This is a genomic window from Streptomyces sp. NPDC101152 (assembly GCF_044768275.1).
Classification (GTDB): domain Bacteria; phylum Actinomycetota; class Actinomycetes; order Streptomycetales; family Streptomycetaceae; genus Streptomyces.
This window is the reverse complement of the sequence record NZ_JBIWPO010000007.1, coordinates 164,555-277,694: the sequence shown is the minus strand read 5'-3', so window position 1 is coordinate 277,694 and position 113,140 is coordinate 164,555. Positions and strand designations below refer to the sequence as shown.

96 protein-coding genes and 3 pseudogenes (2 of these 99 cut by a window edge) are annotated in these 113,140 nt (G+C 72.3%); 52 read left to right on the top strand and 47 right to left on the bottom strand.

The features are described from left to right. From ACIRVK_RS12730 to ACIRVK_RS12710, 5 genes are all read left to right on the top strand, one after another. Window positions 1-609, top strand: partial view of an ATP-binding protein gene (locus ACIRVK_RS12730; RefSeq protein WP_404246085.1) — the end only. The gene continues 2,163 nt to the left of window position 1, outside the view; 609 of the gene's 2,772 nt are visible here — the last part of the coding sequence; its start codon lies off the left edge, out of view; it ends in the stop codon at window positions 607-609. A gap of 15 nt (window positions 610-624) precedes the next feature. Beyond that, entirely contained in the window at window positions 625-2,397 is a 1,773-nt protein-coding gene (locus tag ACIRVK_RS12725) for a BTAD domain-containing putative transcriptional regulator (RefSeq protein ID WP_404246083.1), read from the top strand. Window positions 2,398-2,508: 111 nt separating this feature from the next. Beyond that, window positions 2,509-3,438 carry a helix-turn-helix domain-containing protein gene (locus tag ACIRVK_RS12720; RefSeq protein ID WP_404246081.1) on the top strand — a complete coding sequence of 310 codons (930 nt, stop codon included), beginning with the start codon at window positions 2,509-2,511 and terminating at the stop codon, window positions 3,436-3,438. Window positions 3,439-3,490: 52 nt separating this feature from the next. Beyond that, the gene (locus ACIRVK_RS12715; protein ID WP_404246079.1) at window positions 3,491-4,462 is read left to right on the top strand and encodes an alpha/beta hydrolase; all 972 of its coding nucleotides are present in this window, start codon (window positions 3,491-3,493) and stop codon (window positions 4,460-4,462) included. A 17-nt stretch (window positions 4,463-4,479) separates the two neighbouring features. Continuing rightward, entirely contained in the window at window positions 4,480-5,196 is a 717-nt protein-coding gene (locus ACIRVK_RS12710) for an alpha/beta fold hydrolase (protein WP_404246077.1), read from the top strand. Window positions 5,197-5,280: 84 nt separating this feature from the next. Here the strand turns inward: ACIRVK_RS12710 and ACIRVK_RS12705 are convergent, their stop codons facing one another. Continuing rightward, complete coding sequence (locus ACIRVK_RS12705; protein WP_404246075.1) at window positions 5,281-6,183, bottom strand: TIGR01777 family oxidoreductase; 903 nt, start codon at window positions 6,181-6,183, stop codon at window positions 5,281-5,283. Window positions 6,184-6,375: 192 nt separating this feature from the next. Here ACIRVK_RS12705 and ACIRVK_RS12700 point away from each other — a divergent pair, with 192 nt between their 5' ends. Genes ACIRVK_RS12700 through ACIRVK_RS12690 form a run of 3 tightly spaced genes read left to right on the top strand, consistent with a single transcriptional unit; the run spans window position 6,376 to window position 10,347 of the window. After that, window positions 6,376-7,791 (top strand): hypothetical protein, encoded by a 1,416-nt coding sequence (locus tag ACIRVK_RS12700; protein ID WP_404246073.1) that lies wholly within the window; start codon window positions 6,376-6,378, stop codon window positions 7,789-7,791. 58 nt (window positions 7,792-7,849) lie between these two features. Continuing rightward, window positions 7,850-9,094: an AAA family ATPase gene (locus ACIRVK_RS12695; protein WP_404246071.1), complete on the top strand. Its 1,245-nt coding sequence runs from the start codon at window positions 7,850-7,852 to the stop codon at window positions 9,092-9,094. Continuing rightward, window positions 9,091-10,347, top strand: coding sequence for a VWA-like domain-containing protein (locus ACIRVK_RS12690; RefSeq protein WP_404246069.1), 1,257 nt, complete (start codon window positions 9,091-9,093; stop codon window positions 10,345-10,347). Before ACIRVK_RS12695 ends, ACIRVK_RS12690 begins: the two co-directional genes overlap by 4 nt. A gap of 7 nt (window positions 10,348-10,354) precedes the next feature. Here ACIRVK_RS12690 and ACIRVK_RS12685 read toward each other — a convergent pair whose 3' ends face one another. Next, window positions 10,355-13,534, bottom strand: coding sequence for an amidohydrolase family protein (locus ACIRVK_RS12685; RefSeq protein ID WP_404246067.1), 3,180 nt, complete (start codon window positions 13,532-13,534; stop codon window positions 10,355-10,357). A 143-nt stretch (window positions 13,535-13,677) separates the two neighbouring features. On the opposite strand from ACIRVK_RS12685, the gene ACIRVK_RS12680 reads away from it, so the two are divergent. Further along, window positions 13,678-14,286: a nucleoside deaminase gene (locus ACIRVK_RS12680; protein ID WP_404246065.1), complete on the top strand. Its 609-nt coding sequence runs from the start codon at window positions 13,678-13,680 to the stop codon at window positions 14,284-14,286. Window positions 14,287-14,396: 110 nt separating this feature from the next. Further along, window positions 14,397-15,218 carry a DUF1684 domain-containing protein gene (locus tag ACIRVK_RS12675; RefSeq protein WP_404246063.1) on the top strand — a complete coding sequence of 274 codons (822 nt, stop codon included), beginning with the start codon at window positions 14,397-14,399 and terminating at the stop codon, window positions 15,216-15,218. Window positions 15,219-15,223: 5 nt separating this feature from the next. On the opposite strand, the gene ACIRVK_RS12670 is transcribed toward ACIRVK_RS12675, so the two are convergent. Continuing rightward, window positions 15,224-16,429 carry a cysteine desulfurase-like protein gene (locus ACIRVK_RS12670; protein ID WP_404246061.1) on the bottom strand — a complete coding sequence of 402 codons (1,206 nt, stop codon included), beginning with the start codon at window positions 16,427-16,429 and terminating at the stop codon, window positions 15,224-15,226. Window positions 16,430-16,479: 50 nt separating this feature from the next. Beyond that, window positions 16,480-17,664: a cytochrome P450 gene (locus ACIRVK_RS12665; protein ID WP_404246059.1), complete on the bottom strand. Its 1,185-nt coding sequence runs from the start codon at window positions 17,662-17,664 to the stop codon at window positions 16,480-16,482. Window positions 17,665-17,775: 111 nt separating this feature from the next. On the opposite strand from ACIRVK_RS12665, the gene ACIRVK_RS12660 reads away from it, so the two are divergent. After that, window positions 17,776-18,675: an amidohydrolase gene (locus ACIRVK_RS12660; protein WP_404246057.1), complete on the top strand. Its 900-nt coding sequence runs from the start codon at window positions 17,776-17,778 to the stop codon at window positions 18,673-18,675. Window positions 18,676-18,681: 6 nt separating this feature from the next. On the opposite strand, the gene ACIRVK_RS12655 is transcribed toward ACIRVK_RS12660, so the two are convergent. Then, window positions 18,682-19,176: a GNAT family N-acetyltransferase gene (locus tag ACIRVK_RS12655; protein WP_404246055.1), complete on the bottom strand. Its 495-nt coding sequence runs from the start codon at window positions 19,174-19,176 to the stop codon at window positions 18,682-18,684. Window positions 19,177-19,202: 26 nt separating this feature from the next. On the opposite strand from ACIRVK_RS12655, the gene ACIRVK_RS12650 reads away from it, so the two are divergent. The 7 genes from ACIRVK_RS12650 (at window position 19,203) to ACIRVK_RS12620 (ending at window position 30,346) form a co-directional block, all read left to right on the top strand. Continuing rightward, window positions 19,203-19,727 carry a CGNR zinc finger domain-containing protein gene (locus tag ACIRVK_RS12650; protein ID WP_404246053.1) on the top strand — a complete coding sequence of 175 codons (525 nt, stop codon included), beginning with the start codon at window positions 19,203-19,205 and terminating at the stop codon, window positions 19,725-19,727. Between the two features lie 168 nt (window positions 19,728-19,895). Beyond that, window positions 19,896-21,440 (top strand): acyl-CoA carboxylase subunit beta, encoded by a 1,545-nt coding sequence (locus ACIRVK_RS12645; protein ID WP_404246051.1) that lies wholly within the window; start codon window positions 19,896-19,898, stop codon window positions 21,438-21,440. Between the two features lie 59 nt (window positions 21,441-21,499). Then, the gene (locus ACIRVK_RS12640; protein WP_404246049.1) at window positions 21,500-23,242 is read left to right on the top strand and encodes a fatty acyl-AMP ligase; all 1,743 of its coding nucleotides are present in this window, start codon (window positions 21,500-21,502) and stop codon (window positions 23,240-23,242) included. Continuing rightward, a complete protein-coding gene (locus tag ACIRVK_RS12635) occupies window positions 23,239-27,273 on the top strand; it encodes an acyltransferase domain-containing protein (RefSeq protein WP_404246047.1) in 4,035 nt (1,344 codons plus the stop codon). The genes ACIRVK_RS12640 and ACIRVK_RS12635 overlap by 4 nt, the downstream gene beginning before the upstream one ends. A gap of 9 nt (window positions 27,274-27,282) precedes the next feature. Further along, window positions 27,283-28,230, top strand: coding sequence for an alpha/beta hydrolase (locus tag ACIRVK_RS12630; protein ID WP_404246045.1), 948 nt, complete (start codon window positions 27,283-27,285; stop codon window positions 28,228-28,230). Window positions 28,231-28,349: 119 nt separating this feature from the next. Next, window positions 28,350-29,609: a helix-turn-helix domain-containing protein gene (locus ACIRVK_RS12625; protein ID WP_404246043.1), complete on the top strand. Its 1,260-nt coding sequence runs from the start codon at window positions 28,350-28,352 to the stop codon at window positions 29,607-29,609. 95 nt (window positions 29,610-29,704) lie between these two features. Further along, a complete protein-coding gene (locus tag ACIRVK_RS12620) occupies window positions 29,705-30,346 on the top strand; it encodes a cutinase family protein (protein WP_404246041.1) in 642 nt (213 codons plus the stop codon). A 65-nt stretch (window positions 30,347-30,411) separates the two neighbouring features. Here the strand turns inward: ACIRVK_RS12620 and ACIRVK_RS12615 are convergent, their stop codons facing one another. From ACIRVK_RS12615 to ACIRVK_RS12605, 3 genes are all read right to left on the bottom strand, one after another. After that, window positions 30,412-32,136, bottom strand: coding sequence for a hypothetical protein (locus ACIRVK_RS12615; protein ID WP_404246039.1), 1,725 nt, complete (start codon window positions 32,134-32,136; stop codon window positions 30,412-30,414). Between the two features lie 99 nt (window positions 32,137-32,235). Next, a complete protein-coding gene (locus ACIRVK_RS12610) occupies window positions 32,236-32,664 on the bottom strand; it encodes an OsmC family protein (RefSeq protein ID WP_404246037.1) in 429 nt (142 codons plus the stop codon). Between the two features lie 441 nt (window positions 32,665-33,105). Then, on the bottom strand, window positions 33,106-34,368 hold the full coding sequence (locus tag ACIRVK_RS12605; protein ID WP_404246035.1) for an MFS transporter: 1,263 nt from the start codon (window positions 34,366-34,368) through the stop codon (window positions 33,106-33,108). A 322-nt stretch (window positions 34,369-34,690) separates the two neighbouring features. Between ACIRVK_RS12605 and ACIRVK_RS12600 the strand changes: the two genes are divergently transcribed. The 3 genes from ACIRVK_RS12600 to ACIRVK_RS12590 are packed head-to-tail and all read left to right on the top strand — an operon-like array spanning window position 34,691 to window position 36,040. Next, the gene (locus ACIRVK_RS12600) at window positions 34,691-35,140 is read left to right on the top strand and encodes a hypothetical protein (RefSeq protein WP_404246033.1); all 450 of its coding nucleotides are present in this window, start codon (window positions 34,691-34,693) and stop codon (window positions 35,138-35,140) included. 25 nt (window positions 35,141-35,165) lie between these two features. Beyond that, a complete protein-coding gene (locus ACIRVK_RS12595) occupies window positions 35,166-35,660 on the top strand; it encodes a DUF2690 domain-containing protein (protein WP_404246031.1) in 495 nt (164 codons plus the stop codon). Continuing rightward, on the top strand, window positions 35,660-36,040 hold the full coding sequence (locus ACIRVK_RS12590; RefSeq protein WP_404246029.1) for a hypothetical protein: 381 nt from the start codon (window positions 35,660-35,662) through the stop codon (window positions 36,038-36,040). Before ACIRVK_RS12595 ends, ACIRVK_RS12590 begins: the two co-directional genes overlap by 1 nt. A gap of 71 nt (window positions 36,041-36,111) precedes the next feature. On the opposite strand, the gene ACIRVK_RS12585 is transcribed toward ACIRVK_RS12590, so the two are convergent. Continuing rightward, the gene (locus ACIRVK_RS12585) at window positions 36,112-36,987 is read right to left on the bottom strand and encodes a helix-turn-helix domain-containing protein (RefSeq protein WP_404246027.1); all 876 of its coding nucleotides are present in this window, start codon (window positions 36,985-36,987) and stop codon (window positions 36,112-36,114) included. A 217-nt stretch (window positions 36,988-37,204) separates the two neighbouring features. On the opposite strand from ACIRVK_RS12585, the gene ACIRVK_RS12580 reads away from it, so the two are divergent. The 3 genes from ACIRVK_RS12580 (at window position 37,205) to ACIRVK_RS12570 (ending at window position 42,463) form a co-directional block, all read left to right on the top strand. After that, window positions 37,205-39,736, top strand: coding sequence for a SpoIIE family protein phosphatase (locus tag ACIRVK_RS12580; RefSeq protein WP_404246025.1), 2,532 nt, complete (start codon window positions 37,205-37,207; stop codon window positions 39,734-39,736). Further along, a complete protein-coding gene (locus ACIRVK_RS12575; protein ID WP_404246023.1) occupies window positions 39,733-41,046 on the top strand; it encodes a sialidase family protein in 1,314 nt (437 codons plus the stop codon). Before ACIRVK_RS12580 ends, ACIRVK_RS12575 begins: the two co-directional genes overlap by 4 nt. A gap of 67 nt (window positions 41,047-41,113) precedes the next feature. Then, a complete protein-coding gene (locus ACIRVK_RS12570; protein ID WP_404246021.1) occupies window positions 41,114-42,463 on the top strand; it encodes an SMI1/KNR4 family protein in 1,350 nt (449 codons plus the stop codon). A 77-nt stretch (window positions 42,464-42,540) separates the two neighbouring features. Here the strand turns inward: ACIRVK_RS12570 and ACIRVK_RS12565 are convergent, their stop codons facing one another. Further along, a complete protein-coding gene (locus ACIRVK_RS12565) occupies window positions 42,541-42,963 on the bottom strand; it encodes a secondary thiamine-phosphate synthase enzyme YjbQ (RefSeq protein WP_404246019.1) in 423 nt (140 codons plus the stop codon). A gap of 338 nt (window positions 42,964-43,301) precedes the next feature. Here ACIRVK_RS12565 and ACIRVK_RS12560 point away from each other — a divergent pair, with 338 nt between their 5' ends. The 4 genes from ACIRVK_RS12560 to ACIRVK_RS12545 are packed head-to-tail and all read left to right on the top strand — an operon-like array spanning window position 43,302 to window position 47,143. Then, complete coding sequence (locus ACIRVK_RS12560) at window positions 43,302-44,207, top strand: ABC transporter permease (RefSeq protein WP_404246017.1); 906 nt, start codon at window positions 43,302-43,304, stop codon at window positions 44,205-44,207. Further along, complete coding sequence (locus ACIRVK_RS12555; RefSeq protein WP_404246015.1) at window positions 44,180-44,950, top strand: ABC transporter ATP-binding protein; 771 nt, start codon at window positions 44,180-44,182, stop codon at window positions 44,948-44,950. The genes ACIRVK_RS12560 and ACIRVK_RS12555 overlap by 28 nt, the downstream gene beginning before the upstream one ends. Window positions 44,951-44,991: 41 nt before the next feature. After that, complete coding sequence (locus tag ACIRVK_RS12550) at window positions 44,992-46,014, top strand: ABC transporter substrate-binding protein (protein ID WP_404246013.1); 1,023 nt, start codon at window positions 44,992-44,994, stop codon at window positions 46,012-46,014. 52 nt (window positions 46,015-46,066) lie between these two features. Continuing rightward, window positions 46,067-47,143 (top strand): NAD(P)-binding domain-containing protein, encoded by a 1,077-nt coding sequence (locus ACIRVK_RS12545; RefSeq protein ID WP_404246011.1) that lies wholly within the window; start codon window positions 46,067-46,069, stop codon window positions 47,141-47,143. A 12-nt stretch (window positions 47,144-47,155) separates the two neighbouring features. Here ACIRVK_RS12545 and mltG read toward each other — a convergent pair whose 3' ends face one another. Together mltG and ACIRVK_RS12535 are read right to left on the bottom strand one after the other, a co-directional pair. Continuing rightward, window positions 47,156-48,013, bottom strand: a complete 858-nt coding sequence (gene mltG, locus ACIRVK_RS12540) for an endolytic transglycosylase MltG (RefSeq protein ID WP_404246009.1) — start codon at window positions 48,011-48,013, stop codon at window positions 47,156-47,158. A gap of 43 nt (window positions 48,014-48,056) precedes the next feature. Beyond that, window positions 48,057-49,859 (bottom strand): ABC transporter ATP-binding protein, encoded by a 1,803-nt coding sequence (locus ACIRVK_RS12535; protein WP_404246007.1) that lies wholly within the window; start codon window positions 49,857-49,859, stop codon window positions 48,057-48,059. A 94-nt stretch (window positions 49,860-49,953) separates the two neighbouring features. Here ACIRVK_RS12535 and ACIRVK_RS12530 point away from each other — a divergent pair, with 94 nt between their 5' ends. Continuing rightward, a complete protein-coding gene (locus ACIRVK_RS12530) occupies window positions 49,954-50,412 on the top strand; it encodes a MarR family winged helix-turn-helix transcriptional regulator (protein ID WP_404246005.1) in 459 nt (152 codons plus the stop codon). Window positions 50,413-50,514: 102 nt separating this feature from the next. On the opposite strand, the gene ACIRVK_RS12525 is transcribed toward ACIRVK_RS12530, so the two are convergent. Further along, complete coding sequence (locus ACIRVK_RS12525) at window positions 50,515-51,873, bottom strand: cation:dicarboxylate symporter family transporter (protein ID WP_404246003.1); 1,359 nt, start codon at window positions 51,871-51,873, stop codon at window positions 50,515-50,517. 140 nt (window positions 51,874-52,013) lie between these two features. Further along, window positions 52,014-53,609: a peptide-N4-asparagine amidase gene (locus tag ACIRVK_RS12520; RefSeq protein ID WP_404246001.1), complete on the bottom strand. Its 1,596-nt coding sequence runs from the start codon at window positions 53,607-53,609 to the stop codon at window positions 52,014-52,016. A gap of 199 nt (window positions 53,610-53,808) precedes the next feature. On the opposite strand from ACIRVK_RS12520, the gene ACIRVK_RS12515 reads away from it, so the two are divergent. From ACIRVK_RS12515 to ACIRVK_RS12495, 5 genes are all read left to right on the top strand, one after another. After that, window positions 53,809-55,596 (top strand): ABC transporter ATP-binding protein, encoded by a 1,788-nt coding sequence (locus tag ACIRVK_RS12515; RefSeq protein ID WP_404245999.1) that lies wholly within the window; start codon window positions 53,809-53,811, stop codon window positions 55,594-55,596. After that, entirely contained in the window at window positions 55,593-57,374 is a 1,782-nt protein-coding gene (locus tag ACIRVK_RS12510; protein WP_404245997.1) for an ABC transporter ATP-binding protein, read from the top strand. The genes ACIRVK_RS12515 and ACIRVK_RS12510 overlap by 4 nt, the downstream gene beginning before the upstream one ends. 231 nt (window positions 57,375-57,605) lie before the next feature. Then, entirely contained in the window at window positions 57,606-58,076 is a 471-nt protein-coding gene (locus ACIRVK_RS12505) for a DUF5709 domain-containing protein (protein ID WP_404245995.1), read from the top strand. A gap of 32 nt (window positions 58,077-58,108) precedes the next feature. Further along, window positions 58,109-58,369, top strand: a complete 261-nt coding sequence (locus tag ACIRVK_RS12500) for a type B 50S ribosomal protein L31 (protein ID WP_404245993.1) — start codon at window positions 58,109-58,111, stop codon at window positions 58,367-58,369. Between the two features lie 97 nt (window positions 58,370-58,466). Then, entirely contained in the window at window positions 58,467-58,946 is a 480-nt protein-coding gene (locus tag ACIRVK_RS12495; protein ID WP_404245991.1) for a carboxymuconolactone decarboxylase family protein, read from the top strand. Window positions 58,947-59,002: 56 nt separating this feature from the next. Here ACIRVK_RS12495 and ACIRVK_RS12490 read toward each other — a convergent pair whose 3' ends face one another. Further along, entirely contained in the window at window positions 59,003-59,797 is a 795-nt protein-coding gene (locus ACIRVK_RS12490) for a metal-dependent hydrolase (RefSeq protein ID WP_404245989.1), read from the bottom strand. Window positions 59,798-59,942: 145 nt separating this feature from the next. Between ACIRVK_RS12490 and ACIRVK_RS12485 the strand changes: the two genes are divergently transcribed. Both ACIRVK_RS12485 and ACIRVK_RS12480 read left to right on the top strand, forming a co-directional pair. Continuing rightward, a complete protein-coding gene (locus ACIRVK_RS12485; protein WP_404245987.1) occupies window positions 59,943-62,456 on the top strand; it encodes a DEAD/DEAH box helicase in 2,514 nt (837 codons plus the stop codon). 19 nt (window positions 62,457-62,475) lie between these two features. Beyond that, window positions 62,476-63,342 carry an acyl-CoA thioesterase gene (locus ACIRVK_RS12480; RefSeq protein WP_404245985.1) on the top strand — a complete coding sequence of 289 codons (867 nt, stop codon included), beginning with the start codon at window positions 62,476-62,478 and terminating at the stop codon, window positions 63,340-63,342. A gap of 1 nt (window position 63,343) precedes the next feature. Here ACIRVK_RS12480 and ACIRVK_RS12475 read toward each other — a convergent pair whose 3' ends face one another. Together ACIRVK_RS12475 and ACIRVK_RS12470 are read right to left on the bottom strand one after the other, a co-directional pair. Then, window positions 63,344-64,267, bottom strand: coding sequence for a DUF6397 family protein (locus ACIRVK_RS12475; RefSeq protein ID WP_404245983.1), 924 nt, complete (start codon window positions 64,265-64,267; stop codon window positions 63,344-63,346). A gap of 124 nt (window positions 64,268-64,391) precedes the next feature. Beyond that, on the bottom strand, window positions 64,392-64,805 hold the full coding sequence (locus ACIRVK_RS12470) for a roadblock/LC7 domain-containing protein (protein WP_404245981.1): 414 nt from the start codon (window positions 64,803-64,805) through the stop codon (window positions 64,392-64,394). Window positions 64,806-64,901: 96 nt separating this feature from the next. On the opposite strand from ACIRVK_RS12470, the gene ACIRVK_RS12465 reads away from it, so the two are divergent. Further along, window positions 64,902-65,330, top strand: coding sequence for a PPOX class F420-dependent oxidoreductase (locus ACIRVK_RS12465; RefSeq protein ID WP_404245979.1), 429 nt, complete (start codon window positions 64,902-64,904; stop codon window positions 65,328-65,330). A 7-nt stretch (window positions 65,331-65,337) separates the two neighbouring features. On the opposite strand, the gene ACIRVK_RS12460 is transcribed toward ACIRVK_RS12465, so the two are convergent. From ACIRVK_RS12460 to ACIRVK_RS12440, 5 genes are all read right to left on the bottom strand, one after another. After that, window positions 65,338-65,943: a GTP-binding protein gene (locus ACIRVK_RS12460; RefSeq protein WP_404245977.1), complete on the bottom strand. Its 606-nt coding sequence runs from the start codon at window positions 65,941-65,943 to the stop codon at window positions 65,338-65,340. Between the two features lie 185 nt (window positions 65,944-66,128). Continuing rightward, window positions 66,129-66,542, bottom strand: a complete 414-nt coding sequence (locus ACIRVK_RS12455; protein WP_404245975.1) for a DUF742 domain-containing protein — start codon at window positions 66,540-66,542, stop codon at window positions 66,129-66,131. A gap of 22 nt (window positions 66,543-66,564) precedes the next feature. Then, entirely contained in the window at window positions 66,565-67,038 is a 474-nt protein-coding gene (locus ACIRVK_RS12450) for a roadblock/LC7 domain-containing protein (RefSeq protein ID WP_404245973.1), read from the bottom strand. Then, complete coding sequence (locus tag ACIRVK_RS12445; protein WP_404245972.1) at window positions 67,035-69,554, bottom strand: nitrate- and nitrite sensing domain-containing protein; 2,520 nt, start codon at window positions 69,552-69,554, stop codon at window positions 67,035-67,037. The genes ACIRVK_RS12450 and ACIRVK_RS12445 overlap by 4 nt, the downstream gene beginning before the upstream one ends. A 53-nt stretch (window positions 69,555-69,607) precedes the next feature. Continuing rightward, complete coding sequence (locus tag ACIRVK_RS12440) at window positions 69,608-70,381, bottom strand: MHYT domain-containing protein (protein WP_404245970.1); 774 nt, start codon at window positions 70,379-70,381, stop codon at window positions 69,608-69,610. Window positions 70,382-70,533: 152 nt separating this feature from the next. Here ACIRVK_RS12440 and ACIRVK_RS12435 point away from each other — a divergent pair, with 152 nt between their 5' ends. From ACIRVK_RS12435 to ACIRVK_RS12425, 3 genes are all read left to right on the top strand, one after another. After that, window positions 70,534-71,133: a class I SAM-dependent methyltransferase gene (locus tag ACIRVK_RS12435; RefSeq protein ID WP_404245968.1), complete on the top strand. Its 600-nt coding sequence runs from the start codon at window positions 70,534-70,536 to the stop codon at window positions 71,131-71,133. Window positions 71,134-71,263: 130 nt separating this feature from the next. After that, the gene (locus tag ACIRVK_RS12430) at window positions 71,264-71,560 is read left to right on the top strand and encodes a hypothetical protein (protein ID WP_404245966.1); all 297 of its coding nucleotides are present in this window, start codon (window positions 71,264-71,266) and stop codon (window positions 71,558-71,560) included. A gap of 136 nt (window positions 71,561-71,696) precedes the next feature. Then, window positions 71,697-72,569 (top strand): hypothetical protein, encoded by an 873-nt coding sequence (locus tag ACIRVK_RS12425; protein WP_404245964.1) that lies wholly within the window; start codon window positions 71,697-71,699, stop codon window positions 72,567-72,569. 94 nt (window positions 72,570-72,663) lie between these two features. Here the strand turns inward: ACIRVK_RS12425 and ACIRVK_RS12420 are convergent, their stop codons facing one another. Beyond that, window positions 72,664-72,846: a hypothetical protein gene (locus tag ACIRVK_RS12420; RefSeq protein ID WP_404245962.1), complete on the bottom strand. Its 183-nt coding sequence runs from the start codon at window positions 72,844-72,846 to the stop codon at window positions 72,664-72,666. A 131-nt stretch (window positions 72,847-72,977) separates the two neighbouring features. Then, complete coding sequence (locus tag ACIRVK_RS12415; protein WP_404245960.1) at window positions 72,978-74,033, bottom strand: acyl-CoA desaturase; 1,056 nt, start codon at window positions 74,031-74,033, stop codon at window positions 72,978-72,980. A gap of 190 nt (window positions 74,034-74,223) precedes the next feature. On the opposite strand from ACIRVK_RS12415, the gene ACIRVK_RS12410 reads away from it, so the two are divergent. Both ACIRVK_RS12410 and ACIRVK_RS12405 read left to right on the top strand, forming a co-directional pair. After that, complete coding sequence (locus ACIRVK_RS12410; protein ID WP_404245958.1) at window positions 74,224-77,139, top strand: SNF2-related protein; 2,916 nt, start codon at window positions 74,224-74,226, stop codon at window positions 77,137-77,139. After that, the gene (locus ACIRVK_RS12405) at window positions 77,136-78,404 is read left to right on the top strand and encodes an SWF or SNF family helicase (protein WP_404245956.1); all 1,269 of its coding nucleotides are present in this window, start codon (window positions 77,136-77,138) and stop codon (window positions 78,402-78,404) included. Before ACIRVK_RS12410 ends, ACIRVK_RS12405 begins: the two co-directional genes overlap by 4 nt. Before the next feature lie 26 nt (window positions 78,405-78,430). Here the strand turns inward: ACIRVK_RS12405 and ACIRVK_RS12400 are convergent, their stop codons facing one another. Together ACIRVK_RS12400 and xylA are read right to left on the bottom strand one after the other, a co-directional pair. Next, complete coding sequence (locus ACIRVK_RS12400) at window positions 78,431-78,658, bottom strand: hypothetical protein (protein ID WP_404245954.1); 228 nt, start codon at window positions 78,656-78,658, stop codon at window positions 78,431-78,433. A gap of 308 nt (window positions 78,659-78,966) precedes the next feature. Further along, complete coding sequence (gene xylA / locus ACIRVK_RS12395) at window positions 78,967-80,133, bottom strand: xylose isomerase (protein ID WP_404245953.1); 1,167 nt, start codon at window positions 80,131-80,133, stop codon at window positions 78,967-78,969. Window positions 80,134-80,282: 149 nt separating this feature from the next. Between xylA and xylB the strand changes: the two genes are divergently transcribed. The 7 genes from xylB (at window position 80,283) to adh (ending at window position 89,363) form a co-directional block, all read left to right on the top strand. After that, window positions 80,283-81,728, top strand: a complete 1,446-nt coding sequence (gene xylB / locus ACIRVK_RS12390) for a xylulokinase (protein WP_404245951.1) — start codon at window positions 80,283-80,285, stop codon at window positions 81,726-81,728. 10 nt (window positions 81,729-81,738) lie between these two features. Then, entirely contained in the window at window positions 81,739-82,947 is a 1,209-nt protein-coding gene (locus tag ACIRVK_RS12385) for an ROK family protein (RefSeq protein ID WP_404245949.1), read from the top strand. 120 nt (window positions 82,948-83,067) lie between these two features. Further along, complete coding sequence (locus ACIRVK_RS12380) at window positions 83,068-84,330, top strand: lanthionine synthetase LanC family protein (protein ID WP_404245947.1); 1,263 nt, start codon at window positions 83,068-83,070, stop codon at window positions 84,328-84,330. 324 nt (window positions 84,331-84,654) lie between these two features. After that, on the top strand, window positions 84,655-85,668 hold the full coding sequence (locus ACIRVK_RS12375; protein ID WP_404245945.1) for an acetamidase/formamidase family protein: 1,014 nt from the start codon (window positions 84,655-84,657) through the stop codon (window positions 85,666-85,668). 63 nt (window positions 85,669-85,731) lie between these two features. Then, a complete protein-coding gene (locus ACIRVK_RS12370) occupies window positions 85,732-86,331 on the top strand; it encodes an N-acetylmuramoyl-L-alanine amidase (protein WP_404245943.1) in 600 nt (199 codons plus the stop codon). A gap of 70 nt (window positions 86,332-86,401) precedes the next feature. Next, window positions 86,402-87,733 carry a GAF domain-containing protein gene (locus tag ACIRVK_RS12365; RefSeq protein WP_404245941.1) on the top strand — a complete coding sequence of 444 codons (1,332 nt, stop codon included), beginning with the start codon at window positions 86,402-86,404 and terminating at the stop codon, window positions 87,731-87,733. 106 nt (window positions 87,734-87,839) lie between these two features. Next, window positions 87,840-89,363: an aldehyde dehydrogenase gene (gene adh, locus ACIRVK_RS12360; RefSeq protein WP_404245940.1), complete on the top strand. Its 1,524-nt coding sequence runs from the start codon at window positions 87,840-87,842 to the stop codon at window positions 89,361-89,363. A gap of 169 nt (window positions 89,364-89,532) precedes the next feature. Here the strand turns inward: adh and ACIRVK_RS12355 are convergent, their stop codons facing one another. Next, window positions 89,533-89,973, bottom strand: a complete 441-nt coding sequence (locus ACIRVK_RS12355; RefSeq protein ID WP_404245938.1) for a TetR/AcrR family transcriptional regulator — start codon at window positions 89,971-89,973, stop codon at window positions 89,533-89,535. Here ACIRVK_RS12355 and ACIRVK_RS12350 point away from each other — a divergent pair. Continuing rightward, a complete protein-coding gene (locus ACIRVK_RS12350) occupies window positions 89,966-90,427 on the top strand; it encodes an SDR family NAD(P)-dependent oxidoreductase (RefSeq protein WP_404246144.1) in 462 nt (153 codons plus the stop codon). The two genes, ACIRVK_RS12355 and ACIRVK_RS12350, sit on opposite strands and share 8 nt — an antisense overlap. Here ACIRVK_RS12350 and ACIRVK_RS12345 read toward each other — a convergent pair. After that, a pseudogene (locus ACIRVK_RS12345) lies at window positions 90,376-90,928 on the bottom strand (restriction endonuclease); the annotation flags it as partial. The gene ACIRVK_RS12350 and the pseudogene ACIRVK_RS12345 overlap by 52 nt on opposite strands. A 90-nt stretch (window positions 90,929-91,018) precedes the next feature. Between ACIRVK_RS12345 and ACIRVK_RS12340 the strand changes: the two are divergent. Beyond that, a complete protein-coding gene (locus ACIRVK_RS12340) occupies window positions 91,019-91,753 on the top strand; it encodes an MgtC/SapB family protein (protein WP_404245936.1) in 735 nt (244 codons plus the stop codon). A 97-nt stretch (window positions 91,754-91,850) separates the two neighbouring features. Here the strand turns inward: ACIRVK_RS12340 and ACIRVK_RS12335 are convergent, their stop codons facing one another. The 9 genes from ACIRVK_RS12335 to ACIRVK_RS12295 all read right to left on the bottom strand — a co-directional run bounded on the left by ACIRVK_RS12335 (window position 91,851) and on the right by ACIRVK_RS12295 (window position 100,310). Further along, window positions 91,851-92,504 carry a CoA transferase subunit B gene (locus tag ACIRVK_RS12335; protein ID WP_404245934.1) on the bottom strand — a complete coding sequence of 218 codons (654 nt, stop codon included), beginning with the start codon at window positions 92,502-92,504 and terminating at the stop codon, window positions 91,851-91,853. After that, entirely contained in the window at window positions 92,501-93,256 is a 756-nt protein-coding gene (locus ACIRVK_RS12330; protein WP_404245932.1) for a CoA transferase subunit A, read from the bottom strand. Before ACIRVK_RS12330 ends, ACIRVK_RS12335 begins: the two co-directional genes overlap by 4 nt. Window positions 93,257-93,282: 26 nt before the next feature. After that, window positions 93,283-94,026 carry an SDR family NAD(P)-dependent oxidoreductase gene (locus ACIRVK_RS12325; protein ID WP_404245930.1) on the bottom strand — a complete coding sequence of 248 codons (744 nt, stop codon included), beginning with the start codon at window positions 94,024-94,026 and terminating at the stop codon, window positions 93,283-93,285. Beyond that, a complete protein-coding gene (locus tag ACIRVK_RS12320; RefSeq protein ID WP_404245928.1) occupies window positions 94,023-94,994 on the bottom strand; it encodes a fumarylacetoacetate hydrolase family protein in 972 nt (323 codons plus the stop codon). Before ACIRVK_RS12320 ends, ACIRVK_RS12325 begins: the two co-directional genes overlap by 4 nt. A 115-nt stretch (window positions 94,995-95,109) precedes the next feature. Beyond that, complete coding sequence (locus tag ACIRVK_RS12315) at window positions 95,110-96,048, bottom strand: VOC family protein (RefSeq protein ID WP_404245926.1); 939 nt, start codon at window positions 96,046-96,048, stop codon at window positions 95,110-95,112. A 14-nt stretch (window positions 96,049-96,062) separates the two neighbouring features. Next, a complete protein-coding gene (locus ACIRVK_RS12310; protein ID WP_404245924.1) occupies window positions 96,063-97,061 on the bottom strand; it encodes an amidohydrolase family protein in 999 nt (332 codons plus the stop codon). Then, window positions 97,058-98,194 carry an FAD-dependent oxidoreductase gene (locus tag ACIRVK_RS12305; protein WP_404245922.1) on the bottom strand — a complete coding sequence of 379 codons (1,137 nt, stop codon included), beginning with the start codon at window positions 98,192-98,194 and terminating at the stop codon, window positions 97,058-97,060. Before ACIRVK_RS12305 ends, ACIRVK_RS12310 begins: the two co-directional genes overlap by 4 nt. A gap of 173 nt (window positions 98,195-98,367) precedes the next feature. After that, window positions 98,368-99,327, bottom strand: coding sequence for a cyclase family protein (locus ACIRVK_RS12300; RefSeq protein WP_404245921.1), 960 nt, complete (start codon window positions 99,325-99,327; stop codon window positions 98,368-98,370). After that, on the bottom strand, window positions 99,324-100,310 hold the full coding sequence (locus tag ACIRVK_RS12295) for a fumarylacetoacetate hydrolase family protein (protein WP_404245919.1): 987 nt from the start codon (window positions 100,308-100,310) through the stop codon (window positions 99,324-99,326). Before ACIRVK_RS12295 ends, ACIRVK_RS12300 begins: the two co-directional genes overlap by 4 nt. 119 nt (window positions 100,311-100,429) lie before the next feature. Here ACIRVK_RS12295 and ACIRVK_RS12290 point away from each other — a divergent pair, with 119 nt between their 5' ends. Beyond that, window positions 100,430-101,380 carry a LysR family transcriptional regulator gene (locus ACIRVK_RS12290; protein ID WP_404245916.1) on the top strand — a complete coding sequence of 317 codons (951 nt, stop codon included), beginning with the start codon at window positions 100,430-100,432 and terminating at the stop codon, window positions 101,378-101,380. A gap of 31 nt (window positions 101,381-101,411) precedes the next feature. On the opposite strand, the gene ACIRVK_RS12285 is transcribed toward ACIRVK_RS12290, so the two are convergent. From ACIRVK_RS12285 to ACIRVK_RS12240, 10 genes and pseudogenes are all read right to left on the bottom strand, one after another. After that, window positions 101,412-102,671, bottom strand: coding sequence for an MFS transporter (locus tag ACIRVK_RS12285; RefSeq protein ID WP_404245914.1), 1,260 nt, complete (start codon window positions 102,669-102,671; stop codon window positions 101,412-101,414). Window positions 102,672-102,899: 228 nt separating this feature from the next. After that, on the bottom strand, window positions 102,900-103,850 hold the full coding sequence (locus ACIRVK_RS12280) for an expansin EXLX1 family cellulose-binding protein (protein WP_404245912.1): 951 nt from the start codon (window positions 103,848-103,850) through the stop codon (window positions 102,900-102,902). A 97-nt stretch (window positions 103,851-103,947) separates the two neighbouring features. Further along, window positions 103,948-105,828: a DUF2264 domain-containing protein gene (locus tag ACIRVK_RS12275; protein ID WP_404245910.1), complete on the bottom strand. Its 1,881-nt coding sequence runs from the start codon at window positions 105,826-105,828 to the stop codon at window positions 103,948-103,950. Beyond that, entirely contained in the window at window positions 105,825-106,844 is a 1,020-nt protein-coding gene (locus tag ACIRVK_RS12270; RefSeq protein ID WP_404245908.1) for a hydroxyacid dehydrogenase, read from the bottom strand. The genes ACIRVK_RS12275 and ACIRVK_RS12270 overlap by 4 nt, the downstream gene beginning before the upstream one ends. A gap of 30 nt (window positions 106,845-106,874) precedes the next feature. Further along, window positions 106,875-107,738 (bottom strand): carbohydrate ABC transporter permease, encoded by an 864-nt coding sequence (locus tag ACIRVK_RS12265; protein WP_404245906.1) that lies wholly within the window; start codon window positions 107,736-107,738, stop codon window positions 106,875-106,877. Continuing rightward, the gene (locus ACIRVK_RS12260) at window positions 107,735-108,712 is read right to left on the bottom strand and encodes a carbohydrate ABC transporter permease (RefSeq protein ID WP_404245904.1); all 978 of its coding nucleotides are present in this window, start codon (window positions 108,710-108,712) and stop codon (window positions 107,735-107,737) included. Before ACIRVK_RS12260 ends, ACIRVK_RS12265 begins: the two co-directional genes overlap by 4 nt. Before the next feature lie 56 nt (window positions 108,713-108,768). Beyond that, complete coding sequence (locus ACIRVK_RS12255; RefSeq protein ID WP_404245902.1) at window positions 108,769-110,103, bottom strand: ABC transporter substrate-binding protein; 1,335 nt, start codon at window positions 110,101-110,103, stop codon at window positions 108,769-108,771. 155 nt (window positions 110,104-110,258) lie between these two features. Beyond that, entirely contained in the window at window positions 110,259-111,341 is a 1,083-nt protein-coding gene (locus tag ACIRVK_RS12250) for a substrate-binding domain-containing protein (RefSeq protein ID WP_404245900.1), read from the bottom strand. An 88-nt stretch (window positions 111,342-111,429) separates the two neighbouring features. Beyond that, window positions 111,430-111,997: pseudogene (locus ACIRVK_RS12245) on the bottom strand (hemerythrin domain-containing protein). Between the two features lies 1 nt (window position 111,998). Beyond that, a pseudogene (locus ACIRVK_RS12240) lies at window positions 111,999-113,140 on the bottom strand (hypothetical protein) (it continues 45 nt past the right edge of the window).

Sequence of the window (113,140 nt, the reverse complement as noted above, 5' to 3'; positions counted from 1 at the left end):
CTGCTCGACAGCTGCCGGGCCCGGCTGGACCGAGCCCTGGAGCTCTTCGCCGGACTGGGCGATGTGACCGGGCAGGGCCACACCCACCGCAGCCTCGGCTGGGTGTGCGAACAGCAGGACGACCTGCCCGGCGCCCTGCGGCACAACGAGCGGGCGCTGGGGCTGTTCCGGCAGACCGGCCACCGGCCGGCGCAGGCCAGCGTGCTCAACTCGGTCGGCTGGTACCACGCGCTGCTCGGCCGCTACCGGCAGGCCCTGAGCCACTGCTTCGAGGCCCTCACCATGCTCCAGGACCTGGGCGACCGTTACGGACAGGCGTCCACCTGGGACAGCATCGCCTACGCCCAGCACGGACTGGGCCGCCACCCGCACGCCCTGCTCGGTTACCACAACGCGCTGACGCTGTACCGGGAGTTGGGGGTGCCGTACCTGGAGGCCTGCACCCTCGTCCACATCGGGGACACCCACCTCGCCATGGGCGCCCCGGGCGAGGCGGAGACCTCCTGGCGCCAGGCGCTCGTCCTCTTCGTCTCTCTCGGCCACCCTGACGCGGAACTGGTCCGGAAGCGGCTGCTCGCCGCCCGGTGCGGCCGACGCGACCTCGCCTGAGCGGGGTGACCGGACATGGAACACGTCCACTCGCTGCGTTTGGAGGTGCTGGGCCCGCTGCGGGTGACGCTCGGTGAGAGTGAATCCGACCTCGGCTTTCCCCAGCAACGCGCCCTGCTGGCCGTGCTGTTGGTGCGCGCGGGGCGGCCCGTGCCCCTGGGTGAGATCGTCGCCGCCCTGTGGCCGGAGGGCGCTCCCGCGAGCGCCCCGAACGTGGTCCGCCGGTACGTCGGTTCCCTGCGCCGCCTGCTGGAGCCGGGGCTGCCCCCGCGGGCTCCCGGCCGCCGGCTGACGCGCGGCGCCGACGGGTACCGGCTGGAGGTTGCCGAGGACGAGGTCGACCTGCTGAGGTTCCGCGGCCTGGCCGGACAGGCCAAGCGGGAGGTGGCCACCGGACGGCCGAAACCGGCGCTCAGGCACTTCGTGGCGGCGCTGGACGAGTGGCGTGGCCCGGTGGCGGCCGGCATCCCCGCGCCCGCGCGGGGCCACGCGGTGTTCGCCGAGGTCGAGCGCGAACTCGTCCGTACGACGGTGATGGCCGCCGACGCGGCGCTGCTGTGCGGCTCGCCCGAACAGCTCCTGCCCCACCTCGGCCGCGCGACCGGGCTCGACCCCCTCAACGAGTCCCTGCACGCCCGGAACGTCCTGGCACTCGCCGCCTCCGGCCGCCAGGCCGAGGCGCTGGCCGCCTACGAGTCGGTACGCCGGGTGCTGGCACGGGAGTTGGGCGTCGCGCCGGGAGCCGAGTTGACCGCGGCACACACGCGGGTACTCCGCCAGGAGGTGCGATCGGCACCGAGGAAGAAGGAAGCACTTCCGCGGCCCGGCCAACTCCCTCCGCTCCCCGTGGACTTCACCGGCAGACGGGCCGAACTGGACAGCCTGCGCCCGACAGCGGACTCCTCGACCGTCCTGCTCACCGGCATGCCGGGCATCGGGAAGACCACGCTGGCGCTGCGCTGGGCGCATGAGGTCGCCGAGCGGTACCCGGACGGTCGACTCCACCTGAATCTCCGGGGTTTCGACCCGCTTGGCGCCCCACTCACCCCCGAGGCAGCCCTGCGTGTCCTGCTGCCCGCCCTGGGCGTGCCCGAGCACCGTCTGCCGCGCGGCCAGGACGCGCTCGCCGGGCTGTACCGGACCGTGCTGTCCGGTCGCCGGACGCTCCTCCTGCTCGACGACGCCTTCGCCACCGAGCAGGTGCGCGCGCTGCTGCCCGCGTCGCCCGGCTGTCTGACCGTGATCACCAGTCGGCGCGGCCTGCCGGGCCTGGTCGCCGCCGGGGCCCGGCCGCTGCGGCTGGACCTGCCGTCCGGCACGGACGCCCTCGCCCTCCTCACCCGGCACATGGGCCGACATCGGTCCGCCGCCGATACCCCGGCGGCGGAGGAGATCGTGGCGCTCTGCGGCCGGTTGCCGCTGGCACTGGCCGTGGTGGGCGCCCGGGTCGCCGGCCGCCCCGGCAGCCCGCTCGCGGCCGTCACGGCCGAACTGCGCCGGTCCCGGGGCAGCCTCGACGCCCTCACCGAGGTACGCGCCGCGTTCGCGTCCTCCTACGGGCGATTGCCGGACGACGCGGCCCGGCTGCTGCGCCTGATCTGCGTCCGGTCCGGCCCGGACCTCACGGCGCACGGCGCTGCCGCCCTCGCCGACCTGCCCGTCCGGACGGCCCGTCGACTCCTCGACGAACTGGCCGACGCCCACCTCGTCACCGAATCCGCGCCCGGCTGCTACACCGCCCACCCCTTGTTGCGGGCGTTCGCCGCCGAGCTCGACAGCCGGCCATAACCGCAGGCCAGAGGGGCACACTCACTTCTCTGTCACTCTTTTTTCACACCTTCGCGCCTAGGCTCCGAGGCGATGAAAGTTCTTGTTCGGTCCTGTTCGGAGGTGTACCGGATGCCCCTCGGCCTGGAGATCGTCCTCGCTGAAACGACCCCGGTACGGCTGCCCGGCGATCGGTGGCCACGGACCCGGGCGCACCGGCTGTCCGCCCGCGTCGGCGGCGAGTTCCTCTTCGTCGGCGTGCGGGGCGGCGCCCCGGCCCCGGAGCCTGCCGTGGACATCCGCCTCGACCCCGGTGACATCTGCTTCTACGACACGCACCGCCCGCCGTCGCTGGATCTTCCGCGGTCCGCCCGCCTGAAGGTCTTCCTCGTGACCCGCGAGGCTCTGGGGCTGCCGGAGCACGCCCTGCTGCGGGTCATGGCGGCGCCGGTCAGCCGGTCCTCGCGCCTTGGCGGCCTGTTGTCGCCGTTCCTGTCGGAACTCGCCGACACGGTCTCCGCCTCGCCGCCCGCGACCGGCGAGCTGCTCTCCTGGAACGCCGTGAACCTCCTGGCGACGCTGGCCACCGAGCAGTCGGGCGGGGACACCGCACAGTCCACGGGCCCGCAGTCGCCGCTGCTGTCCAGGGTCCGGAGGTACATCGACCGCCACCTCGCGGATCCGGACCTCTCGCCCGAGTCGATCGCCGCCGCGCATCACATCTCGGTGCGCTATCTGCACCGGCTGTTCCAGGGCGAGGGCACGACGGTCGGCCGGTGGATCCAGCGTCGGCGCCTCGAGGAGTGCCGGCGCGACCTGCTGCACCGCGTCCGGGGCCGGCGCACCATCGCGGCGGTCGCCGCCCGTTGGGGCTTCCTCAGCGCACCGCACTTCAGCCGGGCGTTCCGCGCCGCGTACGGGATGTCCCCGAGCGAGTGGCGCGACACGGCAGGCGCCCGCACGCCGGCCGCCGACCCACCACCGCCGGGCGGGCCCTCCGGTGCGCTGCTGGATCAGCACCCGTGCACTGGCGGACAACTCACCCCCGCCCTGCGCTCCTAGCGTGCTCATCGACGCGTCCGCGCATCACCAGCGAGATTCTTCGGGAGAACCCATGTCCGAGACCGCCGAACCGGTCAAGCCGGTCCTCGAGCCGGCCGCCCAGGCCTTCGTCGAGGCCACCGCCAACCCGCCGTACCTCTTCGACCTGCCGCCCGCCGAGGGCCGCAAGGCCGTGGACGAGGTGCAGTCGGGCGAGATCGCGAAGCCCGCGGTCGACGAGGAGTGGATCACCGTCTCCGGTGGGCCGACCGGCAGTGTCCGGGCCCGCGTCGTCAGGCCCGCCGGCGCCACCGGCACCCTCCCGGTCATCCTGTACATCCACGGCGCGGGTTGGGTGTTCGGCAACGCCCACACGCACGACCGGCTGGTCCGTGAACTCGCCGTCGGCACGGGCGCGGCCGTGGTCTTCCCCGAGTACGACCTCTCCCCCGAGGTCCGCTACCCGGTCGCCATCGAGCAGAACTACACCGTCGCCAAGTGGGTCGTCGAGCAGGGCGTGACGAAGGACCTGGACGGCTCCCGGCTCGCGGTGGCCGGTGACTCGGTCGGCGGCAACATGACGGCCGCGCTGACCCTGATGGCGAAGGAGCGGGGCGATGTCCCGCTGGTGCAGCAGGTGCTGTTCTACCCGGTGACCGACGCGAGCTTCGACACCGGCTCCTACCACCAGTTCGCCACCGGCTACTTCCTGCGCCGGGACGGCATGCAGTGGTTCTGGGACCAGTACACGACGGACGAGGAAGAGCGGGCGCAGATCACCGCGTCCCCGCTGCGGGCGTCGACCGAGCAGCTCGCCGGGCTGCCCCCGGCCCTGGTCATCACCGGTGAGGCGGATGTGCTGCGCGACGAGGGCGAGGCGTACGCGGCCAAGCTCCGCGCGGCCGGGGTCGCGGTCACCGCCGTGCGCTACCAGGGCATCATCCACGACTTCGTGATGCTCAACGCCCTGCGCGAGACGCACGCCGCCGAGGCCGCCATCCACCAGGCCGTCGCCACCCTGCGCACGGCCCTGCACACCAACTGACCCGGGAGACAGCGCACATGACCACCACACCCACGGCCCTGCTCGTGCACGGAGCCTTCGCCGACGCCGGCAGCTGGGCCGGCGTCGTCGCGGAGCTGCAGAACGAGGGCATCCCCGTGATCGCCCCGCCGAACCCGCTGCGCGGGCTGGCCGCCGACGCTGCGTACATCGCTTCCGTGGCCGCACAGATCGACGGCCCGGTCGTCCTCGTCGGACACTCCTACGGCGGCGCGGTCATCTCCGTCGCCGGTACGGCGGACAACGTCGTCGGCCTGGTCTACGTCGCGGCCTACGTGCCCGAGCAGGGCGAGAGCCTCGGTGAGCTGCAGGGACGCTTCCCGCTCTCGCCGCTCGTCAGCAACCTCAAGGAATGGACGTACCCGGTCGAGGGCGGGGAGCCCGCGGTCGAGGTCACCATCCAGGCCGAGGCCTTCCCCGGCGTCTTCGCCGCCGACGTGCCCGCCTCCGTCACCAAGATCCTCGCGGCCTCGCAGCGCCCGCTGGCCACCTCGGTGTTCACCGAGCCGGCCTCGGCCGCCGCGTGGCAGACCAAGCCGTCCTGGGCCCTGGTCGCGGGCGCCGACGAGGCCATCAACCCGGAGGTGGAGCGCTTCGGCGCGCAGCGGGCCGGCGCGACGACGGTCGAGCTGGAGGGCGCCTCCCACGCGGTCGCCGTCTCCCAGCCGAAGGAGGTCGCCGCTCTGATCCGCGACGCGGTGCGGGCGACGAGCTGAGGGATCGGCTCGACGACAGCCGCGCGGAGGGCTCCCGGTGCCGTCCGTGCGGCTGTCGTCCTCGGTCCCGGGCAAGGCGCCGGATCAGCTCACCGCCGACTCCAGAGCCGCCTCGAACGTGGGGTGTTCGAAAGTGAAGCCGGAGTCCAGAAGCCGTCCCGGCACGACCCGCTGGCTCATCAGGATGCCCTCGGCGAACCCGCCGAGGGCGAGGCGGAGGGCGAAGGCGGGGACGGGCAGGATCGTGGGGCGGTGCAGGGCTTTGCCGATCGCGGCGGTGATGTCGCGGTTGGTGGCGGGGTGGGGGGTGGTCATGTTGACCGGGCCGTCGACCGAGTCGGTGACGATGAGGTGCCGCAGGGCACGGACCGTGTCGGGCAGGGAGATGTAGCTCCAGTACTGCCGTCCACTGCCCAGCCGTCCGCCCAGCCCGGCGCGGGCCAGCGGCAGCAGCCGCCCCATGGCCCCGCCCCGGGCCGACACGACGATCCCGAACCGTGTGGTGACGACGCGCGTCCCGGCCGCCCGCGCACCCCCGGCCGCGGCCTCCCACTCCTGGCACACCCCGGCCAGGAAGTCCCGCCCGGGCCGCGCGGACTCGTCCACCACATCCAGCCCCGTCTCCCCGTAGTAGCCGACCGCGGAGCCGGAGACGAACACCGCCGGCGGCTTCTCGCACCCGCTGATCGCCGTGGCCAGCGCACCGGTGCCGCGCACCCGGCTCTCGCGGATCAGCGCCTTGTACGAGGCGGTCCAGCGCCGGTCGCCGACACCGGCCCCGGCGAGGCCCACCACCGCGTCCGCCCCGTCGAGCACCGCCGGGTCCACACCGCCGGCCCCCGGCTCCCAGCGCGCCTCCCCGCTCCCGTCGGACCTGGTCTGCGGTTCCCGGCGGACCAGCCGGGTGACGCGGTGACCGTCGGACAGCAGCGACGCGGCCAGGGCACTTCCGATCAGTCCCGAGGAACCGCTGATGACGACGTGCATGGAACCAACCTCGATCCGGGCGCGTGACCATCCCGGCCCATTGTGATTGAGAGTTAAAACATCCCTCCGGTTCACTGTAACGCAGCCACGAAAACCGTTGGCGGGCCCGGGCTGAGGGAGGTTACGCTCCCCGGCGATGACTACTCCTTCTTTCTTCAGATCGGGGGTCCCGTCCGCGTCAGGTGAGTGCTGATGGCCACTCACACCGACATCGCGAACGGGGATTCCCGGCTCTCCCTCTGGCGGCGCGTGCGCGAGTTCGCCGTGCCGCCCTCCATGATCGAGACCGCGACCGCCCGGCGTCTGGCCGGGGACTGGGCGGGGGCGTGCGCCGCCGCGCGCGTCGACGTCGATCTCGACCTGTGCTCCGTGGGCCGCGCCCACGGCCGTGAACTCGTGACCCGGCTCCGCGCCGATCTGCGCCGCCTGGCACCCGACCTGCTGCGCTGGCACATGCCGAGGATCGCCCCCGACGGACTGCTGCGTCCCGGGCTGACCATCGCGCTGGCCCGCTACGAGGTGGCGGGTCGTCCGCGTCCCGTGCACCTGGTGGTCCGGACCGCGCCGGCCTGGGCGGACGCGGGCCAGCGGATCAGCCTGGGGTTGTGGGACGGCTCGCACTCCGACGGCGCCGCCTGCCGTCATCCGCATCCGCATCCGCATCCGCATCCGAGCGCACGGTTCCGCCTGGACCTGCACCGGCACCTGTGGGACGCGTGCAGGGCGGACGAGTTGCGGGTCCGGTGCGGGGCGGATGGGCCCGCGAACCGCGACCCGGAGCTGCTGCGGCTGGTGCCGGACGAGCATCCGTGCGCCCTGGACCGGTGGGCGGCCGAGGCGGGGCTCCTGCTGCGGGCCGACGGCCGGTACGGGCGGGCGGGGACCGGCGCCGTCGTCGTACGGCTCGGGCGTCGGCGTCGACTCGTCCTCGGCCTGGCCCCTGACGGGGACGGCGACGGGGGCGACCCCACCGAGTGGCGCCTTACGTCGGTGTCCACGGCTCCCGGACGGGGCCTGGCGGTCCTGCCCGACGCCGCCACCTGGGTCGCGCCCGACCTCGAGCTGATCCGTGCCGGTGCCGTCGAGCCGGGCCGGCTGCATCCGCTGGTCGCGGCGGCACTCGCGCCGGACCGCGCACCCCTCCTCCCGGCCCGGCCTCCGGAACGGGCCCGGCAGGCCCACCCGGTGGAGTGCCGCGGAGCGGCGCACCGCATCGGCCTGATCGACGGGGTGCTCGCTCCCCTGGACCACGATCCGGCCGAGATCCGGCGCGAGGAACTGCTGGCCGAGCTCACCGGCACTCCCCTGCCCTGTCTGCAGGCCATCGACCAGGCGCACCGCCGCCCGGACTGCCTCACGGGAGTCCGCGAACGCCTCGACCACGGGGACACGGCCGGCGCACTGGCCGTCGTGGAGGGGCTGTTGGGACCGGAGGCGGTCCTGCGGGACGGCCCGCTGCGGGACGCACTTGAGGCGGCGGCGCGGCAGCGGATCACCTACGGCCTGTTCAGGTCCGGTCTGGTCGGCCCCGGCCCCGAGCGCCTCCGCCCCGGCCCCCGCCGTCCGGCCGCCCATCGCTCGCACCCACGCGACACGACCTTCCGCTGACCCGCGCGCCCGGCGCGGTCCACGTCAACGCCCACCACGACCCAAAAGGTGATTCATCATGCCCATGTGCGCCTCTCTCCCCGCCACCGAGTCCGCTCAACTCGACGTCGCCGACGAGCTGTTGACGCTGTTGAGCGCCGCCACCACCGAACCGCGCGCCGACACCCAGCTGGAGGCCCTGACACTGGCCGTCGCCGCCGATCTGCCCGTCCTGCTATGGGGTGAGCCGGGCATCGGCAAGACCGCCGCCCTGACCCAGCTCGCCGCCGCCCTGGATCTTCCGCTGACCACGGTCATCGCCAGCGTGCACGAACCCTCCGACTTCTCGGGGCTGCCCATCGTCGGGGACGACCCGGCCGAGCAGGGCGTTCCGATGGCACCGCCGGACTGGGCGGTGCGACTCGTGCGGGCGGGCCGGGGGCTGCTGTTCCTGGACGAGCTGTCCACCGCGCCGCCCGCCGTGCAGGCCGCGCTGCTGCGGCTGGTGCTGGAGCGGCGGATCGGCGCTCTCCGACTGCCGCCCGGCGTAAGGATCGTGGCCGCCGCGAACCCGCGTTCCTCGGCGGCGGACGGCTGGGAGCTGAGTCCGCCGCTGGCCAACCGGTTCGTGCATCTGCGGTGGACCCACGACCACGAGGTGGTCGTACGCGGCCTGGGCGGCACCTGGCCCCGGGCGACCCTGCCCCGGCTCGACCCGCAGAAGCTGCCGGAGGCCGTGGGGTTCGCGCGCCGCGCGGTGTGCGGGCTGCTGGCCGCCCGCCCCGCGCTGGTGCACCGACTGCCGAGCAGCGAGACGCGCCGGGGCGGGCCCTGGCCGTCGCCCCGCAGTTGGGAGATGACGCTGCGGCTGATCGCGTTCGCGACGGCGGCCGGCTCGGCGCGGGACGTGCTGTCCCTGCTGGTCCGGGGAACCGTCGGGGACGGACCGGGTCTTGAGCTGCTGGCGAGCGTGGACCGCATGGACCTGCCCGATCCGGAGGTGCTGCTGGCCGACCCGGCGGGGGCTGTCCTGCCCGAGCGGGGGGATCTGCGGCAGGCCGTGCTCGACGGTGTCGTGGCGGCGGTCCACGCCCGGCCGGACAGGTCACGCTGGGACGCGGCCTGGTCGTTGCTGGTGCGGGCCGTGGAGACCGGGGCGCCCGACCTGGTGGTCGTGCCCGCGAGCACCCTCGCCTCCCTGCGCCAGGAGGACTGGGACGTCCCGGAGTCGATCGAGCGGCTCTCGGGAGTGGTGACCCTCTCCCGACGCGCGAACCAGGCGGCGGCGCGGACCGCGGCGGCGGCCGGGAAGGGGCGGCGATGACCAAGGACGCACCGGGAGGCCGCGGGGAGGCACCGGGCGCCCTCGATGTCGACAAGCTGTACGCCGCCCGGCTGCAGGCCGCTCGCGCCCGGCCCTATCTGGCGTCGGCCCTCTTCGCCCTGCACACCGTCGAGTCGCGGCAGGTGCCGACGATGTCCGTCGACCGGTACTGGCGGTGCTACGTCTCCCCGGCTTTCGTGGACCGGATGCCGGTGGAGGAGCTGGCCGGGGTGTGGGTGCACGAGGTGTCGCACCTGCTGCGCGACCACCACGGGCGCAGCGACCGGGTGGCGAAGGAACGCGGGCTGACCGGGCCGGGCGAGCGGCTGCGGATGAACATCGCAGCGGACTTCGAGATCAACGACGACGTGTACGGGGACGGGCTGGCCCGGCCGACGGGTGCCGTGGACCCCGAACAGCTGCAACTGCCCCCGGGGCAGCTCATGGAGGACTATCTGCGCCAGTTCCGGATCGTGCCGCGGCTGCGGGAGATGGCCTGGCTGGACTGCGGCAGCGGCGCCGACGGGCTGGAGCGCGGCTGGGAGCTCGGGCCGGACGGGGCGCACGGCCTCAGCGAGCAGGAGAGGGACGCCGTCCGGCACCGCGTGGCCCAGGGCATCAAGGGCCGCCCGGGCAACGCGCCGGAGGGGTGGCAGCGGTGGGCGCAGGAGGCGTTCCATCCGCCGCAGCCCTGGCGGGAGTTGCTGGGCGCGGCGGTGCGGTCGGCGGCCTCCGGGAGCGGGGCGGGCGAGGACTACACGTACGGCCGTCCGGCGCGGCGCTCGGTGGGGGTGCCCGGGGTGGTGCTGCCGAGCCTGCGGCGCCGGCCGCCCCGGGTGTCGGTGGTCATCGACACGTCCGGGTCGGTCAGCGACGCCGAGCTCGGCAGCGCGCTCCTGGAGGTCGCCGCGATCTCGCATGCCGTGGGCGGCCGGCGCGACCTGGTCACCGTGGTGCCGTGCGACGCGGCGGCGCGGGTCGCGCACCCGCTGTGCCGTGCCGAGGGCATCCCGCTCCTCGGCGGCGGCGGTACGGATCTGCGCGCCGGTTTCGCCCGGGCCCTGCGCACCCGGCCGAGCCCCGATGTCGTCGTGGTCCTCACCGACGGCCAGACGCCCTGGCCCGAGCGGCGGCCGGCGTGCCGGACCGTGGTGGGTCTGTTCCCCCGCTCCGGCGGGAGGTGGGACGAGGAGGACGCCGAGTACGTACCGGACTCACCTCCCGCCTGGGCCCGTGTGGTGGAGATCGGGTAGGCGCGCATCAGTCCATCCAGTGGGCACCGCAACAGCCGTCCCTGCGCATCAGCCTCCCCAACTCCTGCCAGTCGTCCTCGGCCGCCGCCGTGCGCCGGGCCGTCGGCTCGAAGGAGGCGACCAACTCCTCGGTGGCGTACGGCACTCCGCCCCGCAGGACGGCGACGGTACGGACCAGGGTGGTGAAGTCCGTGAACGGGTCGCCGTCGATGACGGTGAGGTCGGCGAGCCTGCCCTCCTGGACGGTGCCGAGGTCGCCGTCGAGGCCGAAGAGACGGGCGGGCAGGACGGTCGCCGTGCGCAGGGCCTGGGCCGGGGAGAGGCCGCCGCGGTGCAGGGCGCGCAGGCCGAGGTGGAGGGAGAGGCCGACGGGGACCAGCGGCTGGTCGGTGCCGAGGGCGACGATGCCGCCGGCGGCCAGGATGCGGCGGTAGACGTCGGTCTCCGTGCGCAGGGTGGCGAGTTGGGCCGCGGTGGGCGGGACACCGGCCGACTGCTTGACGGTCGCCGCGTCCCACGGGGGCATGACGGCGGTGACCCGCGGATCGTCGGCCAGGGCGGGATCCGCGCCGATGAGGGGCATGGCGGTGAAGGGGGTGGCGATCATCGAGAAACGCACGCCGTGTGCCGTGTAGATCTCGACGACGTCTTCGTAGGCGTGCCCCGTGGCGGTGACGGCGTGCCCGAACTCGGCTCTCTGGGTGGCTTGCAGATGGGTCGTCAGGTCCTGGCCGAGCTCGACGCCGGGCGACAGGAGATGGCTTCCGGCCCGGACGCCGAGGCGTTCGTGGGCGAAGCGGGCGGCCTCCTCCATCACCCAGCCCGGCGCCCGGACATACGTTTTGACGAAGTCCCAGTCCAGGGCGGCGCCCCGCTCCAGTGAGCGCAGCAGGCCCTCCCGGGTCCGGTGGGCGCGGCCCATGCTGTAGGCGACACGTGCCCCGTCGAGGAGCTCGCCGGTGGTCAGCAGCCGGGGTCCGGCGAGCTGTCCGGCGGCCACCGCCTCCCGGATGCGGGCCTGTTCGTAGGCGAAGCCGCCCAGGGAGACGGCCGTGGTGATGCCGTAGGTGAGCTGGCCGACGGTCTGGCGGCCGCCGTAGGTGCTCTGCCAGGGGTGGGTGTGGGTGTCCCACAGGCCGGGGATCACGGTGCGCCCGGAGGCGTCGACGCTGTGCAGGGCGGACCGTCGCCGGTGGGGCTCGACCGCCGTGACCCGGCCGCCGCTCACCACGACGTCCACGTCCTCGCGGGTCGTCTCGCCGGTGCCGTCCCACAGCCGTCCGGCGTGCACCACCACGTCGGCGGGGGTGGGTCGGGGAGCGTCGAGGGGGACGCGGACGGTGCGGGCGGGCCCGCCGTCGACGCCGACGAGCCGGAGGCGGCCGGCCGAGAGGTAGAGCAGCGTGGAGTCGGCGGACCAGGAGGGGTGGTCGGCCGGTTCGGTGGCGAGGGTGCGCGGGTCGCCGTTCGGGGTGCCGTCGGGGTCGACGGGCAGCAGGCACAGCGCGGACTCGACGATCACCGCCATCCAGCGGCCGTCGGGCGACCAGACGGGTCCGGAGTCGTAGCGGTCGGAGACCGAGGTGTGGGGGGCGACCGCGTGCAGGCGGGCGGCGCCGGTCGCGCTGTCGACGACGCGGATGAGGTTGTAGCCCTCCCGGAAGCGGGAGTTGAGGCGGTTGCGGTCGCACAGGGCCAGCCGGCGGCCGTCCGGCGACCAGCTGGGGCGGCCGGGCAGCCCGCCGGCGCCGAGCGGCGTCGCCAGTACGCGTTCCTCGCCGGACGCCAGGTCGCGGACGAGGAGCCGGCCGGTCATGTCGAGGCAGGCCAGCCGCCGCCCGTCGGGCGACAGCGCCGGATGCACCCGACCGCCGGTCGCGAGGGCGCTCTCCTCGCCGGTGGCGAGGTCGTGCCGGTACACGCCGAACAGTCCGTCGCGGTCGTCGGCGTAGACGAGGGAGCGGCCGTCGGGTGCCCAGGTGGGACCGAGCAGATAGCGGGTGGGCGCCGCCCGGTGCAGTCGCCGCGGTGGGCGTCCGCCGGAACTACCAGCGATCCACAGTGAGTTGAGGGCGGCGAAGGCGATCTGCCGGCCGTCCGGGGAGAGCGCGGGCAGGTGGATGCCGCGCACCGGACGGGCACGGCCCTGCACGAGGTCGTACTCCTTGGTCGGATACCGCGGCCGCCGCACCGGGAGGGCGCCTTCGAAGGGGACGGCGTGCGGCTGCCCGGGGCTGTCCGGGCGGACGAGGGTGAAGGCGCCGTCGAGGGTCAGGAGCAGTTCGTCCTTCGGCGTCCAGCGCGGGGGGACCGGCGCGATGTCGCCGGTGACCGGGACGGGGCGGCCGTCGACGACGAGGGCGCAGGAGGCGTTCGGTGCGGCGGTGGTGCGCAGGTGGGCGAGGCGGCCGTCGGCCGCGAGGGCGGGGGTCATGACCTGCGCGGCTTCCGTCTCGGTGTACCGGACGGTGACCGCGCCGGTGCCGTCGGCGGGAACGGCGGCGATCGTGCGGGCCTCCACGGTCAGGCCCAGGGGGGTGCTGACGGCCTTCGCGCGGACGAACAGCAGGTGGGTGCCGTCCGGCGTCCAGGTGGGGTCGAAGTCCTCCCAGGGGGTGTCCTGGAGGGGGCCGTCCTGCCCGGTCAGGCCGGTGACGCGGGTGATGCGGCCGGTGCGCAGGTCGAGGACGTGGATGCGGTACGGGCTGCCGGTCACGGGGTCGCCGCCGCGCTCGGAGGAGAAGGCGAGGCGGGTGCCGTCGGGCGACCAGGCGGGGCCCCGGTCGTCCCAGGGGCCGTCGGTGCGGCGGCGCAGGTCGGAGCCGTCGGGGCGGACGGTCCACAGGTGGAAACCGCCGTCCCGGTAGGCACAGAAGGCGACGAGCTCACCGTCGGGCGAGTGCGTGGGGCGGTTGGGCTCCAGGTCGGCCGGGGTCAGGGGCCGGGCCGGGCCGCCGGGCCGGGGCAGTGACCACAGGGTGCCCTGGACCTCGGCGATCAGGTGGTCACCGGCGGGGGCGAGGCTCGCCGAACCGTTGGTGGCGCGGGTGAAGGTCAGCTCCGGGGCGCCGGGGCGCGGTCTCGCCGTCGCCACGGGAGGGGCGACACCCAGAAGGGGCAACGCGCCTGCGGTGGCGAGGAGTTGACGGCGGGTCGGACGGAAGGTGGGGCTCCAGTCTCGGTCCATGAGACCACACCCTGGCGTACCGGGCGCCTCGGTTTCAACACGTGGCACAGACCTCGCTACAGAAAGTCACTGACTGATCGGCGGGGGGACGGCAACCCGTACCTCGCCGGCCACGGTGTGCTCAGCGGACAGGAAGTGGGAACATGATCGACATCGCCAGGGAGTACCGCCTCTCGCTGCCGGCCTGGATCGACGACGAACTGGCCGAGGTGCCCGCCGTGATCCCCGACCGTGCGGACCGGATGCGCCTGGTGCACCGGCTGGCCGACCGCACCTGGCGTTCGGGCGACGGCGGCCCGTTCGCCGCGCTGGTGGCCGAACAGGACACCGGCCGGATCGTGTCGGTCGGTGTGAACGTCGTCCTCGCCTCCGGCCTGTCCGGCGCGCACGCAGAGGTCCTGGCGCTCGCGCTCGCCCAGACGGCGATCGGTGGCTGGGACCTGGGCGCCGAGGGCGTCCCGGGGCACGAGCTGGTCGTCAACTGGCGTCCGTGTGTGCAGTGTTACGGCGCGGCCCTGTGGTCCGGGGTGCGCGGCCTGGTGGTGGCCGGCGCGGGGCCGGAGCTGGCGGAGCTCACCGCCTTCGACGAGGGACCGCTGCGCGACGACTGGGCCGAGCAGTTCGAGGACCGTGGCATCGAGGTCACGCGTGACGTGCTGCGCGAGGAGGCCGTGGCGGTGTTCCGCGCCTACCGGGCGGCCCTCGACGCGGGCGAGGTCACCGTCTACAACGCGCGTGGGGGTTCCACGTGACAAGCGGGGTCGCCTCGGCCCATTTCATACGACTGCAACACCTGCCAGGATGACCCGCCCCCGCACGGCGGTTGTCACAGGAACGAGCCCGGCAGCGAGAGGGAACCGACATGACCGTCCAAGAGGTCGACCGCGTGAGCTTCGTCCAGGAGTGGGAGGAGTGGCACCGGCAGAAGGAGGCGGTGCTCTCCGCCCCGCACGGCTTCCTCGCGATCACCAGTCTGCGCTGGCTGACCGAGGAGCCCACCCGTTTCGAGGACGCGCCGGGCGCCTGGTCGAGCACGGCCGACGGCGTGGTCGTCGGCCTCGACGAGGGCACGGAGGTGACCGTCGACGGGCAGGTGGTGCGCGGCCGGCACGACTTCGGCGTGCTCGCCGAGCGCAGCAGCGTCTACGTGGGCTGGGGCGACGCGGTGATCGAGGTCGCGAGGCGCGGCGGGCAGGACATCGTGCGGCCCCGCCATCCCGAGAACCCGCTGCGGACGGCCTTCACCTTCACGCCCGCCTACGAGCCCGACCCGCGCTGGGTCGTCACGGGCCGCTTCCTGCCCCACGACGCGCCGCGCCCGGTGACCGTGGGAGCGGCCGTCGAGGGGCTGGAGCACGTCTACGACTCCCCCGGCCAGGTCGAGTTCGCGCTGGACGGCACCCGGCACCGCCTCACCGCGTTCAACGGCCGTGAGCCCGGCGCGCTGATGGTGCTGTTCACCGACCGGACCTCCGGCGTGACGACGTACGCCGCGAACCGCTCCCTGCAGCTCGCCGCCCCCGACGCCGAGGGCAGGGTGACGATCGACTTCAACCGCGCGGCCAACCTGCCCTGCGCCTACACCGACCTGGCCACCTGCCCGCTGCCGCCCGCGGAGAACCGGTTGCCGGTCGCGATCGAGACGGGGGAGAAGATCCCCCTGGAGCGGGGCGGGCGGCCCTGACGGGCTCACCGCCCGAGGAAGTCCGCCAGCCCGGCCAGCAACCGGTCGACGTCCTCCGCACTGGTGTAGGGGGCGAGGCCGATGCGCAGGCCGCCGGTGTCGCCGAGTCCGAGGTGCCGGGAGGCCTCGACGGCGTAGAAGGAGCCCGAAGGGGCGTGGACCCCGCGCTCGGCGAGGAAGCCGTACGCGTCCACCGTGCTGTGCCGCTCGAAGGTCATCAGCACGGTGGGCGTGCGATCGGCCGCCCGGGAGTGGACGGTGACGCCGTCGAGGGCGGCCAGCCCCTTGTCGATCCGTGTGCGCAGGACGTGCTCGTGCTCTTCGAGCGCGGCGAAGGCGGCGACCAGGCGCTCGCGCCGGGATCCGGCGGCACTCGGGTCGAGACCGGCGAGGAAGTCCACCGCGGCCCGGGTGCCGGCGAGGAACTCGTAGGGCAGGGTGCCCAGTTCGAAGCGCTCGGGGACCGCGTCGGTGGACGGGAGCAGCTTGTCCGGCCGGAGCGTCTCCAGCAACTCCGGCCGGGCGGCGAGGACTCCGTGGTGCGGGCCGAGGAACTTGTACGGCGAGCAGACGTAGAAGTCGGCTCCGAGCCGCTCCAGGTCGACGAGGGAGTGGGCGGTGTGATGCACGCCGTCGACATAGGTCAACGCGCCTGCCTCATGTGCGAGTTGAATGATCGCGGTGACGGGTGGGCGGGTGCCGATGAGGTTGGAGGCGGCGGTGACCGCGACCAGCCGGGTGCGCTCGGAGAGCACTGCGCGGATGTCGTCGGCGGTCAACTCGCCCGTGGCCGGGTCGAATTCGGCCCAGCGCACCATGGCGCCGGCCAGGGCGGCCGCCTGGACCCAGGGGCGGATGTTGGCGTCGTGGTCGAGGCGGGTGACGACCACCTCGTCGCCGGGTGACCAGGTCTTGGCGAGGGTGCGGGACATTCCGTACGTCAGCTCGGTGGCGCTGCGGCCGAAGACGATGCCGGGGGGCTGTGCGCCCAGCAGGTCGGCCACGGCCTGGCGGGTGTCGGTGACGATGGTCTCGGCGTTGCGCTCTCCCGGCGCGGTGCTGCCCCGGTTCGACAGGGGGTGGGAGAGCGCGTCGGCGATCGCCCGGATGACCGGCTCGGGGGTCTGGGTGCCGCCGGGGCCGTCGAAGTGGGCGATGCCTGCGCTCAGGGCCGGGAACTGGGAGCGCAGGGCGGTGATGTCGTAGGTCACGGAGAGCTCCTGTCGGTGCCGGGCGGAGAGGTGCGGAAGGCCTGCGAACGTCAGGAGGGGCGGTCCCAGCGCACGTGCAGGGTGGGCGGCTTGCGGAAGACCAGGCCGTGGGGAGCGGCCGGCCGGACCGGGTCGAGGCGGAGGGCCGGGAGGCGTTCGAGGAGGCGCTGGAGGGCGATCCGGGTCTCCAGGCGGGCGAGGTGGGCGGCGACGCAGTGGTGCGGGCCGTGCGCGAAGGCGAGCTGGAGGCGGGCGTTGGCGCGGCGGACGTCGAAGCGGTCGGGGTCGGGGAAAGTGGCCGGGTCGCGGTTGGCGCCGGTCAGGGAGACGGTGACCAGGTCTCCGCGCCGGACGGTGGCCGGGCCGAGGACGGTGTCGCGGGTGGCGTAGCGGTCCACGACCGCGGCGCCGGGCTCCAGGCGCAGGGACTCCTCGATCGCGCCGTCCAGCAGGTCGGGGTCGGCCTTCACCAGGGCGAGCTGGTCCGGGTGCCCGAGCAGCTGGAGGAGCGCGTTGGTGATCATCGCCTCGGTGGTCTCGATGCCGCCGAACATCAGCACGGCCGCGTTGGAGGCGACCTCGGGCAACGGGAGCCGCTGCGCGGCCGAGGCGAGCAGCGAGGAGGCGTCCGGGTCGGCGACGGTGGCCTCCACGGCGGCCCGCAGTTGTGCGTAGGCCGCCGCGCCCGCGGGGCCGGCGTCCAGTCCGGCGGTGATGTCCGAGACGGCCCGCACGATGGCGTCGTACCAGGCCAGAACGGTCTCGGTGGTCGCGTCGGCCAGGCCGAGCGCCTCGGTCACGACGGCGACCGCGAGGGGCCCTGCGAAGTCGCGGCGCAGTTCGGCTGCGCCCGCCGGTGCGAGTGCGGTGATCAGCCGGCCGGTCTCCCGCTCGATGAAGGAGGTGAAGCCGTCCCGCACCTCCCGGGGCCGGAAGGGCGCGGCGAACGGCTCGCGGTGGCGGGTGTGCTCGACACCGTCCAGGGAGAGCATGCTGGGGCCGACGACCCGCGCAGTGGAGAAGCGGGGATCGTCGACGGTGAACGTCGTGCTGTCGCGCATGACGCTCAGCGCGAGGTCACGGCGGGTCACCAGCCAGCCGTCCAGTGCGGGCAGCCACGACACGGGCTCGCGCGCCCGCAGCAGCGCCAGCCGGGGATGCGGATCGCGTGCCAGTTCGGCGAGCGTGGTGGAGGCGCCGAGCGGGAAGGAACCGACGGAGTCGACCGCGCTCATCGCAGGTTCCGGCCAGGCACGGGGGAAAAGATCACATCTAAGGCTAACAACGGCGTTGAATGGTCGTATTCGCCAGGTCGGGAACGCCTGCGCCGCGATGGGAGGAGCGTCATGACCAACGTCGACGTGCACCAGCATCTGTGGACACCCGCGCTGGTGGCGGCCCTGCGCGCGCGGCGCCGCCCGCCGTGTCTGGAGGGCTGGACCCTCCACCTGGACGGCGAGCCCCCGTACGAGATCCGGCCCGCCGACCATGACGTCGCCCGGCGTGCGGAACTCGCCGCCGCCGACGGCCTGGGCCGGGCGCTGGTCTCCCTGTCCGCCCCGATCGGCGTGGAGTGGCTGCCCGCGGCCGAGGCGCGCCCGCTCCTCGACGCCTACCACGAGGGCGCCGCCGCGCTCCCCGAGCCGTTCGGCGCCTGGGCCGCCGCCTGCGTACGGGACGTCGACGCGGCCACCACGGCCAAGGACCTCGACCAGGGCTTCGTCGGCCTCCAGCTCCCCGCCGACGCTCTCGCCGACGCGGCCGGGTACGACCGTCTCGCCCCGCTGCTGGAGCTGCTGGAGGAGCGCGACCTCCCGCTGTTCGTGCACCCCGGCCCCGCGTCGGGCGGTGGCGACGGCCCCGGCTGGTGGCCCGCGATGGTCCCCTACGTGCAGCAGATGCACGCCGCCTGGTTCGCCTTCCGCGCCTTCGGCCGCGCCCGTCACCCCCGGCTGCGGGTCTGCTTCGCGCTGCTGGCCGGCCTCGCCCCGCTGCACGGCGAGCGCTTCGCCGCCCGTGGCCCCGACGAGCCGGGAACGGACCGGGACGTGTTCGTGGAGACGTCGTCGTACGGTCCGCGCGCCGTCGAGGCGACCGTGCGCGTGCTCGGCGTGGACACCGTCGTTCAAGGCTCTGACCGCCCCTATGCCGAGCCGCCGCACCACCCCGGGTTCGGCCTGGGCGGGGCCGCCGCCTACGCCTTCCGCGTCGCCAACCCGCGGCGCCTGCTGGTGGGCGACGGCTGAGGCGGCTCACGGCCGCCAGTAAAGGGCCGGGTCCGGGAGGTCGGTGAAGCCGAGGTCGCGGTAGAGGGGCTCGCCCTCGGCGGAGGCGTACAGGTCGACGCGGGCGGCCTCGCGGTCCCGGAACCAGTCCTGCAGGGCGCGCATGATCGCGCGGCTGTGACCCTGGCGCCGGTGTGCGGGGTCGGTGACCACGCCGACGACGTGTCCGATGCGGCCGTTGGCCAGGTGGGGCCCCGGCAGCCGCTGCTCGAGGGTGCCGATGCCGCAGGCCGCGAGTCGGCCGTCGGCGCCGTCCACGACGAGGACGCGCACGGAGTCGTCGGTCAGCTGTTCCTTCAGGACGACGGCCAGGGCGTCCAGCCAACCGCCGTCCGCCGAGGCGGGGTTGAAGAAGTCCCCGCCGAGGTCCTCGAACAGCAGGGCCCGCAGGCGCAGGAGTTCCACGAGGTCGTGGTCCACGGCCTGTCGTACGGCCGGTGCGTTGTCGGGGCGTTGTCTCATACCGACCAGACTGCTGTAATGGCCTTGTGCATCTCAACCCTTACGGCGAGGACGCCGTGAACCTGGCGGCGGATCTGGCCAACCGACGGCCAACCGACGCCACCGAGCTCGCGGACCGCTGCCGGGCCGCCGGGCTGGTGCTGGACCTCCCCGTCACCGGGCAGGACCTGGCCCGCGCCGAGGAGGCGCTGGACGCGTGGGAGAAGGTCGTCGACGCCGACGACGAGGCGGAGCGGGCCGAGCTGCTCAACTCCATGCTGGCGACGGCGTCGGCGTGTCCGCGGCTGACCAACCACACGGGCGGCGGCTGGCACGTGCACTACCGCGACGACCAACTGCCGCTCGGCGCCCTGCTGTTGTCGCTGATCGCCGTCGGCACCGCCCTGCATCTGGCGGGACGCGGGATGCACCGGCTGCGGCGCTGCACGGTCGCCGAGTGCACCACGATCTTCGCCGACACCTCCCGCACCGGCCGGCAGCGCTACTGCTCCCCGCCCTGCGCCAACCGCGACGCGGTGCGCCGCCACCGGGCCCGCACGGCACACACCTGACGGGCGCCTTGTCACCTCAGGACGAACCCCACCGCTCCCGGCACTCAACTCACGCAAACAGAACGGGATTCACCCAAGTCCGCTCCGTCCTCACTGCCATATTCGAAAACGACTTCGGAGGTGGCTGTGACGCGAGAGGCGACGACATCCCGAGCGACGACGGCGACGGTGGCGCCGGCAACACGCACGGCGGACCGCACCGCCGGGCGGATCGCGGACCTGGAGCGCCGACGGGCCCAGGCGGTGGTCACCGGGGTGCCCAGAAGACACGGCGCCCTCGGCGCCCGCGAGCGGATCGGGCGACTGCTCGACGAGGGTTCCTTCACCGAGACCGGCCTGTTCGTCCGGGCCCGGCCCACCGGAGAGGAGGCCCGCCGCCCCTACGGTGACGGGGTCGTCACCGGATACGGCACGGTCGACGGGCGCACGGTCTGTGTGTTCGCCCAGGACTCCACGGTGTTCGGCGGCAGCATGGGCGAGGCCTTCGGCGAGAAGGTCGTGGCCCTCATGGACCTCGCGCTGAAGACCGGCTGTCCGGTCATCGGCCTCAACGACTCCGGCGGCGCCCGCATCCAGGAGGGCGTCGCCTCGCTCGCGCTCTACGCGGAACTGGTGCGCCGCAACGTGCAGGCCTCCGGCGTGATCCCGCAGATCTCCGTCATCCTCGGCCCGTGCGCGGGCGGCGCCGCCTACTCGCCCGCCATCACCGACTTCACCGTCATGGTGGACGGCACCTCGCACATGTTCGTCACCGGACCCGACGTCATCGAGGCGGTCACCGGTGAGCGCACCACCGCCGAGGAACTGGGCGGCGCCCGGGCCAGCAACACGGTCAACGGCAACGCCCACTTCCTCGCCGCCGACGAGGAGGACGCCCTCGACACCGTGCGCGACCTGCTGTCGTACCTGCCCGCCAACAACCTCGACCGGCCCCCGCTGTACGCGCCGGGTGCCGCGGCCGACGGCGACCTGCTCGACGGCGTGGTCCCGGACCGGACCGGCCAGGCCTACGACATGCGCCGGATCCTGCACGCGGTCGTCGACGACGGTGAACTCCTGTACGTACAGGAGCTGTTCGCGCCGAACATCATCTGCGCGCTGGGGCGCGTCGAGGGCGCGAGCGTCGGGGTCGTCGCCAACCAGCCGTCGCGGTCCGCCGGGGTCCTCGACATCGACGCCTCCGAGAAGGCGGCGCGGTTCGTACGGTTCTGCGACGCGTTCGGCATCCCGCTGCTGACCTTCGCCGACGTCCCCGGCTATCTCTCCGGCGTCGGCCAGGAGCGGGCCGGCATCATCCGGCGGGGCGCCAAACTCCTGTACGCCTACGCCGAGGCGACCGTGCCGAAGGTCACGGTGGTGGTCCGCAAGGCGTACGGCGGCGGGTACGCGGTGATGGGCTCCAAGCACCTCGGCGCCGACGTCAACCTCGCCTGGCCCACCGCCCGGATCGCCGTCATGGGCGCGGAGGGCGCCGTCGGCGTGCTGCACCGGCGCGAACTCGCCGCCGCCGACGACCCCGATGGCCTGCGCGCCCGCCTGGTCGCCGTGTACGAGGCCACGCACGGCACCCCCTACCCGGCCGCCGAACGCGGCTACGTCGACGCGGTGATCGCCCCGCGTGACACCCGCGCCCACATCGCCCGCGCCCTGCGTGCCCTGCGCGGCAAGCGCGCGCCGATGCCCCAGCGCCGGCACGGCAACATCCCGCTCTGACCCGTCTGCCTCGTACTGCCGCTCCGCCCCCGACACCGCGATGTGAGGAGCCACGCCCGATGGACAGCCGCCGCCCCCCGCTCGCGCCCGCGTACCGGACTCTGCCCGAGTACGTGCGGCACTGGGCCGAAACCACCCCCGACCGCAGGGCGTTCACCTTCGTCGAGCATCCCGCACCCGACTCGCGCGGTGTGCACCGCACCCTGACCTGGCGCCGCCTGGACGCACGGGTGCGGTCGCTGGCCGCGCGGCTCGCCCAGGAGGCCGGACCGGGGGAACGGGTCGCGCTGCTGTGCCCGCAGGGCACCGACTACGTCGCCGGGTTCCTGGCGGCGCTCACCGCCGGGCTGATCGCCGTACCCCTGTTTCCGCCCGGTCTGCCCGGGCACGGCGACCGGCTCGTGGCGGTGCTGGCCGACGCCCGTCCCGCGGTCGTACTGACCACCGGCCAGGTCCTTGCGGAGGTGGCGGACTTCTGCGAGCGCGCGGACGTGCCGGTCGTCGCGTCCGACCAGGTCCCCGACGCCGCCGCCCGGGACTGGCGGGCACCGGAGCCGGACGCCGGGGCGATCGCCTACCTCCAGTACACCTCCGGCTCCACCCGCACCCCGGCGGGCGTGGAGATCACCCACGCCAACGTCGTCGCCAACGCCTGGCAGGCGCTGACCGCCTACGGCGTCGACACGCACCCGGCGACCTGCGTGGGCTGGCTGCCGCTCTACCACGACATGGGCCTGGTGCTCAGCGTCGCCGCTCCCGTGGTCCGGGGTCTGCTGTCGGTGCTGATGGATCCGGCCGCGTTCCTGCACGAACCGGTGCGCTGGCTCAGGCTGCTGGCGGCGCACCCGCGCGCGGTGAGCGCCGCGCCCAACTTCGCCTACGACTACTGCGCCTCCGCCGTCACCGAGGCGCAGAAGGCGGACCTGCGGCTGGCGGACGTCGCCGCCCTGATCAACGGCAGCGAACCGGTGCGCCCCGGCACGGCCGACCGCTTCCACGCCGCGTTCGCCGCACAGGGCCTGGACGCGGACGTGCACTGTCCGTCGTACGGGCTGGCCGAGGCGACCGTGTTCGTCAGTGCGGCCCGTCCGGGCGGGCGGCCGGCCCGGTTCGCCCTCGACCGTGACGCGCTGGCCGCCGGCAAGGCGCTGCCCGCCCGGCCGGACGATCCGCGGGCCGTGCTGCTGGCCGGCTGCGGAACTCCGGCAAGGCAGCGGCTGCGGATCGTCGATCCCGTCTCGCGTGCCGTGCTGTCCGAGGGGGAGGTCGGGGAGCTCTGGGTGCAGGGCCCGAACGTGGGGCGCGGCTACTGGAACAACGCGGAGCAGACCGAGCGGGTCTTCCGGGCCGCCCTCGCCGAGGCTGCGGGAGGCGACTGGCTGCGCACCGGCGACCTGGGGACCGTGCTGGAGGGGCAGTTGATCGTCACCGGCCGGCTGAAGGACCTCATCGTGGTCGACGGCCGCAACCACTACCCGCAGGACGTGGAGGCCACCGCCCAGGACGCGCACCCGGCCGTGCGCCGCGACCGACTCGCCGCGTTCGGCGTGCCGGGCGGCGCGGGTGAGCGGGTGGTGGTCGTCGCCGAGCACGCGCGGACCACGAACCTCGCCGAGGTCGACGTACCGACGCTGGTGCGGGCCGTGCGCTCGGCCGTCTCCTCCCGCCACGGGCTGCGCCTGGCCGACGTGGTGCTGGTCCCGCCGGGCACGGTCCCCCGCACGTCCAGCGGCAAGGTGTCCCGGTCGCTGACCCGTGCCCGGTACCTGGAGGGCGCCTACGCGGCCGGGACCGTGCGGTGAGCGGCGTCGAGGAGGACGCGCTGCGGCGCCTGATCGCGGAGCGGGCGGCCGCGTGGCACGGCACCGCACCTGACGACGTCCCGATGGACCGGCCGCTGGCCGACCTGGGCATGGCCTCGCGGGACGCGGTCGTGCTGGCCGGGGAGCTGTCCCGGCTGGTGGGCCGGGAGTTGCCGCCGACCCTGCTGTGGGAGGCGCCGACCGGGGACGCGCTGGTGGCACATCTGTGCCGGACCTCCGCGCAGGAGACACCGGCCGTGGTCGCGCGGCCCGCCCTGGCCGACGCGGGTGAACCCGTCGCGGTCATCGGGGTCGGTTGCCGGCTGCCCGGCGGGGTACGCGGCCCGGCCGACTACTGGCGGCTGCTGTGCGAGGGCGTCGACGCCACCGGACGCGTCCCCGAGGAGCGCTGGCGGGACTTCACCGCCTTCCCTCCCGCCGACGCGCCCGCCCGCGGCGGCTACCTCGACGACATCGCCGGGTTCGACGCCGAGTTCTTCCGCGTCACCCCGCGCGAGGCCGCGGTGATGGACCCCCAGCAACGGATCCTCCTGGAGGTCGTCCAGGAGACCCTCGACCACGCGGCCGTCCCGGCCGGCGCCCTCGCCGGCACGGCCACCGGTGTCTTCGTCGGCGTCTCGGCGCCCGAGTACGGCGGGCTCACCGGCGCCGACCCGGCCGCGGTCGATCCCTGGGCCCCGGCGGGCGCGGCGCTCAGCGTGACGGCGGGCCGGCTGGCCTACGTCCTGGACACCCGCGGCCCCGCCATGGCCGTGGACACGGCCTGTTCGTCCTCCCTGGTCGCCCTGCACCACGCCTGTGTCAGCCTGCGCACCGGCGAATGCGACACGGCGATCGCCGCCGGGGTCAACGTCCTGCTCTCGCCCGCCGTCGGCGTCGCCTTCGAGCGGGCGGGCGCGCTGGCGCCGGACGGCCGCTGCAAGCCGTTCTCCCCGGCGGCCGACGGCATCGGGCGGGGCGAGGGCTGCGCGGCCGTGCTGCTGAAGCGGCTGTCGGACGCCGAACGGGACGGCGACCGCGTCCTCGCCGTCGTCCGCGCCACGGCGGTCAACTCAGACGGCCGCTCCAACGGTCTCCTGGCCCCCAACCCCCTCGCCCAGCAGGCCCTGTTGGCCACCGCCTACGCGCGAGCCGGTCTGGCGCCGGGGCACATCGACTACGTCGAGGCGCACGGCACCGGCACCCCGCTCGGCGACCCGATCGAGGCGGGTGCCCTCGGCGCGGTGCTGGGCGCGGGCCGGGATCCCGACCAGCCGTTGCTGCTGGGCTCGGTCAAGGGCAACCTCGGTCACCTGGAGTCGGCGGCGGGTGTCGCGGGTCTGGTGAAGACGGTCCTCGCCCTGCACCACGACAGCATCCCGCCGTCACTGCACTGCGCCGAGGGCAGCGGGCTCGCCGACCCGGGCCTGCGCGTGGTGACCGAGGCGGAGCCCTGGCCGCGCTACGGCGGGGTGGCCACCGCGGGGGTCTCCAGCTTCGGGTTCGGCGGCACCAACGCCCATGCGGTGCTGGAGGAATGGCGGGTTTCACCGGCCGTGACCGAGCAGGCCGCCGCCGCTTTGTTCGTACTGTCGGACGTGGACACCGAGCGGGTCCGGGACACGGCGGGCCGGCTCGCCGCGTGGCTCGGCACACCCGAGGGGAGTGCCGCCGCCCGTGCCGACGTGGCGCGCACGCTCGCGGGGCGCACCGGGCGCGGGCCGGTGCGCGCCGCGGCCGTGGCCCACGACCGGGACGAACTGGCGGACGCGCTGGGCGCGTTGGCGCGGGATCACGGTCACCCGCGCGTGGTGACCGGTGACCGCGACCTCGTGGGGCGGGGGCCGGTGTGGGTGTTCTCGGGGTACGGCAGCCAGTGGCCCGGTATGGGACGCCGGCTGCTGGAGGAGGAACCGGCCTTCGCCGCCACCGTCGAGAAGCTCGACGCGCAGCTGGCCGACGAGTTCGGCTTCTCCCTCCACGAGCAGTTGCTCTCCGGCGGCCATCTCGACGGTCTGGAGGTCTCGCAACCCTCCCTGTTCGGTGTCCAGTTGGCCTTGGCCGAGCTGTGGCGCGCCCATGGTGTCCAGCCGGTCGCCGTCATCGGTCACTCCATGGGCGAGGTCGCCGCCGCCGTCTGCGCGGGTGCGCTGGACGTGCCGGAGGCGGCCCGGGTCATCGCCGTACGGGCCCGGCTGCTCAGCACTCTGCACGGCGGCGCGATGGCCGTCGTCGACCTGGACGACGACGAACTGGCCGCGCTCGAACGGGACTTCCCCGGCGTGCGGGTTGCCGTCCACTCCTCACCCCGGCAGAAGGTCGTCACCGGCGAGGAAGCGGAAGTGGCCCGGCTGGTGCGCTCGCTGGAGCAGCGGGGCCGGGCCGCCCGGTCCATGCGGGTCGTCGGCGCCGGACACTCACCGCAGGTCGACCCGCTGCTGCCGGAGCTGACCGGCGCGCTGTCGGACATCGAGGGCCGCCGCCCGCGCATCCCGGTGTACTCCACCGTCCTCGACGATCCGCGCGGCGACTGCGTGTTCGGCGCCGCCCACTGGGCCGCCAACCTGCGCCGGCCGGTGCGGCTGGACCGGGCGCTCGCGGCCGCCGCGGCCGACGGTCACACGGCCTTCGTCGAGATCTCCCCCCACCCGGTCCTGACCCGGTCGGTCACGGACAACGTGCCGGGCGCGCTCGCCGTCGGCTCGCTGCGCCGGGACGCGGACGGATCTGCCGCGTTCCTGCGGCAGTTGGGCACGCTCCATGTCGCCGGCCTGCCGCTGTCGCCGCCGCCCGGCCGGGTCGTCGACCTTCCCTCGCCGCGCTGGCGGCACGTGCGGTACTGGTGGACGGACGGCCGGGCCCCGGCAGCGGCGGGTGCGGAACGCCGGCGCGAGCGGACGGCTCCCGAGACGGCCCCGCATGCGGATCACCGACCCGCCGAGCCGGCCGCAGCCGACGGGGAGACGGCCACCTCGGTCACCGCCCGCCTGCGCCACCACATCGCCGCCGTCACCGGTCATCAGACGGCCCGGGTCACGCCCGAGACCGTGCTCGCCGACCTCGGCCTGGACTCCCTGCTGGCCGTCCGTATCCGTTCCCTGCTGGAGGTCGAGTTCGGGATCGAGCTGCCGCTGCGCGAACTTCTCGGCGCCGGTACGGTCGAGGCGGTCGCCGACCGCATCCGACAAGTCCTCCCGGCCCCGCCGCAAGAGCCCTCCACGCTGCGTACCCTGCGCGCCACCGGCACGCGTGCGCCGCTGTTCCTCTTCCACGCGGCCGGAGGCCCCACCGACGTCTACCGCGCGCTCGCCGAACGACTCGACGAGGACCGGCCGCTGTACGGCCTGGAACGCCTGGAGGACGCCCGGACCGTGCCGGACAAGGCGCGGCGCTACGCCGAGACCATCACCGCCCTCCACCCCGACGGTCCCCGCGTCCTGGCAGGTTGGTCCTTCGGCGGGTTCCTCGCCCAGGAGACCGCACGCCAACTCGCCGACGCAGGCAGGGAACCGGAGCTGGTCGCGCTCATCGACTCGGTCCGGCCGCTCGCCCTGCCCGACACCACCCCGGCCGACCGTGTCCGCGCCCACCTCACGGGGTTCGCCCGGCACGTCGCCGACGTCTACGGGGTCCGACTGGCGTTGCCGTACGACGAACTCGTGGCGACGGAGGACGACCGCGAGCGCATCGACGCCGTGCTGCGGGCGCTGCGCACGGCCGCGGAGGTGCCGCAGGCCGCGCTGGAGCACCAGCGTGCCTCCTATCTGGACCTGCGGATCGGTGAGGCGCACCGCCCGGGCCGCTACGACGGGCCGGTGGTGCTGTACCGGGCCACCGAGCCGGCCCCGCACACCGTCCGCGACCCCGCCTACGAGCGGGACGACGACGCCCTCGGCTGGGACGAGGTGTGTCCGCGGCTGACGGTCGTGAAGGTGCCCGGACACCATCTGTCGTTGCTCGACCCGCCGCACGTCGACAAGATCGCCGCGCACCTGCGGCAGGTCCTCGCGAGACCCGCACAACCGGACTGAGGAGCCGCCATGCCGCACCACCCCGCCGGAATCTCCCGACGCACCGTCACCCGGGCCGCGGCCGCCACGGGCCTTGCGGCCCTGTTCGGCGCCACGGCCGCCGTCGGACGCGCCCGCGCCGCGACCCAGGTGGGCCCGCGCACCTTCGACGTGTCGGTGTCCTCCGCCGCGCTCGGGCGCAGCGCACCGGTCCGGCTCATTCTGCCCTCGGACTTCGCCACACAGACCGGGCGGACGTACCCCGTGCTCTACCTCCTGCACGGCGCCCACGACGACTACACGTCGTGGACGCGCGAGACGGACATCGTTGCGTTCACCGAAGGCCGCCAGCTGATCGTGGCCATGCCGGACGCGGGTCCCACGGGCATCCCCAGCGTCTGGCGCAGCGGCCCCGACTACGAGACCTTCCAACTGCAGGAGGTCCCGGCCATGCTGGCCCGCGACTACCGGGCGTCCGGCGTACGGGCCGTGGCGGGGGTCTCCACCGGAGGATACGGGGCGATGGCGCACGCGGCCCGGCACCCCGGCGTATTCAAGGCGGCGGCCTCCTACAGCGGCATCCTCGACACCACGGCGCTCGGCGTGCCGCCCCTGGTGGACGCGATCGTGGCCCGTGAGAACCTGACCCCGGACTCGCTGTGGGGCAACCCGTTCCTCGATGCCCTGGTCTGGCGCGACTTCAACCCCCGCGCCCACGCCACCGGCCTGCGCGGCACACCGCTGTACGTCTCCCAGGGCAGCGGAGTGGCCGGTGGCGGGGTAGGCGACTGGCTGCCGCAGGCCCTGGAGAGCCTGCTGTGGCCCTCCGCGCACGTGTTCACGGGCACCCTCGCGCTGCTCGGCATCCCGGTCACCGCGCACTACTACGCGGGAGGAGGGCACAGCTGGGCCTACTGGAAGGCGGAGTTCACCGCGTCGTGGCCGATGCTCGCCGGTGCGCTGGGACTGCCGGAGTGATGTCCGTGCAGCCGGGGCACGGAACGGAGCGCAGGGGTCACCCGTCCAACGGGCACCCCTCTCGTCCCACGGGCAACGGCCCCTGGGTGAGCCGCCTCCGGGTGAAAGGAGTGTCCGTCGTGGCCGTCCCCACCCCGCGCGACGTCCCCGCCGGCCCCGGAACCACTCCGGTTCCGCCCGAACTGGCCGAGTTGCTGCGCGCCCGGTTGGAGCGTGTCGCCGACAAGGTGGAGGAGGAGGTGCGCGCCCAGGTCCCCGAATACGCGCGCCCGGCCGACGGCACCTACCGCGAGAACCTCCGGGCCGGGGTGGTGCAGGCCCTGACCCTCTTCGTGGACCACATCGCCGACCCGCGCGGTCAGTCGGCGGCGATCGCCGCGACCTACTACGAACTCGGGCGCGGCGAGGCCCTGGAGGGGCGCAGCCTGGACGCGTTGCAGTCCGCGTTACGCGTCGGCGGGCTGCACGCCTGGCGGTTGATGGGGCGTACGGCGGAGGAGCTGGGACTCGACTCGACGGTGGTGGCCGCGCTGGGCGAGCTGGCGTTCAGGACGGTGCACGAGGTCGCCGAGGCGGCGGCAGCCGGGTATTCCGAGGTCCAGTCACGCAGCACCGACGAGCTGGAGCGACGGCGCAGGCGGCTGCTCGATCTGCTGCTGGGCGAGGGTCCGGTCGCGCTGGAGGCGGTGCAGGACCTGGCGCACGGGGCGCGGTGGCGGGTGCCGTCGCGGGTCGCGGTCGTGGCGCTGGCGGCCCCGGCGCAGCCGTACCCCTCCGACCAGGCGCCAGTGATGCCGGGAGCGCTGGCGGACATGGAGTCCCGGCCGCCGCGGGTCCTGGTGCCCGACCCGGAGGGCGCGGGGCGGTTCGGCGGGCGTTCCTTCGTCCTCGGGCTGCGCGGGCGTCCGGCGGCCATCGGGCCGACGGTCGCGGTCACCGAGGCCGCGCAGTCGCTGCGCTGGGCGACGCGGGCGCTGGGGCTGATGGGCCGGGGGGTGCTGCCCCGGCAGGGCGTGGTGCGCTGCGCCGACCACCTCTCGACCCTGCTGCTGCATGCCGACGAGCCCTTGCTCGCGCAGTTGGAGACGCAGGAACTCGCCCCGCTCGACGCCGCGTCCGAGGGTCAGCGCGCGCGTCTCGCGGAGACGTTGCTGGCCTGGCTGCTCAGCGGCAGCAACGTCCCGGACGTCGCCACCCGGCTGCACGTGCACCCCCAGACGGTCCGCTATCGCCTGCGCCAACTCGAGAAACTCTTCGGCGACCGGCTTCACGACCCGGACACCCGCCTGAACCTGATCGTGGCGTTGCGTTCGGCGGCGACGAACTCCTCACCTTCTTCGGCGGACTCACCACAGAACAAAAACAACGGCCATTCCTGAATTACCGTCCATAACACCTGGCCACACAACGCGAATACCTTCGGGTCATCCTTTTCCGCAGGCGCTTCACGCGCTCGACCCTCAAAGGGATCCAAATGCGTATTCGCTTGTGCCTCGCCGCGCTCTCGCTGGTCGGCGGGGCCGGTCTCGTCACCCTCGCACAGCCCGCCGCATCGGCCGCCACCTGCTCGGACATCGACGTGGTGGCGGCTCGCGGCACCTTCGAGCCGGGCACGCTCGGCGGCATCGTCGGCGACCCGGTGTACTCCGCGCTCCAGAAGAAACTGACCGGCAGGAATCTCTCCGGCTATGCGGTGAACTATCCCGCGGACCTTTCCCTGACGTCGGCCGCACAGGGAAACGCGGACCTGGTGAACCACGTCTCCGCACAGGCCGTCGCCTGTCCCGACCAGCGTTTCATTCTCGTCGGCTATTCGCAGGGCGCGAACGTCGTCGACAACTCCATCGGAATCAGCAGCGCCGGTGCGGTGGTCGGCAGTCCCATCGTCGCCACCCTCCCGGCCGCCGTCGAACCGAGGGTCGCCGCGGTGCTCCTGTTCGGCAACCCGATCCGCGCCCAGGGCAAGAGCGTCACCGGCACCTACCAGAGCCGCACCATCGACTTCTGCGCCAAGGGCGACCCGATCTGCGAGAACGGCGGGACCGACGTCCTGGCCCACCTCGGCTACACCGCGGACGCCGAGGCGGCGGCCGCGTTCGCCGCGGGCAAGGTCTGAGCCACCGCGCACAGCCGACGGGCCCGGGAGTGTCTCCTCCCGGGCCCGTCGGCCATGGGGGACGGCTACGCGGGATTCCTGGCGAACTCCGCGAGGCTGCTGGAGACGACCTCGGGCCTGCCGTTGTTCTGCGCGGGCGCCGCGGTCAGCACGTCGAGGTGCTGGTAGCCGGGAGCGACCACCGGGTGCAGGCCGCTCGGGATGTGGCCGGCCAGAAGTCCGTCGCCGGCCAGCACGGTCAGCGTCGGGTTGGCCTTCAACCCCTCGGGATGCACGAGGAGTTGCTTGATCTGCGGGGAGTTCGCGAACTCGATGTCGGTGACCAGCTTGGTCGGGAAGTATTGCTCGGTGAAGTCCAGCGGCTGCTCGGCCAGGCTGCGGGCCAGCTCACGGATGTCGGTGACCTCCTTGCCGGCGTTGGTGAAGGGGGTGCCGTCGGCGGAGCGGTAGTCCGGGTCGTCGGCGGCACCGACCCGGTCGTAGTTCCGCCAGGTGTAGAGAGGGCCGTGCGGCTCGGCCGGAATGGCCTTGTAGTCGACACCGAACAGCTGTGGCTGGGAGGAAGTGCCGTTGGCGGCGGGGAAGTTCTTGTCCGTGATCGGCCCGCCGTCGAAGAAGCCGACGCTGCTCTGCAGGAACGCCAGCGGTACGGAGTTGTCGTCCAGCAGCGCCCCGAGCACGGCGTCGTTGGTCAGCCGGAAGTCCTTCACGGCGGGTGAGCCGGTGAGGAAGGTGGCGGTGTCCTTGGAGAACAGGAAGCGGTTGGTGGCCTCGATGTCGACATTGGAGGGCAGGTGGGACGGCAGGTCCGCCTGGGCGTCCGGGGCCTGGACGGCGCCCAGTCCGGCGATGGCGAGAAGGGTCATCGTCTCCGGGTTGAGCAGCACCGGGGCCGACAGTGACCGTGGCAGCAGTCCGCTGTCGAGGCCGGCCTGCACGGCGGTGTAGCCGATGCCGACGTCCGGGAGGTTGGTGTCGCCGGGCACGCTGCCGCTCAGGTCGGCGAGGGAGGTGGAGATCGTGGTGTCCAGGGCGAAGTAGCCGGCGCACTGGTTCTGCCCGGCGTCCGCCGTGGTCGCCGGGTTTCCGTCGAAGTCGGCGGCGGCGAAGTAGCCGGTGATGACCCCGCCCAGCGAGTGCCCGCCACACAGCACCTTGCTCTTGCGCAGCGCCTGGTCGGGCAACTCGGCGGTGAGCAGGTCGTACTCGTCCCGCACGGTCTGCTGGATGCCGAGCTTCGCCAGCCAGCCGAGCTGCTCGTTGCCGAGGTACCCGGCGAAGGTCCGGCCGCCCGACTCCTTGCCGCGGTAGTAGTAGTCGACGGCGGTGTGCTGGTCGCCGGAGGCGATACCGGTGTGGTCCTCCAGGCAGTTGGAGCGCCGGTCCAGGGCCCAGAACTCGATGTGCCGTCCCTGTGCGGCGGCCCGCGCGACGGTGTCCCGGGCGACGCTGTCGAACGCTCCGGCACCCTCCAGGATGCCGGGCTGTGCCACCAGGATCCGGTCGGCGCCGGCCGAGCGGCCGGGCCCGTCGGCGGAGCGGTAGCGCAGGTACGACAGCCAGTCGCAGGCCGCCGGGTGCGCCCCGAACGACTGCGGCAGCGGCACCTTCACCCGTACCACCGTCTCCACGACGCCGTCGGCCGGGTGCGTCGACGCCACCGCCCTCTCCGTCCGGGCCTCGCCGTCCCCGTGGGCGTCCGGGGCCGCCGCGGTGAGCGCCCCCGTGGTCAGCAGCGTCGCCAGCGCGGCGCCGCGCCATGTCCTTCCTTTTCTGCGACTCGTGTTCATAGCCGGACCGTAGGGCTGTGATGACCGCACGATCCGCAACTGCTCACAACAACGCAGCAGTCGACGGCACGCTTGTCACCGGTACGCAGCGGGGGCAGGTCAGGCCTCCTCGACCACCGCGCTGACCGGCGTCCCGATCTCGACCGTGCGGCTGACCGTGCACAGCCGGTCGTGGGAGACCGCGACCGCCCGGGGCAGGATGGCGCGGGCACGGTCACCGGAGGCGCCCGCCGGGAAGGTGACCGAGAAGCGGACCTCGAGGCCGGTCATCCGGTTGCCCAGCTCGTCGCTGACCTTGTCGCCGCTCACGGTGACGGTGAACCCGTCCGGCTCCGCGTGCCGGCTGGTGGCCACGTCGACGTCGACCGCCGTGCAGCCGCCGAGCGCGGCGAGCAGCAGCTCGACCGGCGTGAACAGCGTGCCCTCGCCGGTACCGAATTCGACCGTGCCACCACGCGCGTTCGTCGCGGTGAAGCGGCCGGCACCGGTCCGCTCCACGGTGACGGCACGCAGAGAACCCTCGCTCATGGACCAACCCATCTCTCAGGCGTCGTTTTCCAGTCATCCTCCAGGAAATCGGTGCCCTACGCCGAGATGAGCACGGGTGCGCCAGGAGCGTGAGTCAGTAAGGGGTTGGCGGCCAGTTCTCTGCTCGATGGGAGGTTCGGGTCTGTGACGGGGCCGGGACGCCCGGCTGGTCAGGTGACCAGAGCGGCGAGTCCGGTGGTTCCGGCGTGTCGGAAGATCTCTCAGGATGGAGGCGGGGCGCGTGATCGGCCCGCCGACCGGATGGTTTCGTCGGGCCGGTGGACGAGGAGGACCGTGGGAGACGGGCGGCGATGAGTGACACCCACGTCACAGTGATTCCGGCCGATCCGTACCGTCAGCCGAGCGAGGAGGCGACGAAGCGGGCGGCGGGCCTGCCGTCCGTGATACTCCCCGGCGACGACGCCCGCCGCGGTCTGGAGGCTAAGCGGTGTCGGCCGCCGCCGCGTTCGGCGCCCGGGTGCCCGTGGTGCCGAAGCGGATGCCCTTGGCCTCCTTGCCGACGGCGCTGAGCACGACCACCGCGCCGAGGGCGGGGACGACGGTCCAGGCGATCGCCGGTGGATAGCCGTGGTGTCGGGCGATGGCTTCCTGGATGGGCAGGTTGAGAGCGGCGATCAGGTTTCCGAGCTGGTAGGTGACACCGGGGTAGAAGCCCCGGATGGCGTCCGGGCTCATTTCGGTCAGGTGCGCGGGGATGACGCCCCAGGCTCCCTGGACGCAGACCTGCATCAGGAAGGACGAGAGCATCAGCCAGCCCACGGTCGTGGACAGCACGAAGAACGGCACCACCACCAGGCCACCGGCCGCCGCGATCATGATCGTGCGGCGCCGGCCCAGTTGCTCGGACACGGCGCCGAGCAGGGCGCCGCCGATCATGGCGCCGATGTTGTAGACCACCGCGATGGCGATGGACGTGTCGGCGGACAGGCCGAGGCCCTTCTTCACGAAGGTCGGGTAGACGTCCTGGGTGCCGTGGGACATCCAGTTGAAGGCGGTCATCAGGGCGACGAGGTAGACGAAGCGCTTGAGCACCGCGGGATTCCTCAACACCTGGTGGGCGGGGGTGCGGTTGAGCGCGACGCTCTTCTCCCACACCTCGCTCTCCTCCACCCGGGTGCGCACCCACAGGGCGACCAGGGCGGGCACCAGGCTGAAGGCGAACAACCCGCGCCAGCCGAAGGCGGGTTCGATGCCGAGGAACGCCACGGCGGCGAGCAGGTAGCCCAGCGAGTAGCCGCTCTGCAGCAGCCCGGACCAGAAACCCCGCCGCTCGGCCGGGATCTTCTCCATGGCGAGGGCCGCTCCCAGGCCCCACTCGCCGCCCATGCCGATGCCGTACAGCAGGCGCAGCACCAGCAGCACCGTGTAGTTGGGCGCGAAGGCACAGGCGAACCCGACGATCGAGTAGAAGACGACGTCGACCATGAGCGGGAGCCGGCGGCCCCGGCGGTCGGCCCACAGGCCGAACAGGAAGGCACCGACCGGCCGCATGACCAGGGTGGCGGTGGTGAGGAACGCCATGTCGGTGAGGGAGACATGGAAGTCGTCGGCGATCTCGCTGTAGACGAGGACGACGAGGAAATAGTCGAAGGCGTCCATCGCCCAGCCCAGGTAGGCCGCGACGAAGGCGTTGCGCTGATCCTTGGTGAGCCCCGTCGCCTGTTCCCGAACGGTCTTCAGCATGCCGGCCCTTCCCATGGTTCCGCAGGTCAGGCTAGGTCGGGGCGGGGAGGCGAACAATGCAAGGACCGGCAAAACACACGCCACGATTGCCCCAAGGGCCACGGACGGCAGGTCCTGTGGCTCACTCCAACGCCCCCTTTCCTGTTCGGCGTTGGTGTTCGCGCGCGGATGTTCGCGCAGGCCGGAGACCTGCGACCGGAGCTCGACCAACCGCTGTTCGCATGTTCTTGCCCAAGTCCCCCCGCGCCGCTGTTCTGGAGCCGGCCACGGACGGCGCGTACCGCCGAAGGCCGTCACCCGTCCCTTCAGGAAGGAGACCGGAATGATCTGGAAGGCAGCCGGCACGAGAGCCAGGTCCCTGGCGGGAGCGGTCATGGCAGCCGCCCTGCTCGGAACCTGTTCGATCCTCGCCACGCCCGCGCAGGCCGCGAGCACCTGTCAGAACCACAACGCGGACAACTTCAACATCGGAGTCTGCGCGAACCAGTTCAGCATCAGCTCGGTGAAACCGGACATCTACGTCAACCACGTGGGCACCACCAGCGGGTGCAGCATCGAGATCGAACTCTGGAGCGACAACGGCTACGGCAAGCTGTCGGACAAGGTCTCGCACGACTGCACGACCAAGCACCAGGAGGGCAACACCTACACCTGCGACCCCAAGCACGGCTACTCCGAGAAGGTGCACGCCGACGCCTACCTGCGCACCCGCGACGGGGGCTTCCGGGTCGGTCGGAGCGACAGCGTCCAGCTGACCTGCTACCCGTCCTGACCGGAAAACGGAGAGAGGGCCCCGCATGTCCAACACCTCGCGCCGAGTGCTCGGCGTGCTGCTGTCCGGCATCGCGCTCGCCGGAGTGATACCCGCCGTCGCGTCCGCCGCTCCCGCGGCTCCCGACCCCGCGGCCTGCTACAACAAGCCGAGCCAGTCGACGTGTCGGAACATCGACCCGGTGGACTCCAAGTGCAAGAAGGACGCGTACGTCGCCAAGCACGCGGAACTGAACATCTACGGCACCATGCAGAACTGGTACTCCCCACACTGCAGGACCAACTGGGCGCAGTTCGTGCCCAACGGGAACGTCCCCAAGGACGGGACGGCGAACATCTCCCTGCGCGTCTGCCTGCACAATTCCAACATCTGTTCCGACGAGTACAGCATCTTCCGCACCTCGAGGAGCCAGCCCCCCTGGTCCAACATGGTGTACGCCGACACAGCGGTCGCCACGGCGTGGTTCACCGTCTCCGACACGCCCTACGGCTGGGGTGTCCAGGACTCGGTGAGCGTCTGATGCGGCCCACACGCAAGGCCCTGGCCGTCGTCACGGCCGCGCTGGCCCTGACCGGAGCCATGTCCGCCTCCGCCGCCGGCGCGGCCGCCGAGGTGAACGGCACCGTCGTCGCCTCCGCCGGGCTCAAGGTGCACTCCGGCTCACCGACCGGCTCGACGATCGACACCATGCCGTACAACAGCGTGGCACGGATCTACTGCTACACCACCGGCGCGTCCGTGACCGGCCCGTACGGCACGACCGACGAATGGGACGCCATCGACGGGTACACCCCGCCCGGTGGTTCCTACGTCGCCTACGGAGCCGGCAAGAAGGTGTTCGCCTCGGACGCCTGGATCAACACCGGGGGCGACACCGCCAAGCTGGTCAGACACTGCTGACAGCGCCGCCCACGCACCCCGGCGGCCGACGGTTCACCGCCGGCCGCCGGACGGGCCGAGGGCCTCGGCCGTCACTTCTGGTGGAGGCGGACCCAGACGACGACGTCGAAGGTGACCTGGTCCGGCGTGCCGGTCGGGTCCCGTTGGACATCTGTGACGCGCAACATGGCCACCCGGTCCTCGCTGGTGATGTCGCACAGCAGCACGCCGGGGCGGATGGCGGGGGCGCGCAGTTCGACGCCGTAGTGCTGTTCGCGCGCGCACTCGTCGAACCTTCCGACGTCCCCGGCCGGGAGCACTGCCATGTCCGCGTTGCCCAGACCGGTCAGCAGGTGATCACTGTCGGTGAACTCCATGTCGTGGTGCGGGAAGCCCGGCGACGTGCGCACGTTCCAGTCGGGGGCGAGCGAGTCGAGATCCACCACCCTGCCGGGGACCATGACGAGGGGACCGTGGCGCCGCTCGGGTTCGGGCGTGACCGCTGGAGGCTGAGCCGCGGTGGCGGACCGGTGGACGAGCGGGCGGGCGCCGCCCGCGGTAACGGGGTCGCTGTCCGCGCCGGGCAACGCGCCAGCGCTGATGCCGGCCGCCAGAGCGGCTCCGGCCCCGACGGCGAGGACCGCTCCCCACCTGCCGCGCCACCACGACCGGGGCGGCGGGGACGCCGGGGGAGGAAGTGCGGGGCCCGGCGCCGGGCCCGTGTCGTGCTCGCGGTCCAGGTCGGCCCGTGCCCGCTTCCACCGGCCGGCCCAGCGAGCCTGGTCCTCCTCGTCCGCGCCACAGGCCCGGACGAAGGCCAGCGTGGTCTCCAGCGTGGGCAGCTTCCGGCCCGCGGCGGCCGTGGACAGGGTGCTGTGCGCGCACCCGGCCCGGCGGGCCATCGACCGGTAGTCGGGCAACCCGGCCTGCTCGCGCAACCGCCGCAGACCGGCGGCGAAGTCCTGCACGGTCCCGGCGGAGGGGTCCGGCTCCCTGTGTAACGGTGTCCCGTCAGCCATGTCCACGGCAGGCAGTCAAGCAGAGGCCGGTCAGTGCCTGGACGGTCTTGAACCGACCATGACCACCGGCGCCGCGACCCCGGCACGCTGTCCGCTCAGCGGACCCGCCTTCCCACCACAGGGCGGTGTGAGTGAATGCCCCTAAACTGGGACAAGCACTCCATGGATGATCGAGGGCAACGTGTCGGCCAACGGTAGGGCATCGAGCTCGTACCCGCTCGGCGCCGCGGGTGTCGGCGAAGCGCCCGAACGCGACGACGTGTTGGTCAGGGCCGTGGTCCACGCCGTGGAGGTCACCGGCGCGCACACCGGAAGCGTGTTCCTGCTCTCCGGCGACCGCCGCTCGCTGGTGGTGGCCGCGTCCTGCGGGACACCGCCCTCCCTGCTCAGCGGGTGGCGACGGATCCCGGTGGGCAGCCGTATTCCGGTGGCGGAGGCGTACCGCTCCGGGCACCTGGTCCACCTGGCCGGCCCGGAGGAGACGATGCGGCGCTTCCCCCAGCTCTCGATCGCCCTGCCCTACCCCTTCGGCTCCGCGTCCGTCCCCGTACGGGCCGGTGAGCGGACGTTCGGCGCCATCGCCGTGGTGTGGACGGCCAGGCCGGACGGGACGGGACTGTCGAGGGCGCAGCGCGGGAAGCTGCGCTCCGCCGCCGACCGGCTGGGCACCGCCCTCGCCGGACTGCGGGCCCGCGGCCTGTTCGGCGAGTACGACGAGCGGACGGATCCGGTGCTGGTGCCGCTGCCGTCCGCTCCGGTGATCCGGGTGGGCCTGTTCGACTGGGACCTGCGTACCGGGGCCCTCACCGCCGACGACGAGCTGTGCGCGATCTGCGGGATCCCGCCCCGCGAGTTCGACGGCCGGGCGGCCACGCTGGCGGCCTCCATCGAACCGGCGGATCTGCCCGGTTTCCGGTCCGCCGCCCGTGCCGCGGTCGAGGAGGGGCACGTCCTGGCGCACGGTCTGCGCATCCTGGACGGCCATGGCGGGCACCGCGTCGTCGAGCTGTGGGGCAGGGTGCCGGACAGCCACGACGACCCTCAGGCCGCCTGCCACCTGGTCGGCGCCGTGCTCGACTCCGGGAGCGGAATGGCCGCCGTCGCGGCGATCGAGCGGCTCGCGGACGGTTTCTTCGCGCTCTCCCCCGACGGACGCCTCGCCTACGCCAACCACAGCCTGGAGGACCTGCTGGGGGTCCGCCAGGACGAACTGCTCGGCCGACGCCCCTGGGACGTCCTGCCATGGCTGGCCGACCCCGTGTACGAGGACCGCTACCGGGCCGCCCTCGTCTCCCAGCAACCCGTCTCCTTCCTGGTGCGCCGCCCACCCGACGAGTGGCTGGTCTTCTCCCTGCACCCGGGCGCCCAGGGCATGACGGGATGGGCCTCACGCGTACGGCAGCCCGTACCGGCCGGCACCGGACCCGGTGCGCCGGTCGCCGAGGAGGGCCCGCCCGTCTCTCTGGCACCCCCGCTCGGGGCTCCTCGCGTGGGCGCCCTCTACCGTGTGCTCACGCTGGGCAGCGCCCTCACCGAGGCGGTCACCGCGCACGAGGTGTTCGACGCCGTCGCCGATCAGCTGCTGCCCGCCTTCGGCGGCCAGAAACTGGCGATCGCCGTGGTGGAGGAGCGACGCCTGCACCTGCTCGCCCAGCGCGGCTACTCGAAACGCTTCCTCGCCCGGTTCGAGGGCACCCCACTGCACGCCCGGCTGCCCGTGACGGACGCGCTGACCTCCGGTGCCCCACTCTTCGTCGAGTCGCGCGAGCAGCTGCGCGAGAGCTACCCCGGGCTCATCGTGGGGCACACCAACTCCTGGGCGTTCCTGCCCCTGATCGCCTCGAACCGCCCGGTCGGCGCCTGCATGCTCGGCTTCGACGACATCCACCGGTTCCCGGACGAGGAGCGCGGGGTCCTCACCGCGCTGGGCGGCCTGATCGGCCAGGCCCTGGAACGGGCCAGGCTCTACGACGCCGAGTTCGCCCTCGCCCGCGGCCTGCAGGACGCGCTGCTGCCGCACCGGCTGCCCACGGTGCCGGGCCTGCAGGTCGCCGGGCGCTACCTTCCGGGCACCCGGGGGATGGACATCGGCGGCGACTGGTACGACGTCATCCCGTCCGGCGACGAGGTCGCCCTGATCGTCGGGGACGTCGAGGGCCACAACGTGCCCGCCGCGGCCTCCATGGGTCAACTGCGCAGCGCCATGCGGGCGTTCGTCGCCGCCGGCCACCGGCCGAGTGACGTCGTCGCCGGCACCAACCGGCTCCACATGGACCTCGACCCGGCGCTCCTCGCCAGCTGCTGCTACGTCCGGTTCCATCCCCGCTCCGGCAGTGTGCGCATCGTCCGCGCGGGCCATCTCCCGCCCCTGCTCCGCCTGCCCGACGGGCACACCACGATCCTGGACGTGCCCGGCGGCCCGCTGCTCGGCATCGACGCGACGGCGCACTTCCCGGAGTCGGAACTGCGGCTGACTCCCGGGTCGGTCCTGGTCCTCTACACGGACGGGCTGATCGAGCGGCGCGACTCGGACATCGGCTCCGACGTCGAGCGGCTCCGGACGTCTCTGGCCCGCCGGGGCGGAGGAAACCTGGACGATCTGGCCGACGGACTGCTGCGGGACGCCTGTCACGCCTCCCCGGACAGGGCGGACGACATCGCACTCCTGCTCACCGAGTTCAGTAGCGTGGAGGGATGAGAAAACATGGGGGGAGGCTCGCAGTCGTCGCGAGCCTGGTGGCCGGCGCGGCCCTGGTACTGGGCGGCTGCGGCACGATCAGAGCAGGGGACACCGGCACGGCGGACGCCGGCGCGGCGCAGCTCGGGTTCAAGGAGTACGCGGGCGCGGTGGACTACCCGTCGGTGACCAACGGCCCGCACGACAAGGGGTACGTGGCGCCCCGCGAGGGCCTGCGCCAACTGGTGCCACTGGGTGACTGCGTCCTGGGAGAGGGGACGTTCGCCAACGGGTACCGCTATGTGAACGTCAACTGGACCGGTTCCCACGGCTGCACGAGGCTCTCCATCACCCCGAAGCCGGGCGCAGCCGGCGAGACCGACGTGCCGTACTCCATGCGCAGCGGCTGGCTCGGTGGCGGCCTGCCGGGCGACGTGGTGGTGCCGTGGGGCGACGGTTCGCTGATCGGTGTCGGCGCCAGGTTGACACGCCGGGCGCCGGACGGCGAGCAGGTCCGGCTCGCCATGCTGCCGCTGACGTTCAACACCCGCCCCGAGCAGGAGACCGCGGACGACGCCTCGGTGAACACCGCGGTGAAGGTCGGCTCGCTCCTGTTGATCGGCGGCGGCCAGACCGTCGGCCAGGTGGAGTCTCCGTACGTGTTCGCGTCCGACGACGCGGGCAGGACCGTGCGTCGCGTGCCGCTGCCGCCGATCGACGGCCGGCAACCGTCCACGCCCGTGGGCGACTTCGGCGTCCACGGCAGGGAGGTCGTCGCCTTCGGCGCGGCGGCGACCAACGCCTACGACTTCCACTCCACGGGCACGATCCCGTTCTGGCGCAGCGCGGACGGCGGCGAGCACTGGACGTCCGGCGCCATCACCGGGACGCCACCCGGCACACAGGTGCACAGCGTCCTGTACGCGTCGGGCCGCTGGTTCGCCCTGGGCGGCCATGCCAAGGCCGGCGCTTTCTACGACTCCCTGCCGCTGGTTCTCACCAGCCAGGACGGCACCCACTGGACCCGGACGGACACGTCGGCCATGGGCACCGGCGTGATCACCGCCGCGACCGTCGACTCCGCGGGTCATCCGGTCCTGGTCGGCTCGGCCCCCCGGCCCAAGTCCAAGCCCAACACCCGCACAGTGCTGTGCGGTTCCGTCTGGGTCGGCGACGGGACGGCCAAGGGCTGGAAACGCGGCGGCCTCGGCTGCAGCGAGGACCCCCCGAGCGCGGCGGTCACCCTCGCGGACGGTCGCGTGCTGATCGCGGGCAACCGGGACCTCTGGCTCTCTCGAAGCCCGGGGCCGGGGCAGGATCACAGGTCTTGATCACCCGTTGTCGTACCCCTGTGGTGAGGTGACGTCAGACGACGAAGAGGGAGAGGCGGAGGGGACGATGGGCGAGCGTACGGCGTGGCGGCCGTTTCTGGAGCAGTGGAGCGCGGAGTGGATCGCGGGGCACGACCAGGAGAAGGACGCACCGCTCGCGCGGGAGGTCGTACGGGACGCCTGGCTCGGGTTCGGGCCGGCGAGTGAGGCGGAGGTCGTCGCGGCCGAGGCCCGGCTGGGGCGCCGACTGCCGCCTTCCCTGCGGGAGTTCCTGCTGGTCACCAACGGGTGGCGGGACGCGGGCAACTTCATCTACCGGCTGGCCGGAACCACGGAGCTGGAATGGCTGCGGGACACCGACGACCGCACGTGGATCGAGGTCTGGGAAGACCTCGCGGAGGTCGACGTCGAGGACGGCGAGGACGGCGAGGAAGCTTTCGGCGTTCAGGAGGCGAAGGTCCTCGCCCGCTCCCTGCGCCTGTCCCTCGAGGGGGACGCGGCGGTCATGCTGCTCGACCCCGACGACGTGGACGAGGACGGCGAGTGGGCGGCGTACTGGCTCGCCTCCTGGTCCGGCGAGGGACCGCGACGGTACGACTCCTTCCACGACCTCATGCGCCGGCAGTGGGTGTCCTTCCACGCGCTGCGCAGGCCGCCTGGCGCCACCCGGGACCACTGGGACGCGGAGGTCGAGCGGGCACGCTGCGAGGCGCTGTCCGGGGCCGTCGAGGGCCCGCTGTCGGTGTTCGCCCAGGCGCACGAGTACGGGCGGGACCGGGCGGACGTGCTGAGCATGCAGATGAAGGCGATGCTCGGCGACTGGCGCGGGCAGATCGCGAACCTGATGTGGTACCGCCCGGGGAACGACGACCTCCTGCTCAGCCCGCTGTTCGCCGCGGAACTCCTGCCGCTCCTGGTCCGCCAGGACCAGCTCGCCCACCCCCACGACCTGCGGCCCCTGCCGCGGCTCAAGGAGTACGCGCCCCCATCCGTGCGGGCACTCGTCGCCGACTACGAAGCCCGGACGGCCGAGCCGGGCTTCCGACTCTCCTTCGGGGGACCGGAGTTCGACGCGGCCGTGCACGCCGTCACCGACCGCCTGGCCGCACACCCGGCCTTCCAGGCCTCCGCCGAGTCGCCGCTGCCCACGGGGCCGATCGTCGTCACCCTGTACGCGGTCGACGGGCCTCGGCCCGAACCCGACCCGCTGTCCGACCCCGCCAAGGCCCGCGCGGCTCTGTGCGCCGAAGCCTGGCCCGAACTCCGTGCGGCGCTACGCCTGTGGCACCCCGTGGGCGAGGACCACATCGCCCCGATCTCCCTGTTCGCCGATCCGGTCCTGGCCCAGCTGATCACCTCGGACCGCGGCCGCGAAATCCTGACCACGCCCCGAGGCACGGTGACCGACACCCGGTAGGCTCCACGCCCCAGCCACCGGCCCCCCTGCCACCGCCCCCCTGGCTCGCGCCGACACGTCCGCCAGGACGATGTCGCTCACCCCAGGAAGGTCAGTCGGACCTGACGGTTGAGATTGTCCTTGTTGGTGTCCACCAGGCACACCGACTGCCAGGTGCCCAGCTCCAGCGCGCCGTCCACCACCGGCAGGGTCGCGTGCGGCGGTACGAGGGCCGGGAGGACGTGGTCGCGGCCGTGGCCCGGGCTGCCGTGGCGGTGCTGCCAGCGGTCGTCGGCGGGCAGCAGGGTGTGGAGGGCGGCGAGGAGGTCGTCGTCGCTGCCGGCGCCCGTCTCGATCACGGCGATCCCGGCGGTGGCGTGCGGGACGAAGATGTTCAGCAGGCCGTCGCGCCCGCCGGCCACCTCGCGCAGGAAGGCCTCGCAGTCGCGGGTCAGGTCGGCGACCCTCTCCGCTGAGCCGGTGGTGACGTTCAGGACTCGGGTGGTGAAGACATCGGACATGACCCCATCCTGGCCCATACGCCGGGTTTCATTCGTGCGCCGCGGCCCGCCCGTTGATATCGGAGGTCCAGTCCGCGAGACACCGTTGACCGTGCACCGACGATCTGGCTACGTTCGCCCCATGTTGCGTTCAGCCCTGCTCACCACGCGCGGTCACATCGACCTGCTGCGGGTGGCCTCCGCCGCGTGTTGTCGCGGCTGCTGACGCCTTCCTCCTCTCGCCTTCCTCCGCTCTCTCTCCGCTGACCGGCGCGGCCACCGTCCCGCGCCCTGTCATGCCCCAGCGGTGACGAGGCGCGCTCCCCGTACCCCGGTCGCTCTCCCCTCCTCGGAGCATCATGAGCATCAGCCACGCCCCACCCGGTTCCCCTGAATCCGATATTTCGGGAATATCGGGTCAGGGCGCCGAGAACTCGCCCCTCCCCGACCAGAACCGCGACCTCGGTCTCACCCCCATCGTCCCCGTCTCCGCCCGCCGCACCCGGGTCCCCCGCTGGCTGCGTCGCACCACCGGCCCCGTCCTGTTGCTCGCGCTGTGGCAACTTCTCAGCAGCACCGGCGGGTTGACGCCCGATGTCCTCGCCTCGCCGGGGCGTATCGGGCAGGTCGGCTGGGATCTGATCGCCGACGGTTCCCTGCCCGGCGCCATCGGGACCTCGCTGCGGCGCGTGGCCGGCGGACTGCTGCTGGGCACGGTGATCGGCGTCGGACTGGCCCTGGTGTCCGGCCTGTTCAGGATCGGCGAGGACCTGGTGGACGCGCCGGTGCAGATGCTGCGGACCGTGCCGTTCGTCGGCCTGATACCGCTGTTCATCATCTGGTTCGGCATCGGCGAGGCCCCGAAGATCGCCATCATCACGCTCGGTGTGACCTTCCCGCTCTACCTCAACGTCTACGCCGGCATCCGGGGCGTGGACTCCCAACTCATCGAGGCCGGTGAGTCGTTGGGGCTCTCCCGCTGGGGGTTGGTGCGGCACGTCGTGCTGCCGGGGGCGCTGCCCGGCGCTCTCACCGGCCTGCGCTACTCGCTGGGTATCGCCTGGCTGGCCCTGGTCTTCGCCGAGCAGGTCAACGCCGACTCCGGCATCGGGTTCCTGATGGTCCAGGCGCGGGACTTCCTGCGCACGGACGTCATCGTCGTCTGCCTGATCGTCTACGCCTTCCTCGGCCTGCTGGCCGACTTCGTCGTCCGTACCCTCGAAAGGCTGTTGCTGCAATGGCGACCGACGTTCACCGGCCGGTGAGCCCCGGCCCGGTGGCCACCCAGGCCGTACCGACCGCCCAGGCCGTCCACGTCGAGGGGCTGACCCGCTCCTTCGACGGCCGTGCCGTCATCGACGACCTCCGGCTGGACGTCCGGCCGGGCGAGTTCGTGGCCCTGCTCGGGCGCAGCGGCTGCGGCAAGTCCACCCTGCTGCGGATCCTGGCAGGCCTCGACCGCGACATACAGGGCACCGTTCTGGTCCCGCGCCGCAAGGCCGTCGCCTTCCAGGCACCGCGCCTCATGCCGTGGAAGAAGGTGTGGCGCAACGTCCTGCTGGGACTTCCCGACAAGCCCCGGCGCGCCGTCGCCGACCGGGCCCTCGAGGAGGTGGGGCTCGGTCACCGCAGCGACGCCTGGCCCAAGACCCTCTCCGGCGGTGAGGCCCAACGCGCCTCGCTGGCCCGGGCGTTGGTGCGTGAGCCGGATCTGCTGCTGCTCGACGAGCCGTTCGGCGCGCTCGACGCGCTCACCCGGATCACGGCGCAGCGACTGGTCGGCGAGCTGTGGCGACGGCGCGGCTGTGCCGTGCTGCTGGTCACGCACGACGTAGAGGAGGCCGTCCTGCTCGCCGACCGCGTCCTGGTGATGGACGACGGGGTCATCGCGCACGAACAGCCCATCGACCTCGCCCGTCCCCGTGACATCGCCGCCCCCCGCTTCGCCGAGCTGCGCGCGGGCCTGCTGGAACGGCTCGGCGTCGACGGCGCCGCCGAAGCCACTTGAACTCCCCCTCACCCCTCCCCTGTTGCACAGAACGGAACATCATGCGACGCCGCCTCGCCCCCGCCGCACTGCTCCTCCCCCTCGCCCTCCTGCTCGCCGCCTGCGGCGGGAACTCCGCGGCCGACACCGGCGGCTCGGTCGACGGCAAGGGCTCCCTGACCCTCGACGTCGGTGACCAGAAGGGTGGTTCTCAGGCCATCCTGGAGGCCGCGGGAGAGTTGAAGAACCTCGACTACAAGATCAAGTGGTCGACGTTCACCTCGGGCCCGCCGCTGCTGGAAGCCGTCAACGCCCAGGCCGTCGACATCGGTGGGGTCGGCAACACCCCGCCCGTCTTCGCGGCCGGCGCCGGCTCGAAGATCACGGTGGTGGCCGCCTGGCACGGCACCTCCAAGGGCGACGCCATCCTCGTACCGGACAACTCCAAGCTGGCCGGCACCAAGGACCTCAAGGGCAAGTCGGTCGCCGTGGCGCAGGGTTCGTCCGCCCACTACCAGTTGGTGGCCTCGCTGAAGCAGGCCGGACTGAGCCTGAGTGACGTGAAGGTCAAGTACCTCCAGCCGGCCGACGCGCTGGCCGCGTTCACCTCCGGCAAGGTCGACGCGTGGGCGGTGTGGGACCCGTACACCTCACAGGTCCTCAAGGCCAAGCAGGGCCGGGTGCTGACCACGGGTGACGGGATCACCAACGGCCTCACCTTCCAGGTGGCGGCGCCGAGCGCGCTGGGGGACGCGAAGAAGGCCGAGGCCATCAAGGACTACCTCGAGCGGCTGCGCCGCGCCTACAAGTGGGTGTACTCGCACGAGGACGAGTGGGCGAAGGTCTGGGCGAAGGAGACCGGGCTGCCCGACGACGTCGCGCTGGCCGCGGTGAAGCGGACCTACACCACCCGCGTCGCGGTCGCCGTCGACCAGCAGCTCATCGCCTCCGAGCAGCAGATCGCCGACACCTTCACCCGGCTGAAGCTGATCCCGGGCAAGGTCGACTTCGGCGCCTTCACGGACACGCGCTACAACGGCGGCCTGCCGCCGTCCACGACCGCGCCGCGTCCCTCGGAGGGCTGAGGGGCGGTGACCGGGCGGGAAGACCCACGGCCTCCCCGCCGTTAGTAGAAATGTGAACAACACGCGCGAGGTCGAGGTCGTCGTCATAGGCGCTGGTCAGGCAGGTCTGTCCAGCGCCTATCATCTGCGCCGCACCGGTTTCGAGCCGGAGCGGGACTTCGTGGTGCTGGACCACTCCCCCGGCCCGGGCGGCGCCTGGCAGTTCCGCTGGCCCTCGCTGACGTACGGCAAGGTGCACGGCATGCACGCGCTGCCCGGCATGGAACTGACGGACGCCGACCCCGCGCGGCCGTCGTCCGAGGTGATCGCCGAGTACTTCGCGACGTACGAGCAAGCCTTCGACCTGCGGGTACGGCGGCCCGTCGACGTCCGTGCCGTGCGCGAGGGCGAGGGCGGGCGGCTGCTCGTCGAGACCTCGGACGGCACCTGGTCCACGCGCGCGCTGATCAACGCGACCGGCACCTGGGACCGGCCGTTCTGGCCGCGCTATCCCGGCCAGGAGACGTTCCGGGGGCGGCAGTTGCACACCGCGCAGTACCCCGGGCCCCAGGCGTTCGCCGGGCGGCGGGTGGTCGTGGTCGGCGGTGGCGCGTCCGGTACACAGCACCTGCTGGAGATCGCCGGGTACGCGGCCGCGACGACCTGGGTCACCCGGCGTCCGCCCGTCTTCCACGAGGGCCCGTTCACCGAGGAGTACGGCCGGGCGGCCGTCGCGCTGGTGGAGGAGCGGGTGCGGCAGGGGCTGGTGCCGCAGAGCGTCGTGACGGTGACGGGGCTGCCGCTCAACGACGCGATCCGGCAGGGCATCGCCGACGGGGTCCTCGACCGGCAGCCCATGTTCGACCGCATCACGCCGGACGGCGTGGAGTGGAACGACGGGCGGCGCGTGGCGGCCGACGTCATCCTGTGGGCCACCGGCTTCCGGGCCGCCATCGACCATCTCGCGCCGCTCCGGCTGCGCGAGCCGGGCGGCGGGATCCGGGTCGAGGGCACCCGCGCGGTCGCCGATCCGCGGATCCACCTGGTCGGCTACGGCCCGTCGGCCAGCACCATCGGCGCCAACCGGGCCGGCCGGGCGGCCGTACGGGACATCAGGCGGCTGCCGGCGCTGGTGCCGGCCGCGGCGTGAGGTCCCGTCGGATCACCTGGCCGGACTCGCGCTCTTCTGGCGGGCGTTGAACTCCGCCACGTTGCGCTGGTGTTCGGCGAAGTCGGCGGTGAAGCGGGTGTCGCCCGGCTTGACGGTGACGAAGTACAGCCAGTCCCCCGGCGGCGGGTTGAGCGCGGCACGCATCGCCTCCTCGCCCGGGTTGTCGATCGGCGTGGGCGGCAGCCCCATGCGCTGGTACGAGTTGTAGGGGCTGTCGATGCGGGTGTCGCTGTCGCTCGTCCGCAGCGTCGCGCGGTTCAGGGCGTAGTTGACGGTCGAGTCCATCTGCAGCGGCATCCCGCGCTCGAGCCGGTTGAGGATGACCCGTGCCACCTTGCCCATGTCCGCCTTCGAGGCGGCCTCGGCCTGCACGATGCTCGCCACGGTGACCGCCTGGTACAGGTTCATCGCGTTGCGCTGCGCGCCGGCCGCCACCGGGGCGGCGGTGAACTTCCGGTTGGCCGTGTCGACCATGTACGACAGCAGGGACTCGGGAGTCGCCTTCTTGCCGTTCCGTTCCAGCGGATAGGTCGCCGGGAAGAGATAGCCCTCCGGGTTGCCCGCGGCGTCGTTCGGCAGCCTCAGGCCGGCCTGGGGGATCGACTTCCTGGTGGTGCCGGGGGGCAGGGCCAGGGCCTTGTCCACCGCGGCGTAGACCTGCCCCGCGCGCCAGCCCTCCGGGATCACCAGCGACGCCGGCCTGGCGGCCTGCTCCCGCTCCAGGGTCAGCAGCGGCACCGCCACGGCCGTGCCGGCCACGACGGCTCCGGTCGCGATGAGGGCGATGCGGCCCCTGCGCGTCAGTCGAATCGTGCTCCGAGTGCTCCGTGGCGGAGTGTTCTGGTACATGCGGGCACGGTAACCCGCATACCGTCACAAACCCGGCATATCTTCAGCTTGTCGGTTCCAGTTGGGCATCCCGGCGTACGAGCGCCGCGTACCGCCCGTCCTGCTCCAGCAGTTCCTCGTGCGTCCCCCGCTCGGCCACCCGCCCGGCGTCGAGCACCACGATCTGGTCGGCCCCGCGGATGGTGGACAGACGGTGCGCGATGGTGAGCGTGGTGCGGTTGGCCGACAGGGCGTCGATGGCGTCCTGGACGGCCGCTTCGGTGCGGGTGTCGAGGGCGCTGGTCGCCTCGTCGAGGATGAGGACCGGCGGGTCGCGCAGGATGGTGCGGGCGATGGCCAGGCGCTGTTTCTCGCCGCCGGAGAAGCGGTGGCCGCGCTCGCCGACGACGGTGTCGTAGCCCTCGGGCAGGGACGCGATGTGCTCGTGGATCTGGGCCGCGCGGGCCGCCTGTTCGAGCTCCTCGTCGGTCGCGTCCGGCTTGGCGAAGCGCAGGTTCTCGGCGACCGAGGCGTGGAAGAGGTACGTCTCCTGCGAGACGACGCCGACCGCGCGCGCGAGGGTGTCGAAGTCGAGGTCGCGGACATCGACGCCGTCCAGGGTGACCCGGCCGCCGGTGACGTCGTACAGGCGCGGCACGAGATAGCCGAGCGTCGACTTCCCGGCGCCGGTCGGGCCGACGACCGCGAGGCTGCTGCCCGCCGGGACGGTGACGTCGATGCCCTCGAGGACGGGCCCACCCTTGTCGTCGTACCGGAACTCGACGTCCTCGAAGCGGACCTCGCCCTTGATCCGGTCGAGACGGGCCGGGTCCTCGCGCTCGGTGATGTCGACGGGCAGGTCGAGGTACTCGAAGATGCGCTGGAAGAGGGCGAGCGAGGTCTGGATCTGGACACCGGTCGCCAGCAGGCTCACTGCCGGGCGGAACAGGCCCTGCTGGAGCGAGACGAAGGCGACGATCGTGCCGATGGAGACCTTCGGGCCGCCGAGCTGGAGGGCCATGCCCGCGGTCCAGTAGATGACCGCCGGCATGGCGGCCATGACGATGGTGATGACGGCCATCCGCCAGCGCCCGGCCATGTTCGAGCGGACCTCGAGGTCGACCAGGCCCTCGGACTCCTCGGCGAAGGACTTCGTCAGTGAGTCGGAGCGGCCCATGGTGCGGCCGAGCAGGATGCCGCTGACGGAGAGCGACTCGGTGACCGTCGCGGCCATCACGGCCATCTGCTTCTGCCGCTGGGTGGTGATCTTCTTGCGCTCCCTGCCGACGCGGCGGCTGATCCACACGAAGACCGGGAGCAGGAGGAGGGAGACCACGGTCAGCCGCCAGTCCAGGGCGATCATGGCCACGACGGTGGCGACCACGCTGGTCAGGTTGGAGACCAGGGAGGTGGCCGTCGAGGTGACGGTGGCCTGCATGCCCCCGATGTCGTTGGCGATGCGGGACTGGACCTCACCGGTGCGGGTGCGCGTGAAGAACGCCAGCGACATGCGCTGCAGGCGGCCGTAGACCGCGGTGCGCAGGTCGTGCATGACGCGTTGGCCGACGGTCGTCGAGATCAGGGTCTGCAGCACGCCGAAGACGCTGGTCAGCACGGCGCTGACGATCATGCCGAGCGCGAGCAGGGTGAGCAGGCCGGTGCGGCCCTGGGGGATGGCGACGTCGAGGGTCGCCTTCAGCAGGAAAGGGGTGGCCACGGACACCAGCGACGAGGCGCCGACCAGGAGGCCGACGACGGCGAGGCGGCCGCGGTAGGGACGGAAGAGCTTCAGGATGCGGCGCACCTGCCGGGGCTGCTCCTTGGCGTCGGCCGGCGGTGTCCAGCGGGGTTCTCGATCGGGATGCATGGGCTCCTACGGGAGGTGTGAGGACGAAGACTGGCGGAGCTTAGCTCATTGTTACCTATACTCACAATGAAAGACGTCCTGATATTGTTCCCGTATGACCACCCCCGATCCCGAGGGCCTGCTCGCCGAGCAACTGCTGCACTTCACGCGCCGGGTGCACCGCATCCAGAAACGGCACATCGAGCAGTGCGGCCTGGGCGTCACCCCCGCCCAGTCACGGCTGCTGCGCACGCTGGCGCACTACGGCTCACCCCCGCGCATGGCCGATCTCGCGGAGCGCCTGGAGGTGGTCCCGCGGGCCGTGACCTCACTGGTCGACGGCCTGGAGGCGAGCGGCAAGGTACGCCGGGTGCCGGATCCGACGAATCGCCGGGTGATCCGCATCGAACTCACGGACGACGGCCGCAAGGCGCTGCGTGAGGTACGGAGCGCTCGCCGCGGGGCCGCGGCGGAGATCCTGGCACCGTTGAGCGCCGAGCAGCGTGCGTTGCTCGGCAGCTTGCTCGACACGCTGATGGACGATGCCCCGGAGAGAGGGGCGCGCTGCGGGTAGGGGCGGTACGGCTTGTGGGCGGCTGCGGGTGATTCGTGGCTGGTCGCGCAGTTCCCCGCGCCCCTACACACCCGCAGCCGCCCGCGAACCGCCGCCCCCGAGCTACTGGGCGACAGAAGCCTCCCGCGGCGCCGGCGCCTCCTCGGCGACGAGAACCTCACCGTCCAGCACCCGCTTCGCCCGGTCGAGATCCAGCGCGTTCTCCCAGCGGGACACCGCGAAGACCGCCACACAGTTGCCGAGCAGGTTCGTCACCACCCGCATCGAGTCCATGATCCGGTCCACGCCCAGCAGCAGCGCCACCGCTCCGGCCGGGATCGCGCCGAGCGAGGAGGCCGTCGCGGACAGGGCGAGGAAGGCGGAACCCGGGATGCCGGCCATGCCCTTGCTGGTGAGCATCAGGACCAGCACCACGGTGATCTGCTGGCCCGGGCTGAGGTCGACCCCGACCGCCTGCGCGATGAACAGCGTGCCGATGGAGAGGTAGAGCGAGGCTCCGTCGAGGTTGAAGGAGTAGCCCGTGGGCAGCACCAGCCCCACCGCGTCGTCGCGCGCGCCCGCCCTGCGCAGCTTCTGCATCACGCGCGGCATGACGGACTCGGTGGAGGCGGTACCCAGCGCGAGCAGCATCTCCTCGCGGATGTAGCGCAGGAACTTCCAGAGGCTGAGCCCGGTGACCGCCCGCAGGGCGACGGCCAGCAGCGCGATGAACAGCGCGGCGGCGACGTAGCACAGCACGATCAGCTTGGCGTACGTCTCGATCACACCGAGCCCGTACTGGCCGATCAGGACCGCCATCGCGCCGAACACGGCTATCGGGGCCAGCCGCATGACGAAGCCGACGATCGCGAAGATGATCTCCTGTGCCTGCTCCACGGCGGGCAGCACCTGCGGCACCTTCGTGTGGCCCAGGTGCAACAGCGCGGCGCCCACCAGGCAGGCCAGGACGAGGACTTGCAGCAGCGAGTTCTCGGCGAAGGCGCCGAGGAAACTGGTGGGCAGGGCGTTGAGGACGAACTGCGTCGTCGAGGGCAGCTCACCGCCGCCCGTCTTCGCGTCGACCGCCTTGGTGCTCAGCGTGGCCGGGTCGACGTGCATGCCCGAGCCGGGCTGGACGAGGTTCGCCGCCAGCAGCCCGACGAGCAGGGCGACCGTGCTCGCGACCTCGAACCAGACCAGCGCCTTCAGGCCGATCCGCCCGAACGCCTTGAGGTCTCCGGCCTTGGCGATGCCGACGACGACCACGCAGAACACGAGGGGGGAGATGATCGTCTTGATGAGCCGGGTGAAACCGTCGCCGAGCGGCTGGAGGTCCGTGGCCACGCCGGGCCACAGCCTTCCGACGACGATTCCGAGCACCAGCGCACAGAGGACCTGCGTGAACAGAGAGGTCCGCAGTATGCGTGCGACCCGTCGCGGTACGGACGGGACCGGCGGGACGGAGGGAACGGACGGCGGCACGGGCACTCCTGAGGGGGGACGTCAACCTCGCGGAAGCCGGAGAGACTTCTGCGATACGGAAAGCGGCTTCCGTGACGATCACTCTCAGGGTGTCGTTGATCCCGTGGGGAACGTCTGTGTTGCGGACACGTAAATCCCGCTCAGCAACGCTCCCGATCCACCGTCAGCACCCCCTGCACACTCACCAACTCCCGGTCGTAGCACCCGCCCGACCCGTACAGCCGATACCGCTCCGTCGTCGTCCCCACGGCGCGCCGCTGATCCCGTGGCACGCCGGTCGTGTACGTCGCGTCGCCGCCCACCGTGTCGTCCAGCCGGGACCACCCCGTCCGCCGCCCGTCTCGCGACGCGACGACCGTGGCGCGGTCGCCCAACATCAGTACCGTCCGCAGCCGGGCGTCGTCGCCGATGGTGGTCGTGCCGTTCATCGTGTACGTCCGGTGCGTGGCCGTCGTACGGGACGGCCCGGGTCCGTCGACGGTGACGGACTGGTCGTCGCTCCAGGTGGCGTCGAGCCCGTCGACGTTCTCGCCGTCGGTCCAGCGGTGCACCGAGGTGTCGGCGAGCACGCGGCGGACGGTGGTCGTCACCCGGCCGTGCGAGGTGTCGACGTACCCGGCGACGGTCAGCCGGTGACCCGCCTCGGTGTCCACGCGTTCCGGTGAACCCGCGGTGTACGTCGAGGAGTTGGTGAGTCCGCCCGCGCGGTGCACGGTCAGTCCGCCGGTGACCTGCGCCCGCTTGGCGTCCTGCCACACGAGCACGTTGACCGGGGCGCTCCAGCCGCTCTGCCCCTGCGGCACGCCCACGACCGAGACCTCGACCTTGTGCGGGCGGCCGTCGTCGAGCAGGCCCGCGAAGGGGGTGAGGTCGTACTGGATCGGCTGGACGTCGAAGGCGCGGGGACCCGGAACGACGTACCAGAGGAAGGGGTTCGACCAGCCTCCGGTCCACACGTGCGGGAACGGCGCGGCGATCCCGGCCAGTTGGCCGTCGACCTTGATCTGGACCTCCCGGTAGGGGCCGCCGTCGGCCTGGCAGGAGTACGGCGCCTTGCCGGGGACCGCGAGGTACCAGAACTCCTCGCAGCCGCCGCCGGATCCGGTGGCGTACACCTCGGCGAGGACGCGTTCGCTGTTGCGCGGGGTGGTGAGCGTGTTGCCGTCGCCGAGAGTGAGAACCTTGTCGGGGGTCGCGGCGGCCGGTTTCCCGGCGTAGAAGGTCAACGTGACCTTGACGTCGATCACGCCGGTGTACGTGTCGTCGACGACGTTCCCGATGAGCATCTCGACGTCCTGGGCGGCGTGGAAGGTGTCGCTGTACCGCGTGACGTCCTTCTCGACGGACCAGGCGATGCCGTCGGGCGAGGGCTCGGGGGTGGAGGTGCGGAGGATCTCGACGCCGCCGACGTGCAGATATCCCAGGCGGTCGTACTGCCGTCCCTTGACCTTGCCGTCGAGGCGCAGGACGACCCTGCTCCAGCGGTCCCCGCAACCGGTCGGCGGGGTGTACGTGCCCCGATACGGGGTGAAGTCCCGGAACTGCGCCTCGGCGAGGGTCACTTGGCAGGACCGGCCGTGCGGTCTCGGCACGGGCGGGGCCGCGGTGACCGGGTCGTGCCAGTCGGTGCCGAACTCGGCGGGGACGTCGGCGGACTGGGCCGGCCCCGCCCCGAGGAGGACACTCGCCAGGAGGGTCATCCAGGCGAGCATGAACATGACGATCCGTCTCTTCATGGCCGGTGTTCTACGGCGAGTCGCCCGCTCCTGGCAATGACGCCTCCGCGACGGGCCGCCGGCGGCGTCCGGATCCGGCGGGCCGGGCAAAAAACCGTTTGCCTCCGAGCCCGCCGCGACGCGAGTCTGTCACGGTTTGCTGCCGCCGAATGCGGTTCCCTCCACCCCCCTGACACGAGCCACTGGGACGTCAGTCGTCATGCAGATCCAAGACCTTCCGTTTCCCGATCCGGGCGTGCCGGACGCACGTTCGGGCCCTCGATTCCTGTGGTGGCTGGGCCGCAACCAGCTGGGCGGGCAGTTCAAGTCGCTCGCCTGGGGGCTGTTGCACTTCGTGGCGGTCTCCGCGCTGCCGTTCTGCGTCGGTTTCGCCGTGCAGGCCGTGGTGGACCGTTCCGGCACCCGACTGGCCCTGACGGGCGGGCTGATGGCCCTGTGCGCGACCTGCATCGCGCTGGGCGACACGTTCCTGCACCGCAGCGCCGTCACCAACTGGATCACGGCCGCCGCCCGCGTCCAGCAACTGCTCGCCCGCAAGGCGGCCGTCCTCGGCTCCGCCCTGACGCGACGGGTCGCGGCCGGCGAGGTCGTGGCCGTGTCCACCGGTGACGTGGAGAAGATCGGCTGGTTCGTCGAGGCCGTGTCCCGGTTCACCGCGGCGGCTGTCACCGTGGTCGTGGTCTGCGTCGCCCTGCTGGTCTACCAGCCGGCGCTGGGCCTCGTCGTCGCCGCGGGTCTGCCGGTGGTGGCGGTGGCCGTGCTGCCGCTGCTGCCCCGGGCCACTCGGCGGGCGGACGTCCAGCGCGAGAAGGCGGGCCGGGCCACCGAACTGGCCTCCGACACCGTCGCGGGGCTGCGCGTGCTGCGCGGCATCGGCGGCGAGGAACTCTTCCTGGACCGCTACCGCCGCGCCTCCCAGGAGGTCCGCCACGCCGCCGTCCGCAGCGCCCGCATGTGGGCCCTGATCGCGACGGTCCAGACCCTGCTGCCGGGCGTGCTGATGATCGTCGTGGTGTGGTACGGCGTCCATCTGGCCCGGCAGGGCCGCATCACCGTCGGCGAACTGGTCACCGTCTACAGCTCGGTGATGGTTCTGAGCTATCCGCTCCAGCACTTCCACGAAATCGCCATGGCCTACTCCTTCTCCCGTCCGTCGGCCAAACGGGCCGCACGCGTGCTGTCCCTCGAGCGGGCCACGGACACCGAGGGCGTGCGGGAGGACGAGGCTCCCCGTGGGGATCTGTACGACCCCGCGACCGGTCTGCATGCCCCGGCCGGCCGCCTCACCGCGGTGGTCTGCGGCGACCCCGACGCAGCGGGCCTGCTCGCCGAACGGCTGGGCGGTCATCCGGCCGAGCAGGGCGCGCCCGTCCTGCTCGGCGGGGTGCCCCTCGACGAGTTGCCGTTGACCACGGCTCGCCAGGCGGTACTGGTCCAGGACAAGGACCCGGTCCTGCTGTCGGGTTCGCTGCGCGAGCTGCTCGACGTGCCCGCGTCGGGTGCCGTGACCGCACGGGAGGCGCTGGCGGCCGCGCAGTGCGGGGACGTGCTGGAGGCGCTCGCGCAGGCGTCGTTGGACGCCGGGGACCCGATGGACACACGGATCACCGAGCGTGGGCGGTCGCTGTCCGGCGGGCAGCGGCAGCGGCTCGCGCTGGCCCGGTCGCTGGTCACCGACCCGGAGGTGCTGGTCCTCGACGAGCCGACGTCGGCCGTGGACTCGCACACCGAGGCGCGGATCGCGGACGGCGTGCGCGGACTGCGAGAGGGGCGCACGACGGTGGTGTTCACCTCCTCGCCCCTGCTCCTGGACCATGCCGACCGGGTCGTGCTGGTGCACGAGGGCGAGGTCGCGGCGGTCGGAGTGCACCGCGACCTGGTGCGCACCGAGCCCCGCTACCGGGCCGTGGTGACGCGGGAGACCGAGGAAGAGGCCGCACTGAGCGGCGTCCTGCAAGAGCTCGAAGAGATCGAGGAGACAGCATGATCGGCGTGGCGCCACCGGCCTACGACCCGGCGGCCCCGACGACGGCGAACACCCTGCCGGTCGGCGCCCCCGCCACCGTACGCGCCTATGTGGCCGAGCTGTTCCGCCGGCACCGCAGTGCCTTCCTGATCCTGATCGGCGTCAACACGGCGTCCGTGGTGGCCTCGCTGGTGGGACCGTGGCTGCTGGGCGACCTCGTCCAGCGGGTGTCGGACGGTGCGCGGGAGCTTCACCTGCCGCTCGTCCTCTCCCTGTTCGCGCTGGGGCTGGTCGTCCAGGCGGTGTTCGTGCGTCAGGTGCGGCTGCGCGGGGCGGTGCTCGGCGAGCGGATGCTGGCCGACCTGCGCGAGGACTTCCTCGTGCGGTCGGTGGGTCTGCCGCCGGGTGTCCTGGAGCGGGCCGGCACCGGCGATCTGCTGTCCCGGATCACGACCGACATCGACCGGCTGGCCAACGCGATGCGGGAGGCCGTGCCGCAGTTGGCGATCGGCGTGGTGTGGGTGCTGCTGCTGCTCGGCGGACTCGTCGTCACGGTGCCGCCGCTGGCGCCCGCGGTGCTGGCCGCCGTGCCGCTGCTGGTGGTCGGCTGCCGCTGGTACTACCGGCGGGCGCCGTCCGCCTACCGTTCCGAGGCCGCGGGGTACGCCGCCGTGGCCGCCGCTCTCGCCGAGACCGTCGACGCCGGGCGTACCGTCGAGGCCCACCGTCTCGGCGACCGCCGGATCGAACTGTCGGACCGCCGGGTGCGGGAGTGGACAGCCTGGGAGCGCTACACGCTGTGGCTGCGCTCCGTGCTCTTCCCCGTCATCAACCTCACCCATGCCACGGTCCTCGCCTCGGTCCTGATGATCGGCGGCGTGTTCGTCCTGAAGGGCTGGATCGGGGTGGGTCAGCTGACGACGGGATCGCTGATCGCGCAGATGCTCGTCGACCCGGTGAACCTGATCCTGCGCTGGTACGACGAGCTGCAGGTGGCCCAGGTGTCGCTGGCGCGGCTGGTCGGCGTGCGGGACATCGAGCCGCAGGCCGGGGACCAGTCGCAGGACCCGCGTGGACGGGACGTGCGGGCGGAGGAGGTGCGCTTCGGTTACCGCGACGGGGTGGACGTGCTGCGCGAGGTCTCCCTCCAGGTCGCCCCGGGCACCCGCCTTGCGCTGGTCGGCCCGTCGGGCGCGGGCAAGTCCACCCTGGGCAGGCTGCTCGCCGGCATCTACCCGCCCCGGGACGGGCGTGTCACCCTCGGCGACGCGGAGCTGTCCCGGATGCCGGCCGAGCGCGTCCGCGCGCACGTGGCCCTGGTCAACCAGGAGCACCACGTCTTCGTGGGCTCCCTGCGCGACAACCTCCTGCTGGCCCGGACGGAAGCGGACGACGCCGAGCTGTGGGCGGCTCTGGGCGCGGTCGACGCCGACGGGTGGGCGCGTGCGCTGGACGGCGGCCTGGACACCGAGGTCGGCTCGGGCGGGCTCACGCTCACCCCGGCGCAGGCCCAGCAGATCGCGCTGGCCAGGCTGGTCCTGGCGGATCCGCACACGCTGGTCCTGGACGAGGCGACTTCGCTGCTTGACCCGCGTGCGGCTCGGCATCTGGAGCGTTCCCTGGCCCGGGTGCTCGACGGCCGCACGGTGGTCGCCATCGCCCACCGGCTGCACACCGCCCACGACGCCGACGTCATCGCCGTCGTCGAGAACGGCCGCATCACCGAGCTGGGCAGTCATGACGAGCTCGTGGCGGCCGAGGGCGCGTACGCGGCGCTGTGGCGGTCCTGGCACGGCTGAGGCAAGGTGCGCGGGCAGTGTGGAGGGCGAGGGCCGCGTTCGCTGCGGTCCCCGGCGCCTCCTCGTCCCGTGCCGTTGCGCGGTGGCGAACGGGGGTGGAAGTCTGGATATCGGCACCGGTTCGGGGAGTGCCCGGGGACCGTGGACGTGTCCCCGGCACAGCCTGTGCTCCGCGCCGCGCGGCGACAATCGACGCGGTGAGGGCCGGTCCCCACCCACCTGGAGGTACCCGTGAACAACGCCGACGGATGGGGAGACGACGTCTACCAGCCCGACGGGGACGATCAGCGGGAGGACACCGGGCTGCTCGACTCCGAGGACACCCTGGAGTACGACGGTGTGACCGACCCCCTGGACCGCGGCTGGTCCCCTCCCGAACGGCCCCTGGCCGTGGAACACCTGGGTGTGACGGCCGCCGAGCGGCGGGCCGGCGAGACCCTGGACCAGCGGCTCGCCGAGGAGGTGCCCGACCTCGCCGCGCCCGACGGCGACGGCCTCGGCGACTGCGACGGCACCGACGGGGAACTCCTGGACAACGAGGTCGGCGCGGCCCGCTCCGGCCGGCTCGTGGCACCCGACGAGGGCGCGCACGAGGACGAGGAGAGCGCGCTGATCGCCACCGACGTGGGCATCGACGGCGCGGCCGCCTCCGCCGAGGAGGCCGCCATGCACATCGTCGACGAGGACGCGCTGTCCGGCTGACCCACCTTCACCGCGCACGGCAAGGAGCAGGCATGCAGCAGGACAAGCACCCCGACTACCACCCCGTCGTCTTCCGCGACCGCGCCGCCGGCTACGCCTTCCTCACCCGGTCCACCGCGAGCAGCGACCAGACCATCGAGTGGGACGACGGCGAGAGCTATCCGGTGGTGGACGTGGAGATCTCCTCGGAGAGCCACCCCTTCTACACCGGCAAGGCGCGGACCGTGGACTCGGAGGGGCGGATCGCCCAGTTCGAGCGGCGCTACGGCTCCGGCGCAGGTCAGGGCGCCTGAGGGGCGTCCGAAAAAAATTGGCGTCAGCCGGTCACATCCGTCCCTCGGGATCCGTCAGTCGGACGAGAGCATCCCGAGATCGACGGAAGGCAACACCATGACCAAGCACTCGCGTCTGTCCAACCCGCTCAAGCTGGTTCCCGAGTTCGGTCCCGTCAACGGAGCGCTGTTCAAGGCCACCGGCAACGGCACCGTCCCGCAGAGCACCATCGGCCTGCTGCAGCTGCGCGCCGGCCAGCTGGTCGGGAACACGTATCTGACGGCCCTGCACACCGGGAACCTGCGGGCGGCGGGCGAGTCCGACGAGCGGATGATGGGCGTGGCCACCTGGAAGGACGCCCCCTACTACACCGACGCCGAGCGGGTGGCCCTCGCCCTGGTCGAGGCGGTGCTCACGCCGAACCCGCACGGCGAGCGCGTCAGTGACGAGCTGTACGCACAGGCCGCCGAGCACTACGAGGAGAGGGCCCTGGCCACCCTGATCATCGCCATCGGCCAGGTCTTCTTCTACATCCCGCTCGCCCTGATCGGCCGGCCGCTGCCCGGTGTGTCCCCGGCCCAGCAGTGGAGGGACTGACGGGGCCCCCGGGGTGGGGCCGTGCTTGTGCGCCCCCACCCCGGCCGGCGGCCGTCTCAGATGTAGTTCAGCGCCGCCGCGCAGCCCACGCCGCCCAGCAGCATGAACACCGGCATCAGCACCTTCAGCTCCACCCAGCTGCCCGCCCGGAACCGCATGAACCTGGGCGGGCCTATGGGGTACCAACGCTTGCGGCCCACCGGTATCGGCCACAGGATCGGGCAACCGGAGACGGTCAGGGCGTCCCCGATGTCGTGCATGATCGCGCCCAGCACGATCGGCAGCCCCAGCCACAGGTACTGCTGGCCCGGCTGCGTGAACAGCCAGTCGGAGCCGTTGCCGGGCTTGTCCAGGATCCCTGCGAGGATCCACGCGCTCGTCGCGGCCAGCAGCCAGACCAGGACATCGCTGCTGGAGCCGCGGGCCGCCCGCCACAGCAGGCCCTCGATGGCCAGCACCATGTGGACGAAGAGGATGGCGAGGACCGCCCAGCGGCCACCCTCGATGGCGGCGGCCGACGTACCCGCCCCGATCAGGACGGCCCACAGCCAGGTGTGGGTGAGCGTGCGGTGGCCGCCGGAGCGACGCGGGTCGCCTTGCTTCTTCGTCGCCTTGTAGACGGCGTAGGAGAGCTTGTCGACGATCTCGCACAGTCCGTGCGAAAGGGGACCGAAGGCCCTGGAGATGGTGGCCGCCTTGTGGTCCAGGTCCGGGGCGAGGGCGGCTCCGGCGCAGATCAGGGCGCCGACCAGGAGGACGGGCCAGGGCATCGGGTGTCCGGCCGCGGCGGCCGCGGCGCCGACGCCGAGCCAGGCCGCGGCGCCCGACAGTGAGTGTGCTGGTCCCATCATGGCCGTTGCCCGCCCCATTCCTCGTGTGCCGCTGTCCAGTTGACCGGGTGCGCTGACGCTCCGTCGGCGACACAGCGTACTGCTCGTGATCTTCGACCTCGCATCCGATTCCCCCATGGAGGAGGACGACAGGCAAGATGGGTGCGTGACACTCATCGATCAGCTGCCTGAGACCGCCGACCCCGACGCCCTGTACGAAGCCTTCGAGTCGTGGGCCCAGGAGCGCGGTCTGACGCTCTACCCCCACCAGGAGGAGGCGCTGATCGAGGTGGTCTCCGGCGCGAACGTGATCGTGTCGACCCCCACCGGCTCCGGCAAGAGCATGATCGCGGCGGGTGCCCACTTCGCCGCGCTCGCTCGGGACGAGGTCACCTTCTACACCGCTCCGATCAAGGCGCTGGTCTCGGAGAAGTTCTTCGAGCTGTGCAAGCTCTTCGGCACCGAGAACGTCGGCATGCTCACCGGCGACGCCTCCGTCAACGCCGACGCCCCCGTCATCTGCTGCACCGCCGAGGTCCTCGCGTCGATCGCGCTGCGCGACGGCAGGCACGCGGACGTCGGCCAGGTCGTCATGGACGAGTTCCACTTCTACGCGGAGGGCGACCGGGGCTGGGCCTGGCAGATCCCCATCCTGGAACTGCCGCAGGCGCAGTTCATCCTGATGTCGGCGACGCTCGGCGACGTGTCCTTCTTCGAGAAGGACCTCACGCGCCGCACCGGCCGCCCCACGTCGGTGGTCCGCTCCGCCACCCGTCCGGTGCCCCTCTCCTACGAGTACCAGCTCACCCCGCTCACCGAGACCCTGACCGACCTGCTGGAGACCAGGCAGGCGCCGGTCTACATCGTGCACTTCACGCAGGCGCAGGCGGTGGAGCGGGCGCAGGCGCTGATGAGCATCAACATGTGCTCGAAGGAGGAGAAGGAGCAGATCGCCGAGCTGATCGGCAACTTCCGCTTCACCACCAAGTTCGGCCGCAACCTCTCCCGTTACGTCCGCCACGGCATCGGGGTGCACCACGCCGGCATGCTGCCCAAGTACCGGCGCCTGGTGGAGAAGCTCGCCCAGGCCGGTCTGCTGAAGGTCATCTGCGGGACCGACACGCTGGGGGTGGGCGTCAACGTGCCCATCCGCACCGTGCTGTTCACGGCGCTGACCAAGTACGACGGCAACCGCGTGCGCACCCTGCGCGCCCGTGAGTTCCACCAGATCGCCGGCCGGGCCGGGCGGGCCGGCTTCGACACGGCGGGCCTGGTCGTCGCGCAGGCGCCCGAGCACGTCATCGAGAACGAGAAGGCGCTCGCCAAGGCGGGCGACGACCCCAAGAAGCGGCGCAAGGTCGTGCGCAAGAAGGCGCCGGAGGGCTTCGTCGGGTGGACGGAGAGCACCTTCGAGAAACTCATCGCCTCCGAGCCGGAGCCGCTGACCTCCCGCTTCCGGGTGACCCACACGATGCTGCTGTCGGTGATCGCCCGCCCGGGCAACGCCTTCGAGGCGATGCGCCACCTGCTGGAGGACAACCACGAGCCGCGCAAGCAGCAGCTCAGGCACATCCGCCGGGCGATCGCCATCTACCGCTCGCTGCTGGACGGCGGCATCGTCGAGAAGCTCGCCGAACCGGACGCCACCGGCCGGATCGTGCGTCTGACGGTCGATCTGCAGCAGGACTTCGCGCTCAACCAGCCGCTGTCCACCTTCGCGCTCGCCGCCTTCGAACTCCTCGACCCGGAGTCGCCGTCCTACGCCCTGGACATGGTGTCCGTCGTCGAGTCCACGCTGGACGACCCCCGGCAGATCCTGGCCGCCCAGATGAACAAGGCGAAGGGCGAGGCCGTGGCGGCGATGAAGGCCGACGGCGTCGAGTACGAGGAGCGCATGGAGCGCCTCCAGGACATCAGCTACCCCAAGCCCCTGGAGGAACTGCTCTTCCACGCGTACGACACGTACCGCAAGAGCCATCCCTGGGTCGGCGACCATCCGCTGTCCCCGAAGTCCGTCATCCGTGACATGTACGAACGCGCCCTGACGTTCACGGAGTTGGTGTCGGTCTACGAACTGGCCCGCACCGAGGGCATCGTGCTGCGCTACCTGGCCAGCGCCTACAAGGCCCTGGACCACAACATCCCCGACGACCTGAAGTCGGAGGACCTGCAGGACCTCATCGAGTGGCTCGGCGAGATGGTCCGCCAGGTCGACTCCAGCCTGCTGGACGAGTGGGAACAGCTCGCCAACCCGGAGGAGATGACCGCCGAGGAGGCGCAGGAGAAGGCCGACGAGGTCAAGCCGGTCACCGCGAACGCGCGCGCCTTCCGGGTCCTGGTCCGCAACGCGATGTTCCGCCGCGTCGAGCTCGCCGCACTCGACCAGGTCGAGGAGCTCGGCGAGATGGACGCCGAGTCCGGCTGGGACGCCGACGCGTGGGGCGAGGCGATGGACAAGTACTGGGACGAGTACGAGGACCTCGGCACCGGGCCCGACGCCCGTGGCCCCAAACTGCTGGTGATCCGGGAGGAGCCGCAGCACGGTCTGTGGCGCGTCCGCCAGATCTTCGACGACCCGAACGACGACCACGACTGGGGCATCAGCGCGGAGATCGACCTCGCGGCCTCCGACGCGGAGGGTCGTGCGGTCGTCCGTGTCACCGACGTCGGCCAGCTGTGAGCCAAGGAGCAACGCACCCATGACGAATCCGGCCGAGAGACTGGTCGACCTGCTCGACCTGGAGCGCATCGAAGTCGACATCTTCCGTGGCCTGAGCCCCCACGAGTCCCTGCAACGGGTCTTCGGCGGGCAGGTCGCGGGCCAGGCGCTGGTCGCCGCCGCCCGCACCACCGACGGCGAACGCCCGGTGCACTCGCTGCACGCGTACTTCCTGCGCCCGGGCCGTCCGGGCGTGCCGATCGTGTACCAGGTCGAGCGGGTGCGCGACGGCAGGTCGTTCACCACCCGCCGGGTCACCGCGGTGCAGCAGGGCCGCACGATCTTCAATCTCACCGCCTCCTTTCACAAGCCCGAGGAAGGTCCCTTCGAGCACCAGTTGTCGCCGGCCCGCAAGGTCCCGGCCCCGGAGTCCCTGCCGACGGTCGCCGAGGAGATCCGGGAGCACCACGGCACCCTGCCGGAGCATCTGGAGCGGATGGCGCGTCGCCAGCCCTTCGACATCCGGTACGTGGACCGGCTGCGCTGGGCCCCGGAGGAGATCAAGGACGCCGAGCCACGCAGCGCCGTGTGGATGCGCGCGGTCGGACCGCTCGGCGACGACCCGGTCGTGCACACCTGCGCCCTGACCTACGCCAGCGACATGACGCTCCTGGACGCCGTGCGCATCCCGGTGCAGCCCCTGTGGGGGCCGCGCAGCTTCGACGTCGCGTCCCTGGATCACGCCATGTGGTTCCACCGGCCCTTCCGCGCGGACGAGTGGTTCCTGTACGACCAGGAGTCGCCGATCATGACCGGCGGCCGGGGCCTGGCCCGCGGGCGGATCTACGACCTGGAGGGCCGGCTGCTGGTGTCCGTGGTCCAGGAAGGGCTGTTCCGGCCGCTGTAGGTCACGTGCTTCTGCGGCGCAGCCAGCCGAGCAGACCATGGTGGCGCCAGGGTTCCTCGGGGCCGGGCCCATTCGGCCGGTCCGCCGCCGGTTGTGCGGGCTGCCGCTGTTCCGGCGCCTGGGCGGGCCTCGGTTTCGGGGCCGGGCGGGGCGCGGGCTGCTCTGCCCGGGCCTCGTTCACGGCGTGCGTCAGGTCGGCACGCAGCCAGCCGATCTCGTCCGGGTCACTCGCCGTCATGAGCCGCTCGGTGAGCTGCGCGGCGGGCGAGCCGGGTGCGCCGTAGGTGAGCGGCCTGGGCAGGAAACGGTTCAAGTGGGCGCGCTCGTACGGGTCCTGGACGGCGTCGGCCACCTCGACGGGGTCGAGGACGGAGGCGACCGCCGCCGCGCGGGCCCATGGGTGGCCGTGGGCCTGCCGGCGCAGGTATCCGACGTACCGTGCCCGCCAGTTGCGCGCCCGCACGTCCAGGCCCTCGTCCAGCAGTTTGCGGTGTCCGGGCGACGTACGGCCGCTCAGCATGTACGCGTTGTCCTCGTCGGCCCCGAACTGCCGTACCTCCTCGGCGAGATAGAGCCAGACCACGGCCCGGTACCGGTTCAGATAGAACTTCACCGGCCGGACCGCGCCGAGCCGGGCCAGCCGCGTGAACCTGCCGGGCGGTACATGGAGGATGTCCGCGGCTTCTCTGGTGCCCACGGTCCTGACGCGTTCGAGCAGCGTCTCGGGGAATCCGTCGGCGGCCCGCAGCCGGTCGATCTCGGTGCGGGCGACCCGCCGGCCGCCTCCGCCCTCGTCGGGCACGGTCCGGATACAGCCGAGGTTGACCGCGAGGTCGAACTCGCCCCTTTTCAGGCCCAGTTCCCGCGCCGCGCGGCTCGGCGTGCAGGACGTGCCGTGTGCTGGCATGACGACGTCGGCCGACATGATCACTCCCCCGTGGAGTAGGTGTACCGCGCAGTCCGCGCGGCCTCGGAAAAAACCGTAGCCGCTTCGGCGGATCGCGTGGCAAGCCTGTGGATAACTCCGCGGGAGTACGGAAACCCGCTGGTCAGGAGTCCGGTGTCGGGAACCGGTCGGGCTGTCGGGCCTCCACGTCGAGGTGTTCGCCGACGCGGTTGACGAGCAGGGTCATCTCGTAGGCGATCTGCCCGATGTCGGCCTCCGCGGCGCTGAGGACGCACAGACAGCTGCCGGTCCCGGCGGCGGTGACGAACAGCACCGCGTCGTCGAACTCGACCATCGTCTGGCGTACTCTGCCGGCGCCGAAGTGGCGTCCCGAGCCCTTGGCCAGGCTGTGCAGCCCGGACGAGACGGCGGCGAGGTGCTCGGCGTCCTCGCGCCTGAGTCCCGTGCTCGCGCCCGTCACCAGCCCGTCGTTGGACAGGACCAGCGCGTGCCGTACGTGTTCGACGCGCTCGGTCAGATCGTCCAGCAGCCAGCCGAGTGTCTGGTTCTGCGCCATGTCTCAGATCTCCCCGTGTGACGACTCCCCCTGGCCGGAGGATCTCCCCCGCCACCCTTCCCCACCATCACGCCCGCGGGCAAGGAGGATAGGGGCATGGCACAGAAGATGACCGATGAGGAATGGCGGGCGTTCGTCTCGCAGGGCACCCGCACCGCCAAACTGTCGACCGTGCGCGCCGACGGAAGCCCGCACGTGACGCCGATCTGGTTCGTGCTGGACGGCGACGACGTGGTGTTCAACACCGGCAAGACCAGCGTGAAGGGGCGGAACCTGGCCCGCGACGGGCGGGCCGCCCTGTGCGTGGACGACGACCGGCCACCGTACGACTTCGTGGTGCTGCAGGGGCGCGCCCGGATCTCGGAGGACCTCGAGGAGGTGCGGTACTGGGCCACCCGCATCGGAGCGCGGTACATGGGCGAGGAGCGGGCCGAGGAGTTCGGGGCCCGCAACGGCGTGCCGGGCGAACTGCTCGTGCGGGTCGCGATCGACAAGGTCCTGGCCGAGAAGGCGGTCGCGGACTGAGGCCACGTCAGCCCACCGAGTCGAGCAGCCGGGCGGTGTGCATCCGCCCGGCGTACTCGACGAGCCGGATCAGCACCTCCTTGCCGGAGTCGCGGTCACGGGCGTCGCACAGCACGACCGGTGTCCCCTTGTCGAGGTCGAGAGCGCGCGAGACGTCCGGGACCCCGTAACGACGGGAGCCGGAGAAGCAGTTGACGGCCACCACGAACGGGATCCGCCGGTGCTCGAAGTAGTCCACGGCGGGGAAGCAGTCCTCGAGCCGCCGGGTGTCGGCGAGGACCACGGCACCGAGGGCGCCCTGGGACAGTTCGTCCCACAGGAACCAGAAGCGGTCCTGTCCGGGCGTGCCGAAGAGGTAGAGCGACAGGCCGGAGCGGATGGTGATGCGGCCGAAGTCCATGGCCACGGTGGTCGTGACCTTCTGGTCCACGCCGTCCGTGTCGTCCACCCACTGGCCTGCCTCGCTGAGCAGTTCCTCCGTGCGCAGCGGCCTGATCTCACTGACCGCGCCCACCAGGGTGGTCTTGCCCACGCCGAAGCCGCCGGCGACAAGTATCTTCAACGCCAGCGCGGCCGTCTCGCCGTCCTGGGCGTCGGAGTGCTCGGAGACCATGGATCACTTCTCTCGGGAGTGCCGGCGACGGTCGACGTCGGTCGACATCAGCATCATGACAACTGCGTCCCTTCTCGGGGGGATCGGACCGCTTTTCGCCCGATGCGACCGTGTGGTACCTGTTCGGTGTCCATGCGGGTGCACAAGTCGGGACCGGATGTGCGCGGGTCGTGGTGAACGTTCATCTACAGCGCCCGCAGCCCCTCGATCACCTCGCGCAGAATCCGTTCGTCAGGGAGCTGCGCGGGCGGCACCGGACGGCTGACGGTGACGCACCCCAGTTCCAGCAGGTCGCCCAGGAGCACCCGGACCACGCCGACGGGCAGGTCGGCGCCCGCCGCCAGTTCGGCGACGGACTGGGTCTCGGTGCGGCACAGGTTGATCAGGGCCCGGTGTTCCGGCCCGAGCGCGGTGGCGTCGTCGAAGCCGGGCGCGCCGGCGTCCAGGGTGACGAGGGCGATCAGGTCGAAGCGGACCCCGGTGGGACCGGGCCTGGTGCGCCCGCCCGTCATGGCGTACGGGCGCACGAGGGGCCCGGCCTCGCCGTCGTACCACTGGCTGCCCGGCCGGGGCGGGGCGCCGGTCCTGTCCTCGGTCATGTGCGCGGACCGCCCTCTCGCCTCAGCCGGCCGCGGGAGGCCGCGCGGCGACGCGCGGCGCCGTGTAGAGGTGCTCGCCGACGCGTTTGACCAGGCGGGCCATCTCGTACGCCACCAGTCCGATGTCGGCGGTCACGGCGGTGAGCACGGCGAGGCACGAGCCGTCGCCTGCGGCGGCGACGAACAGGAAGCCGTCGTCCATCTCCACCATGGTCTGACGCACCCCGCCGGCGCCGAAGTGGCGGCCGGCCCCCTTGGCCAGGCTGTGGAAACCGGAGGCGACCGCGGCGAGGTGTTCGGCGTCCTCGCGGCGCAGATCGCTGGACGCGCCCACGGCGAGTCCGTCGTTGGAGAGCACGACCGCGTGCCGGACCTCGGTCACACGCAGCACCAGGTCGTCCAGCAGCCAGTCGAGTTCACCGGACCTCCTCCACTCCCGGTTCCGCTCGAGCGGGGGGACCCCCATGTCGGCCCTCGTGCTCGGGTCCTGGATCATGCGCGATCTCCTTCGCTGCTGTCGCTGCGCGCTGTGGAATCGGGTGTGGCACCGCGGCCGGGTCGCCTGCCGCCACCGCGCGCCCAGCCGTCGCGGTAGGCCGCCATGCGGTCCCGCACGATCTCGGGGGTGCGCTGGTCGTCACGGACGGCGGAGGCCTGCGGGGCGGGTTCGCCGATCCGCTGCTCACGCAGTTGGGGGGCGAGACTGGCCTGACGTACCCGGCGGGGCAGGTCGTCGGAGTCCTCGCTGTCGTCCTCGGGGCGGTGCAGGCGCAAGGTGGTGACTCCGGGGGGTGGGGTTTCGGACGCCGTCTCCACCCCGGCCGGTGCCGGGGCCGCGAGGGCGGGCCGCTCGGCGAGGGCCGGCACGGACTCCTGGGCCTGCGCTGCGCCCGGCACGCGCGCGTACTCGCGTTCCGTCGGCCGCTCGGTGTCGGCGGCCCGGCGGGGGGAACGTTCCGCCGCTCCGCCGTGCAGGAGTGCGGTGGGCAGCAGGACGACCGCGGTGGTGCCGCCGTAGGGGGAGGTGCGCAGGTGCACCCTGATGCCGTGGCGGGCCGCGAGCCTGCTGACCACGAAGAGGCCGAGCCGGTCGCTGTCGAAGAGGTCGAGCGCCTCGGACTGCTCGATGCGTCGGTTGGCCTCGGCGAGGGTCTCGCTGCCCATGCCCAGGCCGCGGTCCTCGACCTCGACGGCGTAGCCGTTGCCGACCGGCTCGCCGGTGATGCGCACGCGCGTGTGGGGCGGCGAGAACTGGGCGGCGTTCTCGACCAGTTCGGCCAGCAGGTGCGTGAGGTCGGCGACCGCCGCGCCGACGACGGCCGCCTCGGGGAGCTGTCGTACCTCCACGCGCGCGTAGTCCTCGACCTCGGAGACGGCCGCGCGCACGACGTTGGTCAGGGAGACCGGCATGCGCCAGGCGCGGCCGGGTGCCGCCCCGGAGAGGATGATCAGGCTCTCGGCGTGCCGGCGCATGCGGGTGGTGAGGTGGTCGAGGCGGAAGAGGTCGCTCAGTTCGTTCGGGTCGTCGGAGCGGCGCTCCATGCTGTCGAGGAGGCTCAGCTGGCGGTGGACGAGGACCTGGCTGCGGCGGGCCAGGTTGACGAACACCCCGGAGATGCCGCTGGCGAGTTCGGCGCGCTCGATCGCGGCCCGCAGGGCGGCCCGGTGCACGGTGGTGAGGGCTTCGGCGACCTGGCCGGCCTCGTCCTCGGCGGGCGGTCCGGGCGGGGCCTCGGCCTGGATGTCGATCTCCTCGCCGGCGCGCAGCCTGCGCATGGCCTCGGGCAGGCTGCGGCGGGCGATCTCCAGGGCGCTGTTGCGCAGACCGACCAGTTCGACGACGAGGCCGCGGCCGATGCGCACGGAGATGACCAGCGAGGCGGCCACGGCGGCGAGGCCCAGGAGCACGGCGGCGCCCGCAGAGGTGAGCAGTCCGCGGGTGAACGGGTCGGCCCGGTCGGCGACCCCGCGTCCGGCGTTCGCCTCAATGGTCCGCATGCCGTCCTGCACGCGTGCGTGGGCGTCGGTCCAGATGCCCCGCGGTGCCGTCGCCGCCAGCGGGCCCGGGGTGCCGTCGACGACGCGGTCCTCCGCGGTGCCCAGGGCCGCGTAGGCGCCCGTGCCGGCGAGGGCCTGCCAGGCGCCTCGCTCGGTGCCGCTCAGGTCGGCGACAGCGGCCTCGGTGAAGGTGCGACGGGTGTTGACGGCGCCGGTGAACAGCCGCAGTCGTACGCCGCCCAGGGCGCCGGTGGTGTGCGCGCCGGCCAGCACGGCGTCCTCCTGGGCCAGCGCCTCTCCCGCGCGGGAGAACTCGAGCAGCACGCGCGCGTCGGAGCCGAGGTCGGCGTCCTGGATACCGGTCAGGGCGCCGCCCACCGCGAAGGCGGTGGCGATGGTCTTCGTGTACTGCCGGTACGTCTCGGCCCAGCCGGTGTGACGGTCGGTCACCGCGGTGCGCACGGCACGCAGTTGCCCGGCGCCGGTGACGAAGGCCTTCAGCCGCTCGGCCACTCCGGCGGGCAGTTCCGAGCCGTCGGCGACGGTGTCGTGGTCGCCGAGCCGCAGGGCGGCCACGGCCCGGTCGGTGCGGTCCGCGAGCGTCTTGTAGTCGCCGTTCTGCCCGGCCGAGGGGTCGGTGGCGTAGCGCACCGCCGCCGTGCGCTCGTCCTGGAGTGCGGCGACGGCCGTGGCGACGGGGGTGCGGATCTCGGAATCGACGCGCTGCAACTGCCGCAGCCTGGAGACGTCCTGGGCGGTGGTGACGGTGGCGTAGGCCCACAGGGCGAGCAACGAGACGACCGGCACCATCAGCAGACAGACGATCTTGGCCCGGACGGTGCGCGGCCGTATTCGCCAGCGCGCCGGGCGGGCGGGAGAGTCCTCGGGCACCGTGCCGGGGAGCTCGTGCGGGCTCTCGTCGGCCGGTGGTCCCGCATGGGCACGCCGGCCGCGCGCGTGCGGCGAGGGCGGCGCCTCGGCGCCGGTGGTGGGGCTCCTACGGGGTGTACGCATGGACTCCTCGCTCAGGAGTGGTTCGGGGCGTGCCGTCGGCGCCGGATCCGCCGTCAGCCGGGGACGTTCTCGACCGGCCGCTGGGCGGAGGCGGACGCCTCGCGCTCCCCGGTGGTCGGTGACAGCGCGACGAACGCGGAGGTCAGGAACAGGTAGGACCCGAGGCCGACGGCGAGGGGGAAGATGAACTGCATCGCCGTGGCCCCGGGCAGTGGCCGGCCCGACGGGGTGACCTGGACGCTCACCGCGAACATCCCGGTGTAGTGCATGCTGCTCACGGCGGCACCCATGATCAGGGAGGCGACGGTGACGGCGACGGGCGACTTGATGTTGAGTCCGGCCCACAGGGCGGCGGTCGCCGCGACGACGGCGATCAGTACGGAGAGTCCGACGAGGGCCGGGTCGTAGCTGACGTGGCCGTGCAGCCGTACCGCCATCATGCCCAGGTAGTGCATGCTCGCGACGCCGATCCCGGTGGTCAGTCCGCCGAGGAACAGCGCCCGGTTGCGGTCCTTGCTGTAGCCGACGGCGAAGACGCCGGCACAGACGACGAGCACGGCGACGAGCAGGCTCGCGATGGTGAGCGGCACGTCGTAGCGGATGTCGGTGCCGCTCACGCTGAAGCCGAGCATGGCCACGAAGTGCATGGTCCAGATGCCGGTGCCGATCGCGGAGGCCGCGGTGATCAGCCAGTTGCGGCGCGAGCGGCCGGTGGCGCCGAGCGCGCGGACGGTGCAGCGCAGACCGAGCGCCGCGCCGATGCAGGCCATCACGTACGACAGCACGGGGGTCAGCCAGCCGAAGGTGGCGTGGTCCAGGTGTCCCATGGCCCCGGGACGGTAGTCGGGGCACGTGCGCACAAAGGGGGCGCATTTCGAAAGGTGCTGGAATATGACCCACAGAGGTACCTGAACGATCGGGTCACGCTCGAACGTGTGCGCAGCGGCGTCATCCTTGTCGGTGAGGGATCATGCGGAACATGAGCGACGACCACACGCATGTCCAGGAGTTCTTCGGCCCGCGCGCCGCGGGCTGGGACAGCCGGTTTCCCGACGACGCTCCCGCCTACGCGGCCGCGGTCGCCGAACTCGGCCTGCGCGAGGGCGACCGCGTGCTCGACGCGGGCTGCGGCACCGGACGGGCCCTGCCGCCGCTGCGTGCCGCCGTGGGGGCCGCGGGAGTGGTCGTCGGGGCCGACCTGACCCCGGAGATGCTGCAGGCCGCCGTTCGGGCCGGCAGGGACCGTGACGGGCGGTTGCTGCTCGCCGACGTGGCCGCACTGCCGCTGCGGTCGCGGTCGCTGGACGCCGTGTTCGCCGCCGGGCTGATCGCGCACCTGCCCGATCCCGCCGGGAATCTGCGGGAGTTGGCCCGAGTGGTGCGTCCCGGCGGCGCTCTCGCCCTGTTCCACCCCATCGGCCGGGAGGCGCTCGCCACCCGTCAGGGCCGCCGGCTCACCCCGGACGACCTGCGCGCACAGCCCAATCTCCGTCCGTTGCTGGCCGGTTCGGGCTGGCGGCTGACCGCGTACGTCGACGAGGACAGCCGCTTCCTCGCCCTGGCCGTGCGCGAGACCTGATGTCGACCGACGACGGGGAGATGCGCGCCCGCCCCTCCGTCCCCCTTCTGCCGTGGCGGCTCCAACTCTACGTTGAGAAGCAGGAGATGAACGGTCAGCCAGGGCTACACGCAGGGGGAAGGCGGTCAGCATGTTGGGCAGGGTGCGCAAGTCCTGTGCCAGATTCCTCACCGCGGTGCGGTCGGAGATGAACGACGGCCGGAGCAAACGTACACACAATCTTTTCGAGGCCGCGGCCGCCTATGTCTCGGCCTGCGCGGAGGACGACCAGGACCGCATCGAAGAGGCGGCGGGCTGGGTGTCGCCGGAAGCCCTGTCCTTCGGGGTCAACGAGCTGGCGTGCAGGGCCGTCATCGCGCGCGCGCGCGCGCGCGACCAGTCACCGCGGGTGGTGGCGCGTACGCTGCTGGGGCTTCCGGCGGCCTGACACACCGGGCGAGGTGTGGTCGATTCGCCCCGTCCAGTCGGAAAACAGCAGCTCCGGGTGCGCTTGCGTGTCGTGACAAGGGGGTTGTGCGCGCACTAGGGTGCGCGCCGTTGGACGAACCGATGGGGAGGCTGGGATGGCCGGGACGGACGAGGACGCCGTCGCCGCCGCGGACGAGGCGCTCTATGTGCTCACGGCGGTACTGCTGACGCCGGCGAAGTTTCCGAGCGTGCTGGGCGACGACTATCCGGAGGCCTGCGCGGCGCTCGGCCTCGCGCCGCTCGCCGACGGATACGGCCTGGTCATCGGCCAGGACGGGGACGGCGCCCGGTGGACGGTCGTCGTCGACGACGTCTCCCTGGTCGCCGTCGCCATCGCGTCCTGGGACTGCGGCATGGAGTACGACCTCTCACCCGCCGAGCACTCGGTGGTGGCCGCCCTGCCGGGTTGGCCACTGGCGGTCGCCGTCGCGGCTCCCGGCGTGCCCGCTCCGCACGATCCCGGCCCCGAGGTCGCCGACCGCGCTCCGCTGTCACCGCCGGACACGACGACGTGGGGCCCGGCCCAGCGGCGTCTGGGCGCGGACGAGATCGCGCTGCAGTGGGCGCTGTGGCGGGAGCAGATCGACGACGCCCACTTCTCCAGCCCGGACGCGGCTGCCGTCGCTTCCGAGGGAGCGGACGAGGCCGGGAAAGACGATCAGGTTAACCGGGAGGCGAACGACAAGGAGAACGGCAAGGGCCACCGCGGGATCCGGCGGGTGCTCGCCGAGGCGCGCGCGTACGTGGAGTCGCCGCCACCGCTGGGCCGCGTACGGTCGTCGTTCGCGTCGGGCGAAGCCCGGACCCTGCGTGCGGACGGCCCAGGGTGGTCCCTCGTGGCCAGGACGGACGACATAGCGTTCGTCCTGCTGGACGCGGAGCCCGGCGAGGTGCTGCCGGTCGGCCGGGGGCCGGAGCTGCCGGGACTCCTCGAGGCGCTCGACAAGATGGCCGTACGCCCCAGCTGAGCGCACGCCTCGATGCGTCCTCCTGCCGTTCGCCCGGGGCGCCCCGCCCTGTCGGGACGCCCAGGCTCGCCTTTTGCCCGGAGACCATGCGTCCTCAGCGACCGATCTCCTTGCGGGTGACGCGGCGCAGCCTGCGCCGCTGCGAGGGGTCCAGTGTGAGGTATGCGGCGGCCGGGACTCCCAGGACTATCAGGAGCGATACCCACCAGGGCAGCCAGAACAGCAGGACGATCCCGACCGCCACACCCCCCACGGCGATCTTGGCGTTCTTCGACATGTGCGTCGCCTCCTTCGCGGCCACTGCCGCTCTCTGTCCTGAAAACGGGCCCGCGCTTCCCGCGGTTCCGGATCGCGACCCTGAGACGTCCCTGAGTCACGACCCCGAGTCGTCCCCGAGAGCCCTCCTGGTCACCGTGTCCTGAGGGGCTCTCCGACCTCGTGCAGATGGCGCAGCGCCTGTCGGTAGGAGTCGACGAGCCCGGTCTCCGCATAGGGGATACCCAACTCCGCGCAGCGTGCCCGCACCAGGGGCCGGGCGAGCCGCAGATGGGGACGGGCCATGCTGGGGAAGAGGTGATGTTCGATCTGGTAGTTGAGGCCGCCGAGGAACCAGTCGATCAGGACGCCGCCGCGGACGTTGCGGGAGGTCAGCACCTGTCGGCGCAGATGCCCCCAGCGCTCCCCGTTCGGGTCGGGCATCTCCATCCCCTTGTGGTTGGGGGCGAAGGCCATCCCCAGGTGCAGGCCGAACAATGCCTGGTGGAGGGCCGCGAAGGCCAGCGCCTTTCCCGGGGACAGTGCGGTCAGGAGCAGGATGGAGTACGCGATGACGTGCACCGCGAGAAGGACGCCCTCCACGGCACGCTCCCTGGCGGGCTGCCGGCGCAGGTACCGGAAGCCGTGGACCTTGAGGGCGACGCCTTCGAGGAGGGTCAGCGGGAAGAAGAGCCAGGACTGGTTGCGGGTCAGCCACCGCCGGAAGCCGGAGCGTTCCGCGGCCTGTTCGCCGGTGAAGACCAGGACGTCGGCGACCACGTCCGGGTCCTTGTCGATGTGGTTGGGGTTGGCGTGGTGGCGGTTGTGCTTGTCGTTCCACCAGGCGTAGCTCATGCCCAGCAGCAGGTTGCCGTGGACCAGGCCGATCACGCGGGCCGTCCTCCTGGCACCGGTGATCTGGAGGTGACCGGCGTCGTGGCCTATGAACGCCGTGCGGGCGCAGAACAGAGCGAGCACGGGAGCCAGCAGCAGCGACCACCAGGTGTCGCCCGCGAGGGCCACTGCCGCGACGAGGCCGGCCAGTGCGAGCGCGTTGGTGGTGATGGCCCGTGCGTACCAGCCGTGGCGCCGGTCCAGGAGTCCCCGGCCCCGGACCGTGCGCAGGAGTGGAGCGAACTCGCTCCCGGGAGCGGGCGCGTCACGCGCTTCCCGCCGTGGTTCGGCGACGGCCGTGATGGGCTCGGGCATGTCCGGTCTCCGGCTCTCGTGGGCAACGGGCTGACCTGAGGAAACGTACGTACCGACGCCCTGCGGCGACCATGAGGCGGCCCCCCGTTCAGGTGCGGGGGGCAGCCAGTGGTGCGCAGGGGGGCTGACGACACCGCGGACCGGGATCGTCCGGTCCCGGTCTGGCCGGGCTGGGCCGACGGCCGCCGGAATGCTGTACCCTCAGCGGCTCCGACTCACGGTAGTCAAATTTGAGGAGTGCGGTCTCGCTGTGCAGAGGAACCTCGCAGCACCATCGTCGGAGATCTCCGAACTCGCCCGGTGTTGCGCCGTGTTCGTGCCGGGCGACCCCGCCCGCGCCGGCCTGGTGGCCTTCTGGCGGCCCGACGGCAGCGTCCCTCCGGTCGTCGCCGCCGGGACCGTCGGCCACCTGAGCGTCGTCCGGCCCGGCGACGGCGGTGTCGAGGCTGCCGACGTGCCGGCCGTCCTGCTGCCGGTACGTTCGGTCCTTCCCGTCCTGACACGCGCGCGTGTCGACGCGAACGGGCACCGGTCCACGGTGTTCTGGGGCGCGGCCACCGTCCTGGCCCTGCAGTTCCTGGCCCGGGGACTGCTGCTGCCGGGGCTGTCGTCCGGCGATCACGACGCCTGGCCCATCGGTCCGCTGTCCGGCGTGGACCTCGACCACGTCCGTGAACTCGCCGCCGCGATGCCGCCGGAGGCCCATGCCGTTCCGGTGGGCGGCGGCGAACCGCCACGCCTGCCCGTCCCGGAGCGGCTGCTGCGCGCCTTCCTGGACGCGGTGGCCGATGCCCTGCCCCGCTCCCCCGCGGCGCCACTCGTGACCGGTGGACCGGCCTACGCGGCACAGGAACCGCAGCGCATGCCCGAACTGCGCCCCTGGGCGGCCGATGTCGCCGCCGGCCACGACGCGGGCATACGGCTGTCCCTGCGCATCGAGGCAGCCGGACTCGCCGACCTGACAGACCCCGACGCTGCGATCGCCTTCCGGGCCGTGCCGCAGGTGCACAGCGTGAGCGAGCCGGGCGTCGTGACGGACGCCGCCGGCATCTGGGGCGACTCCCCCGACGCGGCGACGACGTTCGGCCCCCGCGCGCGGATGGACGTCCTGCTCGCGCTGCGCCGGGCGGCCCGGGCCTGGCCACCGCTCACGCCGCTGCTGTCGGCGGGCGTACCTGACCGGGTCGAGCTCGCCGACGACGAGACCACGGAGCTGCTCGGCGAGGGTGCCCGAGCCCTCGCCGAGGCCGGTGTGGAGGTCCACTGGCCGCGGGAACTCACCCGCGATCTGACCGCCCGTGCCGTGATCGGCCCACCGGAACAGGGGCCAAGCGCCCGCTCGGACGCACCGTCGTTCCTTTCCGCGGACGCGCTGCTCACCATCGGCTGGTGGTTCTCGCTCGGCGAGGAGCGGCTCACCCGGGAGGAAGTGGAGCGGCTCGCCGAGGCCGACCGGCCCGTGGTACGGCTGCGCGACCGTTGGGTTCTGGTCGACCCTCCGGAGGCGCACCGGGCCCGATCCCGGGAGGACCGGAAGATCACCCCCATGGAGGCCCTGGGCGCCGCGCTGACGGGCTCCACGGGGGTCGACGGCCACCGGGTCGACGTACGGCCCACGGGATGGCTGGAAGCCCTTCGGGAGCGGCTGGCGCGTCCGGAGGACCAGGAACCCGTCGAACAGCCCGCCGCGCTCGCTGCCGATCTGCGGGACTACCAGCGTCGCGGCCTGAGCTGGCTGGCGCGGATGACCTCGCTGGGCCTCGGGTGCTGTCTGGCCGACGACATGGGGCTCGGCAAGACGATCACGGTCATCGCGCTGCATCTGCGCCGCCAGACCGACGCGTCCACGGCCGGTCCGACGCTGGTGGTGTGTCCGACGTCCCTGCTGGGCAACTGGCAGCGCGAGATCGAGAGGTTCGCGCCCGGCACGCCCGTGCGCCGCTTCCACGGGTCCCGGCGCGGCCTGGACAGCCTCGCCGAGGGGGAGTGCGTGCTCACCACGTACGGCACCATGCGCCGGGACGCCGACCGGCTCGCCGAAGTGCCGTGGGGCATGGTCGTGGCGGACGAGGCACAGCACGTGAAGAACCCGTACTCGGCGGCCGCGCGGGCGCTGCGTTCCATCGGCGCACGCGCGCGCGTGGCGCTCACCGGCACTCCGGTGGAGAACAACCTGTCGGAGCTGTGGGCGATCCTCGACTGGACGACCCCGGGGCTGCTGGGCCGACTGGGCACCTTCCGCAGCCAGTACGCGTCGGCTGTCGAGGGCGGTGGGGATCCGGCCGCCGCGGAGCGGCTCGCTCGGCTGGTCCGACCGTTCCTGCTGCGCCGCCGCAAGTCGGACCCCGGCATCGCGCCGGAACTCCCGCCGAAGACGGAGACCGACCACGCTGTGTCCCTGACCACGGAACAGGCCGCTCTGTACGAGGCCGTGGTCCGCGAGACGCTCGCCGCGATCTCCGGCGCCGACACCATGGCGCGCCGCGGACTGATCGTGAAGCTGCTGACCGGGCTGAAGCAGATCTGCAACCACCCTGCGCAGTTCCTCAAGGAGGAACGGCCGCGGATCGCCGGCCGCTCGGGAAAGCTCGAACTGCTGGACGAGTTGCTCGACACGATCCTCTCCGAGGGGGCGGCTGTTCTGGTCTTCACCCAGTACGTGCGCATGGCACGCCTCCTCGAGCGGCATCTGACGGCCCGTGGCATCACCTCGCAGTTCCTGCACGGAGGAACGCCGGTCCCGGAACGCGAGGCGATGGTGGGGCGTTTCCAGGAGGGCCGAGTGCCGGTGTTCCTGCTGTCGTTGAAGGCGGCGGGAACGGGGCTGAACCTGACCCGGGCCGAGCACGTGGTGCACTACGACCGCTGGTGGAACCCGGCCGTGGAGGCTCAGGCCACCGACCGCGCGTACCGCATCGGCCAGAGTCGGCCCGTGCAGGTGCACCGGCTGATCGCCGAGGGGACCGTCGAGGACCGCATCGCCGACATGCTCGGCCGCAAGCGGGAACTGGCCGACGCGGTCCTCGGCTCGGGCGAGGCGGCGCTCACGGAGCTGACGGACGCCGAACTGACCGATCTGGTGCGGCTGCGAGGGGGCGCGCGATGACCACGGACCACGACGACACCGAGCGCACCTTCGCCGCTTTGCCACCCGCGCGCGGGCGAGGGTTCGCGCAGACCTGGTGGGGCCAGGCATGGCTGAAAGCGCTGGAGGACACGGCGCTGGACTCTCGGCAGCTGAAGGCGGGACGCGGGCTGGCGCGCGCGGGAGCCGTGGGCGCCGTCTCCGTACGCCCCGGGCGCGTCACAGCCGTGGTCCAGGACCGCGACCGTACGCCGCACCGGGCCGACGTGCTGCTGGAGGAGCTGAGCGGCGAGCAGTGGGACCGCTTCATGGACATGGCGGCCGAGCGGGCCGGTCATGTCGCGGCGCTGCTGGACCGGGAGATGCCGCCCCACCTGGTCGAGGACGCGGCGACGACCGGCGCCGAACTCCTGCCGGGCCTCGGCGACTTGGAGCCGGAGTGCGACTGCGGCGCCTGGGACCACTGCGCGCACACGGCCGCCCTCTGCTACCAGCTCGCCCGCCTGCTGGACCAGGACCCCTTCGTCCTGCTGCTGATGCGGGGGCGGGGCGAGCGCGCCCTGATGGACGGCCTCCAGGCCGGCGTCACAACGAGGCCGAGGGGAAGCTCCGAGCCGGAGGGGGTGGATGCAGCCGAGGCCTATGCGGACGGCGTCCTCCTGCCGCCGCTGCCCCCGCTGCCGGAGCCGCCCGGGGCACCCGGCGCTCCTCCGGCTCTGGACACCGAGGCCCCGCCGGCCCCCCGGGTGGATGCGAACGCGGTCCGGTACTTGGCCGCCTGCACCGCCGCAGAGGCGCATCGGCTGCTGGTCGCCGCAGTCCGGCCGGGGATCGAATCGCGACCCTGCGAGCCCGAGTTGACGGCGGCCCAGGATGCCGTGCGCCTCGCCGTCGGGATGCCCGGAACCGTAGTGGCGGAGCGCCTGGCACACGGCTCGGGGCGCGATCAGGAGGGGATGGCGCGGGCCACGCGCGCATGGGGCCTCGGTGGGGCGGCCGCCCTGTCCGTGCTGGAGGAGGAGGGCGGTGTCCCCGGTGAAACGCTCGCACGCGCGCATGCCACGATCGAGTCGGCCTGGGACGAGGACGAGCGGCCCTCCTTGCGGGCACAGGGCAACCGGTGGACGGTGGTGGGCGAACCGGCGCAGCTGCGGCTGGGGCGGGACGGGCGCTGGTGGCCGTACCGGAAGGAGCGTGGTCACTGGGTGCCGGCGGGAGGAGCGTGTCAGGATCCGGCGACGGCCCTGGCGTCACTGGACCCGCTCTCCGGAGACGAGGACGCCTGACTGCGAAGCCGGCCGGCCGATCGCCCTCACGGCAGGTTGAGGCCGAGCGACGGGATCAGCGACTCCAGGTCGCTCGGGACGCTGCTCGGCAGTTCGCTGGGCAACTTCGAGGGCAGTCGGCTGGGCAGCTCGGTCGGGATGCCGAGCGACCGCGAGGCTGAGGGGCTGGAGGTGTTGCTGCCGGCCGGTGACTTCCTGTCCGACGAGTCGTGACGACCGGCAGCCATCAGCACGATCACTACGACAACGGCCACCGCCGCGATGGCGGACAGAAGGACGACGAGCGGGTTCAGCCGCCTCTTCGATGGCGGAGGGTTCCGCCGGTCCCCTGCCGTCCCGAAGCTGACGGTGGGCGGTCCGAAACCGCCGTCGTGAGGCGGCGTCCCATCCGGCGGTCCGGGCGGCTGAGGCGGTAGGGGCGGCATGGCCATACCGTCCACGGTCGCCGTGAACCGGGCGCGGGGCGACCCCCGTACGGAGCTCGGTACGGATCCATGCCATGGACCGCACGATTCCGGAGCATTCCGTACGGAGATCGCTGGCGAGGCACCCGCGCGTGCGCTCAGCCGCGAGCCCCCAGCAGGTGATCCATGGCCAGCTGGTCGAGGCGCTCGAAGGCCATCCCGCGCGCGGCGGCCGCCTCGACGTCGAACTCCTCGAAGGCGCCGGTGTCCGCCAGCAGGGCCTGCAGGCCGTCCGCTGCGGTCGGCTGGGCCAGCTGGTCCAGGCGGGAGGCGCGCAGGGCCTCCTGTACCTCCGGGTCGGCCCGGAATGCGGCCGCACGCTCCTTGAGGATCAGGTAGTTGCGCATGCAGCCCGCGGCCGACGCCCACACGCCGTCGAGGTCCTCGGTCCGCGGGGGCTTGAAGTCGAAGTGGCGCGGGCCGTCGTAACCGGCGCTCTCCAGCAGGTCGACCAGCCAGAACGCGGCGCGCAGGTCTCCGGCGCCGAAGCGCAGGTCCTGGTCGTACTTGATGCCGGACTGGCCGTTGAGGTCGATGTGGAAGAGCTTGCCCGCCCACAGGGCCTGCGCGATGCCGTGCGGGAAGTTCAGCCCGGCCATCTGCTCGTGACCGACCTCGGGGTTGACGCCGTACAGCTCCGGGCGCTCCAGGCGCTCGATGAAGGCCAGGGCGTGACCGACGGTGGGCAGCAGGACGTCGCCGCGCGGCTCGTTCGGCTTGGGCTCGATGGCGAACTTCAGGTCGTAGCCCTGGGAGGTGACGTACTCGCCGAGGAGGTCGAAGGCCTCCTTCATGCGGTCCAGCGCCGCGCGCACGTCCTTGGCTCCGCCGGACTCGGCGCCCTCGCGGCCGCCCCAGGCGACGTAGATCTTCGCGCCGAGTTCGACCGCCAGGTCGATGTTGCGGATCGTCTTGCGCAGGGCGTAACGGCGCACGTCACGGTCGTTGGCGGTGAACGCGCCGTCCTTGAAGACGGGGTGCGTGAAGAGGTTGGTGGTGGCCATCGGCACGGTCATACCGGTCGTGTCGAGGGCCTGGCGGAAGCGCTTGATGTGGGACTCGCGCTCGGTGTCCGAGGATCCGAAGGGGATCAGGTCGTCGTCGTGGAAGGTGACTCCGTAGGCGCCGAGCTCGGCCAGGCGCTGCACCGTCTCGACCGGGTCGAGGGCACGCCGCGTGGCGTCGCCGAACGGGTCCCTTCCCTGCCAGCCGACGGTCCACAGGCCGAAGGTGAACCTGTCATCGGGGGTGGGCTGGTAGCTCATGCCGCGGCTCCTTGCTTGATTGCGACGCTTGCTCACGACTATTTTGTCATGGCGGTTTACAAACTAGTATGCGGACGCAGCCCTGGGAAGAGTGCAGGGTGCCTGTGACGGAACATCCCAGCTGAGCCGCGCACAAAAGGGAGAGCACGATGTCAGCAGCCGAGGGTCCGCTCGTCGTCGGCGTGGACACGTCCACCCAGTCCACCAAGGCGCTCGTCGTCGACGCGGCCACCGGGCAGGTCGTCGCGAGCGGCCAGGCGCCGCACACCGTCTCCTCCGGGGCGGGCCGGGAGAGTGACCCGCGCCAGTGGTGGGACGCCCTGTGCGAGGCGCTGCGCCAGTGCGGCGACGCGGCCCGCGAGGCCGCCGCGGTGTCGATCGGCGGACAGCAGCACGGCCTGGTCACGCTGGACGAGCGGGGCGAACCGGTCCGTCCGGCGCTGCTGTGGAACGACGTCCGCTCGGCGCCGCAGGCCCGCCGTCTGGTCGAGGAGCTGGGCGGCCCGAAGGCCTGGGCGGAGCGCACCGGAAGCGTGCCCGGCCCCTCGTTCACCGTCACGAAGTGGGCCTGGCTCGCGGAGAACGAGCCGGAGGCGATCCGCGCGACCAGGGCCGTACGCCTGCCTCACGACTACCTCACCGAGCGGCTGACCGGGCAGGGCACCACCGACCGCGGAGACGCCTCCGGCACCGGCTGGTGGGCCGCCGCGACGGAGTCGTACGACGAGGAGACCCTCGCGCGCGTGGGGCTCGAACCGGCGCTGCTGCCGCGGGTGGTGCGCCCCGGCGAGGTGGCGGGCACCGTGCGTGACGGCCACGACCTGCCGTTCTCCAAGGGCACCCTGGTCGCTCCGGGCACGGGCGACAACGCGGCCGCCGCCCTGGGCCTCGGGCTGCGGCCCGGGACGCCGGTGCTCAGCCTCGGCACGTCGGGCACGGTGTATGCCGTGTCCAAGCGGCGGCCCGCGGACCCGACCGGCACGGTGGCGGGCTTCGCCGACGCGCACGGCGACTGGCTGCCACTGGCCTGCACCCTGAACTGCACGCTCGCCGTCGACCGTGTCGCGACCCTGCTCGGCCTGGACCGCGAGGCCGTGGAGCCCGCCACGGGCGTCACCCTGCTGCCCTACCTGGACGGCGAGCGCACCCCGAACCTGCCGGGCGCCTCGGGCCTGCTGCACGGCCTGCGTCACGACACGACCGCCAGCCAGCTGCTGCAGGCCGCCTACGACGGTGCCGTGCACTCGCTGCTCGGGGCGCTGGACCTGGTCCTGGACGAGGACGCGGACCGCTCCGTCCCGCTGCTGCTCATCGGCGGCGGCGCCCGCGGCACTGCCTGGCAGCAGACCGTACGGCGGCTGTCGGGCCGCGCGGTCCAGGTGCCCGAGGCCAAGGAGCTGGTCGCGCTCGGCGCCGCTGCGCAGGCGGCGGGCCTGCTGACCGGTGAGGACCCGGGCTCGGTCGCCCGGCGCTGGAACACCGCCGCGGGTCCCGTGCTGGAGGCGGTGGAGCGGGACGAGGAGACGCTGGCCAGGATCGCCGGGGTACTCTCCGACGCGGCCCCGCTGCTGGAGCGGAGCACCGACAGCCGTTGAGGACGGGGGCATGAGCGCACCGCTGCACGAGGCGCACCCGGCCGGCCCGGGCCGGGTGTTGCCGGACACCCAGCAGGGCATGCGCCGGCGCAACCTCGCGCGCGTGATGCACGCCGTCAGCGCCGAGGGGCCCCTCTCCCGTGCCGCCGTCGCCTCGCGCATAGGGCTGACCCGGGCCGCTGTGTCGACGCTGGTCGACGAACTCATACGCTCGGGGCTGCTGGAGGAGCTGGGCCCCGAGCGGCCCGGCCGGGTGGGACGGCCCGGCTCGGCTCTCGCCGTCAGCGGCCGCGGTCCCGCCGGGATCGGCGCCGAGATCGGCGTGGACCACCTCGCGGTCTGCGCGGTCGACCTGCGCGGAGAGGTACGCGCGCGTGCCGTCCGGCACGGTACGAACCGCGGCCGCTCCCCCGGACCGGTGATCGACGAGCTCACGAAGCTGGTGCGCCGGGTCGTCACCGAGGCGGAGGACCAGGGGCTGTGGTCCGCGGGGCTCGCGGTGGCCGTGCCCGGTCTGATCGCCCGCGACGCCCGTACCGTCGTCCGGGCACCGAACCTGGACTGGCACGACACCGACCTCGGCGCCCTGCTCCCCCGGGACCACTCGCTGACCGTCGACAACGAGGCCAACTTCGGCGCCCTCGCGGAACTCTGGCTGGGCGGGGGTACTTCGCGCGACTTCCTGCACGTGTCGGCGGAGATCGGCATCGGCGCGGCGGTCGTCGTGGCCGGTGGACTGCTGCGCGGGACACGGGGTTTCGCGGGCGAACTGGGACATGTGCCGGTGCGTCCGGACGGACCCGCGTGCCCATGCGGCGGACGGGGGTGCCTGGAGCAGTACGCCGGTGAGGAGGCGGTGCTGCGTGCGGCGGGCCTGGAGCCGGGCGAGGACCGTGTCGGACTGCTCGCGGGCCGGGCCGCCGAGGGTGACGAGGCCGTACGGCGTGCGCTGCGCGATGCCGGCAGGGCGCTCGGCATCGCCCTGACCGGTGCGGTCAATCTGCTCGACCCCGAGAGCGTGGTGCTCGGTGGCGCGCTGGCCGGGCTCGCGCCCTGGCTGCTGCCCTCGCTGGAGGCCGAGTTGGACCGGCGCACGGCGGGTCCTGCCTGTCCGGTGTCGGTGTCGCGACTGGGTTCCGAGGGTCCGTTGCTGGGCGCTGCGCACTCGGTGGTGCGGGCGGTGCTCGACGACCCCGCCGCGGTGGCCGAACGCGCCTGATCGGGGTGCCGCGAAAGTCATCTGCCCGTAGTGGGCGGGCAGTTGTAGCGTGTCCGGGTGACGGCGAGCGGCGGATATCGGGAACTGGGCGAGGCGGCCTGGTCGTGAGTACTGGACCAGGTGCGCGAGGACGACGGCCCCTGGCTGCCGGAGGTGGTCTCGGAGCAGGAGCCGGATCCGGCGCCCGACAAGGACCGCGACACGCTGTACGCGGGGATCGCCGGACTGGCCCCGGTGCTGGCGGAGATCACGCGGTACCGGGAACTCGACGAACGGGAGCGGACCCTCGCGGCAGGGATCGTGAACAGGCTGTCGGCGCAGGCCCAGGAGCGTACGGAACCGTCCCTCTACGACGGCCTGGCGGGCGACGCCATGGCGTTGAAGCTCCTGTCCCCGGGCACGGAGTCGATCCCACTGCGGCGACTCGCCGAGCTGGCGGACGTCGACGGCTGGAAGACCACGGTCGAGTTCGAACCGGGCTCCGACGCGCCCCTGAACGACATCATCATGGGCGCCGCCGGCGTGATCATGACGGCGGTCTGGGCGGGCGGAGAGTACGCCGAGGCGATCGCGACGACGGGCGGAGAGGCCCTCCTGAGGGCGGCGGACCGCACGGAGGCCGGTCTCGACTGGGGGATCGCACCGGATACCCGGTGGCGGGCACCCAACTACTCGCACGGCACGGCCGGGGTCGCCTCGGCGCTGGCGGTGGCGGGCAGGGCCCTGGGCCGTGACGACTTCGTGGCCGCCGCGGTGGAGGGGGCCCGGCACGTCCTGTCGGTGGGCTCGTTGGAGGACGGCGGCTTCGTCGTCCCGCACACGATCCCGCCCTCGACACGCGAGGTGGAACCGGTGACGTACACCTGGTGCCACGGACCGGCGGGCACCTCGCACCTGTTCGCGGCGCTGGTGCACGCCGGGGTGACGGAGGTGGCTGGGCTCAGCGTGGACGAGCTGCGGCACCGGTGCCTGACCTCGATCCTCACGTCCGGCCTGCCGGAACGTCTCCGCCCCGGATTCTGGGACAACGACGGCCGCTGCTGCGGAACGGCGGGCGTGGGGGACGTACTGCTCGACGCGGCGCAGGACTTCGCCGGCACGGCAGAGGCGGAAAACCTGGTGCGGGCGGCGCGGGTGATGGGTGACGCGTTGGTGGAGCGGGCGATCAGGGACGAGGCGGGTGCCCGCTGGCGCTTCCTCGAACACCGCAAGGACCCGTCGCTGCTTCCGCCGGGCACGGCGTGGATGCAGGGCGCGGCGGGCATCGCCGCCTATCTTCTGCGCCTCGACCGGTACCTGGAGCACGGTCCGGACGCCGCGGTGGTGGACCGCCCGGACGAGTGGTGGGCGGTGCCGGAGCGCCTGCGCGTCACAGCCCCATGAGCTGGGCGCGGCTCGCTGACCTCGACCTGCGGGGGGATGACGATCACTGGTGCGAGTGACGAAGTTTTCCACATCCGCGCCTTCGTCCACCGAAGCACTCGGCGCCCTTCTGCCCAACCGGCAAGGCCCGTACCGTGATCCACACGAGGCCACCTCGGTCCAGACCGGCGGACGCCTCACGGACTGGCGTGAATTGAGGGGGATTCACATGGCGGCGAAAAGAGCGGTAGGGCCCATACGGGACACGGGCGGGATTCCGCCGCCGACGGTACATCTGGACTCACCCGGCCACACCAGCCCCGCGCAGAACGGAGCAGCACAGCGATGAACGACCCCCGGATCCTGACCGTCCGGCCCGAACCGCACGAATACGCGTGGACGTTCGGCGGCGCGCCGCCCGTGGCACGGATCGCACCGGGCACGGTCCTTGACCTGTACACGGAGGACTGCTTCGCCGGGCGGGTGCGGTCCGAGAAGGACCTGGTGTCCGAGGTGTGCGAGTTCCCCTTCCTCAACCCGCAGACCGGCCCCTTCCACGTGGAGGGCGCCGAGCCGGGCGACACGGTCGCCGTGCACTTCGTGTCGATCGAACCGGCCCGCGACTGGGCCGCCTCGACCACGGTCCCCCTGTTCGGCGCCCTCACCTCCACGCACACCACAGCCACCCTGCAGCCGCCTTTGCCCGAGACCGTCTGGATCTGGCAGCTCGACCGGACCCGGCGCACGGCGCTGTTCCGGGCGCACGACAGCGAGATCGAGGCCGAACTGCCCATCGACCCGATGCACGGCACGGTGGGAGTGGCCCCCGCCAACCTCGAGGTCCGCTCGGCCCTGGTACCCGACGCGCATGGCGGGAACATGGACACGCCGGAGATGCGAGCCGGTGTGACGGCCTACTTCGGGGTGAACGTCGAGGGCGCGCTGCTCAGCCTCGGCGACGGACACGCGCGGCAGGGCGAGGGGGAGACCTGCGGGGTCGCCGTCGAGTGCGCCATGAACACGGTGGTGATCGTCGAACTGCTCAAGGGGCTCGCCACACCGTGGCCCCGTATCGAGTCGGACACGCACATCATCTCGACGGGTTCGGCACGCCCGCTGGAGGACGCGTTCCGGATATCCCAGCTCGACCTGGTGCAGTGGCTCGTGCGCGACTACGGATTCAGCGAGCTGGACGCCTACCAGTTCGCGACCCAGGCGGTGGAGTCGCCGTTGGCCAACGTGTGCGACACCAACTACACCTGCGTGGCCAAGATCCGCAAGGAGTGGCTGCCGGCGCGCGAGACTCACCGCGGGATACACGACCGGCTGCGCGAGACCGCGGCGACGCTGCTGCGCTGACCACCGGGACTTCTCGCCGGCCGGCCCTCCTCGCCGCCCCCCACGTTCGAAAGGCACGGCTCCATGGAGCGAGAAAGACCGAGCACCACCCGGCGACTGTTCCTGAAGGGCGCGGCCCTCGCCGCCGTCCCGTACGCCCTGCTGCCCGACCCCCAGGCCGGAGCGCAGGTCCAGTCCCCCGACTACCCGCCCGCCGAGTGGCAGGAGGCGAGCACCTCCAACTACACGGTGTCCGACCGTCCTGCGGCCTATTCCCTGGACTACGTGGTCATCCACGTCACCCAGGAGACGTACACCAAGACGATCCGCATCTTCCAGAACCCGCAGAAGGCGGTGTCCGCGCACTACCTGGTGCGCTCGGCCGACGGCCACGTGACGCAGTGCGTGCGCGAGGCCGACGTCGCCTGGCACGCGGGGAACTGGGACTACAACACACGCAGCATCGGCATCGAACACGAAGGGTGGGTGGACCAACCGGTCTACTTCACGGACGCCCTGTACGAGCAGTCGGCGAGGCTCACGGCGACGGTCTGCGACCGGTACGGCATCCCGAAGGACCGGGCGCACATCATCGGGCACTACGAGGTGCCGGGAACGGACCACACGGACCCCGGACCCCACTGGGACTGGTCGCGCTACATCAGAATGGTCAACTTCGCTTGACCGGGACGGCAGGCGAACGTTCGGGTGAGCACGGTCAAGGAGGTTGTCCGAGCGCGTACGGGGAGTGACGATGTCCCCAGCCGCATCACCTCTCGGGGAGGCCGACTTGACCGATCCATGGGTGGCCCTGGAACCGGGGGCCGACCCTGCCGAACACGCGCGGATGCTGCGTCGCGCGCACGAGACGTTCACCGAGGCCGGGACGGTGACGCGGCCCGTGCGTTCGGTGGTCGCCGAGTCGTGGCGGCGTTCCGCGCGGGCCGGTGTCGGGGTCGACGGGACGGCGAGCGTGGACCTGGTGGACGGGGAGCTCGGCGCCTACCGGGCCGAGCATCCGCTGGCTCGGGTGATGCCCCTGTTCCGGGAGCTGCTGGGGACCTTCGCCGCCGACGGGGAACATCTGCTCGCGGTGTGCGACGCGTACGGGAGGCTGCTGTGGGTGGAGGGGGATCCGACGACCCGGCAGCGCGCGGGGCGGATGAACTTCGTGCCGGGGGCGCGGTGGGCGGAGTCCGCGATGGGCACCAACGCGCCGGGCACGGCGGTCGCCGTCGACCGGCCCGTGCAGGTCTTCGCGGCTGAGCACTTCATCCGTCGCGTGCAGCCGTGGACGTGCGCGGCGGCTCCGGTGCACGATCCGCGCACCGGGCGGGTGCTGGGCGCCGTGGACATCACCGGCGGGGACCGGCTGGCTCATCCGCACAGCCTGGGCTTCGTGCAGGCGGTCGCGCGGGCGGCCGAGTCCCAGCTGGCGCTGCTGGTTCCCGAGCGCCCCGCCGCCGACACGCCGGAGCTGACGGCGCTGGGCCGGGACGAGGCCCAACTCGTCGTCGAAGGCCGGCGGATCAGGCTCAGCCGGCGGCACAGCGAGATCCTCGTCCTGCTGTCCCGGCATCCGGAGGGCCTGACGGGCGACGAACTGCTGTGCGCGCTGTACGAGGACGAGTCGGTCACTCCGGTGACCCTGCGCGCGGAACTGGCCCGGTTGCGCCGGGTGCTGGGCCCCGAACTGCTGGGGTCGCGGCCGTACCGGCTCAGTGTGCCGGTCGAGTCCGACGTTGCCGCCGTCGAGCGGCGCCTGGAGACCGGAGCGGTCACCGCGGCCGCACGGGCGTACACCGGGCCACTGCTGCCCGGTTCGCAGGCTCCGGCGGTGGCGCGGCTCAGGCACCGCCTCGCCGACGGTCTGCGCACGGCGCTGATCGCCCGCCGTGATCCGGATCTGCTCGCCGACTGGGCGCACGCGCCCTGGGGCGAGGAGGACCTGGAGGTGTGGCGGGCTCTGGCGGCGGTGCGGCCCACGCCGACGGTCCGGTCCCGGCTCACCGCACTGGAGTCCGAGCTGGGGACATCGGCCGACCGGTCCGCGGTCACGAATCGCCGCAAGGGAACGCATTCCTGACCGCCGGACCACGGCGCACAGCAACGTGGTTGCAACGTCTCCGTCCCTAGCCTCCTCGCGAAAGCTGCCCAACGGCGGGCAGCGCTTCTGAAGGAGGCCCATCCGCATGACCCGTTACGCTGCGCCAGGCACCGAGGGCGCGATCGTCTCCTACCAGGCGCGCTACGACCACTTCATCGGGGGCGAGTACGTACCGCCGGCCCGCGGGCAGTACTTCGAGAACCCGTCGCCGGTGAACGGACAGCCGTTCACCGAGATCGCCCGGGGCACGGCGGAGGACGTGGAGCGGGCGCTCGACGCGGCGCACGCGGCCGCCGCGACCTGGGGGCGTACGTCGGTGACCGAGCGCTCCGACATCCTGCTGAAGATCGCCGACCGTATGCAGGCCAACCTCGCGCAGCTCGCGGTCGCCGAGAGCTGGGAGAACGGCAAGCCGGTGCGCGAGACGCTGGCCGCCGACATCCCGCTCGCCATCGACCACTTCCGCTACTTCGCCGGGGCGATCCGGGCGCAGGAGGGCTCACTCGGCGAGGTCGACGACGACACGGTGGCATACCACTTCCATGAGCCGCTCGGTGTGGTCGCGCAGATCATCCCGTGGAACTTCCCGATCCTGATGGCGACGTGGAAGCTGGCTCCGGCGCTGGCCGCCGGCAACGCGGTCGTGCTGAAGCCCGCCGAGCAGACCCCGGCGTCCATCCACTACTGGCTGAGCCTGGTCACCGACCTCCTGCCGCCCGGTGTCCTCAACATCGTCAACGGCTTCGGCGTGGAGGCGGGCAAGCCGCTCGCGTCCAGCCCGCGCGTGGCGAAGGTGGCGTTCACCGGTGAGACCACGACCGGCCGGCTGATCATGCAGTACGCCTCGGAGAACATCACTCCGGTCACCCTCGAGCTGGGCGGCAAGTCGCCGAACATCTTCTTCGCGGACGTCTGGTCGGCGGACGACGACTTCCGGGACAAGGCGCTCGAGGGCTTCACGATGTTCGCGCTCAACCAGGGCGAGGTGTGCACCTGCCCGTCCCGGGCGCTGGTCCAACGGGGTCACTACGCCGAGTTCATGGAGGCGGCCGTCGCCCGCACCGAGCTCATCAGGACCGGCCACCCGCTCGACACGGACACCATGATCGGCGCGCAGGCCTCCAACGACCAGTTGGAGAAGATCCTCTCCTACCTGGACATCGGCCGGCAGGAGGGCGCCAAGGTCCTCACCGGCGGCGAACGCATCGAGCACGACGGCGAGTTGAAGGGCGGCTACTACGTCCAGCCGACCATCTTCGAGGGCGACAACCGTATGCGGATCTTCCAGGAGGAGATCTTCGGTCCGGTCGTCTCAGTGACCTCCTTCGACGACTTCGACGACGCCATCAAGATCGCCAACGACACGTTGTACGGCCTCGGGGCCGGCGTGTGGACACGGGACGTCAACACGTCCTACCGCGCGGGCCGCGCCATCCAGGCCGGGCGTGTGTGGACGAACTGCTACCACGCCTACCCGGCGCACGCGGCGTTCGGCGGCTACAAGGGGTCGGGCATCGGCCGGGAGACGCACAAGATGATGCTGGAGCACTATCAGCAGACGAAGAATCTGCTGGTGAGCTACTCACCGAAGAAGCTGGGATTCTTCTAGACGCCCGAAGAGCAGGCGCCTGACCTGGGCTTTTGCCCACCAGGCGCCTTTGTCTCCGACCGCTCGGTCCGCCAACGAGCACGAGTTCGAGCGGCTGATGGAGCCCTTCATGAGGATGCTCGCCGCTCCGGCCGACGTCGAAGAGCCCCGCCCCAGTTCACGGTGTTCATCAGTGGCCGGAGCTCGAACCCTCCGCGGGTAGCGCCGCCACCGCACGGGCGATCTCCTGCCTGAGCTGGTCCATGTCGAAGTCGGGGCCCAGCACCATGCGCCGGAGCTGTGGCATCGCGACGCTCCAGCTGGCCAGGGCGAGGGTGAGGAACACGCGGGTTCGGGCGTCGGCGTCCGGTTCCCCGGCCTGCGCGGCGGTCACCTGGTCGCCGTAGTGCGCGGTGCGCTCCTGATCCGCGGGGACCGGCCCGTCACCGATCTCCAGCGCCTCCCACATCACCAGGCGCAGGGCCTCGGGGTGGGCTCGGTGGTACTCGAAAAGCCGCTCCGAATAGCCGGGCAGCTCCTCGGACGGGGGGACGGCCTCGGCCGAGGCGGCAGCCGCCGCCGAGCTTGTCGACCGCACCTCCCGCGCTCTCGGCCCCGTCGACCTGCTCATCGCGGGAGCCGGCGTCGGAAAGCAGCTCGCCTGGACCGACGTCGACGTCGACACCTGGGACACCACCATGGCCGTCAACGTCCGCGCCCCCTTCCTCATGGTCCAGGCCGCCCTTCCCGGCATGGTCTTCATCTCGTCCATCGCCGCCCTCAACGGCGGGGTCATCGGCCCGCACCACGCCGCCGGCAAGGCGGCCCTGCACGGGCTCACCCATTCCCTGGCGTCCGGTGTCGCCGCCGCCGGCGTCACGGTCAACGCCCTCGCGCCCGCGCTCGTCGCAGGCACCCGGATCCTGCCCGCAGTCGCCGGCGAGGGCGGGAGACTCCCCGCGCCCATCCCGGTCGGACGACTCGGCACGCCCGACGAGGTCGCCGCCATGGCCACGTCGATGGTCACCAACGGCTACCTGACCAACAAGGTGATCACTCTCGACGGCGGTCTGTACCCCCGCTGAGCGCGGCGCCGTCCCCGCCCTGCCCCGGACGTGCGCCACCTTGATCGCGTGGGCAGCCGCGCCGAGCTCGTGCGCGGCGACGTGTGCGACGACTGCGGCTTGGCCGTCCGTGTGCCGCCGCCGCTTCCGTTCAGCGGGATCAGGGTCTCCAGATGGGCACCCCTGACCCAGGAACCCAGCAGGTCCCGGTGCATGGCCACGATGTCATGACGCGCCGCCAGCCCGAGGGCCTCCCTGGTGAAGGTGCGGCCCGTGGTGACGAACAGGGCGACGTCCGCCCCGTGTTCGAGCCGAGCGGTGCCGACGAACTTCTGCATGTCCTGCGAGGACACGTTGCGGTCCGGCGCGTATTTCTTGCACTGGACGACAAGTTTGCGGCCGTCGAAGAGGTAGCCGACCACGGTCGGCGCCCAGGTCGCCGCTCCTGCCGCTGACGACGACCTTCGTACAGCCGTCCCGTCGGCACAGGTCGGCGACGTATCGCTCGAAGTCCTGCCAGGAACTGAAAGTCCTGCTCGGCCTGGACAAGAGGGTCGTCCTTGCTGGGTAGGCGACAACGCATGCCGGTACGCGAGTGACGGGAAGGTGCGCATGACGGGGCTGGCGGCGCCGTTGTGGGACGTCCACAACGGGCAGGGGCTGAGGCAGCTGGGCGAGTTGGGGCTGGCGCTGCTGCTGTCGAGCCTCATCGGGTGGGAGCGGGCGGCTCAGCAGAAGAGCGCGGGGCTGCGCACCCACACCCTGGTGGGGATCGCGAGCGCGCTGATGATGGAGGTCTCCCAGCACGGCTTCACCGGCGTCCTGGGGCTGGAGAACGTCTCCTTCGACCCCTCCCGGGTCGCCGCCCAGATCGTGTCCGGGATCGGGTTCATCGGCGGGGGCCTGATCTTCGTGCGACGGGATGCGGTACGGGGTCTGACCACCGCGGCGACCGTCTGGCTGACCTGCGCGGTCGGCATGGCCTGCGGCGGTGGGCTGCCGGTCCTCGCGCTGGCCACCACCGCGCTGCACTTCCTCGTGGTACGCGGCTATCCGCTGCTGTCCGCCCGCCTGATACCCGGCACCGCGGCTTCCGCCGTGGAGGCCCGGCTGACGTACCGCACCGGTACGGCGCTGCTGCCCCGCCTGATGGAGACCTGCACCCGGCGAGGCTTCCGCATCGTGCAGGTCAAGGTCGAGCGGCTGCCCGGCCGCACGGACGACGCCGCCCGCGTGGTCCTGGGCCTGGAGGGCACCGAGGATCCGGCACAGCTCGCCTCGGAGCTCTTCCAGGACGACGGAGTGATCGATGTGGAGATGGCCACGACCAGAGCGGACGACGAGTAGGCAAGCGGTGCGTCGCGGTGCCCTTGCGCTGGCCGTGGCTCCTTCCTGTGAGACGCGATCACCCACCACGCGGCCCGCGACCTGGTGTGACGCTCCCTCAGCGGTGGACCGGGGCGTCGGTGCGGGCGGCGATGTCCTCGAAGGTGACCCCGGGTGCCGTCTCGACGAGCGCGAGGCCGTTCGGGGTGACGTCGAGGACGCCGAGGTCGGTGATGATCCGGTGGACGCAGCGCTCGCCGGTGAGGGGCAGGGTGCATTCGGTGAGGATCTTGGGGGTGCCGTCCTTGGCGGTGTGTTCCATCAGGACGATGACGCGGCGGGCGCCGTGGACGAGGTCCATGGCACCGCCCATGCCCTTGACCATCTTGCCGGGGATCATCCAGTTGGCCAGGTCGCCGGCGGCGGAGACCTGCATGGCGCCCAGCACCGCGGTGTCGATGTGCCCGCCGCGGATCATGCCGAAGGACAGCGCCGAGTCGAAGAAGCTCGCGCCGGGCAGGACGGTGACGGTCTCCTTGCCCGCGTTGATCAGGTCGGGGTCCACCTCGTCCTCGGTGGGGTAGGGGCCGGTGCCGAGGATGCCGTTCTCGGAGTGCAGGACGACGTGGACGCCGGGCGGGAGGTGGCCCGGGATGAGGGTGGGCAGGCCGATGCCGAGGTTGGCGTAGGAGCCGTCGGCGAGTTCGGCGGCGGCGCGCGCGGCCATCTGGTCGCGGGCCCAGCCGGGCGCGGTACGGACGGGGACGCTCATGCGCGGACGGTCCTCTTCTCTATGTGCTTGTCGGCCGCCTCGGCGGGGGTCAGTTCGACGATCCGCTGGACGAAGACGCCCGGCAGGTGGACCGCGTCGGGGCTCAACTCCCCCGGCTCGACGAGTTCTTCGACCTCCGCGAGGGTGACGCGGCCGGCCATGGCCGCGAGGGGGTTGAAGTTGGCGGCGGCCCTGCGGAAGACCAGGTTGCCGTGCCGGTCGCCGCGCCAGGCCCGTACGAGGGCGAAGTCGGTGGTGATGGCGTGCTCCAGGACGTACGGGCGGTCGGCGAAGGTGCGTGTCTCCTTCGCCGGGGAGGCGACGGTGACCGTGCCGTCGGCCGCGTGGCGCCAGGGCAGGCCGCCGTGGGCGACCTGGGTGCCCACGCCCGCGGGGGTGTAGAAGGCGGGGATGCCCGCTCCCCCGGCGCGCAGCCGTTCGGCGAGGGTGCCCTGGGGCACCAGCTCCACCTCCAGTTCGCCCGAGAGGTACTGCCGGGCGAACTCCTTGTTCTCACCCACGTAGCTGCCCGTGACGCGGGCGATCCGGCCGTCGCCCAGCAGGACGCCCAGTCCGCGCCCGTCCACGCCGCAGTTGTTCGACACGACCTCCAGGCCGGTGGCGCCCTGTGCGTGGAGGGCATGGATGAGCACCTCGGGGATACCGCTGAGGCCGAACCCGCCGACAGCGAGGGACGCCCCGTCGGGAATGTCGGCCACCGCCTCCGCGGCGCTCGAACAGACCTTGTCCATGGGGTGAGTGGGCCTTTCTGCTGTTTCTAGTTCCGTACGGCGTCCGAGATGGGCTTGGCGCCGCCGTGGGCGGTGAGGCCGCCGTCGACCGGGATCTCGGCTCCGGTGACGAAGGACGACTCGTCGGAGAGGAGGAAGGTGACGAGCGGGGTGATGTCGTCGACGGTTCCGGTGCGGCCGAGGGGTGTGCCCGCGAGGTTGGCCTCGCGGAACGCGGGCGCGGCGGAGGCGGTCATCTCCGTCTCGATGTAACCGGGGTGGACGGTGTTCACTCGGATGCCGCGCGGCCCCAGTTCCATGGCGGCGGTGGCCGACAGGCCGCGCAGTGCCCACTTGCTGGCGGTGTAGGCGACCGGGTAGTGGGCGGTGAGCGCCGCCGAGGAGCCGACATTCACGATCGACGCACCGGGGCGCATCAGCGGTGCCAGGTGCTGGATGCCCAGCAGTGGCCCGGTGACGTTGACCGCGTGGACGCGGGCCATGTCCTCGGGGCGTACGGCGTCGAGGCGGGCGCGCCAGGTGATACCGGCGTTGTTGACCAGGCCGTGGACCTGGCCGTACGCCTCCGCCAGTTCGGCGGCGAGTTCGGCCCAGTCCTTCTCGCTGGTGACGTCGAGGCGGCGGCAGCCCGGTGTCTCGGTCACGTCGGTGGCGATGACCCGGGCGCCCTCCCGGGTCAGTGCCGCGGCCTCGGCTGCGCCCTGGCCGCGGGCCGCGCCGGTGACCACGACGACCTTGCCGAGGAGCCTCTTGGGGTGGAGGTCGGTCACGGCCGCTCCCGGGTGCGGCGCCGGCCGGTCGGCAGCGGTACCGGAGTCGTACCGGCGACGACCGTGTTGGAGACGCTGCCGACGCCCTCGACGGTGAGGGTGACCGTGTCGCCGGGTTTCAGAGGGGGCGGGTCCTGTCGGCCGCGTACGCCCCACAGCTCGGCGAGGCAGCCGCCGTTGCCGCAGGTGCCGGAGCCGAGGATGTCGCCGGGGCGGACCCAGGTGCCGCGGGAGGCGTAGGCGACCATCTCCTCGAAGGTCCAGCTCATGTTGGACAGGAGGTCCTCGCCGACGACCTCGCCGTTGACCGAGGCGGTGAGTGCCAGGCGCAGGAAGCCGTCCTCGTCGCGGTACTTCTCCAGTTCGTCGGCGGTGACCAGGTAGGGGCCCAGGGTGGTGGCGGTGTCCTTGCCCTTGCAGGGGCCGAGGCCCACCCTCATCTCGGCGGCCTGGAGGTCGCGGGCCGACCAGTCGTTGAAGACGGTGTAGCCGATGATGTGGTCGCGAGCCTGCTCCGGGGTGAGGTCGCGGCCCTCGGTGCCGATGACGGCGGCGACTTCGAGTTCGAAGTCGAGCACGGTCGAGCCGGGCGGTACGGGGATGTCGTCGTGCGGGCCGTACACCGCGTAGGGGTTGGTGAAGTAGAAGGTGGGGGCCGCGTACCACTGCTCGGGGACCCCGGTCGCCCCGTCCACCGAACGCCGTACGCCCTCGACGTGCTCCTCGAAGGTGACGAAGTCCCTTACGGTGGGCGGCTGCAGCGGGGGCAGCAGGCGTACCTCGGAGACATGGGGGCCGGGCGGGACGTCCACGGTGGTGGAGCCCGCGTCCAGCAGTTCGGGCAGGCCACCGCCGTGGGCGAGCAGGCCGGTCAGGGAGCCGACTCCGGGGAGAGGGTAGAGCGTGCCGTCCTCTTCCACGACGGCCACGTGGCGTCGGTCTCGGTACTCGTACGCGGCGAAACGCATGGCGGTTTCCTGTCGGCTGTCGGCGTGCGGGGTGGGCATGGGGGCCGGGGGCGCGGCGGGGAGTCAGGGCAGTTGACAGGGCAACCGCGCCCCCGGGGACCGGGAACCGCGCCGGTCAGACCGGCGGGGCGACGAACACGCCGCGGTCGACGTCGTTGAAGGACTCCTTGGCCACCAGTTCGTTCATGGGGTTGGCGGTGCCCCACTGGTCGGTGACCTCGGGCTGGGAGAAGTCGTAGACGTGCGGGTGCCAGGTGTCCTCGTCCAGCAGCTCCAGTTCCGTCGTGTACTCGACGGTGTTGCCGTGCGGGTCGAGGAAGTAGGTGAAGGTGTTGTCGCCCGCCATGTGGCGGCCGGGCCCCCAGACCTTCTTGAAGCCGGCGCGGATCACCCGGCCGGAGCCGCGCATGTACTCGTCGATGCCGCGCATCTCGAAGGAGATGTGGTGGAGCGAGGTGTGCGGGCCCCTGGAGATGGCCATGGAGTGGTGCTGGTTGCTGATCCGCATGAAGTGCATGACCTCGCCCATGTGCGGCGAGCTGAGGGTGTCGGAGAGCCGGAAGCCGAGGTGCTCCTCGTACCAGGCCCTGGTCCTGTCCAGGTCCGGTGAGTTGAGGACGACGTGCGACAGCTTGACCGGGATCGACTCCTTCGCCTCGATCTTGCGGTGCTGCCGTACCTCGACGTCCGCGGAAACCTCGATGGTGCGGCCGTCGACGTCGAAGAAGCGGAAGCCGTAGCCGCCTCCGGGGGTGTCGACCTTGCCCGGCTGCGAGATCAACTGCACTCCGCCCGCGAGGAGCTGCTCGGCCAGCGTGTCCACGTCGGCCGCGCTCGCGGCGCCGTAGGAGACCAGGTCGAGGCGCTTCTCGTCGGACTTGCGCAGCCGGACGACGTACTGCTCGGGGCTGCCCTCGGCGGCGAGGAAGGAGATGCCGGAGTCCTCGGCGACCTTGGTCAGGCCCCAGACCCCGGAGTAGAAGTCGAGCTGCTTGTCGTAGTCGGGCACGGCGAGGTCGACGTGCCGCAGGTGCGTGAGCAGACGGTTGGACATGTGGGGGGTCCTCCTCAGGAGAGGTCGAGAAGCGCGGCGGCGTTTCCGCCGCGTACGGCGTGGAAGTCGGGGTCGGGCAGCCGGGCGGCGCGCAGGGCGGTGACCGGGTCCTCGGTGCCCATGTCGAAGGCGTGGTCGGAGCCGAGCAGCACCCGGTCCGCGCCCGCCACCCGGACGAGCTCCCGCAGGACATGCGGGTCGTGGACCAGGGAGTCGAAGTACAGGCGCCTGAGGTAGCTGCTGGGCAGGTGGGCGCAGCCGGCGCCCGCGTCGGAGCGGGCCGACCAGGCGTGGTCGGAGCGGCCGATGTGGGTGGGCAGGTAGCCGCCGCCATGGGCGGCGATCAGCTTCAGCCCCGGGTGCCGGTCAAGGACGCCGGAGAAGATCAGGTGCGACAGCGCGACCGCGTTCTCCACCGGCTGGCCCACGACGTTGGACAGGTACCAGCGGTCCAGGCGCTCGTCGAGCGTGCAGCCGAAGGGGTGCAGGAAGAGGACGGCGCCCGTCTCCTCGGCACGGGTCCAGAGGGGTTCGTACGCCGGGTCGGACAGCTCGCGGCCAGGGGCGTGACTGGAGATCTCGACGCCCGACAGGCCTTGTTCCAGGGCGTGTTCGAGGGCGAGCACGGCCAGTTCGGGGTGCTGCAGGGGGACGAGGCCGAGGCCGTGCAGTCGCGTGGGAGCCTGGGCGCAGTGGGCGGCCGTCGCCTCGTTGGCGAGACGGTGGACCTTCTCGGCCGTCTCCTCGTCCGTCCAGTAGTGGTAGTGCGAAGGGGACGGACTGACCAACTGCACGTCCACGCCCTGTGCGTCCATGGCGGCCAGTCGCGCGGTGACGTCGATCATCCTCGGGGCGCGCTCGCGGACCATGGGGCCGCTGACGGCGAGGGCGTCGGGGCCGTTGCGGCGGGCGTCGAGGGCGCGGGCCTCGGCCAGTCCTGGCAGGTCCGCCACCAGGGCGTCGACCTCGGGCAGCAGGACGTGCGCGTGCACGTCCACGGTGGGTGTCGTCACGGCAGTTCCTTCAGGGAGTGCAGCGTACGGCCGATCAGCCCGGGCATGTCGGCGTCGCGCACACCGTCCAGCTGCCACTGACCGAGCAGGACGGATGCCTCGACGACTCTCCGCACCCGGGGAATGCGCCGTTCGTAGTAACTCTGGAGCAGTTCGTCGTCCCAGTCCCCTCCGCCGGTCAGCAGCTCGGCGAGCACCAGGGCGTCCTCCAGGGACATCGCGGCTCCCTGGGCCATGGTGGGCGGACAGCAGTGGGCGGCGTCGCCGATCAGCACGACCCGGCCGCGGTGCCAGGATCCCTCCACCAGCAGCCGGTCGAACCAGGTGTAGTTGACCTTCTTCGGGTCCGTGATGTGTTTCGTGATCTCCGGCCAAGCGCCTCCGTAGGCCTGCGCCAGGCGGCGCATCTCGTCGGCGTAGGTGTCCGGGTCGATGGAGGCGCGGTCGCGGCACGCTTCGACGACGAAGGCGTAGATGGTGTTCTCGCTGGTGGGCGTGTAGCCGGCGATGTAGGCAGGGCCTCCGTAGGCGAGGTCGCTGCGTTCGAGGCCCTCGGGGCGCGGGGTCGCGATGCGCCAGATGGCCATGCCGGTCGGCTCGGGTTTGTCGGTGATGCCGACGGCGGCGCGGGTGGCGGAGTTCAGGCCGTCGGCGCCGATCACCAGGTCGTAACGGCCCTCGGTGCCGTCGCTGAAGCGCACGGAGACGCCGTCGGCGTCCTGCTCCAGGGCCTCGGCGATGGTGCCGAGGCGGACCGTGGCGCCGGAGGCGCGGACCGCGTCGATGAGGATCTGCTGGAGCTGGGGGCGCTGCATGCCGAGGGTGGCGGGCAGGTCGTCGCCGCCGGTCCTGATGTCCTCGGCGACGTGCACCACCGTTCCGTCGGGCGTGGTGATGCCCAGGGTGACGAAGGGGAACCCGGAGGCGCTCACCCGGTCCCAGACCCCCAGTTCGCGCAGCACGCGCAGCGCGTTGCCCTGGAGGGTGATGCCGGACCCGGTGGTGGCGTTCCAGTCGGGCTTGGCCTCGACGAGGTCGACGGTGATGCCGGCGCGGCGCAGCAGAATGGTCACGGCGTTGCCTGAGGCGCCACCGCCGATGACGAGGACTCTGCGATGGGGGTTTTGTGCCATGTCGGGATCCTCCCGAGGTTGGGCCGCGCGGCTTCGGGCGGCGGGGGTGCGGCTCGTCCGCCGAAGGGGCGGGCCAGGGGGCTGTGTGCGTCACCCGTCGGCGGGTGGAGCGGTTGGTGACCGGATGCGTCGCTGCTGTCCGGGGAGGACGCATCCGGCCGGTGTGCGGGCGGCTACTTGACGGCGACGGGGTTGACAGGTGAGCCGACGGCGCCCGTGATGGGCAGGGGCGCGGCGGTGAGCCAGAACTCGTACACGCCGTCGTCCGCGCAGTCGGCGGCGAGGTCGTCGAGGTCCCACATCTCGCCGACCAGCAGACCCAGGTTCGGGATGACGACCTGGTGCAGGGGCTGGAAGGCGTGGTCGAACTCGTTGGGCCGTACCTCGAAGCCCCAGGTGTCGGTGGCGATCGCGGCGATCTCCGTACGGTGCAGCCAGCCGGCGGAGGTGAAGGACAGTCCGGGTGCGGGGCCGCCGGCGTAGTCGCCCCAGCCGTCGCGTCTGGCGCGGGCCAGCTGACCGGTCCGTACGAGGACGATGTCGCCGCGTCCGACGCTCACGCCGTGGGCTTCGGCGGTCGCGGTCAGGTGCTCCTCGGTGATGGCGAAGGCGTCGGGCAACTCACCGCTGTCACCGACTGCCCGGCCCACGTCCAGCAGCACGCCGCGCCCGGCGACGTAGGGGGCCATGTGCTCGATGCCGGTGACGAGGTCGCCGTCGGAGGTGACGACCTTTTCGGCAGGCCGGCCGTTCCAGGCCTTGCCGTGGTCGAAGATGTGCCCGAGCCCGTCCCACTGGGTGGAGCACTGCAGCGGCATCGCGATCACGTCGTCGGCGCCGCCGATACCGTGCGGGAAGCCCTGGCTGCCGAGGGCCGCGTCGGTGCCGGTGTCGAGCATGGTGTGCACGGGGTTGGTGCGCCGGCGCCAGCCCTTCTGCGGGCCGTTCATGTCGAACCGCTGGGACAGGGAGAAGCTCACTCCGCGCCGGACGAGGGCGGCACCCTCGCGCCGCTTGGCCTCGTCGAGGAAGTTGAGCGTGCCGAGCACGTCGTCCTCCCCCCAACGGCCCCAGTTCGAGTACGACTTGGCGGCCTCGGCGATCGCGCCCTCGGGATCGGCACGGTCGATCATGTTCCGGCCTCCTCTGCGACACAGCGGGTGCGCTGGACGCCCAGCCCCGTGATCGAGCCCTCCATGACGTCGCCGTCGCGCAGCAACCGTCCCCAGTGGATCCCGTTTCCGGCCGGGCTGCCGGTCAGCACCAGGTCCCCGGGCAGCAGCCGGGAGGTCCGGGAGATGTACGACACCAGGCGGGCGACGCCGAAGAGCATGTCCTTGGTCGACTCGTCCTGCATGATGTCGCCGTTCAGCTTCAGCGTCACCCGCAGATCGCCCGGGTCCGCGATCGATCCGGCGGGGACGATCCACGGGCCGAGCGGCGTGAAGCCGGGCGCGTTCTTGCTGCGCAGCCAGTCCGTGCCGATGGCCTTCATGTCCCGGCGGAAGACGGTGGCCCGGTCGGTGAGGTCGTTGGCGATCGTGTACCCGGCGACGTACTCGAGGGCCTCCTCGACCGGCACCCGGTAGGCGGGCCTGGCGATGACGGCCGCGAGCTCCAGCTCCCAGTCGGGCTGCTCGGCCCAGGCGGGGAGGACGACATCGTCGTACGGGCCCGCGATCGTGCTCGGCAGGCCGATGAAGACGTACGGCAGGTCCTCCGCCGCCCGGCGGTCCATCACCGCCGCGATCTCCGCGCGCGCCTCCTCGACCGTGCGCGGGTCGTCGGGCGAGCGGTGGGCGACCTCCAGGTCGATCACGTGCTGCCGGTAGTTCGCGCCGGACTGGAAGATCTGGCGGGGCTCGACGGGGGCGTGCACCCGGAGACCGTCGAGGGGCCGCCACGCCAGGGTGTCCTCGCCCGCGAGGGTGTGCAGAACGGGGAGAGCCTCCTCCCACCGTTCCAGCACGGACCGCACATCGGCCGGCGCCCAGGCCAGGGCCTGGCTCAGGTCCAGCACCCGGTCCCGGACCACCAGGGCGGGGAACGGGTTCCCGTCCTGGGTGGAGAGCGTGCCGAGGGCGAAGGGACCGGCGGATTGCGCGAGTGTTGCCATGAGATTTCCTCCCGCTGGGTTGCGGTCTACTCTGACCTGGATCCGCAGATCGCGGAAATGAATCCCGTGGATGACGAGCATCCACGCGGCGAATATTCTTCTCTCCCAGGCGGTGCCCGGTGAACCTGTCCCGACTCGACCTCAACCTGGTCGTCGCCCTCCGCGCGCTGCTGGAGGAACGCAACGTCACCCGGGCCGGCGAGCGCGTCGGGCTCAGCCAGCCCGCCATGAGCGCGGCGCTGTCCCGGCTGCGGCGCCATTTCGACGACGAATTGCTCGCCCGGTCCGGGAACTCCTACGAGCTGACCCCGCTCGGCACCGCCCTGCGGGACCGCAGTGCGACCGCGTGCGATCTGCTGGAGCGGGTCTTCGCCAGCCAGGCGGACTTCGATCCGGCGGCCGAGACCCGCGACTTCACCCTGCTCGCCTCCGACTACGGCGCGGCCGTGTTCGGGGCCGCGCTCGCCCGCGCCCTGCACCAGGAGGCGCCCGGGATCCGGCTCACCTTCCAGCACCCCGCGCCCTCCGTCGTGGAGAACACCGCGACCGTGCTGAGCACCGTCGACGGCCTGCTGATGCCGCACGGCGTCATCGACGGCCTGCCCGCCGTCGACCTCTTCAGCGACCGCTGGCTGTGCCTGGTCGCCGACGACCACCCGGAGGTGGGCGACGCAATCACCCTCGACCACCTGGCCCGTCTGCCCTGGGCCGTCTACCAGCGCCCCTACGACGCGCCGGCCGCCCGTCAGCTCAGCATGATAGGCATCAGCCCCCGGGTCGAGGTCTCGGTGCAGACCTTCCAACTGCTGCCCCACATGGTCGAGGGCACCCAGCGGATCGCGATGATCCAGGAACGCCTGGCCCGCAAGGCGGTCCGCTCCGCCGCGGTCCGCGTGCTCCCCTGCCCGTTCGAAGCCGTACCGGTGCGGGAGGCGATGTGGTGGCACCCGGTGCACGCCCAGGACGCGGCCCACATCTGGCTGCGGCAGAAGGCGGCGGAGGTGGGGGCGACGTTGACGGGCAACGGCGAGGCCAACGGCCACGCGGGGCGTGAGGACGCGTCGCTCTGACGCGTCCGTCCGCGGTGGCCCCGTAACCGCGTCAGGACGACGGCACCGTGTCAACGGCCGCGACACGCCGGCGGGCCGTGAGCAGACCTGCCGCGAGGAGGGCGGCGGCCAGTCCCAGCACGGCCACCGCACCGGCGAGGCTGCCGACCACGGACTCCACGGCCAGCAGGACGAGCGGGCAGACGAACTCGCCGCCGAAGAAGGCCGCCGTCCACAGTCCGGTGCCCCGGCCGCGGTCCTCGAACGCCAGACGGGACATGGCGCTCGTGAGGAGCGCGGGCAGCAGCATGCCCGTGCCCAGGCAGTTGACCACCGCGCCGACGACCAGCAGCGGGGCGTTGCCCGCCAGGAACATCACCCCGAAGCCGGCCGCACACAGCGCGAGGACCGCGGGCAGCATCGCGTCCGGCGAGCGCTTGAGCCGGGCGAAGGTGACGGCCCCGCCCACGGTGGCGGCGCTGGAGACCGCGGTGGCCAGGCCGATCACACCGGAGTTCTTCACCCCGAGATCGTCCAGCAGGTACGACATCTCGACCGGGACGGTGTAGAAGACCATCGCCCCGAAGAAGGTGACGGCGCAGATGCCCCGCAGTTGCCGCCACGGGAAGACGCGGCGGGCCTGGGCCACAGGCTCGGCCGGGGACTCGGCGACGGTGGCGCGGGCCGCCGGGTTGGGCAGGGCCGTCGCCATCAGCGGGGCGAACACCAGGCTCACCGCGTACACCCAGAAGGGCGCCCGCCAGCCCGCCGAGCCGACGGCCCCGCCGATCACGAAGAAGGCGGTGGCCGACGCCGAGGCGCACATGGTCTGCAGGGCGAGGTACTTCACCCGCTGGTGCCCGGAGTAGTAGTCCCCGATCAGTGTGGTGCAGCACGTCATGATCGCGGCCTCGGCGACGCCGACGAGCGCCCGGCTGGCGATGATGGCGCCGAGGGAGGCCAGGTAGAGCGGGGCGGTGCCGAACACGGCGTACAGGACGGTCGCCACGACCAGCAGGCGCTTGCGGCCCAGCCGGTCGACGATCACGCCGGCGAACGGCGCGAGCAGCGCCAGCGCGAGTGCCGGGGCGGTCAGCGCGAGGGGAACCAGCGCCTTGGCCCCGGCCGTCGACTGGAAGTAGTGCTGCATCTTCGGCAGCACCGGGGCGATCAGCACCGCCCCGAGGATCGGCATGCAGCTGCCCGCCATCAGCAGGGTCAGGCGCAGCAGATGGGCCGGGCCGGAGACGGCGACGGGTGACGAGGCGACGTCGTCGACCGCGCGGGCGGTCGGCTGGGTGGAACCGGGCATGGCGACTCCAGGGGACGTGTACGGAAGCGGACATGCCTGTGGGGGGCGCCGACAGCGCACGGCATGCGGGGATGTGCCCCACGCCGGCCGCCGGTCCGACAGCGGCGTGCGGGTCGGCACGACTATGTGCCGTGCACGGCCCCACTACCAGACCCTGAGCGATCCGAATCCCCTATCCGGGGCATCCACCGCGTGGATGCCCCGGGCCCGCCCTCCGCGGCCATCGCCTCAGTGCCGGGCGAACTGGAGTCGGGTCGGCTGCGCGACGTTCGGCCGTACGGGGAGCGCGCCGACCGTCAGTTGTTCCCCGTAGAGGTCGGTGATCCGGATCGCGCCGCCGCAGCCGGTGCCGTCGGACGAGAGGAAGTAGTCGTAGCCCGTCCGGGGCAGTTGCCGCCAGCCGCCCCCGGCGCGGACCTCCAGCCGGGCGACCGGATTGCGGTGGCCGATCACCTGGATCGCGCACCAGTACTGGCTCGACCCGGTCTTGTACCGGATGGAGATCGTCTCGGAGGTGGCGGGGCTGACCAGGCTCCAGGTGATGGGGATGCGGCCGGCCTTGGGGTCGGCGATTTTGGCGAAGGCCTGCTGGCTGAGGTCGAGTTGCCCGGGTGCGCAGGGCAGCGGGCACTCGTTGGTGATCCGCACGGTGACCGAGGCGCCGTTCGCGGCGCGGACCAAGACGGACGCCCCGCAGGCGGCGGACGTCTGGTAGTCGGTGGTGTTCATCGCCGCGATCATCATGTCGTCGCTCGGGCCGAACAGACAGGCGCCGTCGCCGTCCCCGGCCTGGTACTCGGTGGCGACTCCCTGGTAGGTGGTGCCGGGCCGGATCCGTCCTGCCGGTACCACCGAGGTCGACGTGGTCCGCCCGGCGTCGGTGGCCGACGGCCGCGCCGCCGCGGAGGTCGTACCGGACGTGACGCTCGGGCTGCCCGTCGGGCGCGCGGTGCCCGACGGGGTGCGGGTGACGGTCGGAGTCGGGGTGTCCGTCGTGGGCGTGGCCGCCGCCTTGTGGCCGGCTGCGACCTCGACGGACGCCGCGTCGGTGCGGTGGTCGGGGAGCAGGACCAGGATCAGGGAGGCGAGAACGCCCACCGCGGCCAGCGCCACCGTGGTGCCGACGATCAACCTGTGTCTGCGCCTGCGCTGCCGCGCGGCCCGCCTTGCTGTGCTCATGCCTGTCCGTTCGGAGATCGGGTCGAGGATGCACAGTTCAGTTGCCGCGGGGAGCTGAAAGGTTGCCGTCGGTTTTCGTCGAGGAAACGATGGAGCCCTACTCGATGTGCGACACCCTCAGGGGCTGCCACTCCACCCGGGTCCGCGCGCCGTCCCGCGCCCAGGTGACCTCCACCCGGGACTCGCTGACCTCCACACCGGAAACGGCCTCCGCCAGGGCGGTCGGCTCCGTGGTCAGGGCGGCCAGAGACACATGGACCGTCGTGCCACCCGCGCCGCCCCCGAGGCGAGGGACCTGGGCCCAGCGGGTGTAGGCCGTCCCCTGCGGTGCGCGGACCAGGGCGGGCCGCCCGTCCCAGCCGTACAGGCCGTGCAGGGCCGAGACCAGTGGCTCGTCCGGTCCGGTGGCCCAACCGGTATGGGTGACACGGGAGTCGGCGGGGGCGCCGAGCACCCGGTGGACGCGCAGTTCGTACGGGCCCCGGGCCACCGTCACACTCTCCACGCGCAGGCCCGGCACCATCGGCGGTCCCGCCGCGAAGACCGGCCGGTGCCAGGAGGCGGCCCAGCCCCAGCCGTCACCGCTGCCCGCCCCCAGCGGATGGACACGGCAGCGGCCACTCCCCCGGCCGCCCACCTCGACGGACAGGTGGTTGTCGGCGACGTTGCCCCTCGCCGTCGGTCCGGTGTGTGTCGAGTACGCCTGCCGCCCGTAGTGCGGATCGTCCGCGTCCGCCGAGTCGCCCTCGTGCGGGCGTACGTGGTCGGTGCCGTGGTTGTGCAGCCGTACGATCCCGTCGGCGCGGGTCGACTGGATCAGCAGACCGGGGGCGGGCAGGGCGCGGACCTGGTCGGCCCTCTCGACCGGCGCGGGCTCCTCGGGGGCCGTCCACAGCGGGTGGTCGGACGGGGCGAGGAGGGCGACGAAGGCCTTCGAGGCCCAGTACGGGGAGGACGGACCGGAGTAGGGCTGCAGGGTCGCCTCGTGCGGGCCGTACCAGCCCAGGCTCAGCAGGCCGTCCTCGGTGACCGCGCCCCGGTCCAGGAAGTGCCGCAGGGTGCCGCTGATCAGGCGGCGGGAGGTGCCCGGAGTCAGCGGGGTGTGGCCCGTGACGGCGCCGAGGCCGACGGCGGCCGAGGCGGCGAAGCGGTAGGTGAGGGAGCGGCCGAAGTGCACCGGGGCGCCGTTCCCGGCGAAGAAGAGGGAGAAGGCGTCGAGGTGTTCACGGAGGCGGGCCCCGTACACGCCGCCGTCGGATCCGGCCAGATGGGCGTCCAGGACGGGATACAGGTGCAGCGCCCAGCCGTTGTAGTGGTCGAAGGCGCGCGCGTCCCCGTCGGTGTACCAGCCGTCGCCGACGTACCAGCCCTCCAGCAGGTCCCTCGCCCGCTGTCGTACCGCGGCCGTCTCGGCGTCGCCGCGGCCCACCGACTCCAGGAAACCGGCGACGGTGTACGGGAAGAGGTACCAGTTGTTCGGCGCCGGCGTGTGGCGCAGGGCGCCGCGCAGCCAATCCTCCGCGCGGTCCTGGACGTCGTCTTCTAGGTTCTTCCACAGCCAGGGCGCGGTCAGGCGCAGGCCGAGTGCCACCGACGCCGACTCGACCATGGGCTGGCCCTGGACGTGGTGGTCGAGGATCAGCGGCCAGGACTCGGTGTCGTCACGGCCGGGGGTACGGGTGCCGGCGGCCAGGCCGCTCGCGTAGCGGTCCAGCCAGCCGTGCGGGTCGGCGCCTCCGGCCCCGGCGACACGGAAGGCGGCGGCGAGGAAGGTGCGCGCGTAGCCCTCCAGGCCGTCGGAGCGCACGCCCGAGCGGGCGGGCCGTCCGGGCAGGTCGAGCAGGGCGCTGCCCGGGGTGCTCCAGCGCCAGACGGCGGCCAGCAGACCGTCGGCGACCGCTTCCCAGTGGGCGCGGGTGTATCCGGTGAACGGGCTCGACTCCCGGTCGTCCGGGGGGAGTTCGAAGGGAACGGTCATGCCGTGTACGCCAGCCTCTCTCGTCGTACGGGATGCAGGAAGCCGGTGCCGGCGGCCCAGCGGGCCGTCTCGGCAACGGCGACTTCGGCAAGTCGGCGCCACTCGTTGCCCTGGGAGCCGGCGAGGTGGGGGGTGATGAGGACGTTGTCGCAGTCCCACAACGGGTGCTCGGGCGGCAGGACTTCGGGGTCGGTGACGTCGAGAACGGCCCGGATGCGGCCCGCCGACGCCGCGTCGGTGAGCGCGTCCTGGTCGATCACCGCGCCGCGCGAGGTGTTGATCAGCACGGCGTCCGGCCGCATCGTCTTGATCAGGGCACGGCTGACCAGGCCGCGGGTGGCGGGCAGCAGCGGCGCGTGCACGCTGACGGTGTCGCAGCGGGTGAACAATTCCCTCAACTCGACGCGTTCGGCGCCGAGTTCAGCCGCTTCGGCGTCAGTGACGAACGGGTCGTGCAGGAGGACGTCGAGGTCGTGGGGGCGCAGGAGTTCCATCACCCGGCGGCCGATCTGGGAGGCGGAGAGGATGCCGACGGTGCGGCGGTGGTTGCCGACGGTACGCGGGGTGTCCAGCATGGGTGCCCGGACCCGGGTGGTGCGGTAGTGGGCCGCCCGCTCCAGGACCCGTTTCCCGGTCAGCAGGATCATGGCGAGGGTGTACTCGGCGACCGGCAGGGCGTTGGCGGCGGCGGCCGAGGAGACCTCGATCCCGCGGTCCCAGCAGGCCTCGGTGATGTGCCCGCGGACGGTGCCCGCGGTGTGGACGACCGCCCGCAGCCGGGGCGCGGACGCCAGCACGGCCGCGTCCAGGGGCGGGCAGCCCCAGCCGGTGACCAGCAGGTCGACGTCGGCGAGGACCTGGCGGGCGTGCGGTGTGGTGAGGTCGTCGAGGGCCGGGGGCGGCACCAGGTCGCAGATCGCGGCGAGGGCTTCCAGGGACTCGGGGTCGAGGACGGCCGCGGCCGCCTCCCGGGACATGGCGAGGGCGGCACGTGGACGGAACGTCGGGTCGGTCATGGGGGTGCGTGAACTCCTCAGCGAGCCGGGCTACTTGACGGCGCCCGCCGTCAGTCCGCTGCGCCAGAAGCGCTGCAGCAGGACGAAGGCGAGGATGAGCGGGAGGACGGCCAGCAGCGAGCCCATGATCACCACGGGGTAGTAGTCGGGCTCGACGGTGGCCTGGCTGTTCCACGTGTACAGGCCGAGGCTGACGGGATACAGCTTCTGGTCGGACAGCATCACCATCGGGAGGAAGAAGTTGTTCCAGATGGCGGTGAGCTGGAAGAGGAAGACGGTCACCAGACCTGGCCCGAGCATGCGCAGGGCAACCCGGGAGTACATGGTCAGCTCCCCCGCGCCGTCGATCCGCGCGGCCTCCAGGACCTCGTCGGGGACGTAGCCCTGGCTGAAGATGCGCCCGAGGTAGACGCCGAAGGGGTTGAACAGGACCGGGATGAACACCGACCAGAAGGTGTTGACGAGCCCGGTGCCGGATGCCATCAGGTACAGCGGCAGGGCGAGGACGGTCTGCGGGACCATGACGGCCGCCAGAACCAGCCCGAACAGCTTCTCCTTGTGCCGGAAGCGGTACTTGTCGAAGGCGTAGCCGCAGGCCACGCTCACCAGGGCGCCCACCGCGGCGCCGAGGACGGCGTACAGGAGGCTGTTGAGGTACCAGCGGCCGTACTGGCCGCCGTCCATGGCGAACAGGTCGTGCAGGTTGTGGCCGAAGGAGAAGTCCTTCAGGGACAGGATGTTGCTGCCGAACAGCGCGTCGCGGGTCTTGCCGGCGGCGATGACCAGCCACAGCACGGGCAGCAGGGTGTAGAGGACGGAGAGGGCGACGACCACGTTGACGGTGGCCCGGCCCAGCATCCTCGGGCGCAGCAGGGTGCTGTCGGCGGCGCTCATCGGGCCTCCTGAGTGCGGTCGAGCCGGCTGGTCCAGCGGGTGACCGCGAAGGACAGGGCGATGGTGCACAGCAGCAGCACCACCGAAGCGGCCGCGGCGAGGCTGTAGTTGTTGCGGGTGAAGGCCGCGTCGTAGATGTACATGCTCGGCGAGAAGCGGGAGCTGATCATCGGGGAGGACTGGCTGAGCAGCATCGGCTCGGTGAACAGCTGCAGGCCCCAGATCAGGGTGAACATGGCGACCATCACGATGGAGGCGCGCACCAGCGGGGTCTTGACCTGCAGTGCCGTGCGCACGGGTCCCGCGCCGTCGACCACGCTCGCCTCGATCACCTCGCGGGGCACGGCCTGCAGGGCGGCGTAGAAGACCACCATGTTGTAGCCGAGGTTGCTCCACAGGGCGATGTTCACGATCGAAGGGAGCACGGTGTGCAGGCCGAGGAAGTTGACCGTGATGTCGGCCTTGCCGAGCAGTTCGACGATCGGGCTGATGCCGGGCGTGTAGAGGTACAGCCAGATCAGGGCCGCGATGATGCCGGGCACGGCGTGCGGCAGGAACAGGCCGAGCTGCGCCGAGGCCCGCAGCCGTACGACTCCGGAGTCCAGCAGCAGCGCCAGGGCCAGAGAGCCGATCACCATGAGCGGGATGTAGAGCAGGCAGTACAGGGCGACCGTGCCGAGCCCGGACAGGAACGTCGGGTCGGTCAGGACGGCGGTGTAGCTGCGGAACCCGACGAAGATGGTGCGGGCGGTGCCGAAGCCGAGGCCGGGGTGGTCGTCGCCGTAGAAGCTGAGGTAGACGGCGGTGCCGACGGGGATCAGGAAGACGGTCACCAGCAGCGCGAAGAAGGGCGCCATCAGGACGCCTGCCGCGCCGAGTTGACGGCGCCGGGCCGCCTTGCGGGTGCGGCGGGCGGAGGCCGGCGGGGTGGTGGGCAGAGCTGCGGGCGGGGCGTGCTGGGTGGTCGCGGACAACGGGGTTCACCTGCCTTTCGGGCGGCTCAGGTGGGGTGCGGGGCCTTGCCGGCGGCTCACGTACTGTGCTCGGTGGTGGCCAGGCCCAGGGCCTTCAGGTCGGGCATGGTGCCCTTCTGGGCCGCGCGCACCGCGTCGATGAGGCTGCCCTGGCCGCCGCCGACGCGGGCGAAGCCGTCCTGCATCACCTTTCCGGTGGCGGTCATCCGCGGGCCCCACACCCAGCCGTCGCGGATCTTGCGTGCCTCCTGGTCGAAGAGGGTGTAGATGTCCTGCCCGCCGTAGTACGAGCGGTCGAAGGCCTTGCGGTCGACGGGGACCAGGCCGGGTACGGCCGGGTACTGGCTGCTCGCCCCGCTGGACAGCCGGGCGCGCAGGGCGTCCGGGTGGGAGACCTGCCACTCGATGAACTCCATGGCCGCCTCGGGGTGTCTGCTGTCCTTGGTGACGGCGAAGGTGGAGCCGCCGTGGGTGCCGACCACAGGGCGGTTCTCGTCCCACTGCGGCACCGGGGCGATCCGCCACTTCCCCTTCTGCTGGGGCTGCTTCTTCATCTGCGCACCCGCGTCCCAGGCGCCGGTGAGCCGGGCCAGCAACAGGCCGCCGGCGACCTGCGCGTCGTACTGGCGGCTGTCCATGGCGTTGACGAACACGACGTCCTCGTCCATGAGTTTCTGCCAGTACGCCGCCACGCGCCGGGTGGGCGCGTCGGCCAGGGAGACGTTCCAGGCGCCGTGAGAGGTGTCGAACCACTGGGCGCCGGCCTGCCAGCAGTGGGCGGCGAACGGCGTGGCGAGGCTGTCGGTGGGGAACAGGGCGAGGCGCCGCTTCGGCGCCTCGCGTCTGACCGTGTGCGCGAGGTCGGCGAACTCGTCCCAGGTGCGGGGGACTTGGAGGCCGTACTGCTCGAAGAGGTCGGCTCGGTAGTGCATGACCATCGGCTCGACGTCGAGCGGGACGCTGAAGGTGCGGCCCTGGAAGGTGGTGAGGCCGAGTGCCTGGGGCAGGAGCTTGGCCTTGAGGGTGTCGCTGATCATGCCGCTGATGTCGCGGGCGACGCCGTCGATCGCGAAGCCCGGTATCTGCGGATACTCGATGGTCGCGACGTCTGGCGCGTTGCCGGCTCGGGCTGCGTTGGAGAGCTTGGCGTAGCCGCCCTGGGTGCCGGACGGGATCTGCTGGAAGTCGACCTTGATGCGGTCGTGGGTGCGGTTGAACTCGTCCACCACCTGCTGGCTGCCGCGCAGGGCGGACCAGAAGGTGATGTGCGTGGTCCCGCTGGTGCTGCCCGCCGTGGTGGCGCCCTTGCCGCTGCAGGCGCTCACGGCACCGGTCAGGGGCAGGGCGGCCAGCGCGGCGAGCACGGATCGACGGCTGCGTCGACCAGGCATCGGGCCTCCCGAGGCTCCGGCGTGCCCCGGTGGGCACGACCTGTTCGAGTCACCGGAATCCTCTGCGGTCGTCGAGAAACGGTCAATAGATCGATCAGAAGAAAATAAAGCGGTCAAACGCTCATCTGTCCCTTACGGCGCCGCACGCTTCCCCGTCACAGGGCCCGCGTCGAGCCCCGCACGGTGAGCGTCGGCAGCAGTTCGACGCGCTGTACCGAGCGCCTGCCGTCCTGGCGGGCGCCGTCCAGGCGCCGCAGCAGCAGCTCCGCAGCGACCCGGCCGACCTCGCCCTTGGGCGGCGAGACGGCGGTCAGCGGTGGGCTGCCAAGGCCGGCCACCACGTCGTCGTAGGCGACGACGGAGCAGTCCTCGGGAACGCGCACGCCGTTCTCGGCGAGTTGCTGCACCAGCATCAGCGCGTCCACGTCGCCATGCAGGACGGCGGCCGTCGCACCCGTCTTGCGCAGCAGCGCCGCCAGGTCCGTCACGTCGGTGGGCTGCCGGTCGGGGGCGAGGCGGGAGGAGCTCAGCGCCCAGGTCCACTCCTCCACCAGCGGATGGGTGCCGGCGATCTCGGTGAAGGCGGCGCGCAAGGTGCGGGCGGTGGGGCTGTCGTCGCGGGTCGCGAACACCAGGCGCCGGTGGCCGAGGCCGACCAGGTGCTCCACGGCGAGGTGGGCGCCGTACCAGTGGTCGGAGCAGACCGAGTCCATGGCGTGCAGCGCGCTGCCCTTCGGGGGCCGGCGCTCCATCAGCACGGTCGGCACCTCCAGCGCGGCGAGCCAGCGGTAGTCGTCCTCCTCCGCGACGGGGCTGCGCCAGCGCGGCGCGAGCAGCACGGCGCGGGCGCCGTCCGCGAGTGCCCGCTCCACCTGGGGGCGCTCGGCACCGGGCACCTGCGGTGCGATGTGCAGGGCGACCCGCAGGCCGGCGGCGTCCAGGACGGTGCGGGCGCCGTGCAGTGCCTCGTAGAGGTAGGAATGGCGCTCGGGCACGACGACGGCGACGGTGTCGCCCTCCCCGGCGGCGCGCTCGGGCAGCTCCTGCGCGGGCAGCGTGGAGCGGACCACGCCGTGCCCGCGCCGCAGCTTGCCCTCGCGGGTCAGCTCCTCGACGTCCCGGCGGACGGTCACCACCGACACCTGCAGCTCGGCGGCGAGGTCGGCCACCCGTGCCGTACCGCGCGCCTGCACCGCGGCGAGGATCCGCCGCCGCCTGAGATCGACCGGCTCACGCATACGGCCTCCGCCCCGGAAGTGTTCGTTTGACCGATCCGAGCACCATCATACGATCGCGAAGGCCGCAGCGTGACCGGCCCGACCGAGGTCAGCCGTCCTTGCCCATGGCCTTGCGGACGGCGTCACGAGTGCGGTCGACCAGCGCGGCGAGGGGGCCCAGAGTGAGGTTCTTCGCTGCGGACTCGGTGCCGGGGTGGGGGTGGGTCGGAGCCATGGCCTCGGCGGCGCGCAGTGCCGTCGCCATGGACGCCAGCCGTGCCTTGTCCGCGGTGCGGCGGATGTGGAGGAACTCGTACCGTTCCTCGGAGCGCGCGTGCGCCATCACGTCCCCCCCGCAGCGCGTCGAGTTCGGGCAGGAACTTGGGGTCGTCGGTGTCCATGCCCTCGAGTCGGCCGAGCACCTCCTTCGCCTCACGTTCCTCGGCGAGCCGGGCCACCACCACGGCGCCGCCGTCCGGCACCGAGGTGCGGGTGAAGGGGTGGACGACCTCCTCCTTGGCCGTCTCGTGCACGGCGAGCCGGACCAGGCGGCGGAACGCGGCCTGCCGTTCGTCCCCGGTGGCCTTCTCGACCTCGTCGAAGAGGTTGCGGATGTCGCCGTGCTGGCGCATCAGCAGGGCGACGACGTCGGCGTCGTCGGCGGCGATACCGGCCATGTCAGTCCTTCTCCCGTGAGGCGACGTCGGGGTGCTCCCCCTCGGTCTGGTGCCGGTACTCCCGGCCGAAAAGCTCCCGGTGCTGGGCCATCACCCGCTCGCTGGGCGGCTCCTCGCCGCCGTGGATCTGCTCCTGCATCAGCTCGAACCGCTCGTGCGCCTCCCGGACGTAGCCGGCGCTCAGCGTGGTCAGGTCCATCTGCGTGTCGAGAAGTTCGCGCAGGTAGGCCTTGTTCGGCTCGAAGGTGAGGACGTCGGGCAGCTCGGGCGCGAGGAGCTCCTGCGGTTCGCGGCCATCGTGACGGCGCATCAGATCGCAGGCGTTACGGAGGTGTTCGAGCTCCATGTTCAGGTGCAGGTCCCAGATCGCCTTCACCTTGGGGTCGGACTCCTGCTCCATGAAGGAGTGGTAGAGGCAGCACTCGTTGTACTCGTGGTTGACGAGCTGCTCCCACCAGGTCTCGCCCGGGTCGACCAGCGACTCGTAGTGCGTGACGTGCTCCTCCTCGATCAGCCCGATCTCCTGGTCGAGCTGGCGGGCGATCGGCTCCATGTACGGCGGGCCGACGTTCAGGTAGAAGTTCATGGTCTGCTGCTCGGCCGACATCACGGTCAGCGCGTGCAGCCTGGACAGCGGGTTCACGGTCGTCCGATCGTACGGCTCGCGGACGTTGTCGGCCGGGTGGCGGTGGTGGAACCTGGTCGGGCGGCCCGGCATGACCTCGGTGAGGTTCTCGACGATCGAGTCGGCCTTGCGGTGTTCGATCATCTCGTAGAGGTTGGCGTACCGGTACAGGTGGTCGAAGTCCTCCAGGACGCCGAACTCGTAGGCCTGCCTGAGGTAGGGGTCGGGTTCGTGGCGGGCGATCCAGCCGGTGAGGTCCACCGCGACCTGCTCGTAGGAGATCGTGGTCTCCAGCACCGAGGACAGTCCCGGCAGCAGCCAGTTGACGACCTTCTACTGCTGCGCCTCGGTGTAACGGACCTCCGCCAACTCCGTTTGCCGTCAATGTCGGGACAGTGCCGCGCCAACTGGTGGTTGAAGAGGATCGCCTCGACCTCGATGCCGTTCATCGTGATGATCCGGCACTTGGTGTACGGGTCGCCGCGGTCGGGGTCGACGGGCTCGACGTCCAGCTCGCG

What these genes read in the sequence shown, in the direction of transcription:
- ACIRVK_RS12725 (WP_404246083.1), top strand. Translation starts at nt 625, where the DNA reads ATGGAACACGTCCACTCGCTGCGTTTGGAGGTGCTGGGCCCGCTGCGG.
- ACIRVK_RS12720 (WP_404246081.1), top strand. Translation starts at nt 2,509, where the DNA reads ATGCCCCTCGGCCTGGAGATCGTCCTCGCTGAAACGACCCCGGTACGG.
- ACIRVK_RS12715 (WP_404246079.1), top strand. Translation starts at nt 3,491, where the DNA reads ATGTCCGAGACCGCCGAACCGGTCAAGCCGGTCCTCGAGCCGGCCGCC.
- ACIRVK_RS12710 (WP_404246077.1), top strand. Translation starts at nt 4,480, where the DNA reads ATGACCACCACACCCACGGCCCTGCTCGTGCACGGAGCCTTCGCCGAC.
- ACIRVK_RS12705 (WP_404246075.1), bottom strand. Translation starts at nt 6,183, where the DNA reads ATGCACGTCGTCATCAGCGGTTCCTCGGGACTGATCGGAAGTGCCCTG.
- ACIRVK_RS12700 (WP_404246073.1), top strand. Translation starts at nt 6,376, where the DNA reads ATGGCCACTCACACCGACATCGCGAACGGGGATTCCCGGCTCTCCCTC.
- ACIRVK_RS12695 (WP_404246071.1), top strand. Translation starts at nt 7,850, where the DNA reads ATGCCCATGTGCGCCTCTCTCCCCGCCACCGAGTCCGCTCAACTCGAC.
- ACIRVK_RS12690 (WP_404246069.1), top strand. Translation starts at nt 9,091, where the DNA reads ATGACCAAGGACGCACCGGGAGGCCGCGGGGAGGCACCGGGCGCCCTC.
- ACIRVK_RS12685 (WP_404246067.1), bottom strand. Translation starts at nt 13,534, where the DNA reads ATGGACCGAGACTGGAGCCCCACCTTCCGTCCGACCCGCCGTCAACTC.
- ACIRVK_RS12680 (WP_404246065.1), top strand. Translation starts at nt 13,678, where the DNA reads ATGATCGACATCGCCAGGGAGTACCGCCTCTCGCTGCCGGCCTGGATC.
- ACIRVK_RS12675 (WP_404246063.1), top strand. Translation starts at nt 14,397, where the DNA reads ATGACCGTCCAAGAGGTCGACCGCGTGAGCTTCGTCCAGGAGTGGGAG.
- ACIRVK_RS12665 (WP_404246059.1), bottom strand. Translation starts at nt 17,664, where the DNA reads ATGAGCGCGGTCGACTCCGTCGGTTCCTTCCCGCTCGGCGCCTCCACC.
- ACIRVK_RS12660 (WP_404246057.1), top strand. Translation starts at nt 17,776, where the DNA reads ATGACCAACGTCGACGTGCACCAGCATCTGTGGACACCCGCGCTGGTG.
- ACIRVK_RS12655 (WP_404246055.1), bottom strand. Translation starts at nt 19,176, where the DNA reads ATGAGACAACGCCCCGACAACGCACCGGCCGTACGACAGGCCGTGGAC.
- ACIRVK_RS12640 (WP_404246049.1), top strand. Translation starts at nt 21,500, where the DNA reads ATGGACAGCCGCCGCCCCCCGCTCGCGCCCGCGTACCGGACTCTGCCC.
- ACIRVK_RS12630 (WP_404246045.1), top strand. Translation starts at nt 27,283, where the DNA reads ATGCCGCACCACCCCGCCGGAATCTCCCGACGCACCGTCACCCGGGCC.
- ACIRVK_RS12620 (WP_404246041.1), top strand. Translation starts at nt 29,705, where the DNA reads ATGCGTATTCGCTTGTGCCTCGCCGCGCTCTCGCTGGTCGGCGGGGCC.
- ACIRVK_RS12615 (WP_404246039.1), bottom strand. Translation starts at nt 32,136, where the DNA reads ATGAACACGAGTCGCAGAAAAGGAAGGACATGGCGCGGCGCCGCGCTG.
- ACIRVK_RS12610 (WP_404246037.1), bottom strand. Translation starts at nt 32,664, where the DNA reads ATGAGCGAGGGTTCTCTGCGTGCCGTCACCGTGGAGCGGACCGGTGCC.
- ACIRVK_RS12605 (WP_404246035.1), bottom strand. Translation starts at nt 34,368, where the DNA reads ATGCTGAAGACCGTTCGGGAACAGGCGACGGGGCTCACCAAGGATCAG.
- ACIRVK_RS12600 (WP_404246033.1), top strand. Translation starts at nt 34,691, where the DNA reads ATGATCTGGAAGGCAGCCGGCACGAGAGCCAGGTCCCTGGCGGGAGCG.
- ACIRVK_RS12595 (WP_404246031.1), top strand. Translation starts at nt 35,166, where the DNA reads ATGTCCAACACCTCGCGCCGAGTGCTCGGCGTGCTGCTGTCCGGCATC.
- ACIRVK_RS12590 (WP_404246029.1), top strand. Translation starts at nt 35,660, where the DNA reads ATGCGGCCCACACGCAAGGCCCTGGCCGTCGTCACGGCCGCGCTGGCC.
- ACIRVK_RS12580 (WP_404246025.1), top strand. Translation starts at nt 37,205, where the DNA reads ATGATCGAGGGCAACGTGTCGGCCAACGGTAGGGCATCGAGCTCGTAC.
- ACIRVK_RS12575 (WP_404246023.1), top strand. Translation starts at nt 39,733, where the DNA reads ATGAGAAAACATGGGGGGAGGCTCGCAGTCGTCGCGAGCCTGGTGGCC.
- ACIRVK_RS12570 (WP_404246021.1), top strand. Translation starts at nt 41,114, where the DNA reads ATGGGCGAGCGTACGGCGTGGCGGCCGTTTCTGGAGCAGTGGAGCGCG.
- ACIRVK_RS12565 (WP_404246019.1), bottom strand. Translation starts at nt 42,963, where the DNA reads ATGTCCGATGTCTTCACCACCCGAGTCCTGAACGTCACCACCGGCTCA.
- ACIRVK_RS12560 (WP_404246017.1), top strand. Translation starts at nt 43,302, where the DNA reads ATGAGCATCAGCCACGCCCCACCCGGTTCCCCTGAATCCGATATTTCG.
- ACIRVK_RS12555 (WP_404246015.1), top strand. Translation starts at nt 44,180, where the DNA reads ATGGCGACCGACGTTCACCGGCCGGTGAGCCCCGGCCCGGTGGCCACC.
- ACIRVK_RS12550 (WP_404246013.1), top strand. Translation starts at nt 44,992, where the DNA reads ATGCGACGCCGCCTCGCCCCCGCCGCACTGCTCCTCCCCCTCGCCCTC.
- mltG (WP_404246009.1), bottom strand. Translation starts at nt 48,013, where the DNA reads ATGTACCAGAACACTCCGCCACGGAGCACTCGGAGCACGATTCGACTG.
- ACIRVK_RS12535 (WP_404246007.1), bottom strand. Translation starts at nt 49,859, where the DNA reads ATGCATCCCGATCGAGAACCCCGCTGGACACCGCCGGCCGACGCCAAG.
- ACIRVK_RS12530 (WP_404246005.1), top strand. Translation starts at nt 49,954, where the DNA reads ATGACCACCCCCGATCCCGAGGGCCTGCTCGCCGAGCAACTGCTGCAC.
- ACIRVK_RS12520 (WP_404246001.1), bottom strand. Translation starts at nt 53,609, where the DNA reads ATGAAGAGACGGATCGTCATGTTCATGCTCGCCTGGATGACCCTCCTG.
- ACIRVK_RS12515 (WP_404245999.1), top strand. Translation starts at nt 53,809, where the DNA reads ATGCAGATCCAAGACCTTCCGTTTCCCGATCCGGGCGTGCCGGACGCA.
- ACIRVK_RS12510 (WP_404245997.1), top strand. Translation starts at nt 55,593, where the DNA reads ATGATCGGCGTGGCGCCACCGGCCTACGACCCGGCGGCCCCGACGACG.
- ACIRVK_RS12500 (WP_404245993.1), top strand. Translation starts at nt 58,109, where the DNA reads ATGCAGCAGGACAAGCACCCCGACTACCACCCCGTCGTCTTCCGCGAC.
- ACIRVK_RS12495 (WP_404245991.1), top strand. Translation starts at nt 58,467, where the DNA reads ATGACCAAGCACTCGCGTCTGTCCAACCCGCTCAAGCTGGTTCCCGAG.
- ACIRVK_RS12490 (WP_404245989.1), bottom strand. Translation starts at nt 59,797, where the DNA reads ATGATGGGACCAGCACACTCACTGTCGGGCGCCGCGGCCTGGCTCGGC.
- ACIRVK_RS12480 (WP_404245985.1), top strand. Translation starts at nt 62,476, where the DNA reads ATGACGAATCCGGCCGAGAGACTGGTCGACCTGCTCGACCTGGAGCGC.
- ACIRVK_RS12475 (WP_404245983.1), bottom strand. Translation starts at nt 64,267, where the DNA reads ATGTCGGCCGACGTCGTCATGCCAGCACACGGCACGTCCTGCACGCCG.
- ACIRVK_RS12470 (WP_404245981.1), bottom strand. Translation starts at nt 64,805, where the DNA reads ATGGCGCAGAACCAGACACTCGGCTGGCTGCTGGACGATCTGACCGAG.
- ACIRVK_RS12465 (WP_404245979.1), top strand. Translation starts at nt 64,902, where the DNA reads ATGGCACAGAAGATGACCGATGAGGAATGGCGGGCGTTCGTCTCGCAG.
- ACIRVK_RS12460 (WP_404245977.1), bottom strand. Translation starts at nt 65,943, where the DNA reads ATGGTCTCCGAGCACTCCGACGCCCAGGACGGCGAGACGGCCGCGCTG.
- ACIRVK_RS12455 (WP_404245975.1), bottom strand. Translation starts at nt 66,542, where the DNA reads ATGACCGAGGACAGGACCGGCGCCCCGCCCCGGCCGGGCAGCCAGTGG.
- ACIRVK_RS12450 (WP_404245973.1), bottom strand. Translation starts at nt 67,038, where the DNA reads ATGATCCAGGACCCGAGCACGAGGGCCGACATGGGGGTCCCCCCGCTC.
- ACIRVK_RS12445 (WP_404245972.1), bottom strand. Translation starts at nt 69,554, where the DNA reads ATGCGTACACCCCGTAGGAGCCCCACCACCGGCGCCGAGGCGCCGCCC.
- ACIRVK_RS12440 (WP_404245970.1), bottom strand. Translation starts at nt 70,381, where the DNA reads ATGGGACACCTGGACCACGCCACCTTCGGCTGGCTGACCCCCGTGCTG.
- ACIRVK_RS12435 (WP_404245968.1), top strand. Translation starts at nt 70,534, where the DNA reads ATGAGCGACGACCACACGCATGTCCAGGAGTTCTTCGGCCCGCGCGCC.
- ACIRVK_RS12430 (WP_404245966.1), top strand. Translation starts at nt 71,264, where the DNA reads ATGTTGGGCAGGGTGCGCAAGTCCTGTGCCAGATTCCTCACCGCGGTG.
- ACIRVK_RS12425 (WP_404245964.1), top strand. Translation starts at nt 71,697, where the DNA reads ATGGCCGGGACGGACGAGGACGCCGTCGCCGCCGCGGACGAGGCGCTC.
- ACIRVK_RS12420 (WP_404245962.1), bottom strand. Translation starts at nt 72,846, where the DNA reads ATGTCGAAGAACGCCAAGATCGCCGTGGGGGGTGTGGCGGTCGGGATC.
- ACIRVK_RS12415 (WP_404245960.1), bottom strand. Translation starts at nt 74,033, where the DNA reads ATGCCCGAGCCCATCACGGCCGTCGCCGAACCACGGCGGGAAGCGCGT.
- ACIRVK_RS12410 (WP_404245958.1), top strand. Translation starts at nt 74,224, where the DNA reads ATGCTGTACCCTCAGCGGCTCCGACTCACGGTAGTCAAATTTGAGGAG.
- ACIRVK_RS12405 (WP_404245956.1), top strand. Translation starts at nt 77,136, where the DNA reads ATGACCACGGACCACGACGACACCGAGCGCACCTTCGCCGCTTTGCCA.
- xylA (WP_404245953.1), bottom strand. Translation starts at nt 80,133, where the DNA reads ATGAGCTACCAGCCCACCCCCGATGACAGGTTCACCTTCGGCCTGTGG.
- xylB (WP_404245951.1), top strand. Translation starts at nt 80,283, where the DNA reads ATGTCAGCAGCCGAGGGTCCGCTCGTCGTCGGCGTGGACACGTCCACC.
- ACIRVK_RS12385 (WP_404245949.1), top strand. Translation starts at nt 81,739, where the DNA reads ATGAGCGCACCGCTGCACGAGGCGCACCCGGCCGGCCCGGGCCGGGTG.
- ACIRVK_RS12375 (WP_404245945.1), top strand. Translation starts at nt 84,655, where the DNA reads ATGAACGACCCCCGGATCCTGACCGTCCGGCCCGAACCGCACGAATAC.
- ACIRVK_RS12370 (WP_404245943.1), top strand. Translation starts at nt 85,732, where the DNA reads ATGGAGCGAGAAAGACCGAGCACCACCCGGCGACTGTTCCTGAAGGGC.
- ACIRVK_RS12365 (WP_404245941.1), top strand. Translation starts at nt 86,402, where the DNA reads ATGTCCCCAGCCGCATCACCTCTCGGGGAGGCCGACTTGACCGATCCA.
- adh (WP_404245940.1), top strand. Translation starts at nt 87,840, where the DNA reads ATGACCCGTTACGCTGCGCCAGGCACCGAGGGCGCGATCGTCTCCTAC.
- ACIRVK_RS12355 (WP_404245938.1), bottom strand. Translation starts at nt 89,973, where the DNA reads ATGAGCAGGTCGACGGGGCCGAGAGCGCGGGAGGTGCGGTCGACAAGC.
- ACIRVK_RS12340 (WP_404245936.1), top strand. Translation starts at nt 91,019, where the DNA reads ATGACGGGGCTGGCGGCGCCGTTGTGGGACGTCCACAACGGGCAGGGG.
- ACIRVK_RS12335 (WP_404245934.1), bottom strand. Translation starts at nt 92,504, where the DNA reads ATGAGCGTCCCCGTCCGTACCGCGCCCGGCTGGGCCCGCGACCAGATG.
- ACIRVK_RS12330 (WP_404245932.1), bottom strand. Translation starts at nt 93,256, where the DNA reads ATGGACAAGGTCTGTTCGAGCGCCGCGGAGGCGGTGGCCGACATTCCC.
- ACIRVK_RS12320 (WP_404245928.1), bottom strand. Translation starts at nt 94,994, where the DNA reads ATGCGTTTCGCCGCGTACGAGTACCGAGACCGACGCCACGTGGCCGTC.
- ACIRVK_RS12315 (WP_404245926.1), bottom strand. Translation starts at nt 96,048, where the DNA reads ATGTCCAACCGTCTGCTCACGCACCTGCGGCACGTCGACCTCGCCGTG.
- ACIRVK_RS12305 (WP_404245922.1), bottom strand. Translation starts at nt 98,194, where the DNA reads ATGGCACAAAACCCCCATCGCAGAGTCCTCGTCATCGGCGGTGGCGCC.
- ACIRVK_RS12300 (WP_404245921.1), bottom strand. Translation starts at nt 99,327, where the DNA reads ATGATCGACCGTGCCGATCCCGAGGGCGCGATCGCCGAGGCCGCCAAG.
- ACIRVK_RS12295 (WP_404245919.1), bottom strand. Translation starts at nt 100,310, where the DNA reads ATGGCAACACTCGCGCAATCCGCCGGTCCCTTCGCCCTCGGCACGCTC.
- ACIRVK_RS12285 (WP_404245914.1), bottom strand. Translation starts at nt 102,671, where the DNA reads ATGCCCGGTTCCACCCAGCCGACCGCCCGCGCGGTCGACGACGTCGCC.
- ACIRVK_RS12280 (WP_404245912.1), bottom strand. Translation starts at nt 103,850, where the DNA reads ATGAGCACAGCAAGGCGGGCCGCGCGGCAGCGCAGGCGCAGACACAGG.
- ACIRVK_RS12275 (WP_404245910.1), bottom strand. Translation starts at nt 105,828, where the DNA reads ATGACCGTTCCCTTCGAACTCCCCCCGGACGACCGGGAGTCGAGCCCG.
- ACIRVK_RS12270 (WP_404245908.1), bottom strand. Translation starts at nt 106,844, where the DNA reads ATGACCGACCCGACGTTCCGTCCACGTGCCGCCCTCGCCATGTCCCGG.
- ACIRVK_RS12265 (WP_404245906.1), bottom strand. Translation starts at nt 107,738, where the DNA reads ATGAGCGCCGCCGACAGCACCCTGCTGCGCCCGAGGATGCTGGGCCGG.
- ACIRVK_RS12255 (WP_404245902.1), bottom strand. Translation starts at nt 110,103, where the DNA reads ATGCCTGGTCGACGCAGCCGTCGATCCGTGCTCGCCGCGCTGGCCGCC.
- ACIRVK_RS12250 (WP_404245900.1), bottom strand. Translation starts at nt 111,341, where the DNA reads ATGCGTGAGCCGGTCGATCTCAGGCGGCGGCGGATCCTCGCCGCGGTG.